The 111,419-nt window shown below is 65.7% G+C and carries 108 protein-coding genes, 1 tRNA gene and 1 pseudogene (2 of these 110 cut by a window edge); 58 read left to right on the top strand and 52 right to left on the bottom strand.

Annotated elements, in window-relative coordinates:
* Window positions 1-419, bottom strand: partial view of an NAD(P)H-quinone oxidoreductase gene (locus CLN94_RS00825; protein ID WP_096430036.1) — the start only. Its footprint begins 568 nt before the window's first position; the window shows 419 of its 987 coding nt (coding positions 1-419); it begins with the start codon at window positions 417-419; the stop codon falls past the left edge of the window.
* Window positions 419-1,087 carry a COQ9 family protein gene (locus CLN94_RS00820; protein WP_096430034.1) on the bottom strand — a complete coding sequence of 223 codons (669 nt, stop codon included), beginning with the start codon at window positions 1,085-1,087 and terminating at the stop codon, window positions 419-421. The genes CLN94_RS00825 and CLN94_RS00820 overlap by 1 nt, the downstream gene beginning before the upstream one ends.
* Before the next feature lie 105 nt (window positions 1,088-1,192).
* On the opposite strand from CLN94_RS00820, the gene rpsU reads away from it, so the two are divergent.
* Entirely contained in the window at window positions 1,193-1,399 is a 207-nt protein-coding gene (rpsU, locus tag CLN94_RS00815; RefSeq protein WP_011748553.1) for a 30S ribosomal protein S21, read from the top strand.
* Window positions 1,400-1,508: 109 nt separating this feature from the next.
* On the opposite strand, the gene CLN94_RS00810 is transcribed toward rpsU, so the two are convergent.
* A complete protein-coding gene (locus tag CLN94_RS00810; protein ID WP_096430690.1) occupies window positions 1,509-1,967 on the bottom strand; it encodes an Lrp/AsnC family transcriptional regulator in 459 nt (152 codons plus the stop codon).
* Window positions 1,968-2,112: 145 nt separating this feature from the next.
* Here CLN94_RS00810 and ald point away from each other — a divergent pair, with 145 nt between their 5' ends.
* Window positions 2,113-3,231 (top strand): alanine dehydrogenase, encoded by a 1,119-nt coding sequence (gene ald / locus CLN94_RS00805; RefSeq protein WP_096430032.1) that lies wholly within the window; start codon window positions 2,113-2,115, stop codon window positions 3,229-3,231.
* A gap of 48 nt (window positions 3,232-3,279) precedes the next feature.
* Here ald and mscL read toward each other — a convergent pair whose 3' ends face one another.
* The 4 genes from mscL to CLN94_RS00785 form a co-directional block, all read right to left on the bottom strand.
* Window positions 3,280-3,711: a large conductance mechanosensitive channel protein MscL gene (mscL, locus tag CLN94_RS00800; RefSeq protein ID WP_096430030.1), complete on the bottom strand. Its 432-nt coding sequence runs from the start codon at window positions 3,709-3,711 to the stop codon at window positions 3,280-3,282.
* A 133-nt stretch (window positions 3,712-3,844) separates the two neighbouring features.
* On the bottom strand, window positions 3,845-4,480 hold the full coding sequence (locus CLN94_RS00795) for a hypothetical protein (protein WP_096430028.1): 636 nt from the start codon (window positions 4,478-4,480) through the stop codon (window positions 3,845-3,847).
* Window positions 4,481-4,605: 125 nt separating this feature from the next.
* Window positions 4,606-5,397 carry an inositol monophosphatase family protein gene (locus CLN94_RS00790; RefSeq protein ID WP_096430026.1) on the bottom strand — a complete coding sequence of 264 codons (792 nt, stop codon included), beginning with the start codon at window positions 5,395-5,397 and terminating at the stop codon, window positions 4,606-4,608.
* Between the two features lie 61 nt (window positions 5,398-5,458).
* Window positions 5,459-6,364, bottom strand: coding sequence for a LysR family transcriptional regulator (locus CLN94_RS00785; RefSeq protein WP_096430024.1), 906 nt, complete (start codon window positions 6,362-6,364; stop codon window positions 5,459-5,461).
* 92 nt (window positions 6,365-6,456) lie between these two features.
* On the opposite strand from CLN94_RS00785, the gene metF reads away from it, so the two are divergent.
* The 3 genes from metF to CLN94_RS00770 all read left to right on the top strand — a co-directional run bounded on the left by metF (window position 6,457) and on the right by CLN94_RS00770 (window position 8,531).
* Complete coding sequence (metF, locus tag CLN94_RS00780) at window positions 6,457-7,323, top strand: methylenetetrahydrofolate reductase [NAD(P)H] (RefSeq protein ID WP_096430688.1); 867 nt, start codon at window positions 6,457-6,459, stop codon at window positions 7,321-7,323.
* Window positions 7,324-7,486: 163 nt separating this feature from the next.
* Window positions 7,487-7,963 (top strand): hypothetical protein, encoded by a 477-nt coding sequence (locus CLN94_RS00775; RefSeq protein ID WP_143598853.1) that lies wholly within the window; start codon window positions 7,487-7,489, stop codon window positions 7,961-7,963.
* Window positions 7,964-8,036: 73 nt separating this feature from the next.
* Window positions 8,037-8,531: a PaaI family thioesterase gene (locus CLN94_RS00770; RefSeq protein ID WP_096430020.1), complete on the top strand. Its 495-nt coding sequence runs from the start codon at window positions 8,037-8,039 to the stop codon at window positions 8,529-8,531.
* On the opposite strand, the gene CLN94_RS00765 is transcribed toward CLN94_RS00770, so the two are convergent.
* Window positions 8,430-9,611: a DUF2235 domain-containing protein gene (locus CLN94_RS00765; RefSeq protein WP_096430018.1), complete on the bottom strand. Its 1,182-nt coding sequence runs from the start codon at window positions 9,609-9,611 to the stop codon at window positions 8,430-8,432. The two genes, CLN94_RS00770 and CLN94_RS00765, sit on opposite strands and share 102 nt — an antisense overlap.
* A 128-nt stretch (window positions 9,612-9,739) precedes the next feature.
* A complete protein-coding gene (locus tag CLN94_RS00760; protein ID WP_096430016.1) occupies window positions 9,740-10,885 on the bottom strand; it encodes a type III PLP-dependent enzyme in 1,146 nt (381 codons plus the stop codon).
* 225 nt (window positions 10,886-11,110) lie between these two features.
* On the opposite strand from CLN94_RS00760, the gene CLN94_RS00755 reads away from it, so the two are divergent.
* The 3 genes from CLN94_RS00755 to CLN94_RS00745 all read left to right on the top strand — a co-directional run bounded on the left by CLN94_RS00755 (window position 11,111) and on the right by CLN94_RS00745 (window position 15,119).
* Entirely contained in the window at window positions 11,111-11,542 is a 432-nt protein-coding gene (locus tag CLN94_RS00755; protein ID WP_096430014.1) for an Lrp/AsnC family transcriptional regulator, read from the top strand.
* A 155-nt stretch (window positions 11,543-11,697) separates the two neighbouring features.
* Entirely contained in the window at window positions 11,698-14,784 is a 3,087-nt protein-coding gene (locus CLN94_RS00750) for a valine--tRNA ligase (RefSeq protein WP_096430012.1), read from the top strand.
* Complete coding sequence (locus CLN94_RS00745; RefSeq protein WP_096430010.1) at window positions 14,784-15,119, top strand: DnaJ family domain-containing protein; 336 nt, start codon at window positions 14,784-14,786, stop codon at window positions 15,117-15,119. The genes CLN94_RS00750 and CLN94_RS00745 overlap by 1 nt, the downstream gene beginning before the upstream one ends.
* Before the next feature lie 79 nt (window positions 15,120-15,198).
* On the opposite strand, the gene CLN94_RS00740 is transcribed toward CLN94_RS00745, so the two are convergent.
* The gene (locus CLN94_RS00740) at window positions 15,199-15,984 is read right to left on the bottom strand and encodes a crotonase/enoyl-CoA hydratase family protein (protein WP_096430008.1); all 786 of its coding nucleotides are present in this window, start codon (window positions 15,982-15,984) and stop codon (window positions 15,199-15,201) included.
* Between the two features lie 120 nt (window positions 15,985-16,104).
* Between CLN94_RS00740 and CLN94_RS00735 the strand changes: the two genes are divergently transcribed.
* The 3 genes from CLN94_RS00735 to CLN94_RS00725 all read left to right on the top strand — a co-directional run bounded on the left by CLN94_RS00735 (window position 16,105) and on the right by CLN94_RS00725 (window position 17,969).
* Window positions 16,105-17,223, top strand: coding sequence for a pyridoxal phosphate-dependent aminotransferase (locus CLN94_RS00735; protein ID WP_096430006.1), 1,119 nt, complete (start codon window positions 16,105-16,107; stop codon window positions 17,221-17,223).
* Window positions 17,224-17,282: 59 nt separating this feature from the next.
* Window positions 17,283-17,675: a DUF6858 family protein gene (locus tag CLN94_RS00730; protein WP_096430004.1), complete on the top strand. Its 393-nt coding sequence runs from the start codon at window positions 17,283-17,285 to the stop codon at window positions 17,673-17,675.
* A gap of 108 nt (window positions 17,676-17,783) precedes the next feature.
* Window positions 17,784-17,969: a hypothetical protein gene (locus tag CLN94_RS00725; RefSeq protein ID WP_096430002.1), complete on the top strand. Its 186-nt coding sequence runs from the start codon at window positions 17,784-17,786 to the stop codon at window positions 17,967-17,969.
* 7 nt (window positions 17,970-17,976) lie between these two features.
* Here CLN94_RS00725 and CLN94_RS00720 read toward each other — a convergent pair whose 3' ends face one another.
* Window positions 17,977-19,182: a pyridoxal-phosphate-dependent aminotransferase family protein gene (locus tag CLN94_RS00720; RefSeq protein ID WP_096430000.1), complete on the bottom strand. Its 1,206-nt coding sequence runs from the start codon at window positions 19,180-19,182 to the stop codon at window positions 17,977-17,979.
* 154 nt (window positions 19,183-19,336) lie between these two features.
* On the opposite strand from CLN94_RS00720, the gene CLN94_RS00715 reads away from it, so the two are divergent.
* The 3 genes from CLN94_RS00715 (at window position 19,337) to CLN94_RS00705 (ending at window position 22,490) form a co-directional block, all read left to right on the top strand.
* A complete protein-coding gene (locus CLN94_RS00715) occupies window positions 19,337-21,079 on the top strand; it encodes an ABC transporter ATP-binding protein (RefSeq protein WP_425439429.1) in 1,743 nt (580 codons plus the stop codon).
* Between the two features lie 63 nt (window positions 21,080-21,142).
* Window positions 21,143-21,907: a CAF17-like 4Fe-4S cluster assembly/insertion protein YgfZ gene (gene ygfZ / locus CLN94_RS00710; protein WP_096429998.1), complete on the top strand. Its 765-nt coding sequence runs from the start codon at window positions 21,143-21,145 to the stop codon at window positions 21,905-21,907.
* 262 nt (window positions 21,908-22,169) lie between these two features.
* Window positions 22,170-22,490, top strand: a complete 321-nt coding sequence (locus CLN94_RS00705; RefSeq protein WP_096429996.1) for a DUF6280 family protein — start codon at window positions 22,170-22,172, stop codon at window positions 22,488-22,490.
* 89 nt (window positions 22,491-22,579) lie between these two features.
* On the opposite strand, the gene CLN94_RS00700 is transcribed toward CLN94_RS00705, so the two are convergent.
* From CLN94_RS00700 to CLN94_RS00690, 3 genes are all read right to left on the bottom strand, one after another.
* Window positions 22,580-23,518 carry a hypothetical protein gene (locus tag CLN94_RS00700; protein ID WP_096429994.1) on the bottom strand — a complete coding sequence of 313 codons (939 nt, stop codon included), beginning with the start codon at window positions 23,516-23,518 and terminating at the stop codon, window positions 22,580-22,582.
* 119 nt (window positions 23,519-23,637) lie between these two features.
* A complete protein-coding gene (locus tag CLN94_RS00695) occupies window positions 23,638-25,017 on the bottom strand; it encodes a TolC family outer membrane protein (protein ID WP_096429992.1) in 1,380 nt (459 codons plus the stop codon).
* A gap of 123 nt (window positions 25,018-25,140) precedes the next feature.
* Complete coding sequence (locus CLN94_RS00690; RefSeq protein WP_096429990.1) at window positions 25,141-25,791, bottom strand: protein-L-isoaspartate O-methyltransferase family protein; 651 nt, start codon at window positions 25,789-25,791, stop codon at window positions 25,141-25,143.
* Window positions 25,792-25,971: 180 nt separating this feature from the next.
* Here CLN94_RS00690 and CLN94_RS00685 point away from each other — a divergent pair.
* Window positions 25,972-26,045, top strand: a tRNA-Cys gene (locus tag CLN94_RS00685).
* 110 nt (window positions 26,046-26,155) lie between these two features.
* Here CLN94_RS00685 and CLN94_RS00680 read toward each other — a convergent pair.
* Complete coding sequence (locus tag CLN94_RS00680) at window positions 26,156-26,461, bottom strand: hypothetical protein (protein WP_143598852.1); 306 nt, start codon at window positions 26,459-26,461, stop codon at window positions 26,156-26,158.
* 234 nt (window positions 26,462-26,695) lie between these two features.
* Here CLN94_RS00680 and CLN94_RS00675 point away from each other — a divergent pair, with 234 nt between their 5' ends.
* Both CLN94_RS00675 and CLN94_RS00670 read left to right on the top strand, forming a co-directional pair.
* Complete coding sequence (locus tag CLN94_RS00675) at window positions 26,696-27,811, top strand: efflux RND transporter periplasmic adaptor subunit (RefSeq protein ID WP_096430684.1); 1,116 nt, start codon at window positions 26,696-26,698, stop codon at window positions 27,809-27,811.
* A gap of 10 nt (window positions 27,812-27,821) precedes the next feature.
* Window positions 27,822-30,890, top strand: a complete 3,069-nt coding sequence (locus CLN94_RS00670) for an efflux RND transporter permease subunit (RefSeq protein ID WP_096429986.1) — start codon at window positions 27,822-27,824, stop codon at window positions 30,888-30,890.
* A gap of 252 nt (window positions 30,891-31,142) precedes the next feature.
* On the opposite strand, the gene CLN94_RS00665 is transcribed toward CLN94_RS00670, so the two are convergent.
* On the bottom strand, window positions 31,143-32,741 hold the full coding sequence (locus CLN94_RS00665; RefSeq protein WP_096429984.1) for a GMC family oxidoreductase: 1,599 nt from the start codon (window positions 32,739-32,741) through the stop codon (window positions 31,143-31,145).
* A gap of 179 nt (window positions 32,742-32,920) precedes the next feature.
* Between CLN94_RS00665 and CLN94_RS00660 the strand changes: the two genes are divergently transcribed.
* From CLN94_RS00660 to ptsP, 4 genes are all read left to right on the top strand, one after another.
* Window positions 32,921-34,147: a 3-deoxy-D-manno-octulosonic acid transferase gene (locus tag CLN94_RS00660; RefSeq protein ID WP_096429982.1), complete on the top strand. Its 1,227-nt coding sequence runs from the start codon at window positions 32,921-32,923 to the stop codon at window positions 34,145-34,147.
* A 66-nt stretch (window positions 34,148-34,213) separates the two neighbouring features.
* Window positions 34,214-34,657, top strand: coding sequence for a DUF1178 family protein (locus CLN94_RS00655; RefSeq protein ID WP_096429980.1), 444 nt, complete (start codon window positions 34,214-34,216; stop codon window positions 34,655-34,657).
* Between the two features lie 133 nt (window positions 34,658-34,790).
* Window positions 34,791-36,053, top strand: a complete 1,263-nt coding sequence (locus tag CLN94_RS00650; protein ID WP_096429978.1) for an aspartate kinase — start codon at window positions 34,791-34,793, stop codon at window positions 36,051-36,053.
* A 39-nt stretch (window positions 36,054-36,092) separates the two neighbouring features.
* Window positions 36,093-38,336 (top strand): phosphoenolpyruvate--protein phosphotransferase, encoded by a 2,244-nt coding sequence (gene ptsP, locus CLN94_RS00645; protein WP_096429976.1) that lies wholly within the window; start codon window positions 36,093-36,095, stop codon window positions 38,334-38,336.
* A 46-nt stretch (window positions 38,337-38,382) separates the two neighbouring features.
* Here ptsP and CLN94_RS00640 read toward each other — a convergent pair whose 3' ends face one another.
* Both CLN94_RS00640 and CLN94_RS00635 read right to left on the bottom strand, forming a co-directional pair.
* Complete coding sequence (locus CLN94_RS00640) at window positions 38,383-39,141, bottom strand: EcsC family protein (protein WP_425439428.1); 759 nt, start codon at window positions 39,139-39,141, stop codon at window positions 38,383-38,385.
* A gap of 45 nt (window positions 39,142-39,186) precedes the next feature.
* A complete protein-coding gene (locus CLN94_RS00635) occupies window positions 39,187-39,672 on the bottom strand; it encodes a GNAT family N-acetyltransferase (RefSeq protein WP_096429974.1) in 486 nt (161 codons plus the stop codon).
* 75 nt (window positions 39,673-39,747) lie between these two features.
* Between CLN94_RS00635 and CLN94_RS00630 the strand changes: the two genes are divergently transcribed.
* Complete coding sequence (locus CLN94_RS00630) at window positions 39,748-40,347, top strand: flavin reductase family protein (RefSeq protein ID WP_096429972.1); 600 nt, start codon at window positions 39,748-39,750, stop codon at window positions 40,345-40,347.
* 121 nt (window positions 40,348-40,468) lie between these two features.
* Here the strand turns inward: CLN94_RS00630 and CLN94_RS00625 are convergent, their stop codons facing one another.
* The gene (locus tag CLN94_RS00625; RefSeq protein WP_096429970.1) at window positions 40,469-41,320 is read right to left on the bottom strand and encodes a DMT family transporter; all 852 of its coding nucleotides are present in this window, start codon (window positions 41,318-41,320) and stop codon (window positions 40,469-40,471) included.
* Window positions 41,321-41,439: 119 nt separating this feature from the next.
* Between CLN94_RS00625 and CLN94_RS00620 the strand changes: the two genes are divergently transcribed.
* The 3 genes from CLN94_RS00620 to CLN94_RS00610 all read left to right on the top strand — a co-directional run bounded on the left by CLN94_RS00620 (window position 41,440) and on the right by CLN94_RS00610 (window position 44,180).
* On the top strand, window positions 41,440-42,303 hold the full coding sequence (locus CLN94_RS00620; protein ID WP_096429968.1) for an S-methyl-5'-thioadenosine phosphorylase: 864 nt from the start codon (window positions 41,440-41,442) through the stop codon (window positions 42,301-42,303).
* On the top strand, window positions 42,300-43,559 hold the full coding sequence (locus CLN94_RS00615) for an SDR family oxidoreductase (protein WP_179300194.1): 1,260 nt from the start codon (window positions 42,300-42,302) through the stop codon (window positions 43,557-43,559). Before CLN94_RS00620 ends, CLN94_RS00615 begins: the two co-directional genes overlap by 4 nt.
* Before the next feature lie 90 nt (window positions 43,560-43,649).
* On the top strand, window positions 43,650-44,180 hold the full coding sequence (locus tag CLN94_RS00610) for an adenine phosphoribosyltransferase (protein WP_096430680.1): 531 nt from the start codon (window positions 43,650-43,652) through the stop codon (window positions 44,178-44,180).
* A 119-nt stretch (window positions 44,181-44,299) separates the two neighbouring features.
* Here the strand turns inward: CLN94_RS00610 and CLN94_RS00605 are convergent, their stop codons facing one another.
* The 10 genes from CLN94_RS00605 to coxB form a co-directional block, all read right to left on the bottom strand.
* Window positions 44,300-45,703: an FAD-binding oxidoreductase gene (locus tag CLN94_RS00605; protein WP_096430678.1), complete on the bottom strand. Its 1,404-nt coding sequence runs from the start codon at window positions 45,701-45,703 to the stop codon at window positions 44,300-44,302.
* 64 nt (window positions 45,704-45,767) lie between these two features.
* The gene (locus tag CLN94_RS00600) at window positions 45,768-46,352 is read right to left on the bottom strand and encodes a GNAT family N-acetyltransferase (protein ID WP_096429964.1); all 585 of its coding nucleotides are present in this window, start codon (window positions 46,350-46,352) and stop codon (window positions 45,768-45,770) included.
* A complete protein-coding gene (locus tag CLN94_RS00595) occupies window positions 46,352-47,611 on the bottom strand; it encodes a M16 family metallopeptidase (protein WP_096429962.1) in 1,260 nt (419 codons plus the stop codon). Before CLN94_RS00595 ends, CLN94_RS00600 begins: the two co-directional genes overlap by 1 nt.
* Window positions 47,608-49,005: a threonine synthase gene (gene thrC, locus CLN94_RS00590; RefSeq protein WP_096429960.1), complete on the bottom strand. Its 1,398-nt coding sequence runs from the start codon at window positions 49,003-49,005 to the stop codon at window positions 47,608-47,610. The genes CLN94_RS00595 and thrC overlap by 4 nt, the downstream gene beginning before the upstream one ends.
* A gap of 8 nt (window positions 49,006-49,013) precedes the next feature.
* Window positions 49,014-49,691: an SURF1 family protein gene (locus tag CLN94_RS00585; RefSeq protein ID WP_096429958.1), complete on the bottom strand. Its 678-nt coding sequence runs from the start codon at window positions 49,689-49,691 to the stop codon at window positions 49,014-49,016.
* 74 nt (window positions 49,692-49,765) lie between these two features.
* Window positions 49,766-50,569, bottom strand: a complete 804-nt coding sequence (locus CLN94_RS00580) for a cytochrome c oxidase subunit 3 (protein ID WP_096429956.1) — start codon at window positions 50,567-50,569, stop codon at window positions 49,766-49,768.
* Window positions 50,570-50,588: 19 nt separating this feature from the next.
* Complete coding sequence (locus CLN94_RS00575) at window positions 50,589-51,167, bottom strand: cytochrome c oxidase assembly protein (RefSeq protein ID WP_096429954.1); 579 nt, start codon at window positions 51,165-51,167, stop codon at window positions 50,589-50,591.
* On the bottom strand, window positions 51,164-51,358 hold the full coding sequence (locus CLN94_RS00570) for a hypothetical protein (RefSeq protein ID WP_179300193.1): 195 nt from the start codon (window positions 51,356-51,358) through the stop codon (window positions 51,164-51,166). Before CLN94_RS00570 ends, CLN94_RS00575 begins: the two co-directional genes overlap by 4 nt.
* 1 nt (window position 51,359) lies before the next feature.
* Window positions 51,360-52,292, bottom strand: a complete 933-nt coding sequence (cyoE, locus tag CLN94_RS00565; protein WP_096429951.1) for a heme o synthase — start codon at window positions 52,290-52,292, stop codon at window positions 51,360-51,362.
* A 22-nt stretch (window positions 52,293-52,314) separates the two neighbouring features.
* Window positions 52,315-53,202, bottom strand: coding sequence for a cytochrome c oxidase subunit II (gene coxB, locus CLN94_RS00560; protein ID WP_179300192.1), 888 nt, complete (start codon window positions 53,200-53,202; stop codon window positions 52,315-52,317).
* Window positions 53,203-53,386: 184 nt separating this feature from the next.
* On the opposite strand from coxB, the gene tldD reads away from it, so the two are divergent.
* From tldD to CLN94_RS00520, 8 genes are all read left to right on the top strand, one after another.
* Window positions 53,387-54,808 carry a metalloprotease TldD gene (tldD, locus tag CLN94_RS00555; protein WP_096429947.1) on the top strand — a complete coding sequence of 474 codons (1,422 nt, stop codon included), beginning with the start codon at window positions 53,387-53,389 and terminating at the stop codon, window positions 54,806-54,808.
* 166 nt (window positions 54,809-54,974) lie between these two features.
* A complete protein-coding gene (dprA, locus tag CLN94_RS00550; RefSeq protein ID WP_096429945.1) occupies window positions 54,975-56,126 on the top strand; it encodes a DNA-processing protein DprA in 1,152 nt (383 codons plus the stop codon).
* A 135-nt stretch (window positions 56,127-56,261) separates the two neighbouring features.
* Window positions 56,262-58,859 (top strand): type I DNA topoisomerase, encoded by a 2,598-nt coding sequence (gene topA, locus CLN94_RS00545; protein WP_096429943.1) that lies wholly within the window; start codon window positions 56,262-56,264, stop codon window positions 58,857-58,859.
* A gap of 146 nt (window positions 58,860-59,005) precedes the next feature.
* The gene (locus CLN94_RS00540; protein ID WP_096429941.1) at window positions 59,006-59,707 is read left to right on the top strand and encodes a CoA transferase subunit A; all 702 of its coding nucleotides are present in this window, start codon (window positions 59,006-59,008) and stop codon (window positions 59,705-59,707) included.
* 3 nt (window positions 59,708-59,710) lie between these two features.
* Window positions 59,711-60,337 (top strand): 3-oxoacid CoA-transferase subunit B, encoded by a 627-nt coding sequence (locus tag CLN94_RS00535; protein WP_096429939.1) that lies wholly within the window; start codon window positions 59,711-59,713, stop codon window positions 60,335-60,337.
* Window positions 60,338-60,542: 205 nt separating this feature from the next.
* Window positions 60,543-61,535, top strand: coding sequence for a lysylphosphatidylglycerol synthase transmembrane domain-containing protein (locus CLN94_RS00530; protein WP_342744513.1), 993 nt, complete (start codon window positions 60,543-60,545; stop codon window positions 61,533-61,535).
* Window positions 61,532-62,827, top strand: a complete 1,296-nt coding sequence (locus CLN94_RS00525) for an FAD-binding protein (protein ID WP_096429935.1) — start codon at window positions 61,532-61,534, stop codon at window positions 62,825-62,827. The genes CLN94_RS00530 and CLN94_RS00525 overlap by 4 nt, the downstream gene beginning before the upstream one ends.
* Window position 62,828: 1 nt before the next feature.
* A complete protein-coding gene (locus tag CLN94_RS00520) occupies window positions 62,829-63,560 on the top strand; it encodes an SDR family NAD(P)-dependent oxidoreductase (protein ID WP_096429933.1) in 732 nt (243 codons plus the stop codon).
* Window positions 63,561-63,649: 89 nt separating this feature from the next.
* Here CLN94_RS00520 and CLN94_RS00515 read toward each other — a convergent pair whose 3' ends face one another.
* Together CLN94_RS00515 and CLN94_RS00510 are read right to left on the bottom strand one after the other, a co-directional pair.
* A complete protein-coding gene (locus CLN94_RS00515; protein ID WP_245845010.1) occupies window positions 63,650-65,101 on the bottom strand; it encodes a UbiA family prenyltransferase in 1,452 nt (483 codons plus the stop codon).
* 2 nt (window positions 65,102-65,103) lie between these two features.
* Window positions 65,104-65,931 carry a lytic transglycosylase domain-containing protein gene (locus CLN94_RS00510; RefSeq protein ID WP_245845009.1) on the bottom strand — a complete coding sequence of 276 codons (828 nt, stop codon included), beginning with the start codon at window positions 65,929-65,931 and terminating at the stop codon, window positions 65,104-65,106.
* A 420-nt stretch (window positions 65,932-66,351) separates the two neighbouring features.
* Between CLN94_RS00510 and CLN94_RS00505 the strand changes: the two genes are divergently transcribed.
* The 14 genes from CLN94_RS00505 to CLN94_RS00440 all read left to right on the top strand — a co-directional run bounded on the left by CLN94_RS00505 (window position 66,352) and on the right by CLN94_RS00440 (window position 78,120).
* Window positions 66,352-66,546: a hypothetical protein gene (locus tag CLN94_RS00505; protein ID WP_096429927.1), complete on the top strand. Its 195-nt coding sequence runs from the start codon at window positions 66,352-66,354 to the stop codon at window positions 66,544-66,546.
* Between the two features lie 287 nt (window positions 66,547-66,833).
* Window positions 66,834-67,028, top strand: a complete 195-nt coding sequence (locus CLN94_RS00500; RefSeq protein ID WP_096429929.1) for a hypothetical protein — start codon at window positions 66,834-66,836, stop codon at window positions 67,026-67,028.
* Window positions 67,029-67,268: 240 nt separating this feature from the next.
* Window positions 67,269-67,463, top strand: coding sequence for a hypothetical protein (locus CLN94_RS00495; RefSeq protein WP_096429927.1), 195 nt, complete (start codon window positions 67,269-67,271; stop codon window positions 67,461-67,463).
* Window positions 67,464-67,657: 194 nt separating this feature from the next.
* A complete protein-coding gene (locus CLN94_RS00490) occupies window positions 67,658-67,855 on the top strand; it encodes a hypothetical protein (protein WP_096429925.1) in 198 nt (65 codons plus the stop codon).
* A 110-nt stretch (window positions 67,856-67,965) separates the two neighbouring features.
* Window positions 67,966-68,835 (top strand): Flp pilus assembly protein CpaB, encoded by an 870-nt coding sequence (gene cpaB / locus CLN94_RS00485; RefSeq protein ID WP_096429923.1) that lies wholly within the window; start codon window positions 67,966-67,968, stop codon window positions 68,833-68,835.
* 211 nt (window positions 68,836-69,046) lie between these two features.
* Complete coding sequence (locus tag CLN94_RS00480) at window positions 69,047-70,474, top strand: type II and III secretion system protein family protein (RefSeq protein ID WP_096429921.1); 1,428 nt, start codon at window positions 69,047-69,049, stop codon at window positions 70,472-70,474.
* A 22-nt stretch (window positions 70,475-70,496) separates the two neighbouring features.
* Window positions 70,497-71,147 (top strand): OmpA family protein, encoded by a 651-nt coding sequence (locus CLN94_RS00475; RefSeq protein ID WP_096429919.1) that lies wholly within the window; start codon window positions 70,497-70,499, stop codon window positions 71,145-71,147.
* Between the two features lie 252 nt (window positions 71,148-71,399).
* Complete coding sequence (locus CLN94_RS00470; RefSeq protein ID WP_096429917.1) at window positions 71,400-72,665, top strand: CpaE/TadZ family protein; 1,266 nt, start codon at window positions 71,400-71,402, stop codon at window positions 72,663-72,665.
* Between the two features lie 22 nt (window positions 72,666-72,687).
* Window positions 72,688-74,139, top strand: coding sequence for a TadA family conjugal transfer-associated ATPase (locus CLN94_RS00465; protein WP_096429915.1), 1,452 nt, complete (start codon window positions 72,688-72,690; stop codon window positions 74,137-74,139).
* Between the two features lie 12 nt (window positions 74,140-74,151).
* Complete coding sequence (locus CLN94_RS00460) at window positions 74,152-75,120, top strand: type II secretion system F family protein (RefSeq protein ID WP_096429913.1); 969 nt, start codon at window positions 74,152-74,154, stop codon at window positions 75,118-75,120.
* Between the two features lie 10 nt (window positions 75,121-75,130).
* Complete coding sequence (locus CLN94_RS00455) at window positions 75,131-76,126, top strand: type II secretion system F family protein (protein WP_096429911.1); 996 nt, start codon at window positions 75,131-75,133, stop codon at window positions 76,124-76,126.
* A 33-nt stretch (window positions 76,127-76,159) separates the two neighbouring features.
* On the top strand, window positions 76,160-76,726 hold the full coding sequence (locus tag CLN94_RS00450) for a tetratricopeptide repeat protein (RefSeq protein ID WP_245845006.1): 567 nt from the start codon (window positions 76,160-76,162) through the stop codon (window positions 76,724-76,726).
* Window positions 76,727-76,749: 23 nt separating this feature from the next.
* Window positions 76,750-77,613 carry a tetratricopeptide repeat protein gene (locus CLN94_RS00445; protein ID WP_096429909.1) on the top strand — a complete coding sequence of 288 codons (864 nt, stop codon included), beginning with the start codon at window positions 76,750-76,752 and terminating at the stop codon, window positions 77,611-77,613.
* Between the two features lie 3 nt (window positions 77,614-77,616).
* Window positions 77,617-78,120 (top strand): prepilin peptidase, encoded by a 504-nt coding sequence (locus tag CLN94_RS00440; protein WP_096429907.1) that lies wholly within the window; start codon window positions 77,617-77,619, stop codon window positions 78,118-78,120.
* A gap of 73 nt (window positions 78,121-78,193) precedes the next feature.
* Here CLN94_RS00440 and CLN94_RS00435 read toward each other — a convergent pair whose 3' ends face one another.
* A complete protein-coding gene (locus tag CLN94_RS00435) occupies window positions 78,194-79,864 on the bottom strand; it encodes a hypothetical protein (protein WP_143598851.1) in 1,671 nt (556 codons plus the stop codon).
* Between the two features lie 154 nt (window positions 79,865-80,018).
* Between CLN94_RS00435 and CLN94_RS00430 the strand changes: the two genes are divergently transcribed.
* A complete protein-coding gene (locus tag CLN94_RS00430; protein ID WP_096429903.1) occupies window positions 80,019-81,329 on the top strand; it encodes an ATPase in 1,311 nt (436 codons plus the stop codon).
* A gap of 51 nt (window positions 81,330-81,380) precedes the next feature.
* Here CLN94_RS00430 and folD read toward each other — a convergent pair whose 3' ends face one another.
* From folD to CLN94_RS00360, 14 genes and pseudogenes are all read right to left on the bottom strand, one after another.
* Entirely contained in the window at window positions 81,381-82,271 is an 891-nt protein-coding gene (gene folD / locus CLN94_RS00425; RefSeq protein WP_096429901.1) for a bifunctional methylenetetrahydrofolate dehydrogenase/methenyltetrahydrofolate cyclohydrolase FolD, read from the bottom strand.
* Window positions 82,268-82,573: a chorismate mutase gene (locus CLN94_RS00420; protein WP_096429899.1), complete on the bottom strand. Its 306-nt coding sequence runs from the start codon at window positions 82,571-82,573 to the stop codon at window positions 82,268-82,270. Before CLN94_RS00420 ends, folD begins: the two co-directional genes overlap by 4 nt.
* Before the next feature lie 66 nt (window positions 82,574-82,639).
* The gene (locus CLN94_RS00415) at window positions 82,640-84,307 is read right to left on the bottom strand and encodes a formate--tetrahydrofolate ligase (RefSeq protein WP_096429897.1); all 1,668 of its coding nucleotides are present in this window, start codon (window positions 84,305-84,307) and stop codon (window positions 82,640-82,642) included.
* A gap of 220 nt (window positions 84,308-84,527) precedes the next feature.
* Window positions 84,528-85,337, bottom strand: coding sequence for a methyltransferase domain-containing protein (locus CLN94_RS00410; RefSeq protein ID WP_096429895.1), 810 nt, complete (start codon window positions 85,335-85,337; stop codon window positions 84,528-84,530).
* Window positions 85,338-85,340: 3 nt separating this feature from the next.
* Entirely contained in the window at window positions 85,341-87,245 is a 1,905-nt protein-coding gene (ftsH, locus tag CLN94_RS00405; protein WP_096429893.1) for an ATP-dependent zinc metalloprotease FtsH, read from the bottom strand.
* An 81-nt stretch (window positions 87,246-87,326) separates the two neighbouring features.
* Entirely contained in the window at window positions 87,327-88,538 is a 1,212-nt protein-coding gene (tilS, locus tag CLN94_RS00400; protein WP_096429891.1) for a tRNA lysidine(34) synthetase TilS, read from the bottom strand.
* 1 nt (window position 88,539) lies between these two features.
* Window positions 88,540-89,367, bottom strand: a complete 828-nt coding sequence (gene ybgF / locus CLN94_RS00395) for a tol-pal system protein YbgF (RefSeq protein WP_179300191.1) — start codon at window positions 89,365-89,367, stop codon at window positions 88,540-88,542.
* A 3-nt stretch (window positions 89,368-89,370) separates the two neighbouring features.
* A complete protein-coding gene (gene pal / locus CLN94_RS00390; protein WP_096429889.1) occupies window positions 89,371-89,892 on the bottom strand; it encodes a peptidoglycan-associated lipoprotein Pal in 522 nt (173 codons plus the stop codon).
* A 71-nt stretch (window positions 89,893-89,963) separates the two neighbouring features.
* A complete protein-coding gene (gene tolB / locus CLN94_RS00385) occupies window positions 89,964-91,292 on the bottom strand; it encodes a Tol-Pal system beta propeller repeat protein TolB (protein ID WP_096430670.1) in 1,329 nt (442 codons plus the stop codon).
* Between the two features lie 104 nt (window positions 91,293-91,396).
* Window positions 91,397-92,569: a hypothetical protein gene (locus CLN94_RS00380; RefSeq protein ID WP_096430668.1), complete on the bottom strand. Its 1,173-nt coding sequence runs from the start codon at window positions 92,567-92,569 to the stop codon at window positions 91,397-91,399.
* A 24-nt stretch (window positions 92,570-92,593) separates the two neighbouring features.
* Window positions 92,594-93,076 (bottom strand): ExbD/TolR family protein, encoded by a 483-nt coding sequence (locus CLN94_RS00375; protein ID WP_096429887.1) that lies wholly within the window; start codon window positions 93,074-93,076, stop codon window positions 92,594-92,596.
* A 3-nt stretch (window positions 93,077-93,079) separates the two neighbouring features.
* Complete coding sequence (gene tolQ, locus CLN94_RS00370) at window positions 93,080-93,775, bottom strand: protein TolQ (protein WP_096429885.1); 696 nt, start codon at window positions 93,773-93,775, stop codon at window positions 93,080-93,082.
* 121 nt (window positions 93,776-93,896) lie between these two features.
* Window positions 93,897-94,298, bottom strand: coding sequence for a tol-pal system-associated acyl-CoA thioesterase (gene ybgC, locus CLN94_RS00365; RefSeq protein WP_096429883.1), 402 nt, complete (start codon window positions 94,296-94,298; stop codon window positions 93,897-93,899).
* 173 nt (window positions 94,299-94,471) lie between these two features.
* A pseudogene (locus CLN94_RS00360) lies at window positions 94,472-95,104 on the bottom strand (hypothetical protein); the annotation flags it as partial.
* 316 nt (window positions 95,105-95,420) lie between these two features.
* Between CLN94_RS00360 and ileS the strand changes: the two are divergent.
* Complete coding sequence (gene ileS / locus CLN94_RS00355) at window positions 95,421-98,327, top strand: isoleucine--tRNA ligase (RefSeq protein ID WP_096429881.1); 2,907 nt, start codon at window positions 95,421-95,423, stop codon at window positions 98,325-98,327.
* Between the two features lie 66 nt (window positions 98,328-98,393).
* Here the strand turns inward: ileS and CLN94_RS00350 are convergent, their stop codons facing one another.
* The 4 genes from CLN94_RS00350 to fsa form a co-directional block, all read right to left on the bottom strand.
* Window positions 98,394-99,098 (bottom strand): CDP-alcohol phosphatidyltransferase family protein, encoded by a 705-nt coding sequence (locus tag CLN94_RS00350; RefSeq protein ID WP_096429879.1) that lies wholly within the window; start codon window positions 99,096-99,098, stop codon window positions 98,394-98,396.
* 42 nt (window positions 99,099-99,140) lie between these two features.
* Window positions 99,141-100,061 carry a tyrosine recombinase XerC gene (locus CLN94_RS00345; RefSeq protein ID WP_096429877.1) on the bottom strand — a complete coding sequence of 307 codons (921 nt, stop codon included), beginning with the start codon at window positions 100,059-100,061 and terminating at the stop codon, window positions 99,141-99,143.
* Window positions 100,061-100,765 (bottom strand): DUF484 family protein, encoded by a 705-nt coding sequence (locus CLN94_RS00340; protein WP_096429875.1) that lies wholly within the window; start codon window positions 100,763-100,765, stop codon window positions 100,061-100,063. The genes CLN94_RS00345 and CLN94_RS00340 overlap by 1 nt, the downstream gene beginning before the upstream one ends.
* Window positions 100,766-100,892: 127 nt before the next feature.
* The gene (fsa, locus tag CLN94_RS00335) at window positions 100,893-101,546 is read right to left on the bottom strand and encodes a fructose-6-phosphate aldolase (protein WP_096429873.1); all 654 of its coding nucleotides are present in this window, start codon (window positions 101,544-101,546) and stop codon (window positions 100,893-100,895) included.
* 177 nt (window positions 101,547-101,723) lie between these two features.
* Here fsa and CLN94_RS00330 point away from each other — a divergent pair, with 177 nt between their 5' ends.
* Entirely contained in the window at window positions 101,724-103,913 is a 2,190-nt protein-coding gene (locus CLN94_RS00330; RefSeq protein WP_096429871.1) for a primosomal protein N', read from the top strand.
* On the opposite strand, the gene CLN94_RS00325 is transcribed toward CLN94_RS00330, so the two are convergent.
* Window positions 103,914-104,978: a YeeE/YedE family protein gene (locus CLN94_RS00325; RefSeq protein WP_096429869.1), complete on the bottom strand. Its 1,065-nt coding sequence runs from the start codon at window positions 104,976-104,978 to the stop codon at window positions 103,914-103,916.
* Window positions 104,979-105,098: 120 nt separating this feature from the next.
* Here CLN94_RS00325 and CLN94_RS00320 point away from each other — a divergent pair, with 120 nt between their 5' ends.
* The 8 genes from CLN94_RS00320 (at window position 105,099) to CLN94_RS00285 (ending at window position 111,305) form a co-directional block, all read left to right on the top strand.
* The gene (locus tag CLN94_RS00320) at window positions 105,099-106,319 is read left to right on the top strand and encodes an MFS transporter (protein ID WP_096429867.1); all 1,221 of its coding nucleotides are present in this window, start codon (window positions 105,099-105,101) and stop codon (window positions 106,317-106,319) included.
* A gap of 54 nt (window positions 106,320-106,373) precedes the next feature.
* The gene (msrA, locus tag CLN94_RS00315) at window positions 106,374-107,012 is read left to right on the top strand and encodes a peptide-methionine (S)-S-oxide reductase MsrA (RefSeq protein ID WP_096429865.1); all 639 of its coding nucleotides are present in this window, start codon (window positions 106,374-106,376) and stop codon (window positions 107,010-107,012) included.
* Window positions 107,013-107,060: 48 nt separating this feature from the next.
* Window positions 107,061-107,930, top strand: coding sequence for a 50S ribosomal protein L11 methyltransferase (locus CLN94_RS00310; protein ID WP_096429863.1), 870 nt, complete (start codon window positions 107,061-107,063; stop codon window positions 107,928-107,930).
* 93 nt (window positions 107,931-108,023) lie between these two features.
* On the top strand, window positions 108,024-108,371 hold the full coding sequence (locus tag CLN94_RS00305; RefSeq protein ID WP_096429861.1) for a hypothetical protein: 348 nt from the start codon (window positions 108,024-108,026) through the stop codon (window positions 108,369-108,371).
* A 131-nt stretch (window positions 108,372-108,502) separates the two neighbouring features.
* Window positions 108,503-109,033: a crossover junction endodeoxyribonuclease RuvC gene (gene ruvC / locus CLN94_RS00300; RefSeq protein ID WP_096429859.1), complete on the top strand. Its 531-nt coding sequence runs from the start codon at window positions 108,503-108,505 to the stop codon at window positions 109,031-109,033.
* Entirely contained in the window at window positions 109,030-109,704 is a 675-nt protein-coding gene (gene ruvA, locus CLN94_RS00295; RefSeq protein WP_096429857.1) for a Holliday junction branch migration protein RuvA, read from the top strand. The genes ruvC and ruvA overlap by 4 nt, the downstream gene beginning before the upstream one ends.
* Before the next feature lie 81 nt (window positions 109,705-109,785).
* Complete coding sequence (ruvB, locus tag CLN94_RS00290; RefSeq protein ID WP_096429855.1) at window positions 109,786-110,817, top strand: Holliday junction branch migration DNA helicase RuvB; 1,032 nt, start codon at window positions 109,786-109,788, stop codon at window positions 110,815-110,817.
* A gap of 77 nt (window positions 110,818-110,894) precedes the next feature.
* Complete coding sequence (locus CLN94_RS00285; protein ID WP_096429853.1) at window positions 110,895-111,305, top strand: group III truncated hemoglobin; 411 nt, start codon at window positions 110,895-110,897, stop codon at window positions 111,303-111,305.
* A gap of 49 nt (window positions 111,306-111,354) precedes the next feature.
* Here the strand turns inward: CLN94_RS00285 and CLN94_RS00280 are convergent, their stop codons facing one another.
* Window positions 111,355-111,419: the final stretch of a YcjF family protein gene (locus tag CLN94_RS00280; protein WP_096429851.1), read on the bottom strand. It continues 946 nt past the right edge of the window; the window shows 65 of its 1,011 coding nt (coding positions 947-1,011); its start codon lies beyond the right edge, outside the window — the gene reads right to left on this strand; the stop codon is at window positions 111,355-111,357.

The raw sequence follows: 111,419 nt of genomic DNA, 5'->3' as shown, positions 1-111,419 counted from the left end.
CGCTGCACCACGTTGGACCAGACGGTAAAGCAGGTTTCCGGCAGGCAGGCCGCCGATTTCAGGTCAAGCCCGACCGGCACCGGCAGCGCATGGGCCGCGGGGCAGGTGGCATATTCGGCATAGCCCCCGCCGGGCAGAAGGGCACAGACCTCGTCGCCCAACTCCCAGCCCGAAACTCCGTCGCCCAACGCCGCCACATGGCCCGAACATTCCAGCCCCGGCAAGTCCGAGGCCCCGAGCGGGGCGCGGTAGGCACCCGCGCGTTGCAACGCATCGGGGCGGTTCACCCCGGCATAGGCGATCTTGATCAGGATCTCGCCCGCCGCGGGCTGCGGCACAGGGCGTTCGACCTCGTGCAGAACTTCGGGGCCGCCCGGGGCGGAAATTTCAACGGCGCGCATCGTTTGCGGCAAAGTCATCAGCGGTGGTCCTTTCCGGGGAGGTCATCGGTGCCGCGCGGCGGGCGGATCGCGCCCAAAAGCCCCGGCACGAAGGGCAGCTTCAGCAGGTTGCCCTTGACCTTTTCAAAGCGCATCACGTCCTCGATACGGCGATCGAGGAAGGCCCAGCTGTCTTGGTGATCCTCGCTTTCGTCGCCGATCCAATAAAGAACGGTCGAGCTATAAACCCCCGACAGTGTGAGCCGCTTGGTGTACCAGTTGTAATCCTCGCTGGTGTCGCCCAGCGTGCGCCAGATCAGGTCGCAAGTCTCCCAGACCAGCTTGGAGCCGGTGGCGGCATGTTGCGGCAGGGCAAAGAGGCTGGCGCCGCGCCGTACCAGCTCGGGGTCTGCGGCCTCGAGCCGCACCCTGACCGCAAAAGCCACCTTTTCGCGGAACTTCAGCCCGCCCAGCGCCTCTTCGGTCAGCGCCGCCAGCATCGCCCGGTCGCCCGCACGGTGATACTCCACCGCCAGATCGACCGCGCCCCGCGGGCAGATCACCCGCGCCAGCGCCGGCTCCAGCCCGACCTCGTCGACCGCAGCCTGAAACGCAGGCTCCGACCAGCCATCGAAGGCCACATGCGGCTTAATCGCCTCAAGCAGATCCGCACGCATCCGCGCAATGTCCAAATGGTCGTTTTTCATGGCATTTTCCCCGCGCTGCGAGAGTAGACAAACCGCCCGCCCCCTGCTATATGGCCGCTTCCTGCAATCTGATGCAACTCTAACTTAGGAAGGTGGTGACACCACATGCAGGTCAGCGTTCGCGACAACAACGTCGAACAGGCGCTTCGTGCTCTGAAGAAAAAACTTCAGCGCGAGGGTGTGTTTCGTGAAATGAAGCTCAAGCAACATTTCGAGAAGCCGTCCGTCAAGAAAGCGCGCGAGAAAGCTGAAGCCGTCCGCCGTGCCCGTAAACTGGCGCGCAAGAAGGCCCAGCGCGAAGGCGCTCTCTAAGCGTTTGGAAATGCTGGCGGGTTCGCCCGCACCGAGGAACCCCCGTGGCGTGCCACTGGGGGTTTTTTCGTGCCTTGCGACAGGCGTCCGCGGGGGGTGTGGGTCTGCCTCAGACCGGCAGCGCGGTGCTGTCCGAAACCGATTTCAACGAGAAGCTCGACTTCATCTGCGCCACCCCCGGCAACCGCGCCAGCTTGGAACGGTGAATGCGCGCGAAATCCTCCGAATCGCGCGCCACCACCTTGAGCAGGTAATCCGCCGTCCCCGCCATCAGGTGGCATTCGAGGATGTCCGGAATTTTGCGCACCTCGCGCTCGAACGCATCAAGCACCTCATCGGCCTGGGTCGACAGCGTGATCTCGACAAACACCGTCGTCGGTCGTCCAAGCTTGCGTCGATCCAGAAGCGCGACATAATCGCGAATGAACCCCTCTTCCTCAAGCCGCTGCACCCGGCGGTGGCAGGCCGAGGCCGACAGGTTCACCCGCTCGGCCAGCTCGGCATTGGAAATCCGGCCCTGCTTCTGCATCACGGTCAGAATCCGGCGATCTGTGGCATCCAGGGTCATTTGCGCAAGTTCCTTCGCTATTTTTACAAAAATGACGCAGAAGCTTTCATCCATCAAGTGATTTGGTCGAAATCTTTCAAAGCATTACCTGCGAATTCGAGGCACTCTAGAGGGGGAGAAGGATTGCAGCCGAAGGGAGAGAGCGATGAAGGTCGGATGCGTGAAGGAAATCAAACCGCAGGAATTTCGCGTCGGGCTGACGCCCGAAGCCGCGCATGAGTTGGTCGGGCATGGGCACGATGTGCTGATCGAAGCGGGCGCCGGGGTTGGTTCGGGCTTCGAGGATGCCGATTACGTGGCGGTCGGGGCGCGGATCGCGCAGGACGCCGCGCAGATCTTTGCCGAGGCCGAGCTGGTGGTGAAGGTGAAAGAGCCGCAGCCCGCCGAGCGCAAGATGCTGCGCCCCGGGCAGGTTCTGTTCGCCTATCTGCACCTCGCGCCCGACCCGGCGCAAACGCAGGACCTGCTGGCCTCGGGGGCGACCTGCATCGCCTTCGAGACCGTGACGGATCGGGCGGGCGGGCTGCCCTTGCTTGCGCCGATGTCCGAGGTGGCCGGCAAGCTTGCGCCGCAGATGGGCGCTTGGGCATTGCAGAAAGCCAATGGCGGGCGCGGCGTTCTGATGGGCGGTGTGCCGGGCGTGGCACCGGCCAAAGTCGTCGTGATCGGTGGTGGTGTCGTGGGCACGCATGCCGCGCGGGTCGCCGCCGGGATGGGCGCCGATGTCACGGTGCTCGACCGCTCGCTGCCGCGGCTGCGCCAGCTTGACGACCTGTTCGGCGGGCAATTCCGTACAGGCTATTCTTCGGGCAAGTTGCTGGCGGATCTGGTTGCAGAGGCTGACATGGTGGTCGGCGCGGTGCTGATCCCGGGGGCCGCCGCGCCCAAGCTGGTGACGCGCGCGATGCTGGGCACGATGAAGCCCGGCGCGGTGGTCGTCGATGTGGCGATCGATCAGGGCGGCTGCTTTGAAACCTCGCACGCCACGACCCACCAAGACCCGATCTATGAGGTCGATGGCATCATCCATTACTGCGTCGCGAACATGCCCGGCGCGGCGGCGCGCACGGCGACCCTGTCGCTGGGCAATGCCACCCTGCCCTTCGTTCTGGCGCTGGCCGACAAGGGGTGGCAGCGCGCCTGCACCGAAGATCCGCATCTGCGCGCGGGGTTGAACGTTCATGCGGGGCAGTTGACCTGCCCGCCCGTGGGCGCGGCGCTGGGGCTGCCGACGATCACCCCCGAGCAGGCGCTGGGACTCTGACGCAAAAGGCCCGGCCATTGGCCGGGCCCGAACCGCCATACGGCGAGATCACTTTTTCAGCGCATCGCGAATCTCAAGCAGAACATCCAGCTCGCTCGGGCCTGCGGGTGCAGCCGGAGCGGGTTCCGCGGCTTCCTCTTCGGCCAGCGACTTTACCCGATTCACCATCTTCACCAGCATGAACACCACGAAGGCAATCAGCAGGAAGTTGATGACCGCCGTCAGGAAGGCGCCATAGGCGAAAACCGCCGCACCAGCCTCACGCGCGGCTTCAAGGCTCGCCCCCTCGGCAACCTCACCCGACATCACGACATACATGTTGGAGAAGTCGATCCCCCCAAGCACGAGCCCGATGATCGGGTTGATAAGATCCCCGACAAGCGAGGTGACAATGGCCGTGAAGGCCGCGCCGATGATGATGCCGACGGCCATGTCCATGACATTGCCCTTGGCGATGAAATCCTTGAACTCTTTGATCATTCCTTGTCCCCTAGACAGGACCCGGCACCGTCCGGGCTAGGGGCAGATTAGCATGGCCTCTGAGGGCTCGCACCCCCTCAAGCGCGCAATCCTGCGCCGCCAAATGCGACTGACGCGACGACACCGGCAGGGTTTAGTGCGGGCGGCCTGCAGCGCCCCTTGCCGCCAGATCCGCCGCAAGCCAGGCCGACCACCCCTCGGGCTGAGACAGGTGATAGGGGCCATCCTGCGGGTCGGGAAGCGGCGCACCACGCAGGCGGGCCCGCACCTCAAGCCGGGCGGCGGCGATGATCTCGTCGGGCGATCGCTGCAGGGCCTGCTGTGCCAGCGCGACAACTTCGGCGCGCGGGAATGCCGGATTAAAAGCCTGCGCATCTTGCGCCGGACCCAGCAGGAAACGCGCCAGACGATCCTGCGCAGAGGCCATCCGCGCCCGCGCCGCGTCGCGCTGATCGGCATGAAAGGCGCGTTCGAGCGGTAGGGTCGCCATCAGGCTGCCAAGGTCCTCACGCAGCCCGTCAATCGCGGCGTCAAGCTCGGCGAACGCCTCGCCCTCTTGCAGATCAAGCTCTTCCTCGCAGGCCCACAGCATGCGCCGGGTCTGGGCGACACGCTCTTCGGCCATGGCCTCCGCCGCCTCGACAAAGGCGACATCGCGCGCGGCGCGACCAAGCTGATCCAGCGCCTCTTCGATTACGAAAAACCCGGCGCCTTCGCCCTGCGGCATGAAGAAATCGCTAAGCCGCGTCCATTTCACATCCTGAAACATCCTGACATCCCCATGTTCTGATGGGGTTCAGACTGTCACGACATAGTGAACAAGGAGTGAACGGGAAATCCGAGTGTTCTATATTTGTTTCGTCGCCCCGACCAAAACCGGCGCGATCTATCGGATCAGGCCGGCTGGCGCAGGATTTTCCCAAGCGGTTCAAAGAGTTCCGCATTCGCGGCAATGACCGAGCCAGTTTCGAAAATCTCGCGGCCTTCGCGCACGGGGCCGATAAAGCCGCCCGCTTCCTTGACCAGAATCAGCCCCGCGGCCATGTCCCAGGCGTGGATGCCACGTTCCCAATAGCCGTCGTAGCGACCGGCGGCGACATAGGCCAGATCGAGCGCGGCCGAGCCGAAGCGGCGCACGCCCGCGCATTGCGGCATCAGCCGCGCGAGGTCTTGCAGCGTCGCGGGCAGGGTCGATTTGCCGCCGAACGGAACGCCCGTGGCAAAGATCGCCTCGATCATGTTGCGCCGACCCGAAACACGCAGGCGGGTCTCGTTCATATAGGCGCCAAGGCCCTTTTCGGCGTAATAGAGCTCATCCTTGGCGGCGTCGAAGATCACGCCGGCAACCACTTCGCCCTTGTGTTCCAGCGCGATCGAGACCGCCCAATGCGGCAGGCCGTGCAGGAAGTTGGTGGTGCCATCGAGCGGATCGACGATCCAGCGACGGGTCGGGTCCTCGCCCGCCTCTTCGCCGGTTTCCTCGCCGAGCCAGCCATAGCTCGGGCGGGCGCCGCGCAGCTCTTCCTTGATGATGCGCTCGGCCTCGCGGTCGGCCTTCGAGACGAAATCGCCCGGGCCTTTCGCCGAGACCTGCAGGTTTTCCACCTCGCGGAAGTCCTTGACCAGCGAACGGCCGGCCTTGCGAGCGGCCTTGATCATCAGGTTGAGGTTTGCGCTGCCTTGCATGGGATGGCTCCTTCGGTTCAAGCGCGTGCCTTACACGCGCAGGCGCGGGATTCCAAGAGGTTTAGGCGCGTTGCAGCTTGACCGGCTCGGTCCGGGCCAAGCGCAGGAAATGCGCCATGAAGGGCTCGGTCGCGTCCTCGGTGCGGGTGGCGGCATAGAGACGCTTGGTCAGCCCCCCTTCGGTCACCGGACGAGTGACGTAATCGGGGCGGTATTTCACCTCGCGCAGCACCCAGTCGGGCAGCACCGCGACGCCCCGGTTCGAGGCCACCAGCATCAGGATCACCGCCGTCAGCTCGACCTGGCGATGCGCCCTCGGCTCGACCCGCGCGGGCGTCAGCAGCTTGGTAAAGATGTCGATGCGACCACGATCCACCGGATAGGTAATCAGCGTCTGATCGGCAAAATCCTCGGCCACAACGAAGGGTTTCTGCGCCAGCGGATTGGTGGCGGCGGCAACGAAGGTCGGATGGTAATCGAAGAGCGGGTTGAAGGTGACACCCGCGATCTGTTCTGGGTCCGAGGAAATCACCAGATCCACCTCTTCGCGTTCCAGCGCGGGCAGCGCGTTGAAGGCCAGCCCCGGGCGGATATCGACGTCGATCTCGGGCCAGGCGCGGCGGAACTGTTCGAGCACCGGAAAGAGCCAGTCGAAACAGGCATGACACTCGATCGCGATATGCAGCCGCCCGGCGCGGCCCTCGCGGAGCGCCCGGAATTCCTCTTCGGTGGCCTCGATCTCGGGCAGGATGCGTTCGGCCAGCCGCAACAGCTTCATCCCCGCCGCCGAGAGTTTCAGCGGCTTCGAGCGGCGCACGAACAACTCGACCCCGGCCTGATCCTCAAGCCCCTTGATCTGATGCGACAGCGCCGATTGCGTGATGTGCAGGATATCGGCCGCCCGCGCCAAACCACCCGCGTCGTGAATCGCCTTGATCGTGCGCAGATGGCGGAACTCGAGGTGCATCTTGTTGCCGGACTCATAACCATTGTGAGAATTATGAGTTTGTCTCACATCCGACTTTCTGACACAAGAGCCTCAACGAAAGGATGCCCGCCATGAGCAAACCGAATATCAGCTTCGAATTCTTCCCGCCGCAGACGCTGGACGCGTCGTTCCGGCTGTGGGAGACCGCGCAGGCGCTGGCGCCCCTGAAACCGAACTTCGTCTCGGTCACCTATGGCGCGGGCGGCACCACCCGCAAGCTGACCCACGAGGCGGTCGGCGCGATCCACAAGAATTACGGCCTGAACGTCGCCGCGCACCTGACCTGCGTCGAAGCGACCCGCGCCGAGACCAAAGAGATCATCGACGCCTATGCCGAGGCCGGCGTGACCGAGATCGTGGCGCTGCGCGGCGACCCGCCGAAAGGCGCGACGCGCTTCACGCCCCATCCCGAGGGGTTCGCCAGCTCGGTCGAGCTGATCGAATGGCTGGCCGAGGATGGCCGCTTCACCCTGCGCTGCGGCGCTTACCCCGAGCCGCACCCCGAGGCCGCCGATACGCTGGCCGACGTGCGCTGGCTCAAGCGGAAATGCGAGGCGGGCGCGACGTCGGCGATCACCCAGTTCTTCTTCGAGGCCGACACCTTCTTCCGCTTCCGCGATGCCTGCGTGAAGGAAGGGATCACCGCGAAAATTATCCCGGGCATCCTGCCGATCCAGTCGTGGAAGGGCGCCAAGAACTTCGCGCGCCGCTGCGGCACCTCGATTCCGACCTGGGTCGAAGAGGCCTATGAGGCCGCGATCCGCGACGACCGCGAGCAACTGCTGTCGACGGCGCTGTGCACGGAACTCTGCGACGACCTGATCGCGGGTGGCGTCGAAGACCTGCATTTCTACACGCTGAACCGCCCGGGCCTGACCCGCGACGTCTGCCATGCGCTGGGCGTGACGCCCGATGTCGTGCTGGAAAACGTGGCGTGAAGAACCAGCGCATCGAACTGAGCGGAGGGGCCCAATCGGGCCCCTTTTCTCTTGCGCCGGTCAGGCGGAAACATCGGCGATCCGGGTCGCGTTGCCACATCGCGAAGTTTATGAGACCCTGACCGGGTAGCCAGTTTCTCGATGTAGCAAAGGAGTGAGACGCATGTCCGACGTAGGTGCCCCCCAAAGCTCCCCTTTCGGATGGATCGGCTTCTTCACCGGCGCAGCAGCTCTCATTTTGACGATCGTGGTGTTCTGGGCGGGGCCATTCGCCCCCCAGCAAAGCGCGGGGGTCAGCCTTGGAGAGCTTGCCGCCGACATCGCGAAATCCGCCGCACGCTCGGTGGCGGGCAAACCGCAACCCGCGCCGATGGCGCCCGCGCGGGATATTGACGACTACCTCAACATCGGCGTCGGCGTGTTGGCCGGCATTGCCATCGTCATCGGCGTCGCCTCGATCATCCGCAACGAGCATAAACCGGCCGCTCTGTCCGGGATCGCATTGGGCGGTCTGGCCGTTGGCTTTCAGCTTTTTGCCTGGACCGTCATGCTGGTCGTCGGCGCCCTCCTGATTTCGTCGATCATCTATGCGCTGCGCGATAGCCTGGGCGATCTCTTTGGCGGGTTTTTCGACGGCTAACCGCCCCCCAGCTTCCCTCTTTCCTTTCCGAACCACGGCGATAACTTAGGGCCTGACCACGAAAGGACCCCATATGCCCGATCCGTTTTTCGCCGACGGCCCGTCAGATTTCCTTACGCTCGACCAGCTGCGCGAGATGACCGGGCTGCAGTTCATGCAGAAGCTTGTGGACGGAGAAGTGCCGACGACGACGCTTGCGCGGTCGTTGAACTACCGCGTTTCCAAGGCCGAGGCGGGCCGCGTCGAGGTGCTGGGCTGCCCCGGCCACGAACAGACCAACGCCTTTGGCGGGGTGCATGGCGGCTGGTACGGGGCGGTGCTCGACACCTGCATGACCTGCGCGATCATCACCGGCCTGCCGCGCGGACAGTATCAGACGACGCTCGAATACAAGATCAACATGATCCGGGCGATTCCGCTGGGCGCCGAGGTCATCGGCATCGGAGAGATCGACCACCTCGGCCGGTCAACCGGGGTCGCGCGCGGTGAGATCCGCGGCGTGCAGGACGGTCGCCTCTACGCGACCGGATCGGCCACGTGCTTCGTCATGGGCGCGCCCCTCGACTGAGCCGTCCGGCGGCGAGGCCGCTCGCAACCGCCGCGTCAGGCGTTTGCGATAGGTCTCGGGCACGCTGGGGTGCAGGCATTCCGAGGCATCGCGCCCCACCACGCGCGGCGCACGCAGCAGGAACATCTTGCCGAAGCGCCGCCACGACCCGATCGAAGGCGCCCCGGGATCGGTCGGGAAAGCCGCCGCCCAGCCTTCCGGCAGATCAAGCCCCGCCGCCTGCGCCCGTTCAAGCATCCAGACCAGCGGGATGTTCGCCAAAGGCCGCGCCTCTTCGAAATCAACAAGCTGCCCGCCAATGTCGCCATGCGTGCCGCGAAACCAGCATTGCTCGATCCGGCCCGCGGCGGTGGCCTCGCTCTCCCAGATCAGCGGTTCGAAGATCGAGCGGGTTTCATCAAGCGCCAACGCCTGGCAGCCGTGGCGCACATGCGCGCCCAGATGGTGGTCATGGAAACGATAGCGCGGCTCGGAGAGCATCCAGAGAACCGGCAGCTGGAACCCCAGCCCCATCACCGTGTCGAAGACGCCGACAAACTCGATCGGGCAGTCGGGATGGCACAGCGCGCGATGAAACGCCTCCGCCCCCTGCGCCTGCGCGGTGCCCTGATAAAGCCGCCAGGCGCTGCGCACGTTGCGCTCGATCGCGGCCTCGGCAGTCAGCAGCCCGACCCGCCCGATCATCCCCGCCAGCGAACGCGCCGCAAAGGCGCCCCGCGAATAGCCGATGATGAAAATCCGGTCGCCGGGCCGGTAGCGCGAGGCCAGCCATCCATAGGCGCGCTCGATCTGCGCCTCGACCCCCCAGCCGAACCACAGCTCGGAGAGCTCGCGCCACTCGCGCCATTGCAGCCCCTTGCCATAATACAGCGAGGCCCGCGGATGGGCGCTGCGCAAGAACCGATAGATCAACCCGATCGAGGTCATCTGCCCGGGCTTCAGCGACCCAAGCGTGCCGTCGAGCAAGATCACATGATCCAGCGGCTCACGCCCCAGTCGCGGGCTGGGCGCAGGCGGCACAGCCCAACCGGGCAAGCGCCGCCGCAGCGCCAGCGAAAGCCGCTCGATCAGGCCCCGCATCGTGGCCCTCCTCGGCGGCGACGTGACGCGCATTCAGCCATCCGACCGCCCGCAAAGAAAAAGGACCCTGCCAGTATACAGCAGCATCCTTACCGAAATTATGGCGTTTTCATCAAAGCTTGGCGAGGTCAGGCGCCGAGGCTCAGCGCGGTGGCGATTTCAAGCTGGCCGAAGCCGTTGAAGCGGGTGTTGGTCGCCGTCGAATAGGCGCCCATCGCGCGGAATACGATGAAATCATCCTCGCGCAGGTCTTCGGGCAGCGGCAGCTCACCGGGCAGCCGGTCGACCGAATCGCAGGTCGGGCCAAAGACGATGCGCGGCAGCACCTCGCCGATGCGGCGCGCGCCCTCGGGCGAATAAACCTCGATGCGGTCGATATTGCCGATCAGCGGCAGCTCGGCCAGCGCGCCATACACCCCGTCATTCAGGAACACATGCTGGCCATCGCGCAGCGCCTTCACGCGGGTGACCAGGCTGCAGGAATCGCCGACAAGGCCGCGCCCCGGCTCACAGACCAGCGCCGGACGATCCGCGCCAAAAGCCTCGGTCGCAACACGGTCGATCAGCGCAAAGATCTCCTCAAGCGCCGGCGCCGGCCCGACCGTACGGTGGTTCGGAAACCCGCCCCCCACATTCAGCCGCGCCGCGCGCACGCCCGCATTGCGGCAGATCTCGGCGGCACTGCGGATATAGGTCTCCCAGGCGGAGGGATCGACGCATTGCGTGCCCGGATGGAAGGTGAGCGAGGGAATGAACCCCGCCGCCGCCGCCCGCGACAGGAGCACCGCCGCCAGCTCGGCGGTCGCGCCGAATTTCGCGCCGAAGTTATAGGCCGCGCCCGCCACCGGCAGCTTGAAGCGCACCGAAATCTCGCGCCCCTCGGCGGGGACGAGTTCAATCAGCTTCTCCAGCTCCGAGATCGAATCGACCGACCAGGTCTTGACCCCTTTCGACACCGCAAAGGCGATCTCGGCGCGCGAGCGCACGGGGTTGTGGTAATGCAGCGCCGCCCCCGGCGCGAGCCGCGAGACCAGTTCGATCTCGGCGGACGAGGCCACGTCGAAGCCGCGAATGCCCGCCGCAACGAGGTTCTGGATCACCATCTCCTCGGGGTTCGACTTGACCGCATAGGTCACCAGCCCCGGAAACCCTTTCAGGAACCGGCGCGCGCTGGCCTGCAGAACCGTGGGCGCACAGACCAGAACGGGGTGTTCGGGCCGCTTGGCGCGGATCAATTCGACCGGGTTCGACCAGATGGTCTTCGACAGTCCCATTGGCGTGCTCCTTGCCCAATGAGTGGCAGCCACCTCTTGCCCCGTGCCGGGTTGGGAAAGCGCTTACGCGGTTTATCCAATCCCAGGGAAGGTACGTATGAGCCGCCCTTTTCCTGTCTTTTCATTCTTCGGCATATGCGGCACAAATGCACTGAACGAAAGAACAAAAACGACGCGAAATCTCGTTACAATAACGAAATACCCGGTCATTTTGCAAGGTGCCGCATGGATGAACTCGATCGCGCCCTTCTCGGCCTCCTGTCGGGGGATGCACGGATTTCGCTGGCGACGATGGCGCGCCGGCTCAAGGTCGCGCGCTCGACCGTGCAGGCCCGGCTGGAGCGGCTCGAAACCTCGGGCGTGATCGCGGGCTACACCGTGAAACTCGGCGAGGCGGCGCGCGCGGGGCGGCTGCGCGCGACCGTGTTGCTGGAGATCGACCTCAAATCCCAGCCCGCCATTCTTGCCCGCCTCAAATCCATCCCCGAGATCGAGCGGGTCTCGACCACCTCGGGCCGCGTCGACCTCTTGCTGCAGGTCGCGGCAAACTCCACGCAACAGCTCGACAAGGTGCTCGACGAGGTCGGCGGCCTGCCCGGCGTGCAGAATTCCGAAAGCCTGATCCACCTCACGACCAAGCTCGATCGCGCCGTCTGACCCCCTTCATCGAGCCCGCAAATACTCCGGGGGTGAATGCGCGGCACGCGCAGAGGGGGCAGCGCCCCCTCCTGCCCCCGCATTCGCAGCCGGAAAGGCTTTTCCTTGCAGGGCGCGCGCGCTAAACAGCGCCAAGCCGATAAGGGACCAGACCGATGACGATGGACAAGACTTTCAACGCGCAGGATGCCGAGGCGCGGATCTACGCGAAATGGGAAGAGGCCGGCGCCTTCAAGGCCGGCGCCAATGCCTCGCGCGAGGACACCTTCTGCGTGATGATCCCGCCGCCCAACGTCACCGGCGCGCTGCATGTGGGCCACGCCTTCAACAACACCATTCAGGACATCCTCGTGCGCTGGCACCGGATGCGCGGCTTCGACACGCTCTGGCAGCCCGGACAGGACCACGCGGGCATCGCGACCCAGCTGATGGTCGAACGCGAGCTGGCGAAAACCGGCCAGCCCAAGCGCACCGAGATGGGCCGCGAGGCCTTTCTTGAGAAGGTCTGGGAATGGAAGGGCAAATACGGCTCGACCATCATCAACCAGCTCAAGCGCCTTGGCTCCAGCTGCGACTGGTCGCGCAACGCCTTCACCATGTCGGGGGCGCCGGGTGCCCCCGCTGGCGAAGAGGGCAATTTCCACGATGCCGTGATTAAGGTCTTTGTGGAGATGTATAACAAGGGCCTGATCTATCGCGGCAAGCGGCTGGTGAACTGGGACCCCCATTTCGAGACCGCGATTTCCGACCTCGAGGTCGAGAATATCGAAGTCGCGGGCCATATGTGGCACTTCAAATACCCGCTCGCGGGTGGGGCCACCTATGAATATGTCGAGAAAGACGAAGACGGGAATGTGACCCTGCGCGAGACGCGCGACTATATCTCGATCGCGACCACGCGGCCCGAAACCATGCTGGGCGATGGCGCGGTGGCGGTGCACCCGACGGACGAACGCTATGCGCCCATCGTCGGCATGCTCTGCGAAATCCCGGTGGGCCCGAAAGAGCATCGCCGCCTGATCCCGATCATCACCGATGAATACCCGGACCCGACCTTTGGCTCGGGCGCGGTGAAGATCACCGGCGCGCATGATTTCAACGACTATCAGGTGGCCAAGCGCGGCAACCTGCCGATGTATCGCCTGATGGACACCCGCGGCCATATGCGCGCCGATGGCGCGAGCTACGAAGACTGCGCCGCGCGCGCGATGGAAATCTCGAAGGGCGCGGAGTTCACCGAGGCCGAGATCGACACGCTCAACCTGATCCCCGAGGAACTGCGCGGCCTTGACCGGTTCGAGGCCCGCAAGGCCGTGGTCGCCCAGATCAACGCCGAGGGTCTCGCGGTGATGACCACGGAAATGGTCAAGGACGACGAGGGCAACGAAGTTGAAACCCTCGTGCCCTATGTCGAGAACAAACCGATCATGCAGCCCTTCGGCGACCGCTCGAAGGTGGTGATCGAGCCGATGCTGACCGACCAATGGTATGTCGATGCCGAGAAGATCGTCGGCAAGGCGCTGGACGCGGTGCGCAACGGCGATACCGTGATCCTGCCCGAGGCGGGCGAGAAGACCTATTACCACTGGCTGGAAAACATCGAGCCCTGGTGCATCTCGCGCCAGCTCTGGTGGGGTCACCAGATCCCGGTGTGGTATGGGCCGAAATTTGATGATGATGGGAAACTGGTTTTCGGTGAGAACCAGCCGTTCTGCGCAAGCAGTTTCGAAGAAGCTAGAAAAAGTGCAGCCGACTACTACGCCGCCAAAGGTAAGAGCTTCGCAGCAATCGAAGAGTTGGACCGCGATGGTGCGCTCTCTGCGCACGAAAAAAGCAGCGGCATTATCGAGCGCGTCACCGGCACAACAGCCGAGCGACTGGAAGACTCGCGGCCTTGGGTAATCTCCCAAGACGGTCGCTCTCTGAAAATCTACCGCGACCCCGACGTGCTCGACACCTGGTTCTCGTCCGGCCTCTGGCCGATCGGCACGCTCGGCTGGCCGAACTGGGACGAGAGCACCTCGAAATACTTCCCCACCGATGTGCTCGTCACCGGCTTCGACATCCTGTTCTTCTGGGTGGCGCGGATGATGATGATGCAGCTCGCCGTGACCGACCAGATCCCCTTCCACACCGTCTACCTGCACCAGCTCGTGCGCGACGAGAAGGGCAAGAAAATGTCGAAAACCGCGGGCAATGTGATCGACCCGCTGGAAATCATCGACGAATACGGCGCCGACGCGCTGCGCTTCACCAACACCTCGATGGCGGCGCTGGGTGGCGTGCTGAAACTCTCGAAAGACCGCATCGCCGGCTATCGCAACTTCGGCACCAAGATCTGGAACGCCACGCGCTTCGCCGAAATGAACGGCGTCTTTGAAGGCGCGCCGGTGGCGGGCATTCCGCAGCCCAACCATACCGTGAACAAGTGGATCATCGGCGAAACCGCCCGCGTGCGCGAGGCGGTGGACGCGGCCTTTGAAAGCTACCGTTTCAATGAGGCGGCGCAGGCGCTTTACGGCTTTGTCTGGGGCAAGGTCTGCGACTGGTATGTCGAATTCGCGAAACCGCTTTTCGATACCGAGGACGCCGCCGAGACCCGCGAAACCATGCGCTGGGTGCTTGACCAGTGCTACATCCTCTTGCACCCGATCATGCCCTTCATCACCGAAGAGCTCTGGGATCTGACCGCGTCCGAGGGCGCGCGCGCCAAGATGCTGGTGCATGCCGACTGGCCCGTCTACGGCAGCGATCTGATCGACGCCGAGGCCGACCGCGAGATGAACTGGGTGATCGAGCTGATCGAGACGATCCGGTCTTCGCGCACGCAGATGGGCGTGCCGGTGGGGCTGAAGCTGCCGATGGTGCTGGCCGAGGCCGATGACGCCGCGCGCGCGGCGCTGGCGCGCAACGAGGCGCTGATCTTCCGCCTCGCGCGGATCGACAGCATCACCGAAACCGCCGTGCCGAAAGGCGCGATCTCGGTGCCCGCGCCCGGCGCGCTGTTTGGCCTGCCGCTCGAAGGCGTGATCGACATCGGCGCGGAAAAGGCGCGGCTCGAAAAGGCGCTGGCCAAGATGGAAAAGGAAATCGGCGGGCTGAAAGGGCGCCTGTCGAACCCGAAATTCCTGGAAAAAGCCGATGAAGAGGTGGTCACGGAAACCCGCGATCAACTCGCCCTGAAAGAGGAAGAGGCCGGCAAGGTCACCGATGCGGTGAAACGCCTGGCGGAACTCGGCTGATGGCGGGCTCGCTTGAGCGGATGGCGGAGCGGAGGATGCTCAAGGCACGCGCCGAGGGCCAGCTCGAGCATCTCGAAGGGGAGGGCAAACCCCTCCCCGACCGCTCCGGGGAGGCACATCTGAGCGCGGGCGAGGCGGTGGGCTTTCGCATGATGGCGGCGGCGGGCGTGCTCCCCGAGGAGATCGTGCTGAAGAAGCAGGTCGAGGAAGCGCGCGCCCAGCTCGCCGCAGTGCGGGGCACCGAGGGCGAGAAGGCGGCGATGGCGCGCCTCTCCGAGCTGATGATGAAACAGGCGATCGCCGAGGAAGCGCGGCGCAAGTTCCTCAAGGGCTAGCCTGGCGGCGAACGCAGGCAGGCGTATTTTCGCCAAGAAGAAACCCCTGCTTCTTCTTGGTCCAAATACGCGAGATCCCTCAACCGAAAACCGGCGCGCGGCCCGCCATGTTGGCGGCGATCACCTCCATCTGGTCGGGCTTGCCGATCAGGTCGGTCTGTTCGCGACTCTCGGCCAGCAGCACATCGGCGCGGGTGCCATTGAAGGCCCGCGTGACCAGCCGTTTCGCGGCGCGGATCGCAGACGGGCTGCGGCCAGCGATAGCACGGGCCAGCTCCTGCGCGCGGGCCAGCGGGTCTTCGGCGATCTCGGTCACCAGCCCCCAGTCCAGCGCCTGCTCGGCCAGCACCTCTTCGGCGGTGTAGGTCATGCGACGGATCACGTCGGCGCGAGCCAGTTCGGGCAGGGTGACCATGCCGCCCATGTCCGGGATCAGCCCCCATTTCATCTCCATCACCGCCAACCTCGTGCCGGGCGCCGCAATCCGCATGCAGGCGCCGAGCGCCAGCTGAAACCCCGCGCCAAAGGCCACGCCGTGCAAGGCCGCGATCACCGGCACGGGCAGGTCGCGCCAGATCAGCGAGAATTGCTGAAACCGGTTTGCATCGCCAAATTCGCGCGGCATGATCAGCGCCTCGGGGTCGCCCGCGGCCAGCTGCGCGAAGCTCATCACGTCGAGCCCGGCGCAAAAGGCGCGCCCCTCGCCCGCCAGAACCACCGCGCGCAGGTCATCTCGCGCGGCCAGCGCCGTACCCGCCTCAAGAACCGCGTCGATCATCTTCATGTCGACGGCATTCATCTTGTCGGGGCGCGACAGCGTGACGGTGGCGATGCCTTCGGTGATCTCGGTGTGAACGCGGGTCATGGTTTCCTCCTGATTTGGGCCAGACTAGCGCGCGTGGCGCTGCGGCCGAAGGCCCTCTGCGCCGCCGTGACGCGACGAAACCGCCTTGCCAGACCACGGGTTTCGCCCTAGCCAAGAGGCATGACCGGACCCCGTTTCACGCCCCTCGCCGCAAGCCTTCCCGCAACCGTGCCCTTCGTCGGGCCGGAGGCGCAGGAACGCGCGCGCGGCCAGGCCTTTCGCGCACGCCTCGGCGCGAACGAGAACGGCTTCGGCCCGAGCCCCCACGCGATTGCCGCGATGGCGGCGGCGGCGGGCGAGGCGTGGAAATACGGCGACCCGGAAAACCACGATCTGCGTGCCGCACTGGCGGCGCATCACGGCTGCGCGGCCGAGAATATCGTGGTCGGCGAAGGGATCGACGGGCTTCTGGGCTATCTCGTGCGGCTGATGGTGGGGCCGGGCGATGCGGTGGTGACCTCGGCGGGCGCCTATCCGACGTTTAGCTTTCATGTCGAGGGCTTTGGCGGCGTGCTGCACCGCGTACCCTATGCGGGCGATCACGAAAACCCCGAGGCCCTGATCGCGAAGGCGCGCGAGGTTGCCCCCAAGCTGATCTACATCGCCAATCCCGACAATCCGATGGGCTCGCATCACCCGGCCGAGACGATTGCCGCGATGATCGAGGCGGTGCCCGAGGGCAGCCTTCTGGTGCTGGACGAGGCCTATATCGAGATGGCGCCCGAGGGCACGGCCCCTTTGATCGCGCCCTCGGACCCGCGGGTGATCCGGATGCGGACCTTTTCCAAGGCACATGGGATGGCCGGCGCGCGCGTGGGCTATGCGATCGGCGCGCCCGATCTGATCCGCGCCTTCGACAAGGTCCGCAACCATTTCGGCATGAGCCGGATCTCGCAGGCAGGCGCGCTGGCGGCGCTGCAGGACCGGACCTGGGCGGCCTATATGCAGCGGCTGATCGGGGCGGCGCGCGACAAGATCGGGGCAATCGCGCGCGAGAACGGGCTGACGCCCCTGTCTTCGGCCACGAATTTCGTCGCGGTCGATTGCGGTGGCGATGGTGATTTCGCCCGCGCGGTCCTTGAGGCGCTGACCGACGAGGGTGTGTTCGTACGCATGCCGGGCGTCGCGCCGCTGAACCGCTGTATCCGCATCTCCTGCGCGCCCGAGCCCGAGCTGGAGATTCTGGCCGAGGCGCTGCCGCGCGCGCTGGCCCGCGCCCGCGCCGCTTCGTCGCGTTGAACCCGCCGCCGCATCGCGGCAAGCAGGACACATCACTTACCCGAAACAGGACACGCCCGATGAAACAATCGCTCTTGATGGAAAAATACCCGGTTTTCGACCTGACCCTGCCCAAGGCCGAGACCTCTTGCGCCGATGTCGACGCGGTGATCTCCGCTCTGAAGGCGAAGATCGACGCCCATCCCAAGGTCGCCTATATCGCCACCTTCAACCATTACGCGCATACCCAGTCGATCGGCGGCACCGTGGCCGAAGGCATCCGCGACGCCAAGAACATCGTGTTCTGCTTTGGCATCGCCCTGCCCAATCCGCATGTTCTGGCCGTGCGCCCGCGCGCGATCGGCGTGGCCGACATGGGCGATGCGTTCCACCTGACCTTCCTTGAACCGCCGATGGAAGTGGCGACCAAGGAAATGGAAGCCTGGTGCAAGGCGCTGGCCGACAAGGCCTGAGCCCCGATCTTGCGGAGAGCCGCCGATCACAAGCGGCTCTCCCATCGGTGATTTGTCGTTCGGGGCGTGCATGCCCATCCTCTGACCGAACAGTCAGGGAGACGACACATGACCCGCAACGCCCGCGCCCGCCGCGCCGCGACCCTTAGCCCCTTGGCCTATGCTTTGCTCGCCGGGGCCTATTCGCCCCGGACTCAGCATGTGCGGATGCAGGCCGCCGAGACCATCTCGGGCGCGCCAAACGCCGAAGCCCGCTGGATGATCGACTGGAGCGAGAGGCTCGCGCAGATCTAGGCGCGCGTTACGAGGCCGACACCGCCAGCGCACCCGCCGCCGCCGCGATGCCGCCCCGGCCATGCGGGATCCTCAGCGCCTGCATCCCGGCCTCCATCACCCCCAGAACGCCCAGCGTCATATGGGCGTTCACATGGCCCATATGTGCCACGCGCAGGAAATCACCTTCGCGCGGGTCGCCAAAAGGCACCATGCCGAGCCCGATACCAAGGGTCACACCGGCCACCTCTTCGCACCACTGGCGCAGCCGCCCCGCCCCGCCATCCCCGATCCGCACCGCCGTCACGCAATGCGCGCGATAGGCCGGATCGGGCACATTGAGCGCGATATCTCCCTCTTGAGACCACGCGTCGAAGGCCGCCCAGACCGCCCGCGCCAGCGTCGCATGCCGATCCCAGGTCGCCGACAGCCCCTCTTCGTCAAGGATCATCGGCAGCGATTCCGACAGCCCATAGAGGTGATGCGTCGGCGCCGTGCCACCGAAATGCTGATAGAACATCTGCGGCAGGGCGCGCGCGGTCCAATCCCAGTAAGGCGTGCGCAGATCGGATTTCCGGCCCGCCTCAAGCGCCTTGTCGGAGAACCAGACAAAGCCCAGCCCCGGTGGCACCATCAGCCCCTTCTGGCTGGCCGATACGAAAACATCGACGCCCCAATCGTCCATATGGAACGGATCGCAGCCCAGCGACGCCACACCGTCCACCGCCAAAAGCGCCGGATGCCCCGCCGCATCCATAGCCGCCCGGATCGCGGCGATATCGTTGCACACCGAGGTGGCGGTATCGACATGGCTGACCAGAACGGCACGAATTTCATGGCGCGTGTCGGCGCGCAAAGCGGCCTCAAGCCGCGCCGGGTCTGCGGGCGAGGCGGTGCCGAAGTCGATCTCTTGCGTCTCGACGCCCATCGCGCGGGCATGCAGCGACCATTGCGCGCCGAAACGGCCGGTCACCAGCACCAAAGCCTTGTCCCCGCGTGAAAACATATTGGCGATCGAGGCCTCCCAGGCGCCATGCCCGTTCGCCATGTAGATCGCTACATGGCCGGTGGTGCAGGCCACCCGGCGCAGGTCCGCCACCACCCGCGCGGTCACCTCGACCAGCTCGCCCGCGTAGATATTGGGCGAGGCGCGGTGCATCGCGCGCAGCACCCGGTCGGGCATCACCGAGGGGCCGGGAATGGCAAGATAGGGCCGACCGTGGGAAAGAGGCATCCGTTTGCTCCTGAGGGCTGCATTGATTTGACCTATCGGTAAAACCCGGCGCCAGCGCGGTCAATCGGGCACGGTGGCGCGGCTTGCGCAGGCCCTGCCATTCGCGCTAGACCCGGTGAAACCGCGCGCCTTGCGCCCAAGAAACAGGCTCCCTGTGGCACATAGCCCTGCCTCCTCCCGCATGCTGCTTGGCCGGCTCTGGCGTGACTACCTGCGCCCGCATCGCTGGATGATGGCGCTGGCGTTGTTGCTGATGGTGATCGAAGGCTCGACGCTGGGCGCGCTGAGCTGGCTGCTGGAGCCCCTGTTCGACAAGGTGTTTACCGGCGGGCGCGGCGATCTGGTGCTCTGGGTCGGCGCAGGCATCTTCGGGCTGTTCCTGATCCGGGCGGTGACCTCGATCGCCTCGCGCACGGTGATGACCAATATCTCGCTGGGTTCGTCCTCGGCGATGCAGGTCGACCTGCTGGCGCATGTGCTGCGGCTCGATCAATCCTTCTTTCTGGCCAACCCGCCCGGCGCGCTGATTGAGCGGCTGCAAGGCGATACCGCCGCCGTCCAGGGCACCTGGCAGGTGTTCATCACCGGCGGTGGACGCGATGCGATCGCGCTGATCGCGCTGTTCGGGGTGGCGCTCTCGATCGACCCGCTCTGGACGCTGGCCGCGCTGGTCGGTGTACCGCTGCTGATCGCGCCCGCAATCATGGCGCAGCGCTATATCCGCAAGAAAACCCGCCAGATGCGCGCGCAATCGAGCGACCGCGCCACCCATCTCGACGAGATGTTCCACGGCGTCAACGCGATCAAGCTGAACCGGCTTGAGGATTATCAGGTCGGTCGTTTCGCGCGGATCGTGCGCGCGGTGCGGGTGTCGCAGATCAAGATGGCGGCGTCCAACGCGGCGATCCCGGCGCTGGTCGATATCGTGACCGGGCTTGGCTTTTTCATCGTGCTCGCGCTCAGCGGCCATCAGATCATCTCGGGCGAGCGCACGGTGGGCGAATTCATGTCGTTCTTCACCGCGCTGTCGCTCGCCTTCCAGCCGCTGCGCAGGCTCGGCAATATCTCTGGCTCGTGGCAGTCGGCGGCAGCCAGCCTTGAGCGGATCTACGGGCTGATGGACACGAAGCCCTCGGTCACCTCGCCCGCCACACCGAAACCGATGCCCGCCAGCTCCGAGATCCGGCTCGAAGATGTGCGCCTGTCCTATGGCGACACGCCGGTGCTGCGCGGCCTCAGCTTTACCGCCGAGGCGGGGCAGACGACTGCGCTGGTCGGCCCCTCGGGCGCGGGCAAAAGCACGGTTTTCAATCTGCTCACGCGGATGATCGACCCGGATTCCGGACGGATCACGCTGGGCGGCACCGCGCTGCAGGATCTCGACTTGGCCGAGCTGCGTGCACGCTTTGCTTCGGTCTCGCAGGACGCGGCGCTCTTCGACGAAACCATCCGCGAGAATATCGTTCTGGGCCGCACCGATGTCTCGGCCGAACATGTCGCAGCCGTGATCGAGGCCGCGCATCTAAGCGATTTCGTCGCCCAGCTTCCGGCCGGGCTCGAAACCGCCGCCGGGCCGCGCGGCTCGGCCCTCTCGGGCGGGCAGCGCCAACGCGTCGCCATCGCCCGCGCGCTGCTGCGCGATGCGCCCGTCCTTTTGCTGGACGAGGCGACCTCGGCGCTCGACACGACTTCGGAGGCGCGCGTGGCCGAGGCGCTGGAGACCCTGCGCAAGGGGCACACCACGCTGGTCATCGCGCATCGCCTCTCCACCGTGCGCAATGCCGACAAGATCGTGGTGATCACCGAAGGCCGCGTGGTCGAGGAAGGCACCCATGACAGCCTGCTTGCCGCCGGTGGCGCCTATGCGCAGCTTTGCCGGATGCAGCTGGTCGACTAGCCGCAGGCTGGTCGCCACCGCCTGGTCGCCCTATATCGGTTCCGAACAGGACAGGAGGCGCCCATGAGCACGCGCGCGATCTATGAAATTTCGGGCAACGACCGGGAGCATTTCCTTCAGGGGCTGGTGACGAACGATGTCCGCAAGCTGGCGGAGGGGCCGATCTATGCCGCACTGCTGACGCCGCAGGGCAAGTATCTGGCCGACTTCTTCCTCGTGCCGCGGGGCGAAACGATCCTGCTGGATATCGACGCGACCATCGCCGAGGCCACGGTCAAGCGGCTCTCGATGTACAAGCTGCGCGCCGAGGTGACGATCACGCCTTCGGCCTTGCAGGTCTATCGCGGCACCGGCCCGGTGCCCGAAGGCGCCCTGCCCGACCCGCGCCACCCCGATCTTGGCTGGCGGCTCTACGGCGAGACGGCGGGCGATGACGGCAGCGACTGGGACGCGCTCCGCGTCGCGCATTGCATTCCCGAGACCGGGATCGAGCTGACGCCCGAGACCTATATCCTCGAAGCTGGCTTCGAGGCCCTGCACGGTGTCGATTTCCGAAAGGGTTGTTATGTCGGTCAGGAAGTTACCGCCCGCATGAAGCACAAGACGGAGCTGCGCAAAGGCCTGGCCCGCGTCGAGGTCTCGGAGGCGGTACCCGTCGGCTCCCCGATCGAGGTTCAGCTGGGCGACGACTGGCGCGAAATCGGTACGCTTTACACGCAGGCACAGGGCAAGGGGCTCGCGCATCTGCGTTTTGACAAGGCGCAGGGAACCCTGCGGGCGGGCGAGGCCGCAGTAAGCCTGCCCGCGCAGTTCACATTTGCGTCATAATGACTGTCGCATCTGGTAAATCCCGAATTTACCTATCCTAGGGTCAGTTCGGAAAGATACGCCTGAAACCCTTGAAATACGGGGGAGGGCGTCTAAATCTCGTCTGTCTGCCCGGTTGGGGAGAACAAATAAAGTAGCACGGGAAACAAGCCATGCGCCCAGATCATGGCAGGCATGACTCTGGGGGCATATCGAATCGGTCGTGAAAAGCCTTAGTTGCCCTGCACGCCACCTTCAAGAGCAAGAATAAAGGACGGAATTCATGCGTGATTTCGTTGACGGCTCCGCCTTCAACTACGAACAGGGTCAACGCGCGCGGAAGCTTTTTGCTGCCGTGGTGCTTGCGGCTCTGGACGATGCGATCGCCGACGACAAGAAATACGGCAACGGTCCCGAGCAAATCGCGCGTTGGGCGCGGTCGCGCGACGGCCGTGAAGTGCTGTCCTGCGCCGGCATCGATCCGAACGAGCGCGTCGTGAAGGGGCTGATGGAGTTCGTCTCGAAAGGCGTCCGCACCTCGGTTGCCCTGTCGCGCGAAGAGAGCGAACGTCGGCTGGCCGCGGAAGAGGCCGAAGCCGCCTGAGAGCTTAACGCTTTCTGACAAACAAACGGCGCGCCAGTTGGCGCGCCGTTTGTTTTGTATATTGCGCTCCGTCGCTCGGCGCCGCTGCCCTAGCTTTCTTCGGAACCCAGAGCCCGATGAATTTCGCGCCGCACCAGCTTGCGCACATTGCGGGTAATCCGCTCACCCAGCGTTCCCTGAAGTTCCTGACGAACGATCTCGGCGATGAGGGCGCGCAGTTCCGCCTCATTCATCGGCGGCACCGCCGACAGTGCGGCCGACGCCGCCTCGGTCTCGGCCCCCGTGTGACCTCTGGTGCTGTTGAAGCCGGCCTCCGCAGCGCCTTGCGCCGTGGCAGGGCTCACCGCTGCGACCATGCGCGCCTCGGTCAGGCCGGGCCAGACGCCGGGTTCCGGCGCAACATCGACGGCCGCGACTTCTGCGGTCAGATCCGCCTCCCAGGCTGCGAGCTCGGCCTCGGCATCCGGAACCACTGCGGGCGCGAGTGCTTCGGTCACCTCGGCAGCAACCTGCTCCAAGACTTTATCGTTCAAATCCTGCAGGGCCTCCGCCGACGGCACGGCCTCTGCATGATCCTCGGCTTGCGGGGTAAATACCGTCGCATCGAACTGCTCCGGCAGCTCTTCCAGCGGGGCCGCCCCTTCCGGCTCGAAGGGATCGCCTTGCTCGGGCTCAAACTCCCCGTCCGAGGCGACAACCGCCGCTTCCATCTCGGCGATCGTGGTTTCGAGACGCGAGAGTTCCTCGCCCAGATCCGGAGCCGGGCGCAGAATCAGAACCTCGGATTTCGGCGGCGCGGCAGGCGCGCGCTCGGACGCCTCTGCGACATCCCGCACCAAAGGCGCCTCAATACGCTGCGCGGGCGTCAGCAGCAGGGCAGCGTCAGGCTCCGCAGCCTTTTCCGGACGCGGCGCAGGAGCCGCGCGGTGGATCGCCCCCGTCGGCTGCGACGCCGCATCCTGCGACACCAGCCGCCGGATCGACGTCAGTACATCTTCGATTTGCGCGTTGGTTCCGGGTTCAGACATGATGCCCCCATCCTGCTGTCAGGGCGCACGCAAGTCCAGCCCCGGCTTGGAGATTTTCGCGGCAGACCCCGAACAGGCCGGGGCGGGCGAACCGATCAACCGCCCGCTCCGTAGCGACCTTATTCCTTGCCGATCGCCCGCAGCACGCGATCAAGGCTTTTGCCCTGCGTGCTGGTGTAGGGCGCCGTGCGCACCGCGTTGTAATAAGCGGTCGGGTCATAGGTCGGGATCCCGAGGTTCAGGTTTTCTACCGTCAACAGACCCATAGCGGCCAAAAGTTGATAATTCGCTACTTGCAGCGCGGCTTCGGCATCAATGCGCGAGGCCTGGGCATCCAGCAGGGTCTGTTCCGCATCGAGCACATCAAGCGTCGTGCGGGCGCCCAGCGTCGCTTCTTCCTTCACGCCGTCATAGGCGATGCGCGCCGCGCGGACCTGCTCGTCATAGGCGTTGATCTGCGCGCGGTAGATATCGAGCGACGACCAGACGTTGGACACCGCCTCGACCACCGAGACCGAAGCCTCGTTGAGACCCGCCCGCGACGCGTCGCGCCCGGCCACGGCCTTGCGATGCGCCGCCGACAAAGCCCCACCCGAATAGATCGCCTGCGAGGCCTGAACCGTCGCCTGCGCGTAGTTGTTGTTGCCGCCCTCGGGCACACCCACGACGACCGAGCCGGTCACCGAGGGCAGTCGGCTTTTCGCGGCCAGCTTCATCTGCAGCTCGGACACGCTGACGAGATGCTGGGCCTGCTTGATCGAGGGATGCGCCTGCAGCGCCGTGGCGCGGGCGGCATCAAGCGAACGCGGCAGGTTCGGCACCTTGGGGAAGCCAGCGAGCGATTGCGGGTAATGGCCCGTCGCGGCCTTGTAGGCCTCACGCGCGACCGAAAGCGCGCCCCGTGCCGCAGCCAGTTTCGCCCGCGCGGCCGCGACCTGCGCCTCGGCCAGCGACACGTCGGTGCGGGTCACTTCGCCCACCTCGAAACGGTCTTTGGTGGCTTTCAGCTCTTCGGCCAACACGCGCACCGAGTTCTGGTTGATCGCGACCTGCTCGGAGGCGGATTTCACATCGGCATAGGCCTGAACCGCGGCCAGAAGCACATTCTGCTCGACCCCGACAAGGGCTGCGCGCGTCGCCAGAACCGATTCCTTGGCGATGTCGATCGAGGTGCGCGACTTGCCAAAATCCAGAAGCGTCAGCTCGGCATTGAGCAAGAGCGTCGCGGTCAGGTTTTCGGTGGGCACATTGGCCTGATAATCGGTGTGGACGGCCTTCGCGACCCAGCTGACCACCGGGCGCAGCGACGAAACCGCGTCGGCCACGTCTTCGTCGGCGGCGCGGAGAGTCGCGCGGTTCTGCTCAAGCAGGTTCGAGTTGCGATAGGCCGCAGCCAGTGCATCCGCCAGCGTCTCGGCGCTTGCAGAGACCGGCGGAAGAATTGCCGTGAGCGTCGCCGCGACCGCGAACAGATACGGTTTAATGGAATTGCGAATCATGCCTGCCATCCTCGGTTATTTGCGAAAGCGCCCCGCTTCTTCGGCAGGGCACCTTCCACGCGGGCAAACCGCGCGGTTCACATTCAATACTGCCGATACGAGGCAGGGAAGGCAAGCCGTCGTTCAGAGCACGAATTCTTGTTTTGCCGCAAAGCCCGGCAGCACCGGCGCGGCGGCGTTGAAGGCATAGCGCCAGGCGACGATGCCGTCGATCTTGTGGCCGACGCGGGTCGTGCCGAGCGGGCCCTCCATGAAGATCGCGACGATCCGGCCGCCCTCCTTGAGCTGCGCCAGCAGCGCCTCGGGGACCTGAGCAACGCCACCCTCGATCAGGATCGCGTCATAGGGACCGTGCTTGGGGGCGCCTTCGGTCAGCGCGCCAGTCACCACGGCGACATTGTCGGCGCCCATCGCGGCGAGCGTCGCCTCGGCCTGCGCGGCAAGCCCGTCTTCTTCAATGGCGACAACGGCTTCGGCCATGCGCGCGATCACCGCCGCCGAGTAGCCAAGACCGGCGCCCACATCCAGAACCAGATCGCCGGGCTGGATATCGAGCACCTCGAGCATCTTGGCGAAGTTGCGCGGCTCGAGCAGAACGCGGCCCGGAGCGATCTCGACGTCTTCGCTGACGTAAGCGGCCTCGCGGCGCGCGTCGGGCACGAAGGCCTCGCGCGGAACATTCAGCATCGCTTCGATGATCGGGTATTTCGTCACGTCATTAGGCCGAACCTGGGTATCGACCATCATCGTGCGGCGCGCGGCGTAATCTTGCATGGTCCTCACTCTTTCGTTGCTCGGGCTCTGGCTAGGCGGCGTTTTGCCACAGATGCGTGACCACGGCAACTGCGCAGCGCGGGTGAGCCATGCAAAAACCTCACCGATCCGATGAGATGCCCCCCGCGCCCCCTTGCGCGCCGCCCCGCGATACTCTAATCGGAACGCCACACCACGGATGGCGAGTTGGCGGAGTGGTGACGCAGCGGATTGCAAATCCGTGTACACCGGTTCGATTCCGGTACTCGCCTCCAAATCCCTTTCCGATCCGTCCGTTGCAACGACAAGGGCCCCGCCCGCCACCAGGCGCGACCGGGACCGATACGGCCTCATCCAGAGTTATGGCTGCGGGGTTTCCCGGCGCTCAGAGCCAGCGCGGGCCTTGTTGGCCGAGGCGCTGCACGTTGTCGGTGGTACGGATCAGGATCGGCTCCATCCCCGCGGACATCACGCGGTCGGGCGCTTCGCCGCGCTGCGCGGCCGTCATCGCCGCCCAGAAGGATTCCTGAACAGCATAGGGCTTTTCGGCGACCATTCGCGTCACCTCGCCCGGATCGGTCTCCCACAGGCCCATCATCCCGGCCACGCGCATCGCGACGACCAGAGACGAATCCACGCCGATCTGCGCGGCTTCCAGCGCCACACGCAGGGGGGCAAAGGGGTCGATCATACCGGTCTCCATTCACTTTAGGCCGAGGTTAAGGCACACTCGTTAAGAAGTTACAGATGAGGCAAGCGACCTCAAAAGGAAAGGCATGGGAGACATGACGAGACGTCAACGCTTGAGTTCTGCGCGTTCCGGACAGACCCCCCTGTGCACGTGTGCGCTTGATCTTTCCGTCAATTCCTGAACCATTCGGTTCAAAATCCGCAGCACCCCTGCTGCGCCTATTTGGATGCCATGATGCTGAAGCGTTTTCTGATTGCCCTTGTCGCCCTGATCCTCGTTGCCGGTGGGATCGTTGGCTACAACTTGTTCCGCTCCAAGATGATCGCACAATATTTTGCGACGATGACGCCTGCGCCGGCTACGGTATCGGTCAGTGAGGTCACCCCCGGCACCTGGACGCCGGGGCTCGACGCGATCGGCACGGCCCATGCACGGCACGGCGTCGATCTGTCGACCGAAGCCGCAGGCACCGTGCGCGAGATTCTTTTCACCGCCAACAGCGAAGTCGAGAAAGGCCAGCTTCTGGTGCAGATCGACGACCGGATGGAGCGCGCCGACCTTGCCGCCGCCGAGGCCGCGCTGGACCTTGCCGAAACCTCTCTGAAGCGCGTGCGCGAACTGAGCGCGCGCGGTGTTTCGGCGGTTTCCGCGCTGGATGAGACCGAAGCCGCCGCCGCCGAGGCGCGTGCCACGGTCGCCAAGCTCAAGGCCGCGCTGGAAACCAAGCAACTGATTGCGCCCTTCTCGGGCACCATCGGCATTCCCAAGATCGAGCTTGGTCAATATGTCACCGCCGGCACCGCCTATGCGACGCTGCAGGACCGCACGCGGATGCGGGTCGATTTCACCCTGTCCGAGCAGGATGCGGGGCTCGTCTCGATCGGTCAGAGCCTGACCGTGACCTCTGAGGTTGGCGAAGTTTCGGCCACCGGCAGCGTGGTCGGCATCGACCCCAAGATCGACCCGAATTCGCGCCTCGTGTCGCTGCGCGCCGAGGTCGAGAACCCGGACAGCCAGCTCACCCCCGGCCAGTTCCTCAAGGTGCGCGTCGACCTGCCCAGCGAAGACGGCGTGATCGCGCTGCCGCAGACGGTGGTCGCCTCGAACCTCTATGGCGACTCGGTCTTTGTGATCCGCGAAGAGACCCCCGAGGGCGCCGAGGCCCCCGCGCTGATCGCGCGTCAGGTCTTCGTCAAGCTCGGCCGTCGTTCGGGCGAGCTGGTCGAGATCGCCGAGGGGCTGATGGCGGGCGACAAGGTCGTGAATGCCGGTCAGAACAAACTGACCTCGGGCGCGAGCGTCGTGATCGACAATTCGATCTCGCCCGACGCCACGGCGAAAGCCGAGTAAGGGGCCAAAAATGCATTTCACCGAGATTTTCATCCGCCGCCCCGTGCTTTCGACCGTGGTTGGCGCCTTCATGCTGCTCTTGGGCTTTCAGGCCTTCTTCAGCCTCGCCGTGCGCGAATATCCCGAGGTGGACGAAACCGTCGTCACCATCACCACGGTCTATCCGGGCGCCGCAGCCGACCTGATTCAGGGCTTCATCACCGCACCGATCGCCGCCGCCGTGGCGACGACCGAGAATATCGACTACGTGACCTCGTCTTCACGGCCCTCGGCATCGGTGGTGTCGGTCAACATGAAGCTGGGCGCCGACCCCGATGTCGCGCTGACCGACGTGCTGGCCAAGGTGCAGCAGGTGCGCTCGCAGCTACCTTCGGATGCCGAAGATCCGGTGATCGTGAAAGGCACGGGCCAGACCTTCGCGCTGATGTATCTGAGCGCGCTGAACCCGAACATGACGGCCGAGCAGCTGACCGAATATCTCGAACGCGTGGTGCGCCCGCGAATGTCGACGATTCCGGGCGTGGCGGAAATCAGCATCATCGGCGCCTCGAATTACGCGATGCGGGTCTGGCTTGATCCGAACCGGCTGGCCGCGCGCAACGTGACCGCCGCCGAGGTGCTGGGCGCGATCCGCGCGTCGAACTTCCTGTCGGCGCCGGGCAAGACCGAGAACAGCTATGTGCTGCGCTCGATCACGCTGAAATCGACGCTGCAAACCCCCGAGGCCTTCGGCGCCCTGCCGATCCGTTCGGAGGGCGACGCGGTGATCCGGCTGCGCGATATCGCGCGGGTCGAGCTGGCCTCGGAAGAGGGCGGCGAGATCGTCACCTTCAACGGCCAGCCCGGCACCTTCATCGGCATCTACCCGACGCCCGCAGCGAACCCGCTGGATACCGCCGCCGCCGTTCTGGCCGAGCTGCCCGCGATCAACAACACCCTGCCCGAAGGCATGGCGATCGACCTCGTCTACGACTCGACCGAGACGATCTCGGCCTCGATCACCGAGGTGTTCAAGACCATCGGCGAGGCTGTCGCGATCGTGGTCGTGGTGATCTTGCTGTTCCTCGGCTCGCTCCGCTCGGTGGCGATGCCGATCGTCACCATCCCGCTGTCGCTGGTGGGGGTGCTGGCGGTGCTGCTGGCGCTTGGCTACTCGATCAACCTGCTCACGCTTCTGGCGATGGTGCTGGCGATCGGGCTGGTGGTGGATGACGCGATCGTCGTCGTGGAAAACATCCACCGCCATATCGAAGACGGCATGAAGCCGATGCCCGCCGCGATCCAGGGGATGCGCGAAATCACCGGCCCGGTGATCGCAATGACGATCACGCTGGCGGCAGTGCTGTCGCCCCTGGCCTTTACCGGTGGGCTGACCGGAGCGCTGTTCAGCGAGTTCGCCTTCACGCTGGCAGGCGCGGTGATCCTGTCCGGGGTGATCGCGCTGACGATCACGCCGATGATGTCGGCGCGGCTGCTCAAGCCCGGCCATGCCACCGGCTTCCAGGCCAAGGTCGATGCGATCTCGGAAAGCGTGACCGCTTGGTATGGCCGCCGCGTCGAAGGCTCGCTGAAGTACCGTCCGATCACGATCCTCGTGGTCGCGGTGCTGGTGGGGGTCACGCTCTTCATGTTCCCGCGCACCTCGACCGAGCTTGCCCCCGACGAGGACCAAGGCGCGCTGTTCGCCTTCCTGAACGCGCCGCGCTATGCGTCCAAGGATTACACCCAGATCTACACCGACGAGATCTTTGCCCGCTCGCAGGACATCCCCGAGCTGAAACGCTCGTTCTCGATCGCGGGCTTCGGCGGGCAGGAAAATCAGGGCATCTACATCTGGGCGCTGAAGGACTGGGCCGATCGCGATCGCTCGCAGGCCGAAATCCAGACCGACCTCCAGGCCCGGCTCGACAAGATCCCCGGCGTGCAGGGCTTCGTCTTCGCGCCTCCGACGCTGCCCGGCACGGGCGGTGGCCTGCCGATCTCGATGGTAGTGCAGTCGATCCACACGCCCGAGCGCGTGGCCGAGGTCACCGACGAGATCAAGCGCCGCGCGATGGCCTCGGGCAAGTTCATCATCGTGCAGAACTCGCTGGCCTTCGACGCGCCGCAGGTCCGCGTGACGATCGACCGAGACCGCGCCGCCTCGCTGAACGTGCCGATCTCGGATATCGGCACGACACTGGGGCTGCTGGTCGGCGGCAATGCCGTGGCGCAATTCGACCGCGACTCGAACAGCTATGACATCATCACCCAGGTCCCGCAGGAGTTCCGCGCCAATCCCGAGCAACTCGGCGGCTATTTCGTCCGCGCCGCCTCGGGCGAGATGGTGCCGCTCTCGTCGGTGGTGACGATCGAGACCGGCGTGGCCGCTGCCGCGATCGAGCAGTTCAACCAACTCAACGCCTCGACGCTCTCGGCACTGCCCCTGCCGGGCGTATCGACGGGCGACGGGCTCACCGCGCTGGTCGAGGCTGCGAACGAGGTCCTGCCCGAAGGGTTCTTCATCGACTATTCGGGCCAGTCGCGGCTTGAAGTCACGCAGGGCAACACGATCCTGCTGGCCTTCGGCGCGGCGATTCTGGTGATCTACCTCGTGCTCGCCGCGCAATTCGAAAGCTTCCGCGACCCGTTCGTCATCCTGATGTCGGTGCCGCTGACGATCTTCGGCGCAGTGCTGCCGCTCAACCTCGGGCTGGGCACGCTGAACATCTACTCGCAGGTGGGCCTGATCACGCTGATCGGCCTGATCACCAAGCACGGCATCCTGATGGTCGAATTCGCCAACCAGCTGCGCGAAACCGAAGGTCTGGGCCGCCGCGCCGCGATCGCCAAGGCCGCCACGATCCGCCTGCGGCCGATTCTGATGACCACCGCCGCGATGGCGCTGGCCGTCGTGCCGCTGATCCTCGCCGAAGGCGCGGGCGCGGCCGCCCGTCAGGCAATGGGCGTCGTGATCTTCTCGGGGCTCCTGATCGGGACGATGTTCACCCTCTTCGTGGTGCCGATGTTCTACAGCTTCATCGCGCCCTCGGACGCAGCCTGGAAGGCCCATAAAGACGCGGTCGCCGCCGCCAACTAGCGGCGGCTTGCCTCCGGCGGGAGTATTTTCGGCTCAGTGAAAGGGAGGCGGCCGCGCGCCCCTCCCTCCCGCGGGCCGGAACCCCAACAGGTCCGGGACGGGCGCGCTTTCACCGAGCACGGCCATCGGCTCTCCAGCCTGCGCCGTGCCCCATCTTTCCTGCGTTAACCCTAATTCACGGTTAACAGCACCCTTTCATCGAGCGGAAAATACTCCGGGGGTGAATGCCGCAGGCAGAGGGGGCAGCGCCCCCTAGCCCCGCGCATCCTCAAGCATCATCGCCGCGCATTTCTCGGCGATCATCATCGTCGGCGCATTGGTGTTGCCCGAGGTGATCGTGGGCATCACCGAGGCATCCGCGATCCGTAGCCCCTTCAGCGCGCGCAGCCGCAGCCGCGGATCGACGACCGAGCCCTCATCCGCGCCCATCCGACAGGTGCCGACCGGGTGGAAAATCGTGGTGCCGACATTGCCCGCGGCTTTCACCAGATCGTCTTCGGTCTGATACTGCGGCCCCGGCAGGTATTCCTCGGGCGAGAACTGCGCGAAGGCGGGCTGGCGCACGATCTCGCGCGTGAGCCGCAGCGCCTGCGCGGCGACGCGCCGGTCGCCCTCGGTGCTCAGGTAATTCGGCGCGATCGCGGGGGCGTCGCGGAAATTCCCCGATTTGATGTGGATCGAGCCACGGCTTTCGGGCCGCAGATTGCAGATGCTCGCCGTCATCCCCGGGAACGGGTGAACCGGGTCGCCGAACTTATCAAGGCTCACCGGCTGGATGTGATACTCCAGATCGGCGGTTTCCTTTTCCGGGAAAGAGCGCGTGAAGATCCCGGCCTGCGAAGGCGACATCGACATCGGCCCCGAGCGCGTCAGCAGGTATTCGAGCCCGATCTTCGCCTGACCGAACCAGGACGACGCCATCGTGTTCAGGCTTTGCACGCCCTTCACCTTGTAGACCATGCGCAGTTGCAGGTGGTCCTGCAGGTTCTCACCCACGCCCGCGACCTCGGCCACTGGCGTGATGCCATGGGCCAAGAGCACATCGCCGCGCCCGACGCCTGACAGCTCCAGCACCTGCACCGAGCCGACCGCACCGGCAGACAGCACGGTCTCGCCCGCGCGGGCTTCAAACGGCGCATTGTCGATCTGATAGCGCACGCCGGTCACCCGGCCCTCTTCGATCAGCAGCCGCTCGACCTGCGCGCCGGTGACGATACGCAGGTTCTTGCGGTGTTTCGCCGGGCGCAGAAAGGCCTTGGGCGCGCTCCAGCGCCAGCCGTTCTTTTGCGTCACGTGGAAATAGCCGCCGCCTTCGTTATCGCCGCGATTGAAATCGCTGGTGCGCGGAATCCCGGCCTGTTCGGCGGCATCAAGGAAGGCATCGAGCACATCCCAGCGCACGCGCGCACGTTCGACCCGCAACTCGCCGCCCGCGCCATGCAGATCGTCGGCGCCCTCAAAGAAATCTTCCTGCCGCTTGAACAAGGGCAGCACATCGTCCCAGCCCCAGCCGGTGCAGCCCGCCTGCGCCCACATATCGTAATCGCGCGCCTGCCCGCGCATGTAGATCATGCCGTTGATCGACGAACAGCCGCCAAGGATCTTGCCGCGCGGATAGAGCAACTGGCGCCCGTTCAGCCCGGGATCGGGCTCGGTCTTGTAGCCCCAGTCGGTACGCGGATTGCCGATGCAATAGAGATACCCTACCGGAATATGCACCCAGTGGTAATTGTCGCGCCCGCCCGCCTCAAGCAGCAAGACGCGGTTGCGCGGATCCTCCGACAGGCGGTTCGCCAGAACGCAGCCCGCGCTTCCGGCCCCCACCACGATGAAATCGTAATGATCCTCCATCGGCCCCTCCTCCGCTGCCCGCGCCCCTCCTCGAGCTTGGACTTTTCTCAGGTATATCCCGGCATTGCTCGCATTAGATACAGGCAATTCCGCAAAACGAACTTTGCGCGGCTTCCACGCCCGAGGCTTGCATCGCGCGGGCGGCTGCGCCTAATGGAAGAAACCGACCGGAGCAGCCCTTGGCCCTCTACCGCCTTCTCATCGCGCTTGTCGCGCCCGCGCTGATCCTGCGCTTTCTCTGGCGCAGCCTCGGCGGCCAGGAGGAGGGCGCGGATCTGGCCGAGCGGCTGGGCGGCGGCGAACCCGCGCCCGAGGGCTCGATCTGGCTGCATGCCGCCTCGAACGGCGAGCTGACCTCGGCGCGCCCCTTCATCGATGCGCTCCTGGCCCGCGCGCCCGAGATCGACATTCTTGTGACCACCAACACCGTCACCGCCAAGGCACTGGCCGAAAGCTGGCGCGAGCCGCGGATCAGCGCGCGCCTCGCGCCCTTGGATTTTCGCTGGGTGCTGGCGCGGTTCCTGCGCCTTCATCACCCGCGCGCGCTGATCGTGATCGAGAACGAGATATGGCCGAACCGCTTCGCAATGGCGGTGCAACGCGGACTGCCGGTGTTCCTGTTCGGCGCGCGCCTGTCCGAGCGCTCGGCCGCGTTCTGGGAACGCCTTGGCCTGGCTGCCGGGATCACCGGCGCAATCACCGCGCTTTCGGCGCAGGATGCCGGATCGGAGACCGCGTTCCTGCGCCTTGGCCTGCCGCGCGCGCGGCTGCTGGAGCGGGTGAACCTCAAGCAATCGGTACAGATGCCCGAGCCCGACGACATGCTGCCCTGGCCGCGCGAACAGACCGTGCTGGCGGCCTCGACCCATGAGGGTGAGGAAGAGCTGATCCTGAGCGCCTTCCGCCAAGCGCGCACGCGCCGCCCGGCGCTGCGGCTGATCCTCGCGCCGCGCCACCCGCGCCGCACCCCCGAGATCGAGGCGCTGATCCGCGCGCAGGGCCTGAGCCATGCGACGCGCTCACGCCACGAGGCGCCGGGCGCGCCGGTCTATCTGGCCGATACGATGGGCGAGATGGCGAACTGGTATGCCTCGGCCGGGATCTGCGTGATCGGCGGCACTTTCGCGCCCAAGGGCGGGCACACACCGTTTGAGCCCGCGCGCTTCGATTGCGCGCTTCTGCACGGCCCCGACACCGCGAATTTCCGCGAAGCCTTTGCCGCGCTCGATACGGCGGGGGCCGCGATGCCGGTGACCGATGCCGAGGCGCTGGCCGAAGCGCTCGCGACGCTTTCGCCCGAGGCGGCCGAGGCGCTGGGGCAGGCCGCCCATCGGACGCTCGCCACGCTTGGCGCCGGAACCGGCCCGACACTTTTGGTCGATGCGCTGCTGGATCGGCTCGCCTGACGGCTTCCCCTTGCATTCCCTCCCGCGCTGGCTAGATCATCGCCTATCACCATCCGGACGGGCGCCATGATCCGCTATGCCTTGAAATGCGACCAGGGCCACGCTTTCGAAAGCTGGTTCAAATCCGCCGAAGCCTTCGATGCGCTTCTGGCGGGGGGGCATGTCGGCTGTGTGATCTGTGGCTCGAGCCAAGTAAAAAAGGCGCTGATGGCGCCCGCCGTGCGTCCCGCGCGCAAGGCCGACAGCGCCGAGCCCGCCGCGACCCCGGGCGCGCTGACGCAGCCCGCCAGCCCCGCCGAAGAGGCGCTCGCCGAGATGCGCCGCAAGATCGAGGAAAGCTCGGATTACGTGGGGGATGATTTCGCCCGCGAGGCCCGCGCGATGCATAACGGCGAGGCGCCCGAGCGCGCGATCCATGGTGAGGCGCGGCTCGACGAGGCGCGCGCGCTTCTGGAAGACGGCGTGCCGGTGATGCCCCTGCCCTTCGCACCCAAGCGCCGCACCAACTGAGCCGCAAACGCCCGCGCAACAATCAGGCTTTCGGGGGGCCAAATCCCTTCTACTCTTGCGCGCGCGGCCCATGGGCGATAACACCCGAACCGATTCAATCGCCGTCTTCGGCCGGCCAGCTCAGGGGGGGCCAATGCCGCTTCTTGTCATGAAATTCGGGGGCACCTCGGTTGCCGACCTCGACCGCATCGCGAACGCGGCGGCCAAGGTCAAACGCGAGGTCGAACGTGGCTACGACGTGATCGTCATCGTCTCGGCCATGTCGGGCAAGACCAACGAACTCGTCGGCTGGGTCGAGACGACCTCGCCGCTCTACGATGCGCGCGAATATGACGCGGTCGTGGCCTCGGGCGAGAACGTGACCGCCGGTCTGATGTCGCTGCGCCTGCAGGAAATGGGCGTGCCCGCGCGCAGCTGGCAGGGCTGGCAGGTGCCGATCAAGACCACCTCGGCGCATTCCGCCGCGCGCTTCGTGGAAATCCCGCGCGAGAATATCGACGCGAAATTCGCCGAAGGCATGAAGGTCGCGGTCGTCGCGGGCTTCCAGGGCGTCTCGGAAGAGGGCCGGATCACCACGCTGGGCCGCGGCGGCTCGGACACGACCGCGGTGGCCTTCGCCGCCGCCTTCGGCGCGGAGCGTTGCGACATCTACACCGACGTGGACGGCGTCTACACGACCGACCCGCGGATCTCGGCCAAGGCGCGCAAGCTCAACAAGATCGCCTTCGAGGAGATGCTCGAACTCGCCTCGCTCGGCGCCAAGGTCCTGCAGACCCGCTCGGTCGAGCTGGCGATGCGTTACAATGTGCGCCTGCGGGTGCTGTCGTCCTTCGAGGACACCGACGAAACTTCTGGAACCCTTGTCTGCGGTGAGGATGAAATCATGGAATCGAAAGTCGTCTCGGGCGTCGCCTATTCGCGCGATGAAGCGAAGATCACGCTCTTCACCATCGAAGACCGCCCCGGCGTCGCTTCGGCCATCTTCGGCCCGCTCGCCGATGCCGGCGTGAACGTGGATATGATCGTCCAGAACATCTCGGAAAAGGACTATGACGAGGCGCATCCGGGCGCCGTTACCGACATGACCTTCTCCTGCCCGATCAACCAGGTCGCGCGCGCCCAGAAGGCGCTTGAGGCCGCCAAGGCCGAGGGCAAGATCAACTACGACGACCTGATCATCGACACCGATGTCGCCAAGGTCTCGGTCGTGGGGATCGGCATGCGTTCGCACGCCGGGGTCGCCGCGCAGATGTTCAAGGCGCTCTCTGATGAAAACGTGAACATCAAGGTGATCTCGACCTCCGAAATCAAGATTTCGGTGCTGATCGACCGGAAATATATGGAACTGGCCGTGCAGGCCCTCCATGATACCTTCGAACTCGAGAAATCGGCCTGATCCGTTTCAGGCCTTCAAGACGGGGGCTTGGCCGCTGACATGATGGACCGGAGCGAAAGCGACAGCCGCAGCCTGCTGCGGCGCCTGCGCGATACGCTTGCGACCACGGGCAGCGGCCAGGACCGGCTTGACCATATCACGCATCTGATCGCGGATTCGCTGGGCACGCAGGTGTGCTCGATCTACCTGTTCCGTGACCCCGAAACGCTTGAGCTTTGCGCCACCGAGGGCCTGAAGCCCGAGTCGGTCCACCAGACCCGGATGCGCCTTGGCGAGGGCCTTGTCGGCCGCGTCGCGCGCACCGGCCAGCCGATCAACACCGGCGATGCGCCGACCGAGCCGGGTTTCCGCTACATGCCGGAAACCGGGGAAGAAATTTACTCCAGCTTCCTCGGCGTGCCGATCCAGCGCGTGGGCGAAAAGCTCGGCGTTCTGGTCGTGCAGTCGCGCGAGGCGCGTGAGTTTTCGGATGACGAGGTCTATGGCCTCGAGGTCGTCGCGATGGTGCTGGCCGAGATGACCGAGCTGGGCGCCTTCGTCGCCAATGAACAGAACGGCATCGGCGCGGCGCACCGCTTCCCGGTGATGTTCCGGGGCGGCACCGGGCAGGAAGGCGCGGCGATCGGCCATGTCTGGCTGCACGAGCCGCGCGTCGTGGTCACCAACCCTGTCGGCGACGACCCCGAGGCGGAATTGCAGCGGCTCGAACGCGCCGTCGAGGCGCTGCGTGCGCAGATCGACGGCATGCTCGAAGGTGCCGCGACGATGGACAAGGACCATCGCCAGGTGCTGGAAACCTACCGCATGCTGGCGCGCTCGCGCGGCTGGACGCGCCGGATGTCCGAGGATATCGGGCTAGGCCTCTCGGCCGAAGCTGCGGTGGAAAAGGAACAATCGCTGGCGCGCGCGCGGCTTGAACGCTCGCCCGACCCCTATCTGCGTGAGCGGCTGAACGACCTTGACGACCTGTCGAACCGGCTGCTGCGGATCCTGACCGGGCAGGGCTCGGACACGGGCGCCGAGCTGCCGCCCGATCCGGTGCTGGTGGCGCGCAATATCGGGCCTGCCGAACTTCTGGAATACGGGCGAGCGCTCAAGGGCGTGGTGCTGGAAGAAGGCTCGGTCGGCAGCCATGCGGCGATCGTCGCGCGGGCGCTCTCGATCCCGCTGGTGATCCACGCGAGCCGCATCACCACCGAGGCGCTGAACGGCGACCCGGTGTTGGTCGATGGTGATCAGGGAATCGTACACCTGCGCCCCGAGGAATCGGTGGCCAAGGCGTTCCAGGACAAGGTCGCGATGCAGGCCGAAGCGCAGAAGCGCTATGCCGACCTGCGTGACAAGGCGGCGCGTGACCGCTCGGGCACCGAGATCAGCCTGATGATGAACGCGGGCCTGATGGCCGATCTGCCCTCCCTTGCGGGGTCGGGCGCGGATGGCGTGGGGCTGTTCCGCACCGAGCTGCAATTCCTGACCCGCACCCGCGTGCCGCGCCGCGACGAGCTGGCCGCGCTCTATGCCCGTGTGATGGATGCCGCTCAGGGCAAGCGCGTGCATTTCCGCACGCTCGATATCGGCTCCGACAAGGTTCTGCCTTACATGAAGCCGCAAGACGAGCCGAACCCCGCGATGGGCTGGCGCGCGCTGCGGGTTGGGCTCGACAAGCGCGGCGTGTTGCGGATGCAGCTGCAGGCGCTTTTGCGCGCGGCCGGTGACCGCCCCCTGTCGATCATGTTCCCCTTCGTCGCCACCGCCGAGGAATTCCGCGAGGCCCGCGGCGAGGTTCTGCGCCAGCGCGACCGCGAACTGGCGTTTGGCCGCCAGGTGCCCGAGGACCTGCGCATCGGCGCCATGCTGGAAACCCCTTCGCTCGCCTATGCGCCCGACAGTTTCTTCCAGAGCTGCGATTTCATCTCGATCGGCGGCAACGACCTGAAGCAATTCTTCTTTGCCGCCGACCGCGAAAACGAGCGCGTGCGGCGGCGCTATGACACGCTGGATTGCTCGTTCCTGACTTTCCTCGAACAGATCGTGGCGCGCTGCGATGCGGCGGGCACGCCGCTGAGCTTCTGCGGCGAGGACGCAGGTCGCCCGATCGAGGCGCTGGCCTTCGCGGCACTCGGCCTGCGGATCCTGAGCATGCGCCCGGCCTCGATCGGGCCGGTCAAGCATCTGATCCGCCGCGCCGATCTGGCCGAGCTGCGGGCAATCATCCACGAGGCGCGCGCCTCGGGCGTGCAATCGGCGCGCCCCGCGGTCACGCATTACCTCGCGACGCTCTGAGCGGGCGACGCGGGCGGAATTTGCGTATTTTCGCCAAGAAGAAAGGTTAACGCGCGATCCGGGCGATCAGCTCTTCGCGCAAGAGGCCTTCGTCCCGATCGGTGTCGCGTGCGAGGCGCTTGAGCCCGAAATGGACCCGCGCAATTTCCTGATAATAGCTGGTGAAGGCGAAGTTGATCCCCGCCCCCGCGATCGCACCCAGAACCGGCGCGGCCTGCGCGGCGAGTTTCTGGCCGAGCACCGCGGCCAGTTTCGGCGCGACGCGCGCGATCAGCCCTTGCAGGCTGGCGCCCGTGACCGTGACGCGCGTCGCCATGAAGGCCATGTCGGTGCCGTCATCCTTTGAAAGCGGCCCGGCCGAGGCAAAGACCCGCAGGCATTCGAGGCGCACCTCGTCCGAGGCCGGGTCAAACCCATGTTCGGCGGCGATGCCCTGGATCGCGCGCATCAGGAGCGTGACAGTGAACGGCAGCTCGGCCAGCGCGCCGGGCAGGCCGGCAAAGCCCCCCGCCGCCCCCATTGCCGAGGCCAGCGTGCGGTTGACCCAATCGGGGCGGTCCTCGACCAGCCCGCGCGAGCGCTCGGCGGCGCCAAAAGCGATTTCAAGCGCGCGGGCCGTGGCGTCTTCGAGACCGCCCCGGACCGGGCTTGGCAGTTTGCCCAGCAGCGTCTCGGCCGAGCCGCCCAGATAGCCCAGCACCTGCATCGCGGGGCCTGCGGCAGAGCGATGCCGTTTGGCCAGCGCGTTCAGCGCCTCGACGGTAGCGGGGTCGGTCACGGGCAAGAGAATCTCGGGCATCGGCATCTCCGTTTCCCGAAGATATGGGGGCCGTGCAGCCCGCGCGCCAGATCAGGCGTCGGCTTTTTCGACCTTGCCGCGCACGCCTTCCCAGGCGCCCGGCACCAGTTCAAGACCCAGAACCCGGTCGGGGTTGGTGGGGGGCGGCATCTCGACCCCGTCTAGTTTTTCAAAGCCGAACCGCGCGTAATAGGGGGCGTCGCCGACCAGCAGCACCCGCTCCCAGCCAAGGCGGCGCGCCTCGGCGAGGCTTTCATGCATCAGGAGCCCGCCGAGCCCTTCGCCCTGCCGCGTCGGGTGCACCGCGACCGGCCCCAGAAGCAGCACGCGCTGCCCCCCGACCGTCACCGGCCAATAGCGGATCACGGCGGCCAGAATGCCATCTTCGCGCAGCGTCAGGCAGAGCGGCGCGACCTTGGCTACACCTTCGCGCAGCCGGTAGGAGGAAAGCGCCGTGCGCCCCGGCGCAAAGCAGAGATCGTAAAGCGCCTCCACCTCCCACCAGTCCGCCTCGGTCTCTTCCTCGAGCTGATACATCCGGCGCGCCCCCGATTCACCTTCATCACGCGCCTAGCACGCGCTAGGCTCGTGTTCAAACCTCATGGAGCGCGAATGTTCTATCGACCTGCCGATGGCCACCCCCTGCCACATAACCCGTTCAACGCAATCGTCGCCCCGCGCCCCATTGCCTGGATCGGCACGCGCGGCGCCCTGGGTGACAACCTCGCCCCCTACTCGTTTTTCAACGCCGTGGCCTATACCCCGCCGCAGGTCGTCTTCGGCTCGACTTCGGCAAAGGCCGACCGGGACGGAACGAAAGACACGCTTTCGCAAATCCGCGAGGGCGGGGTGTTCTCGATCAACCTTGTCGCGCCCGAAGACCTCGCCGCGATGAACGCAAGCTCTGCCCCGCTGCCGGCGGGCGCCGATGAGTTCATCCATGCCGGCGTTGCCAAGGCCGAGTGCGAAACCATCGACTGCCCGCGCGTGGCGACGGCGCCCGCGACGCTCGAATGCAGGCTGGTGCAGGTCATCACGCTTTTGGGGGAGGCGAATTTCCTGGTCCATGGCGAAGTCACCGGCATCCATATCCGCCCCGACTGCCTGAAAGACGGCCGCTTTGAGCCGCCCGCCCGGCTGACCCGGCTGGGCTATCGCGATTATGCGCTGATCGAGCAGCTCTTTACCCTCGACCGCCCGCCTGGCGGCTGATCGCGCCGGGGGCCTTGCCCCCGGACCCCCAGAGTATTTGCAGCTCGATGAAAGCCACGATCTTTCACTGAGCCCTAAATACTCCGGGGGAGGCTGCCGGAGGCAGACGGGGGCGGAGCCCCTAACGCCTGCGCCGCGCGAGCGTGTAGAGGCCCGAGGCGATGATCAGCAGCGACCCCGCGATCGTGGCCGTGTCGATGCTTTCGTGAAAAACGATGACGCCGAGCGCCACGCCAAAGATCAGCCGCGTGTAGCGGAAGGGGGTGACCACCGAGACCTCGCCGATCCGCATCGCCGAGGTCAGCGCCCAATAGGCGGTAACGCCGACGCAGGTGGCCAGCGCAATCAGCCCGAGCGTTTCGAGGCTCGGGATCTTGGCGCCCCCCGTTGCAATCAGGATGATGGCGCCCGCCGGGATCAGCGCGGCGAAGCCATGCAGGCCGAGCTGAAAATTCGACAGCACCCGCGGCGCCGCGCGGGTTGCAAGGTCGCGCCCGGCGAAGCCCAGCAGCCCCAGCACCGTCCAGAGCGCGGCGGGCGAAAACCCCGCCACGCCCGGGCGCAGCACGATCAGCACGCCCATAAACCCGACGCCGATCGCCGCCCAGCGGGCCCGGCCCACGCGTTCCTTGAAGATCAGCGCCGCACCTACCACGACGACCAGCGGCGTCGCCTGCAAGATCGCCGAGGCGTTCGACAGAGGCGTCAGTGCGATCCCAAGCGTGTAGCCCAGCCGCCCCACCACCTCGAGCCCGGCCTTGGCAAGCAGGGGCCGTGACAGCATCGCCGGATGCACCAGCCGCTGGCGCCGCGATGCGGTCAGCAGGGCAAAGCCGATCAGCCCGCCGAAGCCGAAGATCATCAGCACCTCGCCCACCGGCAGGCTTTGCGCGGCGCGCTTCAGCCACATGTCTTCCAGCGCGAAAAGCGCCATCGCCAAGACCATCAACAGCGCCCCGCGCAGGTTTTCCATTTGCTGCCCCTCCGGCCCCGTTCCGCGCGACTATGCGGGGAAAGCGCGGAAATGAATATGCCCTTTTCAGCAGAGCGGGCCGGGCCTAAGCTCGCCCCGAAGCAGAAACGGAGAGGGCGATGGAACGGATGATCGGGGTGATCGGCGGCTCGGGGGTCTATCAGATCGACGGGCTGGAAGAGGCGGAATGGGTCGATGTGGAAACCCCCTTCGGCGCGCCCTCAGACCAGATCCTGACCGGGCGCCTGAATGGGCGGCAGATCGCCTTTCTGCCGCGTCACGGGCGGGGCCATGTGCACACGCCCTCGACCGTGCCGTACCGCGCGAATATCTTCGCGATGAAGGAGCTTGGCGTGACCGACCTTGTCGCGGTCTCGGCGGTGGGCTCGCTGAAAGAGGCCTATGCGCCGGGCGATTTCCTGATCGTCGATCAATATATCGACCGCACCTTCGCGCGCGAGAAAACCTTTTTTGGTCCAGGGCTTGTGGGCCATGTGCCGTTTGCGCACCCGACCTGCGCGCAGCTCTCTGCGCTATGCGCCGAGGCCGCGCGCGGCACCGGCACTGCGGTGCATGAAGGCGGCACCTATGTCGCGATGGAGGGGCCGCAATTCTCGACGCTGGCCGAGAGCCGGCTCTATCGCAGCTGGGGCGCGGATGTGATCGGCATGACCGGCATGCCCGAGGCCAAGCTCGCCCGCGAGGCCGAATTGTGCTATGCTTGCGTGGCGATGATTACCGATTACGATTGCTGGCATCCCGATCACGATGCGGTCGACGTGGCGCAGGTCGTCGCCACGGCGATGAAGAATGCCGACAAGGCGCGCGCGCTGGTCGCGGCCCTGCCCGAGCTTTTGGCGGCATCGAAGGGCTGCGACGAGGGCTGCGGCCAGGCGCTGGACGGCGCGATCATGACCGCGCCGGCGAAACGCGATCCCGCGATGATCGAAAAACTGCAAACTGTCATGGGGCGTGTCTTGTGAAAGTCCTGATCCTCGGCGCGGACGGCTTCATCGGCCGCCATATCGCCTTTGGCCTGCGCGCCGAGGGGGCCGAGGTGATCGCCTGCGCGCGCCGCCCCGAGGCGCTGCGCGAGATGGGCTTTGAGGTGCTTGCCGCCGATCTGAGCGACCCCGCCACGCATGAGCCGGGTTTCTGGCGCGCTGCGCTGGAGGGGGGCGTGCATCTGGTGAATTGCGCGGGCCTGCTGACCGGGGCTGACGAGGCCTTCGAGGCGGTGCATGTCACCGCGCCCAAGGCCGCGCTGGCGGCGCTGGATGGCGGGCGGATGGTGCAGATTTCGGCGGTGGGGATCGACAGCGCCGAGACCGGCTTTGCCCGCTGGCGACGCAAGGCCGAAGCGGCACTCGCCTCGGAGGTGGTGACGTTCCTGCGCCCCGGTCTGGTCGTCGGCGAAACCTCTTACGGTGGCTCGTCGCTGGTGCGCGCCTTCGCGGCCCTACCCTTTGTGCAACCTGTCGTGGGCGATGGGCGCCAGCCCTTCAACCCGATCCATGCCGCGGACCTTGCGCAGGTCGTGGCCGAATGCCTGCGCGCGCCGCCCGGCCCCGGCCCCTTCGAGATCGGCGGCCCCGAGACCCTGTCGCAGGCCGAACTGAGCGCGGCCTATCGGCGTTGGCTGGGGCGCAGCCCGGCGCGGGTGCTGCGCCTGCCGCTGGGGCTGGCGCGCCGTATCGGACAACTGGGCGAAGCGCTGAAACTCGGGCCGATTTCCCGTGCCGGGGTCGATCAGCTCGAAGCGGGTGTCACCGCGAATTCGACCGCATTGCTCGAACATATCCGCACCCGCCCGCGCGGGATTTCCGAGGCCCTGCGCATCCGCCCCGCCGGCACGCAAGACCTCTGGCAGGCGCGGCTTTACCTGCTCAAGCCGCTGATCCGCATCACCATGGCGCTGCTCTGGATCGGCGCGGCGATCGGTGCATTTCTCTCGCCCGATGCGTCGGTCGCTGCGCTCATGCCCGGGCGTCCCGAAGGGCTCGCGCTGTTCGCCATGCGCGGCGGCGGGATGATCGAGCTGGTGCTGGGGCTCGCGCTCCTCGCGCATTGGAGCCCACGTCTGACCGCCATCGCGCAGATCGCCTGGATCGCGCTCGCGGTGATCGGGCTTGGCCTGTTGGCACCGGGGCTCTGGCTCTTGCCGATGGGCGGGCTGGTCAAGATGTTGCCCGTGCTTCTTCTGGCGCTGGTGCACCTGGCGCTTCTGGATGAGCGCTAGTTGCGACCTTGCGGCACAGCCCCTTGCCAGCGCCCCCGCCTTTCCGGCACAAGCAAGACGCCCGTCCACATGCCTTCGGAGACCCTTCGCATGAAAACCGTCAAGGATTACATCCGCACCATCGCCGACTTCCCGCATGAAGGGATCATGTTTCGCGATGTGACCACGCTGTTTGCCGATCCGCGCGGGTTTCGCATGGCGATCGACCAGATGCTGCACCCCTGGGCGGGCCAGCAGATCGACAAGATCGTCGGCCTCGAGGCGCGCGGTTTCATTCTGGGCGGCGCGATTGCGCATCAGCTCTCGAAGGGCTTCGTGCCGATCCGCAAGAAGGGGAAGCTGCCCGGGCAGACCATTTCGCAGGCCTACAAGCTCGAATATGGCGAAGCGGTGATGGAGATGCACGAAGACGCGATAGCCCCCGGGGAAAAGGTGCTGATCGTCGATGACTTGCTGGCCACGGGCGGCACCTGCGAGGCGGGGATCAAGCTGATCGAGCGGCTCGGCGGCGAGATCGTCGGATGCTCGTTCATCGTCGACCTGCCCGAGCTGGGCGGGCGCAAGCTGTTGGAAACCCTCGGGATGAACGTCAGCGTTCTGTGCGAATTCGAGGGCGCCTGAACCGGGCTTAACCCTTTTGCAAGACGACTCGGGCTAGGCTGAGCAGGCCTGATGGTTCGGCTGCTTGCAACACACGTGAACCACATGCAAAGCGCCCTGCCCCCGCGGCGGGGCGCTTTTCATTCACGCAACACCGCGCCCGGGTTCAGGATACCGCGCGGGTCCAACGCCGCCTTGATCGCGCGCATCATCGCCAGCTTGGCGGGGTCTTCGTAGCGCTCGAGGTCTTCGGCCTTCAGCCGCCCGACGCCATGCTCGGCGGAAACAGACCCGTCATAGGCCCCCGCCACCAGATCATGCACCGCCCGCTTGATCGCCTCGCGGCTCTGCAGATAATCCTCGCGCCGCTTGCCCGGCGCCGGGAAGACGTTGAAATGCAGGTTGCCGTCGCCGACATGGCCAAAACAGTTGATGCGGTAATCCCCCATCTCCGCCAGCATCGCCCGCGCCGTCTCGATGAAATCCGGGATCTCCGCCACCGGCACCGAAATGTCATGGCTCGAGATCGCCCCGATCCGGCGGTTCGCCAGCGGCAGGCTTTCGCGCAGCGTCCAGAAGGCAAGGCGCTGCGTCTCGGATTGCGCGATTACCGCGTCCAGCACCAGCTCGCCCGCCGCCTCGAAGAGATCGGCAAAGGCCTCTTCGGCCTCCATACCCATCGGCAGGCCCAGTTCGATCAGCACCATCCACTCGGGGTCTTCGGCAAAGGGAAACTGCACCTCGGGGCCGACCTCGCGCAGGAAGGACAACCCCTGCCGCGCGATCAACTCGAAGGCGGAGACACAACCCGCCAGCCGCCCCTGCGCCAGCTCCAAAAGCGCCACCGCCGCCGCGGGCGAAGGCACCGCGAAAAACGCCGTGCCTTCCTCGGCCGGGGGCTCGACAAGGCGCAGGCTTGCGGCCGTGATCACCCCGAGCGTCCCCTCCGAGCCGATCATCAGGTCGCGCAGGTCATAGCCGGTGTTGTCCTTGCGCAGCTGGCGCAGCCCGTGCCAGATCGTGCCATCCGCCAGCACCACCTCGAGCCCGAGGCACAGCGCGCGCGCATTGCCATAGCGCAGCACGTTCACGCCTCCCGCATTGGTCGCAAGGCAGCCGCCGATCTGCGCGCTGCCCTGACTGGCCAGCCCCAGCGGAAACCGCCGCCCCGCCGCCTCGGCCCAATCGCGCACCTGTTGCAGGCTCGCGCCCGCCTCGACCACCATCGACTGACCATCACGCGACCGTAGCCCCGCCATCCGTTCGAGCGACAGGATCAGGGGCGCGCCTACTTCGGTCACCTGACCGCCGACAAGCCCGGTGCCCCCGCCGAGCGGCACCACCGCCACGCCCTCGGCATGGCAGGCGCGCAGCACGCCCGAGACCGCCTCGACCGAAGCTGGCTTGGCCAGCAGCGCGCCGACCCCGCGAAACCGCCCGCGCGGCTCCTCCAGATGGCGCGGCTCGGGCGTACCCAGCCACAACCCCGGCATCGCCGCGCGCAGCTGCGCCTCGAACACCGTATCCGCTGCTCGCATCGTCATCGCTTTCATCGAGCTCCCAGTACTCCGGGGGTGAGGGCCGCAAGGCCCGAGGGGGCAGCGCCCCCTAGCCCACATCCGTCCGGCCGCGCCGGTCATAGCGCAGATTGGCGTAAAGCACGTGGTTGCGCCAGCGCCCGTTGATCTGCAGGTAGGATTGCGCGACGCCCTCGTATTTGAAGCCGACCTTCTCCAACACCCCGCGCGAGGCGGCATTTTCAGGCAGGCAGGCGGCCTCTAGGCGGCTCAGGTCCAGCACGCCGAAGGCATAATCCACCACCGCCTGCAGCGCCTCGCGCATATAGCCTTGCCGGGCATAGCGCGCGCCCACCCAATAGCCGAGCGTCGCCGCCTGCGCCGGTCCGCGCCGGATATTGTCGAGCGTGATCGCCCCCAGCACCCGCGCATCTTGCTGCCGGATCAGGAAAAACGGCACCGCCGTGCCCGCGCTCTCGGCGCGCTGCGCCCAATAGACCCGGTTGGTGAAGGACTTGCGGCCAAGGTGATCGGCCGACCAGGCCGGCTCCCAGGGCGTCAAAAACGCCTGACTTTCCTCGCGCAGCCGCGCCCAGTCGGTGTAATCGGAATGCATCGGCAGGCGCAGCAGCATCCGCGCTGTCTCGATCTTGGGCCTGCGACGACGCGAGAGCATCAGACCGAGAGCCTCCCGCGCAACGCCTCCAGATCGGGGGCGGCCTGCACCGGCCCATAAAGCGCCAGCGCCGCATGCCCCTGCCCCGCCAGCCGCGCGGCATAGTCGCGCACGGCATCGCGGCTGACCGCGTCGATCTTCTCCGAGGCCTCATCAAGGCCCGGCACACGCCCCCAGATCGCGAGGTTCCGCGCCATCCGCTCGGCCCGCGACGAGGCGCTTTCGAGCCCCATCAACAGCCCCGCCTTCATCTGCGTGCGGGCGCGGGCAACCTCGGCCTCGCTCATGTCCTCGGCCGAGCGTTTAAGCTCGTCGATGGTCAGGTTGCACAGCTCGGCCACCTCTTCGCCCGAGGTGCCCGCATAGATCGTCAGCATCCCGGTATCGGCATAGGCCGAGGCCTGCGCGAAGATCGTGTAGCACAGCCCGCGCTCTTCGCGGATCTTCTGGAACAGCCGCGAAGACATGCCGCCCCCCAGCGCCGTGGTAAAAACCTGCGCGGTGTAAAGATCGGGGCAGCGGTAGTTCGGCCCTTCGAAGGCGAGCGCGACATGCGCCTGCTCAAGGCTCTTTTCCTCGCGCCGCTCGCGGCCCAGCCAGCGCGCGGGTTCCGCCACGGGGGCCGCGACGGGCGCCAGATGCCCGAACAGCGCCTCGGCCTGTTTCACCACCGCATCATGATCGACGGCCCCTGCCGCGGACAGGATCATCCGGTTCGGCGCGTAATGCTCGGCAACGAACCCCGAAAGATCGGCGCGACCAAAGCCCGAGACCTTCTCGGCGGGGCCAAGGATGGTGCGGCCCATCGCCTGATCGGGATAGGCGGCCTCTTGCAGCCAGTCGAAAATGATATCGTCGGGCGTGTCGTGCGACTGGCCGATTTCCTGCAAGATCACGTGGCGCTCGACCTCGATCTCGCGCGGGTCGAACACCGGGTTCAGCACGATGTCGGCGATCACATCGAGCGCCAGCGGCAGGTCGCCGCCCAGCACGCGGACGTAATAGGCCGTCATCTCGCGCGAGGTATAGGCGTTGATATAGCCGCCCACATCCTCGATCGCCTCGGCGATCTGCAGCGCCGAGCGGGTCTGCGTGCCCTTGAAGGCCATGTGCTCAAGAAAATGCGCGATGCCGTTCTGCTCGGGGCGCTCGCTGCGCCCGCCAGCCGTCACCCAGACACCGATCGAGGCCGAGGCAAGCCCCGGCATCGCCTCGGTCACGACACGCAAGCCATTCGGCAGTTCGGTCAGCTCGATCACTTGCGGCGACGCTCCCGGATCAGGGTTTCCAGCGCGGCAAGGTCGTTGGGCACGCGAGTCACACGCTCGGGGCGGTCGAACAGGTCGGCCATGCGCGGCGGCAGCGGCGGGCGAATGCCGGTCGCGGCCTCGACAGCGTCGGGGAATTTCGCGGGATGCGCGGTCGAAAGCGTGACCATCGGCACCTCGGGCTGCCGCGCCAGCGCCGCTTCGGCCACGCCGACGCCCACGGCGGTGTGCGGGCAGATCAGCTCGCCGGTTTCCGCCAGCGTGCGCGCGATCACGCCCGAAGTCCCTGCCTCATCGACAGACCCCGAATCGTAGTTCTGCAGCAAGGCCGCCATCGCGTTCTCGGAGACGGTAAAGCTGCCCGCCTCGGACAGCTCGCCCATCAGCGCGGTGATCGCGGCACCGTCCTTGCCATAGGCCCAGAACAGCGCGCGCTCGAAATTCGAGCTGACCTCAATATCCATCGAGGGGCTGATCGAGGGTTTCACGCCGCGTTTCGCATAGGCGCCCTGCTTGATGCAGCGGTCCAGAATGTCGTTCTGGTTGGTGGCGATCACCAGACGCTCGACCGGCAGGCCCATTTCCTTGGCGAGGAAGCCGGCAAAGATGTCACCGAAATTGCCGGTGGGCACGGTGAAGCTGATCTTGCGATGCGGCGCGCCAAGCGCCACGGCGGCGGTGAAGTAATAGACGATCTGCGCCAGCACGCGGGCGAAGTTGATCGAGTTCACGCCCGCCAGACCAACCTCGTCGCGGAAGGTGAAATCGTTGAACATGTCCTTGAGCTTGCCCTGGCAATCGTCGAAATCGCCTTCGAGCGCGAGCGCGTGGACATTGACCTCGGAGGGCGTGGTCATCTGGCGGCGCTGCACTTCCGAAACCCGGCCATGCGGGAACAGAATGAACACATCGACATTGTCGAGGCCGCGGAAGGCCTCGATCGCGGCCGAGCCGGTGTCGCCCGAGGTGGCGCCGACGATGGTGATCTTCTTGCCGTCCCGCGCCAGAGCGATCTGGAACAGCTGCCCGATCACCTGCATCGCGAAATCCTTGAACGCGAGCGTGGGGCCGTGGAACAGTTCGAGCAGGAAATGGTTGGGCGCGAGCTGCACCATCGGCGCGCGCGCGGCATGGCCAAAGCCCGCATAGGCGCGTGCGATCGCGCCGCGCAGCTCCTCTTCCGAGAAGCTTTCACCGCAGAACGGGCGCATCACGCGGTAGGCGACCTCTTCGTAGCTCTGGCCCGCGAGCGCGGCGATCTCGTCGGGGGTGAATTGCGGCACGGTCTCGGGGACGTAAAGGCCGCCGTCGCGGGCCAGCCCCGTCATCATCGCTTCCGAGAAGGTCAGGACGGGGGCGGTCCCCCGGGTCGAGATATAGCGCATGGGTATCCTCAGATCTGTTGCCGCCTGATACGCCACAAAAGCGCCAATGTCATTACCGCCCAGACCAGCGCCAGCGAAAACCATGTAATCGCGTAATTGAGGTGGTCATTGGGGATGCCGGTGATCGCGATCGGCTGCGGCGTGACGCCCTGGGTATCGCCCTCGATGCGGGCGGCGACGATCAGGATCGGCTCGGTGCCCATGTGGGCGGCGATGGCGGGCACGTCGCGGGCAAAATGGATGCCGGTCTTGGGATCGGGCGGCGGGGTGAAGCTGTCGGCCTCTTCGGGCCAGTGCAGGTTGCCCGTGACGATCATCGCGGTGGCGGGGCGGTCGCCCATGCGGGTGGCCTCGGGGAGGAAGCCGCGATCGACGAGCACGCGGCGGCCCTCGCCGGTCTCGAAGGCCGAAATCACCTGATAGCCCGCGCCCACGCCCTTTTGCCCCGACAAGACCAGAACCTCTTGCCCGGTGGTCGCGCCGACCAGCACGACAGGCGTGTATTTCAGCTCGCGCGTGTCGGTGCCTTCGGGCGGCAATTCGACCGGCGCACCCGAAATCCGCGCCTCAATCTCATCCAGCATGGCGCGTTTCCACTCCAGCCGGTCAAGCTGCCAGAAGCCGAGCCAGAGCAGGATCGCGCAGCCGCCAATGCCGAGGATCAGGGGAAACAGGTAACGGGTCATCGGGCCTCCGAAAAAAGATCGGCGCGAGGGTCACCCCCCGCGCCGGTTCGCGCGTTTGCCTTGGCGGGGGCGCGTTACGCGCTGCCCCAGATATAGATCGAAGCAAAGAGGAACAGCCAGACCACATCGACGAAGTGCCAGTACCAGGCGGCGGCCTCGAACCCGATGTGATTTTCCTGGGTCATCTGGCCCTTCAGGATGCGGATCAGGCAGATCAGCAGGAAGATCGTGCCAATGATCACGTGCAGACCGTGGAAGCCCGTCGCCATGAAGAAGTTGGCGCCATAGATGTTGCCGGCAAAGCCGAATTGCGCGTGGCTGTATTCATAGACCTGGAAGCAGGTGAACAGCGCGCCCAGCATCACCGTCAGGATCAGGCCGTTCTTGACGTCCTGGCGGTTGTTCTCATGGACCAGCGCGTGGTGCGCCCAGGTCAGGGTAACGCCCGACAGAAGCAGGATCACGGTGTTGATCAGCGGCAGGTGCCAGGGGTCGAAGGTCTCGATGCCAGCAGGCGGCCACTGGCCATCGACGGCCGGGCTGAGCGGGCCCATCGGGTACATGGCGTGCTTGAAGAAGCTCCAGAACCAGGCCGAGAAGAACATCACCTCGGACATGATGAACAGGATGAAGCCATAGCGCAGGCCGATGCGCACGACCGGCGTATGGTCGCCCGTCTCGCCTTCATGCACCACGTCCGACCACCAGCCGTACATGCAGTAGAGCACCACCAGAAGCCCGGCGAAGAAGATCATCGGGGTGACGTCCTGCATCCACATCACCGCCCCGAAGAGCATGACGAAGGCGCCGACGGCACTCAGCATGGGCCAGATGGACGGCGCGAGGATATGATAGTCGTGGTTCTTTGCGTGTGCCATTTTCCAGTCCCTGTTGGCCTCAGTTGACACTCACCCGCGCAGGCGTGGCCAAGGCGGCCTGCTGTTCGGGCAAATCGGTTTCGAAGAAGGTGTAAGACAACGTGATCTGCCGGATATGGCCGGCATCGCGGTCGGTGACGATTTCGGGATCGACGAAGAAGCTGACGGGCATTTCCACCCGCTCGCCCGGCGCGAGCACCTGCTCGGTGAAGCAGAAGCACTCGATCTTGTCGAAGAAGCCCCCCGCCAGATCCGGCGAGACATTGTAGCTGGCCGTGCCCGCGATCGGGCGATCGGTCGGATTGTAGGCCTCGTAATAGGCCAGCCCGGTTTCCCCGATCCGCAGCTTCATCTCGTTCTGCATCGGGCGGAATTCCCAGGGCATGTCGCGTTCCTTGTTCGCGACGAAGCGCACGGTGACGGTCTCGTCGAGGATCACGTCCGAACCCGCCTCAGCCACCTGCGTGGTGCCGGCAAAGCCCGTGGTGCGGCAGAACCAGTCATAGAAGGGCACCGCCGCCCATGCGCCCGCGCCCATGATCAGGATCACCCCGATCAGGCGGATAACGATGCGCTTGTTGGCGGCGTCGTTGCTCATTGCTTGGGCGCCTCCGCCGGCAGGAGCGTGACGCGCGGCTGGTGATCGAAGGCCTCGAGCGTGCTGCCGGTCTTGGCCTTGACGATGGTCAGGCCGAACACCAGCGCCGCAAAGGCCACCAGCACGAAGCCCAGCCCCATGTTGCGCGAGAAACGCGCGCGATGCATGTCGCTGTCGCGGGTGATCGCCATGTTACCAGCCTCCAAGTTCGAAATATTTCAGCCCGGCCTCGGCCAAAAGCGCCGCGAAATGGCCGAAGAGATACAGCAGCGAAAAGTAGAAGAAACGTTTCTCGCGCGCATAGCGGTCGTCGAGCGCCACCTCTTCGTCGCGGCGCCACAGCCCCACCGCGCCCTTGATGAACAACGCGTTCAGCGCCAGCGCGACGGCCAGGTAGACCGGCCCCCCGATCGAGGTGAACGCCGTGCCGATCGCCACCGGCGCCAGCACCAGCGTGTAGATCAGGATCTGCAGGCGGGTGACGCGGCGGCCATGGGTGACCGTCAGCATCGGCACGCCTGCGTTGGAGTAATCCTCTTTCATGAACAGCGCGAGCGACCAGAAATGCGGCGGCGTCCAGAGGAAGATGATCGCGAACATGGCGATCGATTCGAGGCTGATCGAGCCGGTGGCAACCGCCCAGCCGATCATCGGCGGGAAGGCCCCCGCGGCGCCGCCGATCACGATGTTCTGCGGCGTCGAACGCTTGAGCCACATCGTGTAGACCACGGCATAGAAGAAGATGGTGAAGGCGAGGAAGAGCCCCGAGAACAGGTTCGAGGCCAGCGCCAGCATGACGCAGGAAATCCCCGCCAGCGCGAGGCCGAAGCCCAGCGCCTCGCCCTCGGTGATCCGGCCTGCGGGAATCGGGCGGCCCTTGGTGCGGCGCATCACGCGGTCGATATCGGCGTCATACCACATGTTCAGCGCGCCCGAGGCACCACCGCCCAGCGCGATGAACAGGATCGCGGTGAAGGCGACGAACGGATGCACCGGCACCGGCGCGACCACCAGCCCGACAAAGGCGGTGAACACGACCAGCGACATCACGCGGGGCTTCAGCAGGGCGACGAAATCGCCGAACTGGGCCTCGTTCTGCCGTTCGAGATAGCTGATGTCGCTCATCGCGCGCCCTCCCCGGCCGGCCTCAGTTCGAGGCCAGCTTCAGGCTCGGCTTGCCCGAGGCGTCGGCAACGATCTCTTCGCCCGAGGGGAAGCCCGCCTTGGCACGCTCGAGCCACAGGGCATAGGTCTCTTCCGAAACCACTTTGACCACGATCGGCATGTAGGCATGGTTGATGCCGCACAGTTCCGAGCACTGGCCGAAATAGACGCCCTCTTTCTCGGTGTTGAACCAGAGCTGCGCGGTGCGGCCCGGAACGGCGTCCTGCTTCACGGCGAAGGCGGGAATGGTCCAGCTGTGGATCACATCGGCGGCAGTGACGTTGATCACTACGGTCTTGCCGACCGGCAGCACCACGGCATTGTCCGCCGCCAGCAGGTATTCGTCGGGCGCATAGCCATGCGCGGCCAGTTCCTCGCGGGGCAGCATCAGCGCGTCGAAGGCGATGTCTTCGTCGGCATATTCATAGCCCCAGTACCACTGGTAGCCGATCGCCTTCAGCGTGATGTCGGCCTCGGGCATCTCTTGCTGACGCGCCAGCGTCGGCAGCGAGTAGGACCCCACCACGATCAGGATCAGGATCGGAATGATCGTCCAGGCCAGTTCGAGCGGCTGGTTGTGCGTGAACCGCGCCGGAACCTTGTTGGCCCGCTTGTTGTAGCGCACCATCACATAGACCAGCAGCACGACCACGAAGATCGTGATCACGGTGATGATGTTGAGCAGCATGCCGTCCAGCCATTGCTGGCTGTGGGCCAGTTCGGACGACGCCGGCTGGAAGCCGAGCGCGCCATCTTTCGGCTTACCGATGACCGGCAGCCCCTTGATCATGTCCTGAGCCAAAGCCTCACCGGCAATCAGAGCCGATGCAGAAGCGGCCGCAAAAATGCGGCTGAGTTTCGCGAAGCGCATTCTCATATTTCCCGTTCCCTGTAGGCGGCTCTCCCTGCCGCCGCACCCGCGCCCTGGCGCTTCCCTTCGCCCGGACGGAATGTCTATATGTATTTTGAAAACACATTAGGAATGGCCGGGCAAGCAAAAGGTGCGACATTCTGTCACTTTTTGCCAAAGCCCCCACAACAGCCGGGATAACCACATGAGCGAAAGCCGCTTTCAACCGTTCGAAACCCAGCTCGATCAAGAGGCCGCGCTGGCGCATCTGCGTGTGGCCACGGCGGGGGCGGAGGATGGCGAGCTGTTCCTCGAACGCCGCCGTTCCGAGGCCTTGGTCTTCGACGATGGCCGGATCAAGACCGCCTCTTACGATGCCTCCGAGGGATTCGGCCTGCGCGCGGTCAAGGGCGAGGTCGCGGGCTATGCGCATTCGACCGAGATCTCCGAGGCCGCGCTTAAACGCGCCGTCGATACCGCGCGGCTGGCCGTGGGTGACGGTGGCGGCATGATGGCGCCCCCGCCCGCGCGCACCAACCGCCACCTGTATGGCGAGGCCGACCCGATGGGGGATGCGCCCTTTGCCGCGAAAATCGACATCCTGCGCGAGATCGACGCCTATACCCGCGCCCTCGACAAGCGCGTGGTGCAGGTTTCGGCCTCAATCGCCGCCTCGCTGCAAGAGGTGTTCATCCTGCGCCCCGAAGGCGGTCTGGTCTCCGACATCCGGCCGATGGCGCGACTCAATGTCAGCGTGATCGTCGAGGAAAACGGTCGGCGCGAATCCGGCGGTCATGGCGGCGGCGGTCGTTTTGGCCTGACCGGGCTGATCGAGCCCGATTTCTGGCAGCCCGCCGCGCGCGAAGCCCTGCGCATCGCACTGGTGAACCTGCGCGCCGAGCCCGCGCCTGCGGGCGAATTCGACGTGGTTCTGGGCCCGGGCTGGCCCGGCGTGCTCTTGCACGAGGCGGTCGGTCACGGGCTCGAAGGCGATTTCAACCGCAAGAAATCCTCGGCCTTCGCCGGGCTGATGGGCCAGCAGGTCGCGGCCAAGGGCGTGACGGTGCTGGATGACGGCACCATCCCCGACCGTCGCGGTTCGATCACCGTCGATGACGAGGGCACCCCCTCGGGGCGCAATGTGCTGATCGAGGACGGCGTGCTCGTGGGCTATATGCAAGACCGCCAGAACGCGCGGCTGATGGGTGTGGCCCCCACCGGCAACGGGCGGCGCGAAAGCTATGCCCATGCGCCGATGCCGCGAATGACCAACACCTACATGCTCGGCGGCGATGCCGAGCCCGAGGCGATTCTGCGCGACCTCAAGGACGGGATCTATGCCGTGGGCTTCGGCGGCGGACAGGTCGACATCACCAATGGCAAGTTCGTCTTCAACTGCACCGAGGCCTATCGCGTCAAAAACGGCATCGTCGGCGCCCCGATCCGCGGCGCCACCCTGATCGGCGACGGCCCCACCGCGATGCGCAAGATCCGCGCTATCGGCAATGACATGGCGCTGGACCCGGGCATCGGCAATTGCGGCAAGCAGGGCCAATGGGTGCCCGTCGGCGTCGGTCAACCGACCCTGATGATCGGCGGCATCACCATCGGCGGCTCGGCCGCCTGACCGTCCGGTTTCTTCTTGGCCCAATACGCCGGGGGTGAGGGGGCAGCGCCCCCTCTCCTTACGCCATTCGCCTCGCGCGAAAATTCCTCGCATTCGCCCGATTCCGGTAACCTCCTGTTAACGAAGAACAGGGTAAACAGGATGGGCGATTGAGGCGGAGGACCGGATGAAAACAGATTTGTTTTCCCTTCCCACCCCCTTCACCCCACCCACCACGGAAGAAGATGAACTGTCGGTTCTTCGTCTCATTCGCTCGCGCCGCGTGGGGCCGGCCACTTTCAAGCGTTTGATCCATGAACAGGGCTCTGCCCGCGCCGCATTGGCGGCCCTGCCGGAAATCGCCCGCGCCGCAGGCGTGTCCGGTTACGAAATCTGCCCCGAAGGCGTTGCCATGGCCGAGCTGCGCGCGGGCCAGCGCGCGGGGGCGCAACTCTTGTGCTATGGCGGCGCGGGTTATCCGCCCGAGCTGATCGACCTGCCCGATCCGCCCGCGGTGCTTTGGGCCCTGGGCGATCTTTCCCTGCTGCAGAAACCACGCCTCGCGCTGGTGGGCGCGCGCAACGCCTCGTCTCTGGGCGGGCGGATGACGCGGGCCTTGGCGCATGATCTGGGCGCGGCGGGGTATGCGATCGTCTCGGGGCTCGCGCGCGGCATCGACGCGATGGCGCATGAGGCCGCACTTGAAACCGGCACGATCGGCGTGCAGGCGGGCGGGATCGACGTGATCTATCCGCTGGAAAACACGGCTCTGGCCGAGAAGATGGCCACGCGCGGGCTTCGGCTGGCCGAAAATCCGCCCGGCACGCAGCCGCAAGCGCGCCATTTCCCGCAACGCAATCGGATCATCTCGGGGCTGGCGCAGGCGGTGATCGTGGTCGAGGCGGCGCTGCGTTCGGGCAGCCTGATTACCGCGCGCGCGGCCCTCGAACAGGGGCGCGAGGTGATGGCGGTGCCGGGCCACCCGTTCGACGGGCGCGCGGGCGGCTGCAACGCGCTGATCCGAGACGGCGCGCTACTGGTGCGCGGCGCCGAGGATGTTCTGGCAGGTCTGGGCGGGCCGCCCGCTCGCGTTCCGCCCCCTCGCATTCCGCAAGGCGATTCCGCTCCGCCCAAAAGCGCGCCCACCCTACAGCCGCAACATTCCGAGCAACCGCTGGCCCTGCGGTTGCTGTCCCTGCTTGGCCCGAGCCCAAGTACCGAGGACCAGTTGATCCGCGATCTCGGCGCCGACCCGGCGGCGGTTGCGCGGACGCTGCTCGCGCTGGAGCTCGACGGGCAGGTGCAGCGTCACCCCGGAGGGCTGCTGAGCCGATCCTGACCGAGAGGCCTGCGCCCACCGCGCCCGGACCGGAACGCGGCAAAACCGCCAAATCCAGAGCCTCCATTGACTTCGGCGCGCTTCACCCACATGTTCCGCGCCCAAAGCTTTGCCCGATTTGTTGGAAGGAAAGTCATGGCCGTCGTCGTTGTCGAGTCCCCCGCCAAGGCCAAAACCATCAACAAATACCTTGGGTCCGACTACACGGTGCTTGCCTCGTTCGGCCATGTCCGCGACCTGCCGCCCAAGGATGGCTCGGTCGATCCCGAGGACGATTTCGCCATGAAATGGGAAGTCGCGAGCGACTCGAAGAAGCATATCAAGGCAATTACCGACGCGCTGAAGGACGATGACACGCTGATCCTCGCTACCGACCCTGATCGCGAGGGGGAGGCGATTTCGTGGCACCTCGAACAGGCGCTGGAAAAGAAGCTGAAGGGCAAGAACGTCAGCCGCGTGACCTTCAACGCGATCACCAAGACCGCGATCACCGAGGCGATGAAACACCCGCGCAAGGTCGATTCGGCGCTGGTCGAGGCCTATCTGGCGCGCCGCGCGCTCGATTACCTCGTGGGGTTCAACCTCTCGCCGGTGCTCTGGCGCAAGCTGCCAGGCGCGAAATCGGCGGGCCGGGTGCAGTCGGTCTGCCTGCGCCTGATTGTCGAGCGCGAGATGGAGATCGAGGCCTTCCGCGCGCAGGAATACTGGACCGTCACCGCCAAGCTCGAAACCCCGCGCGGGCAGGGCTTTGAGGCGCGGCTCACGGTGCTGGGCGGCAAGAAGCTCGAGAAATTCGACCTCGCCAATGAAACCGCGGCCGAGCTGGCGGTGCATGCGGTGAATTCGCGCGATCTCTTCGTGCAATCGGTCGAGGCCAAGCCCGCCAGCCGCAACCCCTGGGCGCCCTTCATGACCTCGACCTTGCAGCAGGAAGCCAGCCGCAAGTTCGGCATGGGCGCCAAGGCCTGCATGTCGGCGGCGCAGCGGCTCTATGAAGCGGGCTACATCACCTACATGCGAACCGACGGCATCGACATGGCGCCCGAGGCGGTGATGGCCGCGCGCGACGAGATCAAGCGTCGCTTCGGCGAGGATTACGTGCCCGCAAGCCCGCGCATGTACAAGAACAAGGCCAAGAACGCGCAGGAAGCGCACGAATGTATCCGCCCCACCGACATGTCGGCCGGCCCCGAAAAGCTAAAGCTCGCCGATGACCAGTGGAAGCTTTACGACCTGATCTGGAAGCGCACCATCGCCAGCCAGATGGCCGCCGCGCGGATGGAGCGCACCGTGGTCGACATCGCCTCGAAAGACGGCGAGGTCGTGCTGCGCGCGAATGGTCAAGTGGTGACGTTTGACGGCTTCCTGAAGGTCTACGACCAGGGCCGCGACGATGATGAGGGCGAGGATGGCGCGCGCCTGCCGCAGCTGATGCAGGGCGAGGGCGCCAAGAAGAACACCGTCACCCCCGAGCAGCATTTCACCCAGCCGCCGCCGCACTACACCGAGGCGACGCTGGTCAAGCGCATGGAAGAACTGGGGATCGGGCGCCCCTCGACCTATGCCTCGATCGTCACCACGATCCAGGACCGCGGCTATGTCCGCAAAGACAAGAACCGGCTGTTCCCCGAAGATACCGGGCGGCTGGTGACGGCCTTCCTGAGCAATTATTTCCGCCGCTACGTGGAATATGATTTCACCGCCGATCTTGAGGATCAGCTCGATGACATCTCGGCGGGCGATCGCGATTACAAGGATGTGCTGGCGCGCTTCTGGCGCGATTTCTCGGCCGCCCTGGGCGAAACCGCCGATCTGCGCATCGGCGAGGTGCTGGAAAAGATCGACGAGGTTCTCGGCCCGCATCTCTATCCGCCGCGCGCCGATGGTGGCGATCCGCGCGAATGCCCGTCCTGCCATGCCGGGCGGCTGAGCCTGAAAACGGCGCGCTCGGGCGGGGCCTTTATCGGCTGCTCGAATTATCCCGAATGCCGGTTCACCCGCCCGCTTTCCGCCCCCGATGGCGACAGCGAGACCGCCGCGCTCGATGGCAAGGTGCTGGGCGAGCAGGAGGGCGAGGCGATCACGCTGCGCATCGGCCGCTTTGGCCCCTATGTGCAGAAGGGCGAGGCAACCGCCGAGGTGCCGAAACCGCCGCGCGCCTCGCTGCCCAAGGGCTGGGCGCCCGAGGCGCTGGATCTTGACCGTGCGCTGCAACTGCTGAGCCTGCCGCGCGTGATCGGGCCGCATCCCGAGGATGGCGCGCAGGTTGAAACCAATCTCGGTCGCTTCGGGCCCTATGTGAAGTGGAACAAGACCTACGCCAACCTGCCCGACGCCGAAGAGGTGTTCACCATCGGCATGAATCGCGCGGTCGAGCTCTTGGCGCAGAAACTGGCGCGCGGCCCGGGGCGGGGCGCTGCCGCGCAACCGCTGAAAGAGCTGGGCGAGCACCCCGATGGTGGCCCCGTGCAGGTGATGCCCGGCCGCTATGGGCCCTATGTGAAATGGGCCAAGGTCAACGCGACGCTGCCCAAGGATGTGGCCCCCGAAGAGGTCACGCTGGAGCAGGCGCTGGAGCTGATCGCAGCCAAGGCCTCGAAGGGCGGCAAGAAGGCCGCGCCGAAAAAAGCCGCAGCCAAGAAGCCGGCCGCCAAGAAACCCGCGGCGAAAAAGGCCGCGCCCAAAACCACGGCAAAGAAAGCTGCGGCAAAGGCGCCCAAGGCCGAAAAATAACGGGTTAGCGGCCCCGCGCGCCATCGCGGGGCTTGCTTTATCGGTTCCGCCGCGTAACGTGATGCGCCGATGCCGCATCGCGGCGATTGACAGGGCGCCCCCGGCCCGACAGAATTAATTGAACAAGCGTTCAGTGGAGGAAGAACATGAACAAGGTTTATCCGTCGGCGTCTTCGGCCCTTGAGGGTCTGTTGCGCGACGGCATGCTGATTGCGGCGGGGGGCTTTGGCCTCTGCGGCATCCCCGAGCTTCTGATCGACGCAGTCGTGGAAAGCGGCGTCAAGGATCTGACCATTGCCTCGAACAACTGCGGCGTGGACGGGTTCGGCCTTGGCAAGCTGCTCGACACCAAGCAGATCAAAAAGATGATGTCGTCCTACGTGGGCGAGAACGCGGAATTCATGCGTCAGTTCCTCTCGGGCGAGCTTGAGCTGGAATTCAACCCGCAGGGCACGCTGGCCGAGCGCATGCGCGCCGGCGGCGCGGGCATCCCGGGCTTCTACACCAAGACCGGCGTGGGCACCGTGATCGCCGAGGGCAAGGACACCAAGGTCTTCAACGGCCAGGAATACATCATGGAAGAGGGCATCTTCGCCGATCTCTCCATCGTCAAGGCCTGGAAAGCCGACGCCTCGGGCAACGCGATCTTCCGCAAGACCGCGCGCAACTTCAACCCGCCGGCGGCGATGTGCGGCAAGATCTGCGTGATGGAAGTCGAGGAAATCGTGCCGGTGGGCGCGCTTGACCCCGACCACATCCACCTGCCCGGCATCTATGTGCACCGCGTGATCCAGGGCGCGCACGAGAAACGCATCGAACAGCGCACCGTGCGCAAGCGGGAGGCCTAATCCATGTGGGATCGCAACCAAATGGCGGCGCGCGCCGCGAAAGAGCTGCAGAACGGCACCTATGTGAACCTCGGCATCGGCATCCCGACGCTGGTTCCGAACTTCATCCCCGAGGGGGTCGAGGTCGTGCTGCAATCGGAAAACGGCATGCTCGGCATGGGCCCCTTCCCCTATGAGGGCGACGAGGACCCGGACCTGATCAACGCCGGTAAGCAGACCATCACCGAACTGCCGGTGACCAGCTATTTCGACAGCGCGCAAAGCTTCGGCATGATCCGCGGCGGCAAGATCGCGATGGCGATCCTGGGCGCGATGGAAGTCGCCGAGAACGGCGACCTGGCGAACTGGATGATCCCGGGCAAGCTGGTCAAGGGCATGGGCGGCGCGATGGACCTCGTCGCCGGCGTCGGACGCGTCGTCGTGGTGATGGATCACACCAACAAGCACGGCGAGTCGAAGGTGCTCAAGGCCTGCACGCTGCCGCTGACCGGCAAGGCGGTGGTCAACCGCATCATCACCAATCTCGGCGTGATGGATGTGGTCGAGGGCGGCCTCAAGCTCGTCGAACTGGCCGATGGCGTCTCCGAAGAAGACTTCCGAGCCGCAACCGAGGCAACCCTGGTCAACTGATCCACCCGATCCCCGAAAGGCCCCGCCACCCGCGCGGGGCCTTTTTTCTTTGGCTTTCATTGAGCCCCAAATACTCCGGGGGAGTCCGCATCAGCGGACGGGGGCAGCGCCCCCAAAATGGCGCGCCATTTCGCGGAAAAACTGTCGCCAATCCCGAAACAAGTCCATAATCTCGCCCAAATCTGTCGCTAGAAACAGACCAATGATGAGCATGAACACCGCCCCCTCTGTCCTTCCGGCCCGTCGGCTGCGCGATTTCGCTCTTTTGGGCGGATTGCTGGCGCTGGTGGGTATCGGCCTTGCGGGGCTCGCGGCGCAGACCGGGTGGGAGGAAAGCTGGGCCCAGGCCTCGCGCCTCGGCCTCTGGCAGATCGGAGCCCTTCTGGGCCTGTCGCTCGTCAATTACCTGTTCCGCGCCGGTCGCTGGCACCTTTTGGCGCGCCGCCTCGGCCTGCAGGTCGGCGCGCTGCAATCGCTGGGCCATTTCCTTGGCGGCTTCGCGATGTCTGTCACGCCCGGCCGCGTCGGAGAGCTTGTGCGCATGCGCTGGCTCAAGCGCGAAACCGGCTGGGCGGTCGAACGCACCGCGCCTCTCGTGCTGATGGATCGCGCCGGAGACCTCGCTGCGATGGCGCTGATCCTTGGTGGCTCGGTCTCGCTCGCGGCGGGCGGTATCGCCGGGGCACTGCCGGTGACGGTGCTGGCCCTTGCCGCCGCGATTGTCGCCACCCGCCCGCGCCTGCTGGCAGCCTGCATCACCTTCGCCCATCGCCTCACCGGCCGTTTTGACCGGCTCTTCGCCCGCGCCCGCCGCGCCGCGCGCACGCTCGCGCGTTTCAGCCACGGGCCGACGCTGGCGTTCAGCCTCGCGCTCGGGCTTCTGGGTTGGACCGCCGAGGGCTATGCCTTCGACCTCTTGCTGAGCTGGATGGGCGCCGACATCGGTCTTGCCAAGGCGATCGCGATTTTTGTCTTTGCCACGCTGGCCGGGGGGCTGACCGGCGCGCCCGGCGGCCTTGGCGGCGCCGAGGCGGCGATGGTCGCGCTCCTGACACTCGAGGGCGTGCCGCTTGAAATCTCGGTGCCCGCCACCGCGATCATCCGCCTCACCACGCTCTGGTTCGCGATCGCGATCGGGCTTGCCGCCTTCCCGCTGGCCGAGCGCCGCTCGCTTCGCAGTCAACAGGTGCGCCCATGATCTGGACCCAGACCGATTACGCCGGATGGGGCCGCGCGCTGCGCGCCTCGGGCGAGGTTGCCCGCCCCGAAAGCCGCGCCGATCTGGCCGCGCTGTCCAATGCGCCCGCGATGGGGATGCGCCGGTCCTACGGGGATGCGGCGCTGAATTCGGGCGGGCGCGCCGTGGACATGAGCCGCTTTGACCGGCTCTTGGGTTTTGACGCCGAAACCGGGCTGCTAGAGGTCGAGGCCGGTGCCCGCATCGGCGATATCGCCACGGCTTTTGCGCCGCGCGGCTGGATGCCCGCCGTGATGCCCGGCACCGGCTTTGCCACGGTCGGCGGCTGCATTGGGCAGGATGTACATGGCAAGAACCACCATAACGCCGGGAGCTTCGGCCAGCATGTGGCCGAGGTCACGCTGCTGCAAAATGGCGTCGAAGCCACCGCCACACCCGGCTCCGCGCTGTTTGAGGCGACGATGGGCGGGCTGGGCCAGACCGGCCTGATCACCTGCGCGACGCTGCAAATGAAACGCTGTAAAGGCGACCTGATGCTGGTCACCGAGCGGCGCGCCAATGACTGGGACGAACATCTCGCGCTCCTCGATGGCTCCACCGCCAGCTACACGGTCGGCTGGATCGACGCGACCGCAAGAGGCGCCGACATGGGCCGCGGCATCGTCGAAGAGGGCGAGAATGGCGCGGGCCTGATGAAACGCCGCCGCGGCGCGCATCGCGTGCCAATGGACGCACCTCATTTCGCACTGGCGAAACCCGTGGTGCGCGCCTTCAACTGGGCCTATTTCCACCGCGTGCCCGCGCATGGCCGCACCCTCGTACGCCCACTCGAGGCGTTCTTTTTCCCGCTCGACAAGATCCACGACTGGAACCGGCTTTACGGCCAGCGCGGATTTCATCAGTTCCAATGCGTCGTGCCCTTGGGCGCGGCCGCCGCGCTCAAGGCGATGCTGGCCGAGATCGCAGGCTCGGGGCTGGCCTCGCCTCTCGCGGTGCTCAAACGCATGGGGCCGGGGCGCGCGGGATACCTGAGTTTCCCGATGGAAGGCTACACGCTCGCCATCGACTTCCCGAACCGCACCGAGGCCCGGGTGCTGATCAAACGGCTCGAGGCGATGACCGCCGAAGCCGGTGGGCGGCTCTATTTCGCCAAGGATTCGCTGGCCGAGGGGGCCGCGATCCGCGCGATGTATCCCGATCTTGAAAAATGGCAGGCCGAGGTGGCCAAGGCCGACCCGCAAGGGGCGCTGGCCACCGACCTCGTGCGCCGCCTTCATCTGAGGACTGCATGACATGAACAGCTGGATCATCCTTGGCGCCACCTCCGGCATGGCCCGCCCCTTCATCCGCCGCCTCGCCGAAAGCGGCGCGCAACTGTTCCTTGCCGGGCGCCGGATGGAGGAACTGGAGGCGCTGGCCGCCGATTGCCGGTTGCGTGGCGCGCCCAAGGCCGAAGTCATGGCCTTCGATGCGCGCGACCCGGCGAATTACGCCGCGCTGATCGACCGTTTCGTGCAGGAAGAGGGCACACTGAACGCCGCCGTCTTTGCCGGCTCGATGCCCGAACAGGCGCAGATCGACGCCACCCCCGAGCTGATCGAGGGCGTGATCGCCGACAGCTTCACCGGCCCCGCCACCTTCCTGCAAATGCTGGTCCCGGAAATGGAGACGCGCGGCGCGGGCACGGTGATGGGCATCGCCTCAGTCGCGGGCGATCGCGGGCGGCTCGGCAATTACGTCTACGGCGCCGCCAAGGCGGCCTTTGCCACCTACCTCTCGGGGCTACGCAACCGCGCCGGGCGCAAGGGCGTCCATGTCATCACCGTAAAGCCCGGCCCCGTCGATACGCCGATGACGCAGGGCATGAAGATGCCCTTCATGACCACCCCGGACGCCGTGGCCGACGACCTGATGCGCGCGATCGAGAAGAAGCGCAACGTCGTCTATACCGCGCGGATCTGGCAGGTGATCATGACGGTGATCCGGCTGATCCCGGAGCCGGTGTTCAAGAAACTCTCGATCTGATTTCACTTTGCGTCAAATATCCCCGCCGGAGGCTCCGACGGCCGCCGCCGGACGCTCCGCGGGGGATATTTTGAGCAAAATGAAGGGGTTTAGCCGCCGAACCACTGAGCCCAGAGGCCTGCGGCCCAGAACATCAGGCTGAGCGTGATCATCAGGATGCCGAGCCCGAGCTTGTCTTTCAGCGCAAAGACGATCGGGTCGTAATCCTGCTTGCCGAACCAGCCCAGCGCGACCATGCGGATCAGCCACCAGCCCATCGGCACCATCGCGAGCCAAAGCAACCATGTGTCGGGGTACAAAACACGGCCCTGATCCGAGACGGAATAGAGAAAGAAAATTACCAGCGCGCCGACGACGCCGATGCCCGCGACATTGAGCAGGTCGCCACGGTCGGCCCGGCCATAACCACGGCCGGGCAGGCGCTCGTCTCCGGTGGCGAGCGTCAGTTCGGTCAGGCGTTTCACGCAGCCGAGCGCAATGAAGACCGGGAAGATGAAGATCAGCATGTAGATCGAGACATCGACCTGCCCCGCCGCTGCGCCGGCGACGACGCGGATCGTGTAGAGCGAGGCCAGCGTCGCGATATCGACCCAGCGCATCCGCTTGAGCTTGAGCGAATAGGCGAGCGACAGGAGCATGTAGAACAGGACGACCCCGAAGAACCCCGGGTTCAGCGCGGCGCCGAGCCCCAGCGCCAGTGTCGCCAGCGCCACAAAGGCCGCCATGCCGACGGGAATCGGGACGTCTCCGCTGGCGAAGGGGCGCTTGAACTTGGTCGGGTGGCGGCGGTCGGCCTCGAGGTCGAGCAGGTCGTTGATGATATAGATCGACGAGGCCGCCGCCGAGAAGGCGACGATGCCCAGCAGGATCGGCACCAGCGTCGCCAGATCGAAGCGATGCGAGGCGATCAGCGGCAAGAGAAGCAGGACGTTCTTCACCCATTGATGCGGGCGCAGCGCCTTGATCAGGCGGCGCAGCGTCCAGCCGCCTTCAAGCTCGACGACAGGCTGGCCTGCGGCGGAAAGCTCCGATGCGGCCTTGGCGTCGCCCACGACATAGGCGGTGTGCGCATGCGGCCAGACCGCGCGATCGGCGGCGGAATCGCCCACATAATCGAACCCGCCCTCGCCGAATTCCGCGACCAGCGTGCGCGCCTTGGCGCCCGCCTTGAGATTGGTTTGCCCATCCGAGGCGAAAACGCGCGGCGACAGGCCCTGCTGTTCGGCCAGCGCGCGCACCTGTGCCTCATCCGAGGCGGAAGCCAGGATCACCTCACGGCCCTCGGCCTTGGCCTCGTCGATCAGCCGCGCCACGCTGGGCGTCACAGGCATCAGGTCAAGGCGCAGCGCAGCGACCCGCGCGATCTCGGCCTTGAGCGCGGCGCGATCCCCCAGATGCGTCAACGCGGCCCCAAGCGTCGCACGGGGCGCCTTGGCCAGCCCCGCCCAGAAGCCCTCGAACAGAAGGTCGGTGCGCAAGAGCGTACCATCCACGTCCAAAACAAGCGGGCGCGCCTGCTGCGCATCGGTCATCTCGGTCATTGCTACCCTTTCACCGCGAAGACGCAGCCGTCGGTCACCAGTTCGGGCGGCGTCAGGCAAAGCCCGCGCGCGACATGCCAGGCGGCAAGAACCTTGGGAACGTAGCCCCGCGTCTCGGCATAGGGCGGCACGCCCCCATTCGATTTCACCGCATTCTCGCCCGCGTTATAGGCGGCCAGAACCATCAGCGGATCGCGGTCGAATTCCTTCATCAGCCAATCCAGATAGGCCACGCCGCCGCGGATATTCTGCCCGGGATTGGAAATGTCGGTGACCTTGAAACGCTCGGCCGTGGCGGGGATCAGTTGCATCAGCCCGACGGCCCCGGCCTTCGAGACCGCCTCGGCGCGCCCCCCGGATTCGGTGGCGATCACCGCCAGAACCAGCGCGGGCGAAACCTCGGTGCCGATCGTGGCCGAAAGGATCTCGGCGCCATGCGATTGCGCGATCTCTTGCAGATGGGCAAGGCGCGGTGCGTTGACCGACTTGCCGCCCGGCCCCTGCGACAGCGCCGCGACGGCCTTGTCGAAGCGGCCCGCGCGCTCGGCCAGCATGGGCGAGACCAGCTCCCAATACCAATCATAGGGGCTGGGGCCCGAGGCGGGCTTGACGCCCCCCGGCAGTTTGGTCACCGGAGTGAAAGGCTGCGCGGCCTGCACCGCCAAGGCGCGCGCTTGCTCCGCCGGGTCGATCTGGATCGTCAGAAAGCGCCGCGTGCCAGGCTTTGGCGGCGTCACGCGCTTGGGCGTCACCTTGCCGTTATACGGGTCGAAAGCTTCGGGCGCCGGGGCCTCGGCCACCGTCGGCGCGCCCCAAAGGAGCGCAAGCATCGCTGCCGCAAGTAGTTGATTTCGGCGCATTTGCGCTGCCTGTAATTATACACTGCTCGTTGCGGGGTTTTCCCCATTGCCTCCTTTATCCGGGAAAAGCGGCAAAAAATCCAGAAAAAGCGCGCAAGGCGCGTCGCGCGCCCTCCGGATCGAGGACAATCTGCGCCAGCCGCGCTGTCCCGGCAGGGTTCATCCGGGCAATGTTTGAAATTTAAGTGTTACTTTCCAGCGCATTAGGCAGCGCAACTCCGGAGGCTGCGAATTTTCAAATGTTTCTTAAAGCTTCGTAAAAACGCCCCTACGCGGCCAAATTCCTGCCATTTTCCAAGCGCCCAATACCCTCATGCCGCGATGCTAAACCCGGTCAGAGGTCGACCAGAGTTTCGCGGAGAAACCCTGAGACCCAAACGGAGAGATCCAATGAAACTGTTCAAACTGACCCGCAAGTTCCGCAACGAAGAAGACGGCGCTGTGACCGTTGACTGGGTTGTGCTCACCGCTGCTGTCGTCGGCCTCGGCGCCGCCGCTCTGGCCCTGATCCGTCAGGAAACCGCCACCCTGACCGGCGACATCGCCAGCTACCTGAACACCGCCTCGGTCAAGACCACCTTCTAAGTCGGTCCCACCAGGCAAAAATCAGAGCCGCCCTACGGGGTGGCTCTTTTCTTTGTTTATCAATCTGTTGCGACGCCACGGGGCACGCCGCTCGCAGGATGCAAGCGCCCGGATTGCAAGCCGCAAAATGGTTTCTGAATTACCCATAATATTGCCAGAACTCGCCCCATTTGCGCCCGATTGCGGGGCGATAACATCCTCATACCGCGACGCAAGGCCCTGGTCAGAGGTGGTTCGAACGGCGCGCTAACCTGCAACAGATCACTGACACCCCAAGGAGAGATCCAATGAAACTGTTCAAACTGACCCGCAAGTTCCGCAACGAAGAAGACGGCGCTGTGACCGTTGACTGGGTTGTGCTCACCGCTGCTGTCGTCGGCCTCGGCGCCGCCGCTCTGATGCTCATCCGTCAGGAAACCGCGACCCTGACCGGCGACATCGCGAGCTACCTGAACACCGCCTCGGTGAAGACCACCTTCTAAGCTGGTCGCGCAATTCGCGCTTCTGGAGGGCCGCCCTTGGGGCGGTCCTTCTTATTTTTCGGGGTCCGGGGGTGGCGCTTCAGCGCAAAATTGATCGTAAAATTCCCCGAAGATAGCCAAGAGCGGCCCAAATCGCGCCCGAATCCAAGCCGATAAAGAGCCCATGCCGCGATGCTAAACCCGGTCAGAGGTCGACCAGAGTTTCGCGGAGAAACCCTGAGACCCAAACGGAGAGATCCAATGAAACTGTTCAAACTGACCCGCAAGTTCCGCAACGAAGAAGACGGCGCTGTGACCGTTGACTGGGTTGTGCTCACCGCTGCTGTCGTCGGCCTCGGCGCCGCCGCTCTGGCCCTGATCCGTCAGGAAACCGCCACCCTGACCGGCGACATCGCCAGCTACCTGAACACCGCCTCGGTCAAGACCACCTTCTAAGTCGGTCCCACCAGGCAAAAATCAGAGCCGCCCTACGGGGCGGCTCTTTTCGATTCAATGCCTTGATTTCACAGAAAAACGTTGGTGCGCAAACTAAAACAATTCTCGCTTTCGCCCAATTTACGCCACCTTGTCAGGCGAAAACTATGAGGAATGGGCCGTGAGCCCCCCTGTGAGTTCGGAAAGGTCGGCGTATGATCAAGACCCTCATCAAGCTGCGGATTTGCCTCACCGATGAAAGCGGTGCGGTCACCGTCGACTGGGTCGTTCTGACGGCCGCAATCGTCTCGCTTGGTTTCCTTGTCGGCGGCGTGATCTGGTCCGAAGCCGATAATGCCGCGCTCGATGTGGCGCGGTTCCTGTCATCGCAATCGGTTACGACGTCGTTCTGACGACACGCCGCAGGGAGAGCGGCGCGCGGCCACCAAAAAGCCGCAATTTGACCGAATGGTAAGGCTTGGCCCGGCCTGTTGGGGTCCGTTGCAAAACGAGGGAAAGTAAGATGCGTCTAGTCTTTGTCCTGTTTCTGGCTCTTGGCATCGCACTTGCCGGCATGGCCGTTTACATGGCGCAGGGTCAGATTGCGCAGTTCCAGCGTGAACGCGACTACCTGCTTGCCTCCCAGAAAAACGCCCCGGCGATGATCGATGTGGTCGTGGTCAAACGCCCGCTGAAATACGGCGAGCGCTTTACCCTCGCAGACCTCGAAGTGATCAAGGTTCAAAAGGGCAAGACGCCGGCGGGTGTCTTCCACCTGCTGACCGCGCCCCAGACCGCCCCCGAGATCAAGGTCGCGGCCTTTGCCGAAGGCGAGACCCGCCCGCGCGCCGCCCTGCGTTCTTATGAACCCTTCGAGCCGCTTCTGGCGACCAAGGTCACCCCGCCTGGCGTCGATGCCGGGATCGCGGCGAACCTCGCGCCGGGCATGCGCGCTTTCACCATGAAGGTCGATGCGACCTCGGGCGTTTCGGGCTTCCCGCGTCCGGGCAGCTACGTCGACGTCTACTGGTCGGGCAGCATTAGTGACGCGCCGGTCACCAAGCTCATCATGTCGAGCGTGAAACTGATCGCGATCGACCAGAGCGCCGACGCGGACCGCTCGGAAGAAACCAAGATCGCCCGCACCGTCACCGCGGAAGTCTCGCCCGAAGAGGTTGCCGCGCTCACGCTCGCGCAGTCGACCGGCAAGCTGACGCTTTCGCTTGTGGGCATGAGCGAAACCGCGGCCGCAAACCCGATCGAGCTGGACCGTGACACGCTTCTGGGCATTGAACGCGCCGCCGAAATCCGGGTCGAGAAGAAGCAGATCTGCACGATCCGCAACCGCAAGGGCGGGGAACTCGTCGAAGTCGAAATCCCCTGCACGAACTGATGTACCCCGCGAATTCAGACGATTACCCGAAGCCCGCCCACCCGGCGGGCTTTGGTCTGTTGCGCATTCCCCACATGAAAATCGCAAGCCAAACGGTTGATTCTTGCAAAGATTCCACGTTTCCGGCATGCTACCGGCAATAATGGGCAGAAAAACCACGTTAAACAGGCATCAGACCTGTAACCTGGCGTGATCGGAGAGGCAGGTCACAATGAAACTGAGCAATTTCTTGAAAGCATGCATGCTGGGCAGTGCACTGGCTTTGGCCACGCTGTCGCCGGCGCAAGCGGAGACGCTGCGCGTGATGACGGGCTCTGCCTCGAATCCGCTTTCGGTCCCGATGAACCGCGCCGTGGTGGTCGAAAGCGACCAGCCCTTCGCAGAGCTTTCGATCGCAAATCCCGGCATCGCGGATATCACGACGCTGTCCGATCGCACGATCTATATCCTTGGCAAGGTCCCCGGCCGCACGACGATGACGATCCTCGGCGGCGACGGCAAGCTGATCACCAATGTCGAGGTGCAGGTCACCCCGGATATCGGCGAGTTCAAGGAACGCCTCAGCCAGATCCTGCCCGGCGAAAGCATCGAGGTGCGCACCGCCAATGACGGCATCGTGCTCTCGGGCACGGTCTCTTCCTCGGCCAAACTCGACCGCGCGCTCGACCTTGCGAACCGCTACGCTCCCGGCCGCGTCTCGAACCTGATGTCGGTCGGCGGCACCCAACAGGTGATGCTGAAGGTGCGCTTCGCCGAGATGCAGCGCTCGGTCGCCAAGAACCTCAGCGCCTCTCTCGCGATCAAGGGCACGGGCTTTGGCGACAATGTCGGCATCATCGGCGGCACCGGCAACTTCACCCAATCGGGCGCGGTCTCCGGCGCGTTCCCGGAAACCGGCAATGGCACGATCCCGATCGACAGCTCGACGGAAGGCGCGCTTGGCCTTGGCTTCTCGGCAGGCAGCCTCGAATTCGCCGTGCTGATGGAAGCGCTCGAATCGAAAGGCGCCGTGCGCACGCTGGCCGAACCGAACCTGACCGCGCTGTCGGGCCAGAAGGCCGACTTCCTGGCGGGTGGCGAGTATCCGATCCCGGTCGTGGATGACAACGGCGGCGTGAAAATCGAATACAAACCCTTCGGTGTCGCGATGGCCTTCACGCCCCGCGTCGTCGATGGTGACCTGATCAACCTCGAGATCGCAGCCGAGGTCTCGGGCGTCGATACCTCGGTGTCGATGTCCTCGGGCGGCTTTGCGGTCAACGCCTTCAAGACCCGCCGCACCTCGACCACCGTCGAGATGCGCGACGGCGAGAGCTTTGCCATCGCGGGCCTGCTGCAAGACGACTTCTACGACCTCAGCGGCCAGGTGCCGTGGCTGGGCGACATCCCGGTTCTGGGCGCGCTGTTCCGCTCGGCGGAATATTCGCGCCAGCAGTCGGAGCTGGTGATTATCGTGACGCCGCATCTGGTTACGCCGACGCGCGGCGAGGCGCTGGCGCTGCCGACCGACCGCGTGCGTCCGCCCAGCGAGGCTGAGTTCTTCCTCTTCGGCAAGACCGAGAAAGGCCCGAAATCGGGTGCGGCGGCCGAAGTGGCGAAGCAGGACTTCTCGGGGTCCTATGGCTATGTGATGGAATGAGCAGCGGGCACGGGAGAAAGTGATGAAAACGACATTTCTCGGGATCGCGGCGTTGGCCGCCGGGCTCGCACTCTCGGCCTGCGGGCCGCAAGGCCGCGCCTTCTATTCGGAGGCTGGCAGCCAGCTCGACACCGGCTATTTCGGCAATGCCACGATGAACAACACGCTCGTGCAGAGCGGCGCGCGTGACTTCACCATCTCGCTGGCGAAGCGTTTCGCGGGCGAGGTGCCGAACACCGTCAACTTCGCCTTCAACTCGGCGGTTCTGACCCCCGAGGCGCAGGCGGTGCTGCGCCAGCAGGCCGACTGGATCAAGCAATTCCCCGAAGTCCGCTTCCGCGTCTTCGGGCATACCGACCTCGTCGGGACCAATGCCTATAACAAGTCGCTGGGCATGAAGCGCGCCCGCGCTGTCGTTGCCTATCTGACCGGACAAGGCATCTCGCGTTCGCGCCTCGAAGCGGTGGTCAGCTACGGCGAAACCCAGCCGCTGATCTTCACGCAGGAGCCGAACGAGCAGAATCGCCGCACCGTGACCGAGGTCTCGGGCTTCGTGAACTCGCATCCGGCGGTGCTGAACGGGAAATATGCGCAGGTCGTGTTCCGCGAATATATCCGCTCGGCATCGGTGATCCCGATCACGCAGATCGAAGGCACGACCCAAGGCGACTAATCGACAGAATCAACCGGAATTGTTTCCTCTTCGGGCGGGCTTGTGAAAACAAAGCCCGCATTTTTGCCGTTATCGTCGCCCAAATCCCCACAATGGAAAAAATTCGGCCCCAATCTCGCCAAGATTGATGCCGATCTTGGTCTGCAAAGGAGAGGTGCGTCCGCAGAGTCGCACCCGGCCTGGAAACGATCGCGGGGTTCAGCTCACCCCTCCCCGCGGGGCGTCCCGGCCATCTGGATAAGGACCGACGCGATGAGTGCAGTTGCAGTCTTGAACCCCGAGCCCGCGCCGATTCTGGCGTGCACGGTGTCGCGCGACGTTTCCAACTTCGATCTTCTGGTCGAAGACATGGAGACCGAGCTTGGCGAGAACTGGGGCGACCTGAGTTTCGACGATGCCGGGTTGTTTCTTGGGCAGCCCGAGGCCGATGCGCTGGAATTCATCGCGATCGCCGTCGATGCCGAGGATGAGGGCGACCTCAGCCGGATTTCCGCAATCATCTCGCTGGCCAAGGAAAAGGCGATCCGGGTGATCCTGATCGCCGATGAGGTCAGCCCGATCGCGCTGCACCAGTTGCTGCGTCTTGGCGCCGATGATTTCGTGCCCTACCCGCTGCCCGAAGGCGCCCTGCATGAGGCGATCGAGCGGCTTGGCCAGGCCGAACTGCCGCCCGAGATGCCGCAGCATGGCGACACGGGCTTCAAGGCGACGGGCGGCAAGGATGGCGTTGTGCTGGCCGTGCATGGCCTGGCGGGCGGTGTCGGCAGCACGACTTTCGCCGTCAACCTCGCCTGGGAACTGGCGACGCTGAACCTCGGCACCAAGAAGGACCCCGGCACGCCGCCGCGCGTCTGCCTGCTCGATCTCGACCTGCAGTTCGGCTCGGTCGCGACCAGCCTCGACCTGCCGCGGCGCGAGCTGGTCTATGACCTGCTCGTCGACACGGCCAATATGGATGGCGAGTCTTTCTCGCAGGCGCTGCTGACCTTTAACGACCGCCTGCAGGTGCTGACCGCGCCGGCCGACATGCTGCCGCTCGACCTGCTGAACTCCGAAGATCTGGACAGGCTGATCGACATCGCACGGGCGAATTTCGATTTCGTCGTGATCGACATGCCGAAAACTGTCGTGTCCTGGACCGAGGCCGTGCTGAAACAGGCGCATGTCTATTTCGCGCTGCTCGAACTGGACATGCGCTCGGCGCAGAATGCGCTGCGGCTGGTGCGCGCGCTGCAGGCCGAAGGGCTGCCCGCCGAAAAGCTGCGCTACGTGCTGAACCGCGCGCCGAAATTCACCGACCTGACCGGCAAGTCGCGGATCAAGCGCATGGCCGAGAGCCTCGACATCTCGATCGACGTGCTGATCTCGGATGTCGGCAAGCTCGCCACGCAGGCCAACGACCACGGCGTGCCGCTGGCCGAGAGCGCCGCCAAGTGCCCGGCCCGCAAGGAAATTCAGAAGCTCGCTCAATCCATTTATGCGCTCAATGACGCGGCCGAGACCGCGGCTGGCGCCTGATCCTTAACCCAGAGGCCCGCCGATGTTCTCGCGTTACAAAAAGCCCGCCCCCACCAAGGTTCCGGCTGGCGCAGCACCTCTGCAGGCCGTGCCGCAAGCCACTCCGAAGCCCGCGCCTGAGGCGCGCGCGATGGCCGCGGCACAGCGCAAACCTTCGCCGCAAGCCGCCGCGATGGCGATGGCCGCCGACAAGGAGCGCAAGCGCAAGGAAAAGATGAGCGAGATGAAGGTGGAGCTGCACAAGCGGCTCTTGGAAAATCTCAATCTTGCCGCGCTGGAAACCGCCCGCGAGGCCGATCTGCGCCACGAGATCAGTGCGATCACCGCCGAGGCGCTGAACGACATGGCGGTGGCGCTGACCCAATCCGACCGGCAGACGCTCAACAACGAGCTTTACGACGAGGTGATGGGTCTCGGCCCGCTGGAGCCTTTGCTGAAAGACGACTCGGTCAACGATATTCTGGTCAACGGCCCGCAGCAGATCTTTGTCGAACGCTCGGGCAAGCTGGAACTGACCGACATCACCTTCAAGGATGAACGCCACCTTCTGCGCATCATCGACAAGATCGTGTCGGCCGTGGGTCGTCGCGTCGATGAATCCACACCCTATGTCGACGCCCGCCTGAAAGACGGCTCGCGCTTCAACGCCATGGTGCCGCCGATCGCGGTGGATGGCTCGCTGGTCTCGATCCGGAAATTCAAGAAGGACAAGCTGGGCATCGACGATCTTGTCCGCTTCGGCGCCTTTACCGAGGAAATGGCCGCCTATCTGCAGGCCGCCGTCTCGACCCGCCTGAACGTCATCGTCTCCGGCGGGACGGGCTCGGGTAAGACCACCACGCTGAACGCGCTGTCTTCGTTCATCGACAACTCCGAACGCATCCTGACCATCGAGGATACGGCGGAACTTCAGCTCCAGCAGGTGCATGTGGGCCGGATGGAAAGCCGCCCGCCGAACGTCGAAGGCAAGGGCGAGGTCAGCCAGCGCGACTGTCTGCGCAACGCGCTGCGGATGCGCCCCGACCGGATCATCGTGGGGGAAACCCGCGGCGAAGAGGTCATCGACATGCTGCAGGCGATGAACACGGGCCACGACGGCTCGATGACCACGATCCACGCCAACTCGGCGCGCGACGGCATCAGCCGTCTGGAAAACATGGTCGCCATGGCCGGGATCGAGATGCCGATCAAGGCGGTGCGCTCGCAGATCGCCTCGGCTGTGAACCTGATCGTGCAGGCCTCGCGTCTGCAGGACGGCTCGCGCCGGATGGTCTCGATCACCGAGATCACCGGGATGGAAGGCGACGTGATCTCGATGCAGGAAATCTTCCGCTACGAGCGCCTGGGCCTTGCCCCCGATGGCAAGATCATCGGCCGCTTTACCGCGACCGGCGTGCGCTCGCATTACTCGGACCGCTTCCGCCAGTGGGGCTACGATCTGCCCGCCTCGATCTACGAACCCGTGCAGGACTAAGAGGGGACCGCCATGATCATCTCACCCACCCCGATCATCTACCTGCTGATCTTCGTCGCCGTGATCTTGCTGGTCGAGGGCATCTATGTGCTGGCCTTCGGCAAGTCGATCTCGCTCAACAGCCGGGTGAACCGCCGCCTCGAGATGCTCGAAAAGGGCGGACGGCGCGACGAGGTGCTGGAGCAGCTGCGCAAACAGGCGACGCAGCACATGAACGCCAAGGGCATCCCGCTGTATTCGGTGCTCGCCAAGAAGGCACAGCTCGCGAATATCGCGTTTTCGCCGATGGTTCTGGTGCTGCTGATGGTGGTGCTGAGCGCCTTTGCCTTTGTCGGGCTCTCGGTGGCGACCGAAGCCGCGGCGCTGGTGCGCATCGCCATCGCGATCGTGATGGGCGTGGGCGGTGTCTATCTCTGGGTGTCGATGAAGGCCTCCAAACGCATTCGCCTCGCCGAAGAGCAACTGCCCGACGCGGTGGAGCTGATGGTGCGCAGCCTGCGCGTGGGCCATCCGTTCTCCTCGGCGGTGCAGGCCGTGGCCAAGGAAATCGCCGACCCGCTGGGGTCGGAATTCGGGATCATCGCCGACGAGGCCGCCTATGGCCGCAACATGGCCGATGCCCTCAAGGAGCTGGCCGAACGGCTCGACATGCAGGATTTGCGCTTCCTCGCGGTGGCGGTGTCGATCCAGCAGACCTCGGGCGGCAACCTCGCCGAGGTGCTCGAAGGCCTTGCCAAGGTGATCCGCGCGCGGTTCCGGCTGTTCCGCCGGGTGCGCGCCATCACCGCCGAACCGAAATGGTCGGGCGTGTTCCTGTCGTCCTTCCCGCTCGTCGTGCTGGTGGTGATCCAGGTGGTCTCGCCGAACTATTTCGACGACGTCAAGGAAACCCCCTATTTCATGCCCGCCGCGATCGCCGTGTTCGTGCTGCTGGCCTGCAACATCGCCTTCATGAAGGTCATGACCACGATCAAGGTCTGAGGATAGTCCCATGGAACAACTGCTCGCATTGCTGACCGAAAAGCTTGGCCCGATGGGGCCGGTGATCGCCCTTGTCGCGGTGGGCGGGCTGATGGTTCTGGCCACGCTGCCCTCGTTGCTCAAGAAGCGGGTCGATCCGCTGGAGCGGTTGGGTAACAAGCGCAATCCCCAAGGCCAGCGGGGCATAGGCAAGAAGGCCGACAAGGCGCAACAGCTGCGCCCCGGCGCAGGCACCGACAAGCTCGAGAAATTCTCGGGCTTCCTGGAGCCGAAAAAGGCCGAAGAGCTGTCGGAATCACGCAAATGGCTGCAGCGCGCGGGCTACCGGGCGCCCAATGCGGTGCGCACCTTCCACGCGATCCAGTTCGGGCTGGGCCTTGGCGGCGTCGTGCTCGGGCTGGGCTACATCATCCTCGCCAATGCCAACGAGGCCACGCAGCTCGACACCACCAAGATGATCCTGGCCGTCGTCCTGCCCGGCATCTTCGGCTATTACGCGCCCAAACGCTGGGTGAACCAGCGCGTCGAGGCCCGCAAGTCCGAGATCCAGTCGGGCTTCCCGGATGCGCTCGACATGCTGCTGGTCTGCGTCGAAGCGGGGCAATCGCTCGATCAGGGGATCATCCGCGTCTCCAAGGAACTGGCGAATTCCTACCCCGCGCTCTGCGAGGAATTCGAGACCGTCGCCCATGAGATCAAGGCCGGTCTTGATAAACCCTCGGTGCTGCGCGCCTTCGGGGCCCGCACCGAGCTGCCCGACGTGCAGAGCTTCGTGACGGTGATGATCCAGTCGCAGCAATTCGGGACCTCGATCGCCGAGGCGCTGCGCCTCTATGCCGCCGACATGCGCGACAAGCGCGTGATGCGCGCCGAGGAAATCGCCAACAAGATCCCGACCAAGATGACGCTGGGCACCATGGCCTTCACCGTGCCGCCGCTCCTGATCATCCTTGTCGGCCCCTCGATCCATGATATGCTTGAGAACTTCAAGATGCTTGGCCGCTGAGGCACCTGCCCGCGCCAGCAAAGCGGGCAGGACATGATGCAAACTTCCCTGCGCGGCCTCCTTGCCGCCCTCGCCCTGAGCCTGATGGCCGCCTGTTCGCAAGGCGGCTTTTCCTCACCTGCCGGAAGCCCCTACGCGCCCGGCATGGCCGAGGGCGAGGCGATCGACGGTTTGACGGTGGGCCACCGGCTGATGGCCGCGGGCGAGTATGAACTCGCGCTCAAGGCCTATTACCGCGCTGCCGCAAGCCAGGGCGCGACGGTCGATGTGCTTTCGGCGATCGGATCAGCCAATCTGAAACTCGGACGGCTCGGTCAGGCCGAACAGGTGCTGCGCCGCGCGATCGACGCCGACAACCGCTTTGTGCCGGCCTGGAACAACCTCGGCGTCGTGCTGATGGAGAAAGGCGAGGTCGCGGAGGCTGCCCGCGTCTTTGAAACCGCCTATGCGCTCGATAGTGGCCAATCGGACTCGATCCGGCAAAACCTGCGCATCGCGCTCGCAAAACGCAAAGATCCGGGTTATGTTGAACCCGAGAACAAGACTTTCTCGCTGGTCAGGCGGGGCGCAGGCGAATACCTCCTTCTGACCCGGCAGTGAGGCACGAGCAAAAGGACGCGAAAATGCGCCACCCGATCCTTGTCGCGGCCCTCGCGGGCGGCACCTTTGTCCTTGCGGGCTGCATGGGCAACAGCAACGATGCAGATGTCGCGCGCGCGATGAAAAGCGTGAACGCCGTCGACGAAAGCAACCTCTCGGACATCATGCTGACGGTGGGGAGCCCCGCCGAGGCCGTGCGCTATTTCAAGCGCTCGTCCGACGAAAACCCTGACCGCATCGACCTGCGGCGCGGGCTGGCGAAATCGCTGGTGCGCGCAGGCCGCCCGGCCGATGCGGTGCAGGTCTGGACCGCCGTCACCAAGATGGAGGGCGCCACGCTTGACGATCAGGTCGGGCTGGCTGATGCGCAGATCCGCGCGAATGAGTGGGACGCAGCGCAGGCAACGCTGAACGCGATCCCGCCGACGCATGAAACCTTTGAGCGCTACAAGCTCGAGGCGATGGTCGCGGATTCCAAGAAGCAGTGGAAGAAGGCCGACAGCTTCTATGAAATCGCGGCGGGCCTGACCACCAAGCCCGGCCCCGTCTACAACAACTGGGGCTATTCCAAGCTGACGCGCGGCGATGCCAAGGGCGCCGAAAAGCTGTTCTTGGAATCGCTGACCTTCGACAAGGCGCGCTTCACCACCAAAAACAACCTTGTCCTGGCCCGCGCGAGCCAGCGCAAATACGACCTGCCCGTCATTGACATGAGCCAGACCGAGCGGGCGCAGCTGCTTTACACGGCGGCGCTGTCGGCGATCAAGCAGGGCGATGTGGCGATCGGCAAGGGGCTTTTGCAGGACGCGGTCGAGACCCACCCGCAGCATTTCGAAGAGGCGGCGCGGGCGCTTGCGGCGCTGGATGCTAACGTCTCGAAGAGCTGATCCGTGCTTGGGCTGACCCCTCCGCAATCGGCGCTGGCCTTTCTGCTGCTGCTCAGCCCGATCTGCGCCTGGGTCGCCTATACCGACCTGAAATTCATGAAGATCCGCAATCGGGCGGTGCTGGCGACACTGGTAATCTTTGCAGTTGCCGGGCCGTTCCTGTTGCCGCTTGAGGTCTATGCCTGGCGCTGGAGCCATGCGCTGGTGCTGCTGGCAATCGGTTTCGTGCTGAACCAGATCGCGCATTTCGGCGCGGGCGACGCGAAATTCATGGCCGCCGCCGCGCCGTTCTTTTCCTCGACCGGCGCTCATGTGCAACTGGCGATCGTGCTTCTGTGCGCCTTCCTGCTCGGCGCTTTCGCCGCGCATCGGATCGCGCGGCGGATCCCGGCGGTGGTGGCGCTGGCGCCCGATTGGGTCAGCTGGACGCGCAAGGATTTCCCGCTCGGGCTGGCGCTGGTGGGCACGCTCTGGACCTATCTGCTGATCGTGGCCCTGCCCGGATAGGCGCGCGAGGGGGCGCTGCCCCCTCTGCCTTGCGGCATTCACCCCCGGAGTATTTGCGTCTCGATGAAAGGGCTTAGCCCTTGTGCGGGCGGGTCAGGATGAAGGTTTCGGTTCGCATCACCTCGTCCAGCTGCCATCCGGCCACGTCCAGCGCCGAGAGAATCTCGTTGCGGTGGGTGAGGTTGGTCGGGCAGAGCGGAACCAGCACAAATTCAGCCGTCTCGATCCCGGGCGTGCCCGCGTAATACCAGGGCGCGCCGCCACGCAGCGCGGGGAAATCGCCGTAGAGCCAGAGTGAGGAGAAGAGATCGGCAATAAGGATGCGCGCGCCGCCGTGGCCCGCAGCCTCAAGCGCCTCGGCGGTGCTTTCGAACCAGGCGTTGTAGCCGGTGCCCAGTTCGCAGACCGGCAAAGGCTCGCCATTGAAGGGGAAGGCCTCGGTCGGATCGTGCGGGGCGGTGCTGGCCTCCGGGTCCGGCTTGGGGGCCGCACGCTCGGCCCAGGCGGAATAGAGCGGGATCTCATCCGCGCCGGGGCGCGACATCGACACGCGATAGACCCGCGCGGGCGAAACCAGAAGGTCGTCATGCGCAGGGCGTTGCGACAGGAAGGGCGTGAACTCGGTCGGGTCGGCGAGGAACAGCCGCAGCGGGCTGAGCGCCATGTTGATCGCCGAGGCCGAGCCCAGCGACAGCGCGATCACGCCCGCGATCGTCAGCGCCGTGCGCAACCGCCAGCCAAAGCCGTTGGTCGCCAGCCCCGCCGGGCGCAGCGACAGCGCGAGCAGCGCCAGCAGCATCAGCCATTGCGGGTCGTTCCCGAAGTTCTGGTAGGTCACGTAGACGAAGGCGGGCACCAGCAGAAGCAGCACCAGCCCTTCGGTCATCCGGCCCGATTGGCGCAGAAAGATCACAGCCGCCATCAGGGTGAAGGTTGCGAGGATGTGCGTCGGGCCGACAAGCAGGTCACCCATCGCGAGCCCCGGCGCCGCGCGCGTCTTGGAACTGGCAACAATCAGCAGGTCGCGCAGATAGGCGAACCAGAATTCGACGCCAAGCAGGAGCGTGCCAGCGGCCACCACGGCAAGCCCCGACGCTAGCGCCACGCCCAGCATCACCCAGTCGCGCCGCGCCAGAAGCGCGATCAGCACGGCGGGCAGGAAGGCGGCGAAGTAGGTCGCCTTGATCAGCGCCATCGCCGCAAGCGCCAGCCCGAGGATCACGCCGTCGAACACCGCCATCCGGCGCTTGGCCGGCTCCAGCATTGCCAGCGGCACCGCGACATAGGCCAGCGCCCAGGCCCATCGGTTGTAATGCATCGAGGCCGAGATCGCCGGATCGCCCTCGCCATGGACGAGCGCAACGCACAGAACCAGCACATAAGCCGCGTAAAGCCAGCCGAGACGGGCAGGAAAGCGGCTCAGCGCCACGCGCAGGATCGGCACGAAGAGCACCAGCGCAAAGCCAAGCTGCGCCAGCAAAAAGGCCATGCCCAGCCCCTGCCCCGCCTTGACCAGCGCCGCGATCGGCCAGATCGCCAGAATGCCGAGCGGCGTCATGAAATCGAAATGCGGGATCTGCCCGGCCTCGGCCATCCGCAGCACCATGTCGGCCAGATGCAGCGTGTCGCCTTCATGCTTGCCGGCGATGAACACGCCACCCCAAAGCGACAGCCCCGCCAGCACCGCAAGCCACAGCGCCATCCCGGCAAACAACCGCAGCGGATCGGCCCCCGGCCGCTTCATGCCCGACATCCCAGTCTTCCCGTATTGTTTCCAATTTTTGGCCACATTAGCGGCGCATCTTGATCGTGTGAATCCGGATAGTGGGCAAATGCGGCCTGCACGTGACACGTCGAAGGAAAAGCCGCGAAGCGCGCCAGAGCAGATAGGACCGACCATGAACATGATGGTGCCCAAGGTGATCGCCCCCCCGGAGCCCCGGACCCTCGATGAGGTGGGCGTGAGCCGCGTGACCATGCGCGACATCCTGCTGAAGACGATGTTTCGCACCAATACCGAGCAGGTCAGCGCGCTCTCGAAGCTGATCGCTCTGCCGGTGACACTGGTGCAGGAGCTGATCGACGACGCGCGCACGCAGCGCCTGATCGAGGCAACCGGGACGATGCACGCGACCTCGGCCAGCGAGATGGGCTATCAACTGTCGGATGCGGGCAAGGCGCGCGCGCTCGATGCGCTGGCGCAGTCGGAATATTACGGCGCGATGCCGGTGCCGCTCACGGCCTATCGCGAGCAGGTCAAGCGCCAGTCGATCCGCAATATCCAGCTCACGCGCGACCAGCTCTTGGGCGCGATGGGGCACCTGATCCTGCCGCCCGACCTGATCGGGCAGCTTGGCCCGGCAGTGTCCTCGGGGCGCTCGATCCTGATGTATGGCCCGCCCGGCAACGGGAAATCGTCGATCTCGAACGGCATTCGCGACGCGATCGGCGACAACCTCTATATCCCGCGCGCGGTCGAATATGCGGGGCAGGTGATTACCGTCTTCGACCCGATCGTGCACACCACCGCCCCCCTGCCCGAGGACGACCCGAATTCGCTGCGCAAGACCGGCGCGCGGTTCGACCGGCGCTATGTCTATTGCCAGCGCCCGACGGTGATTACCGGGGGTGAATTGTCGCTCGACATGCTCGACCTGAAATACAACGCGACTGCGCGCACCTATACCGCGCCCTTGCAGCTGAAAAGCTCGGGCGGGGTGTTCATCGTGGACGACCTTGGCCGTCAGGCCGAGCCGCCGCAGAAGCTGGTGAACCGCTGGATCGTGCCGCTCGAAGAAAACCGCGACATCCTCTCGCTGCAATCGGGGGAAAAGTTCGAGGTGCCCTTCGACACGCTGGTGATCTTTTCGACCAACTTCCACCCGAATGAGATCTTCGACAAAGCGGCACTTCGCCGGATTTTCTTCAAGATCAAGATCGACGGGCCCGACCAGAAAGGCTTCCTCAAAATCTTCCAGATGGTCGCCAAGAAGAAGGGGATGCCGCTGAACGAGGCGGCGCTGATCTACCTCCTGCGCGAGAAATATCCGACGATCGACAATGTCTATGCGAACTATCAGCCGGTGTTCCTGGTCGATCAGATGATGTCGATCTGCGACTTCGAGGGCATTCCGCACCAGATGACGCCCGAGTTGATCGACCGCGCATGGGCGAACATGTTCGTCAGCAACGAGCATATCGAACATTGAAAAACGCCGGGGCAAGACCCCGGCGCTCTGCTTTTCAAACCAGTGCCGCGATCAGGCGGTCAGGCCTTCGGGCTCGCGCAGCCCGTTGGCGCGGCAGCAGGCGGTGACGGTATTGGCCAGAAGGCAGGCGATGGTCATCGGCCCGACGCCGCCCGGCACCGGCGTGATCGCACCGGCCACGGCGGCGGCGCTTTCGAAATGCACGTCGCCCACGAGCTTCTTCTTGCCGCCCCGCTCGATGCGGTTGATGCCGACGTCGATCACGGTCGCGCCGGGCTTGATCCAATCGCCCGGGATCATCTCGGCGCGGCCCACGGCGGCCACGAGGATATCGGCGCGGCGGCACACCGCGGCCAGATCCTTGGTGCGGCTATGCGCGATCGTCACCGTGCAGCTGTCGCCCAGCAAAAGTTGCGCCATCGGTTTGCCCACGATGTTCGAGCGCCCGACGACAACCGCGTTCAGCCCGGAAAGGCTGCCCAGCTGGTCGCGCAGCATCATCAGACAGCCCAGCGGCGTGCAGGGCACCATCGCCTTTTGCCCGGTGCCCAGCAGGCCCACGTTGGAGATATGAAACCCGTCGACATCCTTGGCCGGGTCGATCGAATTGATCACCAGATCGCTGTTCAGATGCCCCGGCAGCGGCAGCTGCACCAGAATCCCGTGCACCTCCGGATCGGCATTCAGCCGCTCGATCAGCGCGAGCAGCTCGGCCTCGGAGGTCTCGGCGGGCAGCTTGTGCTCGTATGAGTTCATCCCGACTTCGAGCGTCTGCTTGCCCTTGTTGCGCACATAGACCTCGGAGGCCGGGTCGTCGCCCACAAGCACCACGGCGAGACCCGGCGTGATGCCCTGCACCTCTTTCAGCCGCGCGACATGCGCCGCCACCTTTTCGCGCACCTGCGCGGCAAAGGCCTTCCCGTCGATGATCCTGGCGCTCATGCCCGATCCCCTTTTCCCAGAACACGTTCTTCCTGCGCGATGAAATGCTCGATCATCTCGCGCCAGAGACGCTCGGCCAGATCGGCATCCATCCCGGCGGCTTCGGCGCGAGCGCGCACCTTGGCCACCACATCCTCGACCCGCGCGGGAATGCGCGCGGGCATGTTTTCCGAAGGCTTGAGCTCGGCGGCGCGGTCGATCAGGCGAGTGCGGGCGGCCAGAAGTTCGACCAGCCGCGCATCCAGCGCATCGATCTCGGCGCGCAGCTCGGCCATCGAGCCAATCTCGTCCGGCTGTTTCATCGCCAACCCTCTCGTTGCTCCCGGGTCATATCGCAGTTTCCACGGGGCACGACAAGGCATGCTGGCTCAGAACAGACCTTCGATTTCGCCATCCGCATTGAGCCGGATCGACGCGGCCGCCGGATTTCGCGGCAGGCCGGGCATGGTCATGATCTCGCCGCAGATCACGACGATGAACCCCGCGCCCGCCGACAGCCGCACCTCGCGGATCGGCAAGGTGTGCCCCGACGGCGCGCCTCGCAACAGCGGATCGGTCGAGAAGGAGAACGGCGTCTTCGCCATGCAGATCGGCAGGTCGCGATAACCGGCAGCCTCCCATTCGCGCAGCTGGTCACGGATCTTCTTGTCGGCGATCACATCGCCCGCGTGATAGATCCGCCGCGCGATCGTGTCGATCTTGTCGAAAAGCCCCATGTCGTCGGGGTAAAGCGGCGCGAACATCGCGCCGGTGTCGGCCAGATGCACGACCTTCTCGGCCAGCTCCACCGCCCCGGCGCCGCCATCCGCCCAGTGGCGGCAGACCACCGCCTCGCAGCCCTGTTTCGCGACATAGGCCTTCACCGCAGCGATCTCGGCCTCGGTGTCAGAGGTGAAATGGTTCAGCGCCACCACGACCGGGACGCCAAAGGCCTTGGTATTCGCGATATGGCGGCCGAGGTTCGGACAGCCCTTTTCGACCGCCGCGACATTCTCGGAGCCCAGCTGATCCTTGGCCAGCCCGCCGTTCATCTTCATCGCGCGGATCGTCGCCACGATCACCGCCGCCGCGGGCTTCAGCCCGGCCTTGCGGCACTTGATATCAAAGAATTTCTCGGCGCCCAGATCGGCGCCAAAGCCCGCCTCGGTCACCACATAATCGGCCAGTTTCAGCGCGCTTTGCGTGGCTATGACCGAGTTGCAGCCATGCGCGATATTGGCGAAGGGCCCGCCATGCACGAAGGCCGGCGTATGTTCGAGCGTCTGCACGAGGTTCGGCTGCATCGCCTCTTTCAAAAGCACCACCATCGCCCCGTCCGCCCCGATATCGGCGCAGGTGATCGGGCTGCGGTCGCGGCGATAGGCGACAACGATACGCCCCAAGCGCGCCTGCAGGTCTTCGAGGTCACTGGCCAGGCACAGGCAGGCCATGACCTCGGAGGCCACGGTGATGTCGAACCCGGTCTGGCGCGGGAAGCCATTCGAGACCCCGCCCAGCCCCACGATGATCTCGCGCAGCGCGCGGTCGTTCATGTCCATCACGCGGCGCCATGTCACGCGGCGCTCGTCGATTTCAAGCGCGTTGCCCCAGTACATGTGGTTGTCGATCATCGCCGCCAGCAGGTTATGCGCCGCCGTCACCGCGTGAAAATCGCCGGTGAAATGCAGGTTCATGTCCTCCATCGGAATGACCTGCGCGCGCCCGCCGCCCGCCGCACCGCCCTTCATCCCGAAGTTCGGCCCGAGGCTCGCCTCGCGGATGCAGATCGCGGTTTTCTTGCCGATGCGCTGCAGCGCGTCGCCGAGGCCCACGGTGGTGGTGGTCTTGCCCTCGCCCGCAGGCGTCGGGTTGATCGCTGTCACCAGGATCAGCTTGCCGTCCTCGCGCCCGGCGAGGCCACGGATAAAGCGCGCGTCCAGCTTCGCCTTGTCGCGGCCGTAAGGGATCAGCGCGGCCTCGGGAATTCCCAACTTCTCACCGACCTCGGAAATCGGCATCTTCTCCGCCGCGCGGGCGATTTCGATATCATAGGGCATCAGGGTTCCTCCTCGAAGGCAGCCTAGCGGGTGGCACGCGGGGTGTTACTGCCGGAAACGACACTCGGATGGCGCAAATCGCCGCCCTTCCCTCAGGCATACCCAAAACTCCGGGGGCGAGGCTTGACCGAAATCAGGTCGCACGGGCCATGAATGGCCGTCCCGCCCATGCGCGCAGGGCAGGCGAAGTCAGGTCTCGGATAGGGCCAATGCGCCCCGGTCAGCGGACCTGCAAGACGCAGAAAATGCGGCGGAAGGGGAAGAGCACAGTGCCATCGCGCTCGGCCGGATAGGCGGCCTCCAACGCGGCCTCGTAGCGGGCGGTGAAGGCGGCACGCTCGGGCTCAGACAGCTTTTCGAGGAAGGGGCACATTGCCGTCGACTCGGTGAAGCGCCGCACCGGATGCCCGTCATCGCCCGGCAGCAGGCGTTGCAGGTAATCGGTTTGCCACAGATCCGCATGGCCCAGCGGCGAAAGAATACGCGCGTAATCGGCCAGCTCGGCCACGGGCGGTTTCCAGCCGGTAAAGTCGAAGCGATCGGGGAACATCTCGGTGGCGAATTCGCGCAGGAAGCGATGCGACGGCGCCCCGAACTGGCGCGGCATCTGAACCGCCAGAACCCCGCCCGGGCGCAGCATTCCGGCCAGCCGCGGCAAAAGCGTCGCGTGATCGCCCAGCCAGTGCAGCGCGGCATTCGAAAAGATCAGCGCGGGCGGCTTGCTCGGCTCCCAACTGGCGATATCGGCCAGATCGCAGCGATGATAGGCGCCGGTCGCCGCGGCTTTCTTAAGCATACTCTCGGAATTGTCGACACCGACGATGCGGCGCTGCCGGAACCGATAGCTGAGCGCTTCGGCCATGGCGCCCGCGCCACAGCCAAGGTCGATGACCCGGCCCTTTTCAGGCAGATCCGGCACCTGCGCCAAGAGATCCAGCGCCGGCCGCAGGCGCAGGTCGCGGAACTGACCATAGGCGTCCGGGTTCCAGTCGAGCGGAGAGATCTGCGCGCCCTTCGCCGCGTTGCCCATGGCTCAGGCCGAAGGCTCGGGCGCCGCGTCGCCGCCGGTCTTCTTGGCGCGGCTGGTCTTGGGCAGTGCGGTGACGGAGGGCAGATCGCCCGAGGGTTTATCCTCGTCGTCGTCACCGCCAAGCGCCTCGCCCGCCATCACTTTCTTGATCTCGTCACCGGTGAGGGTTTCGTATTCCAGAAGGCCCTGGGCCAGACGTTCCCATTCCTCGTTCCGTTCCTGCAGGATGCGCTTGGCCTCCTGATAGCCGGTCTCGATCAGGTCGCGCACCTCGTTCTCGATCAGCTCTTTGGTCTTGGCCGAGACCGAGAAACCACCGGTATTCCCCTGATAGCCCTCATGGGCTTCGGAATAGTCGATATTGCCGACCTTGTCCGACATGCCCCAGCGCATCACCATCGCCCGCGCAATGGCGCTGGCTTGCATGATATCACCCGCCGGGCCGTTCGAGACGTGTTCCTCGCCCCATTTCAGGATCTCGGCCGCCTTGCCCGCCATGGTCATGGTGATCTTCTGCTTGGCCTCGTCCTTGTGGTAGTTCAGCTTGTCCATCTCGGGCAGCGACACCACCATGCCCAGCGCCTGACCGCGCGGAATGATCGTGGCCTTGTAGACCGGGTCGCATTTCGGCAGCGAGAGGCCGACGATCGCGTGGCCCGCCTCGTGATAGGCGGTCATTTCCTTCTGCTCGGGCGTCAGCACCATCGAGCGCCGCTCGACCCCCAGCATCACCTTGTCCTTGGCGTTCTCGAAATCTTCCATCGTGACGAAGCGGCGGCCCACACGCGCGGCCATCAGCGCCGCCTCGTTCACGAGGTTCATCAGGTCCGCACCCGAGAAGCCCGGCGTGCCGCGCGCGATCACGCGCAGGTCGACATCGGGGCCGGTCGGCACCTTGCGGGCGTGAACCGAGAGGATCTTTTCGCGGCCCTTGATGTCGGGGTTCGGCACGTGGATCTGACGGTCGAAGCGACCGGGGCGCAAGAGCGCCGGATCGAGCACATCCTTGCGGTTGGTCGCGGCGATGATGATGATGCCTTCGTTCGCCTCAAACCCGTCCATCTCGACCAGAAGCTGGTTCAGCGTCTGCTCGCGCTCGTCATTGCCACCGCCGATACCGACACCGCGGGCCCGGCCCACCGCGTCAATCTCGTCAATGAACACGATGCAGGGCGCGTTTTTCTTGGCCTGTTCGAACATGTCGCGCACGCGCGAAGCGCCAACGCCCACGAACATTTCCACGAAGTCCGAGCCCGAGATGGTGAAGAAGGGCACGCCCGCCTCGCCCGCGATGGCGCGCGCCAGCAGGGTCTTACCGGTGCCGGGCGGGCCCACCAGCAGCGCGCCTTTCGGGATCTTGCCGCCGAGGCGCGAGAATTTCTGCGGGTTGCGCAGGAACTCGACGATTTCCTCAAGCTCTTCCTTGGCCTCGTCGATGCCGGCGACGTCGTCAAAGGTCACGCGGCCCTGCTTTTCGGTCAAGAGCTTCGCCTTGGACTTGCCAAAGCCCATCGCGCCGCCTTTGCCGCCGCCCTGCATCCGGTTCATGAAGAAGATCCAGATGCCGATCAGCACGATGAAGGGCAGCCACACACCCACGAGCGACATGAAGCCCGACTGCTCCTGCTTGACGACGCGGACGGTGATGCCCTTGTCGATCAGCTTCTCGGCGATCTCGTCGGAGAAGGGTTTGACGGTGGTGAAATTGCCGTCCTGCGTCTGGAAGCGCACGTCTTCGCCATCGATCGTCACGGACGAGACCTTGCCGTCGTTCACAGCCGTCATGAACTCCGAATAGCTCTTCGTCGTCGCGTTCATCGTGCTCTGACCGTCGCCGAACAGATTGAAGAGCGCGAGGATCAGCACGAAGAGAACGGCCCAGAAGGCAAGGTTGCGTGCGTTACCCAAAGGATACCTCCAAAACATCATTGGGCGGCGGCGAAGAGGCCACAGCCTTTGAGAGTGAAAATAGGCATTAAGCGGAGAGGTTCAACGTCTGAATAGCGAAGAGTAGAAAGTGCCGCGGGCAATTTGCGCTTTCCAGCCGTTTTTGAGCCCCGCGACGGGCGCGGCAAGCAGGATTTCGCCCCGCCAGACCCCCGGCGAGGCCATGAGTGACGCGCGCGGCAGGCCAGCGGCACGCCAATCGGGGCATTGGCGCAGGCCCTCAGCCCCCAGCACCGCGATCTCGGCGCCCTCCGTTCGGGGGCCTTCCAGCCGCCAGCGATCCCAGTGCCCCCCGGCGGGAACACGCAATGCCATGACGGCCTTAGCCTCGCGGGTCAGGCGCAGAACGCCCTTGGCGCAGGTGATCTTGCAGCCATGCAGCGTTGCCGTCTTTGGCACCTCAAGGAACCGCGCGAGCTTGGCCGCGCGGGGCCCGTAATCCTCGCCCGAGACCCAGGTCAGCGCGGCGCGGATCAGGCGGCGCTGCAGCTCGGGATCGAGCGTGGCGAAGGCCTCAGCCTCGATCACAAGGTCACCAGCCTCTTCACGCAGATGTGTTGCCCCAAACTGCGCAAGCTGGCGCGCCAACGCCCCGTCAGCCGCGGCGAGATGGTCGATCACCGCGCCGAGCGCCTCCGGGGTCACGCCCAGCGGTGCCAGCTGCGCCAGCGCCTGACGCGCACGCACCCGCTCAAACCGCGGGTTGTCGTTTGAAGGGTCGTCGATCCAGCCGACGCCCTGCGCGCCAAGCCAGTCACGCAGCGCCGCACGCCGCACGCTCAGGAACGGGCGATGCCAGGTGATGCCCTCGGCCTCGAAGGCCGGGCGCATCCCCGACAGGCCTTCCAACCCCGCCTCGCGGGCGAGCCGCATCACGAAGGTCTCGGCCTGATCGTCAAGCGTATGCGCCAACACGACATGCCCGATGCCGCGCGCCCGCGCCCACTCCGCGATCAGGCGCAGCCGCGCGCGCCGCGCCTGATCCATCAGGTTGCCCTGCGCGCCCGCCCCCGCCCAGCGCAACGTGTCATGCGGCACGCCCAGCGCGGCACAGGCCTTCGCGACAAACGCGGCCTCGGCGGCGGCCTCGGGGCGCAGCCCGTGATCGACCGTCACCGCCGCCACCGCATGATGGCGCGCCAGCAGGTGCAGCGCCGCCATCGAATCCGACCCTCCCGAAACGGCAACCCCGACGCGGGGCACCGCGCCGGGGTCAAAAGCCGTCCGGGCAAGATCGTCGAGCGTCAGCGCCATCTCAGGGGCAACCGATCGCCGCCTTGGCGCCCGGCACCTGCCCGGCAGGGCCCGTGCCCGGGAACCGGATCGTGACCGCATCCAGCGTCGCGCAAGCCTCGGGCTTCTGCCCGATATCGCCCAGCGCCTGCCCGAGCTTCAGCAGCGCCTCGGGGGCACGCGCGCCGGTCTTATCGGCGTTGAACGACTCGAGCCAGGCACGCGCGGCGCCCGTGGTGTCGCCCCCGGCCTTCAGCGCATCGCCGCGCATGAAGGCCGCCTCGGCAGCCAGCGGACCGCCCGGATAGGTCTCGTTGAAGGTCTTGAACGCAGCCGCCGCGCCCACGTAATCGCCGCCATCCATCAGCGCCTTGGCGCGGTCGAAATCGGCCTGTTCGTTCATCGCAAGCGAGGGCGCCGCCGCCCGCGTCGCATTCGGCGCCGCCGCAGTCACGGGGTTGGCGCTGGCCGCACCGCCCAGAACCGAGGTCTGCCCAAGCGCGCCGATATCGCAATTGGCGTCCAGCTCACAGAGCCGGAATTCGAGATCGCCGATGCGATTTGTGCCATCCGAGACCACCGCATTGATCCGGTTTTCTAGCGCCTCGGTGCGCGAGGTCAGGCGGCTCAGCGCCGCCTCCATCGTATCCATCCGCTCCAGCGCCGAAGCGCCGCCTGCAGCCCGAAGGCCATTCGCCCCCGAGCCCACCAGTTCTTGGCGCAAGCCCTGGATCTGACCGGCCAGCGCCGCCAGCTCAGAGCGGATATCGGCCAGCGTCTGCGCATCCTGCGCGGCCGCCGGCAGGCCCGCCATCAGCACGGCGGCACTCAGCAAAAGACCGCGCAGCATCGCTTAGCTCCCCAGACCCATCGAAATCACCGTCACGGCGCGACGGTTCTTCGAATAGCAATCCTCGGTCGAGCAGACCGCCAGCGGGCGCTCCTTGCCGTAAGACACGGTACGCAAACGCGCCGACGAGACGCCCTGGCTCACAAGGTATTCCTGCACCGAATTGGCGCGGCGTGCGCCCAGCGCGAGGTTGTATTCGCGCGTGCCCTGCTCGTCGGCATGGCCTTCGATGATCGCGTTATAGGCCGGGTGCGAGCCCAGCCACTGCGCCTGACCGGCCAGGATCGAGCGCGCCTCGGGGGTCAGCGTCGACTGGTCCACGGCGAACAGGACCTTGTCGCCGATCGTCGCGGCGAAATAGGCCGGCGAGTTCGGATCGTTGATCGAACCCTGCGAGATGCCGCCATCGCCATAGGCGCCGCCCGGATCGACCACGCCGGCGCCGCTCGCGTATTTGTCGGGGTTGTTACATGCGGCAAGGGCAAGCCCCGCCAGAAGGATCACTGCCTTGGTTGCGAATTTCATTCCAGTTCCGCCTTTGGTTCTGCCCGTTTCGGGCGAGGTTAACAGGTTGCGGCCCGCTTGGGAATCGGCGCTCAGCGCAAGAGCGGCGACCAGGCCGGGTCCGAGGCCGCGCCGGGGGTCGGCACGCGTTTGAGGTTGCGCCCCGAGATGTCCACCGACCAGAGAGCGGCACCGCCCTCGGCACCGGGGCTTTCGCGGGTAAACATGATGACGCGGCCATTGGGCGACCAGCTCGGGCCTTCATCGAGGAACGAGGCCGTCAGCAGCCGCTCTTCCGAGCCGTCGGTGCGCATCACGCCGATGTGGAAGCGCCCCGCATGCTGCTTGGTAAAGGCCACGAGATCACCGCGCGGCGACCAGACCGGCGTGCCATAGCGGCCCTCGCCAAAGGAGATCCGCGTGGGCTCGCCGCCCGAAGCCGACATGATGTAGAGCTGCTGCGTGCCCGAGCGATCGGATTCAAACACGATCCGGCTGCCATCGGGCGAATAGCTCGGCGCGGTCTCGATCGAGGGCGAGTTGGTCAGGCGCTGCGGCTGGCCGCCATCGACGCCCATCTTCCACAGGTCGGTGTTGCCGCCCTGCTCCAGCGAATAGACGATCGAGGCGCCATCGGGCGAGAACCGCGGCGCGAAGGTCATCGTGCCCGGCACTTCCGGCAGGAGCCGCGCCGAGACGCTCGCCAGATCAAGCATCTTGATCCGCGGGAAGCCGGTTTCAAAGGTCGTGTACAGCACCTTGTCGCCCGCGTTGGAAAACCGCGGCGCCAGCACGATGGTCGAGCTGTCGGTGAGGTATTGGGTGTTGGCGCCGTCGTAATCCATCACCGCAAGGCGTTTCTGGCGGGCGTCCTTGGGGCCGCTCTCGGCGACATAGACGACACGGCTGTCGAAATAGCCGCCCTCGCCGGTGATCCGGCTATAGATCACGTCGGCGACCTTATGCGCCAGCCGCCGCCAGCTTGCCGGCGAGGCCGCAAGCTGCTGCCCGTCGCCCATCTGCTGGCCCGAGAACACGTCGAAGAGGCGGAATTTCACCACCAGCTTGCCGCCCTGCATCGAGACCCCGCCCACGATCAGCGCCTGCGCGTTGATCGCCTGCCAGTCGGAATAGCTGACGGGGGTGTCAAAGACGCCGATGCGCTGGATATGCGCCTCGCGCGGGATTTCGCGGAACAGCCCGGTGCCGGTCAGGTCGGCTGCAATCACCTGCCCGATCTGCGCCGCCATCTCGGTGGCATCGGGGGTCTCGGCGACGAAGGCGGGCAGCGCGAAGGGCAAGGGCTCGATCACACCCTCGGTGATCTCGATCCGCAGCGGCCCGTTCTGCGCAAGCGCGGGCGCGGCCACGGCCGGGGTCAGGATCAGCGCCGCCATCGCGGCCTTCAGGAAAGCTTTCATACGTGTCGTCCCCTTGGTGGGATTGTTCGAACTGTAACCGTCTTTGCAGGCGCAGCGCATCACAAGGCGCTGAGCATCCGCGAATTTCTGCCGACTGTGGCGCATCACTTCATCCTCATTTTCTCGGGGTTGAAGACGATCTCGATCTCGCGCCAGTGGTCGTATTTCTCGGCGGGCAGCGGGAAGCCGTCGGAGCCGCAGCGCACGATCGCGCGCCGCCCCGCCTCATAGGCCTGTTTCGCCGCCGCCTCCGAGCCGCCCTCGTAGCCGACCATCTTGATCGTGCCGATATTGGGCTTGCCGTCGGGGTTCATCGCGACCGACAGCGTGACCGTGGTGCGCAAGGCCTCAGTGCCCAGCGAACCGACGTTCCAGCACGCTTTCACATCGACGATCAGCGCCTCTTTCTCACCCGAGGTGACGGGCGGACCCGAGGGCGCGCGGCCGGTGCCGCCAGTGCCTTCGCCGCCCGCCTCACGCATCGCTTCGGCCAGCGCATCCTGCACCGCGTCGCGCTTGGGCGTGTCGGCTTTCGGCGTGTCGGCTTTGGGCGCGGATTTCGCGGTTTCGGTCTTGGCTTCGGTTTTCGGCGCGGGCGCAGGCTTGGCCGGCTTCGGGCGCGGACGGGCCGAGGATTTCGGCGCCGAGGTCGTCGCCTTCTCTTCGGTCTCGGTCGCCTCGGTCACGATTTCAGTCGTCGATTCCGGCGGCGCGGCCTCATCCTTGGTCTCGACCGGGGTGTCGGGCTCGGCGGCCTCATCCGGGCGCGTCTCGGCCTCCGCCTGGTCCGAGACCTTGGCGTCGGGCGCGGGCGCCTCGGCGGGTTTGGGGGCCACGCGCGGCGCGGGCTTGGGCTTGGGCCGCGGCGAGAAGTCCGGCGAGGTCGTATCCTGCGGCACCTCGACCGGCGGCATCATCGCGGGCGGGACCTCGACCTCTTCGGGCTCCGGCTCGGGCGTTGGTTCGGGCTGCGGCTGCGGCTCGGGTTCCGGCACGGGTTCGGGTTCAGGCTGCGGCTCGGGTTGCGGTTCAGGCTCGGGTTGCGGCGCGGGTTCGACCGAGGGCACCTCGGGCGTCACCGGCTCGGCCTCGGCGGGTGCGGGCGCCGCCGCCATCATCGCCTGGAACTCGGCCTCGGAAATCACCGAGACCTCGGACAGCACGATCGGCTCGGACGGCTTCGGCTTGAACCAGCTGCCGCCCAGCAACACCCAGCCGATCACGCCCAGATGGAGCGCGGCCGAGATGCCGTAGCCGATTTTATCTGCCCGTGTCATGCGCATCGCGCGCGTCCTATCCGGTTACTGGCCCGACGCCGGCGCGCCCGTCAGCGTCGGCCCGCCTGCATCCGTGACCAGCGTGATATTCGCGAAGCCCCCGGCATTGAGCGCCCCCATCACCTCGACGACGCGGCCATATTCAATGCCGCCATCGGCGCGCAGGAATACCTTGTCGCTGTCGCGCTCCTGCGCCACCGCCTGCAGACGCCCGATCAGCTCCTCCATCGGCACCGGCGCATTCATCATCGAGACCGTGCCATCGAGCTGCAGCGAAATCGTCAGCGGTTCTTCCTGCTCGGTCGGCACCGCCTTGGCAGCGGTCTTGGGCAGCTCCAGCGGCACGCCCACCGTCATCATCGGCGCGGCGACCATGAAGATGATCAGCAGCACCAGCATCACGTCGACCATCGGCGTGACGTTGATCTCGGCCATCGCCTGATGGCGCGCCCCGCGCCCCCGGCGCCGCCGCCCCGAGCCTGCCTTTTTCAGCACCCCCGCGCCCATCGCTCAGGCGTCCAGCTGGCGCGAGAGGATGGTGGAAAACTCGTCGGCAAAGGCCGAGTAGCCGCCCGCGATCTTGTCGGCGTCACTCGAGAGCTTGTTGTAGAAGATCACCGCCGGAATCGCCGCCAGAAGGCCCAGCGCGGTGGCGACCAGCGCCTCGGAAATGCCGGGCGCGACGACGGCCAGCGAGGTATTCTGCGAAATCGCGATTTCCTCGAAGGCGACCTTGATCCCCCAGACCGTGCCGAACAACCCGACGAAAGGCGCGGTCGAACCGACGGTCGCGAGGAAATTCAGACCCGAATTCAGGGATTCCTCGGCCTTGGCGATCGCCACGTCCATCGAACGCTCGATACGCGCCTGCGCACCCGCGATCAGCTCGCCATCCTGACGGTGGCTGCGGCGCCATTCCAGCATGCCGGCGGCAAAGATCTGCTGGCTCGGGCCATCGGGCGCGGGCCCGATCTGGTCGAACAGCTCATCGAGCGGCTCACCCGACCAAAAGGCCCGGTCGAACGCCTCGGCCTCGGCGCGCGCGGCGCGGAAGGTCAGGAATTTGCGGATGATGATCGCCCATGACCAGAAACTGGACACGAGCAGCAAAATCACCACGAGTTTCACGGTAAGGGAGGCGCGCGCAAAGAGCGCCAGCAAGGAGAAATCGATCTCCTGCGCCATCGCAAGGGCTTCTTGTTCCATTGGTCACTGCTCGCCGGTTTTTGGGGCCGCGTTTATGCGGCTCTCATTAGCAGCGATTCTATCGCAGGTTCAGGGGGAAAGCCATAACAACTGCGTCAACTTGCCGTCATTGCGGCGCCCCTCAGTGCAGCGCCGGCGAGAATTTCGCGCGGATATCGGCAGGAAGCCGCGCAGCCGAGCCTTCCTCGTTCATGCAGACCAGCACGACGCGCGCCTCAAACAGCTTTTCCTCGCCCCGCCAGACCGATTGCAGCACCGTGATCCGGGCGCCCGTCTCGCTTTCCAGCGCGGTGCGCACGATCAGCTCATCGTCGAATTTCGCCGAGCGCAGATAGTCCGCCTCGACCGCGCGCACGGCAAAGACGATCCCCGCGTCGCGGCGCAGCGCGCCCTGGTCGATCCCCAGCTCGCGCACCCATTCGGTGCGGCCGCGCTCGATGAATTTCAGGTAATTCGCGTAATAGACGATGCCCGCCAGATCGGTGTCTTCGTAATAGACCCGCACCGGGAATTCATGCGCCATGACTGCCTCCAGATCTCTTTGCCCGCATGGGCGCACAGAAGCCGGGGAAGGTAAAGGCCTCAGCCGTCCTTCTCGACCTTGAGGTCGGGCTCGGCGGGCGGGGTGCCTTCGTGGGTCTTGGCGACCTCGGCCGCGAGCCCGGCGCTGGCCGCCTCGGCCTCAGCACGGCGCAGCCCCGCCCGCGCCGCCAGCCGCAGCGCATGGGTCGCATCCTGTGCGACCGCCGGCATCACCGGGTCATAGCCCGCCGCGATCACCGAGGCGATTTCGGGGCGCAACACCGTCACCCCGCGCGCCATCGCCAGAGGCGAACGCTCGGCAAAGGCGCGGTCCGACCAGAGCAGGATCATCTGCACCGCCTGGCTCAGCGCGATGGTCTCGGCAGGCACCTCGTCGAGCGCCGCATCCATACGGATAAAGGCGAAGCACGCCCGGATCGCGCCGTCTTTGTCAAAGCGGAACACCCGATACTGGTTTGCCCCCGCATCATCGAGCCGCACCACCAGATCCTGCAGCCCCTCGATCATCTGGTCGAGATTGGGCACCTCCAGCAGCTCCTGCCAGTCGCGGAAGAAGAAAATCATCAGGTTGGCACCGATCTCGGGGTCGTGCTCGGCCATCTTGTGCCCGGCCAACACCACCACCGCCTCGACCGCGCCCTTCACGATCGCCAGCGTCTGCGCCTCGACCCCGAACACGATCGGCACGATCGGCCGCCCCCAGCGCGCGAACAGATAGTCGCCATCGGCGCGCGTGAACAGCGCCTGCACCTCTTCTGGGGCCAGCATCCCGGTCGTTTCAGTCATCGCGCCCTCCTTGTCGGCTTGCCCAAGCCTAAGCCATCGCGGCGCCGGATTGAAGGCCACCCGCCCCCTTTCATCGAGCCGCAAATACTCCGGGGGTGAATGGCCGCAAGGCCAGAGGGGGCAGCGCCCCTTTCCCCGCTTGCCGCCCCATGCCGCGCCGCCTATAAGGCGGGCATGACTCATTATGTTCACAGCCAGCGAATTACCGGCCCGGCGCTCTGACGCGTCAGGGTAGCCGGGAGATGCTGTGAACCGGGGCCGCGATCCGCGCGGCCCAGCTTGGGGCAACCGCCCCGCCCAGTCCGAGGATATTTCCATGTGCGCCGACACGCCCGAAACCGCAGTTGACTACCGCGACACCGTCTTTTTGCCCGAAACCGAGTTCCCGATGCGCGCGGGCCTGCCGATGCGCGAACCCGAATGGCTCGCCCGCTGGGAAAAGATCGGCATCTACGACCGCCTGCGCGCCAAGAACGCGGATGGCGCGCGCACGCCCTTCACGCTGCATGACGGCCCGCCCTATGCCAACGGCCACCTGCATATCGGTCACGCGCTGAACAAGACGATCAAGGATTTCATCGTGCGCGCCCATCAGATGATGGGCCATGACAGCCGCTATGTGCCCGGCTGGGATTGCCACGGCCTGCCGATCGAATGGAAGATCGAAGAGCAATACCGCGCCAAGGGGCTCGACAAGGACGCGGTCGATACCGTCGCCTTCCGTCAGGAATGCCGCAAATTCGCCGAGGGCTGGGTCGACATCCAGCGCGAGGAATTCAAGCGCCTCGGCGTGACCGGCAACTGGGCCGATCCCTACCTCACGATGAACTACCATGCCGAGGCGGTGATCGCCGAGGAATTCATGAAGTTCCTGATGAACGGCGCGCTCTATCAGGGCTCGAAACCCGTGATGTGGTCGCCGGTCGAGAAAACCGCGCTGGCCGAGGCCGAGGTCGAATATCACGACCACACCAGCCACACGATCTGGGTGCGGTTCAAGCCGGTCTCGGGGCTCGATGGCGCCTCGGTGGTGATCTGGACCACGACGCCCTGGACGATTCCGCAAAACCGCGCCGTGGCCTATAACCCCGCGATCGCCTATGGCCTCTACCGCGTCGACGCGTTGGAAGAGAAATCGACCGCAACCGAGGGCGAGATGCTGGTGCTGGCCGACGCCCTTGCGCAATCGGTGATGACGGCGGCCAAGGTCGCGGGCTTTACCCGTGTCCGCGACGTGGCAGCCGATGAGTTCGACGGCCTGATCCTGCGCCATCCCTATGCCGGCGTCGAAGGCGCGAATGGCGAGTGGGATTTCGACGTGCCGATGCTGCCCGGCGATCACGTGACCGATGACGCGGGCACGGGCTTTGTGCATACCGCGCCCTCGCATGGCGACGACGACTATCAGCTGGGCGTGAAATTCGGCCTGCCGATGACCTATAACGTCGAGCCCGATGGTAGCTATCGCGCCGATCTGCCCTTGTTCGGCGGCGAGGCGATCATTCTGCCCGATGGCAAGGAAGGCCCCGCGAACGTCAGCAATATCAAGCAGCTGGCCTGGGCCGGTGCGCTTCTGGCCAAGGGCAAGATGCGGCACTCCTACCCGCATTCCTGGCGCTCCAAGGCGCCGCTGATCTATCGCAACACGCCGCAATGGTTTGCCGCGATCGACGTGGACCTTGCCGATGACATGAACGACTACGGCACCACGATCCGCCAGCGCGCGCTGACCTCGATCGAGGATCTGGTCAAGTTCACGCCCGCCAAGGGCCAGAACCGCCTGCATTCGATGATCGAGACGCGCCCCGACTGGGTGCTGTCGCGCCAGCGCGCCTGGGGCGTGCCGCTGACCTGCTTCACCAAGCGCGGCGCCAAGCCCACGGATGCCGATTTCCTGCTGCGCGACCCGCAGGTGAACGCCCGCATCGTGGCCGAGTTCGAAGAGCACGGCGCCGATGTCTGGTACACCGAGGGCTTCAAGGAGCGCGTGCTGGGCAATCTGGTGAATGCCGAGGATTACGAGCAGGTCTTTGACGTGCTCGACGTCTGGTTCGATAGTGGCTCGACCCATGCCTTCGTGCTGCGCGACCGTCCCGACGGCACCAAGGATGGCATCGCCGACGTCTACCTTGAGGGCACCGACCAGCACCGCGGCTGGTTCCATTCGTCGCTCCTGCAGGCCTGCGCCACCAAGGGCCGCGCGCCCTATCGCAACGTGGTGACGCATGGCTTCACGCTCGACGAAAAGGGCATGAAGATGTCGAAATCGCTGGGCAACACGGTGGCCCCGCAAGAGGTGATCGACGAATACGGCGCCGACATCCTGCGGCTCTGGGTGGCGCAGTCGGATTACACCGTCGACCTGCGGATCGGTGCGAAAATCCTGAAAGGCACCGCCGACAGCTATCGCCGCCTGCGCAACACGCTGCGTTTCATGCTGGGCGCGCTCGCGGGGTTCGAGGAGGCCGAGCGGGTCGCCCCCGCAGACATGCCCGAGCTGGAGCAATGGGTGCTGCACCGTCTGGCGCAACTCGATACGCAGGTGCGCGAGGGCTATGCGGCCTTCGACTTCCAGGGCGTGTTCCAGTCGCTGTTCAACTTCTGCACCGTCGATCTGTCGGCCTTCTATTTCGACATCCGCAAGGACGCGCTCTATTGCGATGCGCCGGACAGCCTGACGCGCCGCGCGACCCGCACGGTGATGGACCTCCTGTTCCACCGTCTCACCACCTGGTTCGCGCCGATCCTGTGCTTCACGATGGAAGACGTCTGGCTGTCGCGCTTCCCGGGCGAGGACAGCTCGGTCCACCTGCAGGATTTCCCGGCCACGCCCGAGGGCTGGCTGAACGCCGATCTCGCCGCGAAATGGGACGGCATCCGCCGGGCACGCCGCGCGGTGACGGCGGCGCTGGAAATTCAGCGCAGCGAAAAGGTCATCGGCGCCTCGCTTGAAGCCGCGCCGGTCGTGCATATCGACGACGGCGCGCTGCTGGCGGTGCTGAAATCGGTGCCCTTCGCCGATCTGTGCATCACCTCGGACCTGCAACTGACCGCAGACCCCGCGCCGAACGAGGCCTTCCGCCTGCCCGAAGCCTCGGGGATCGCGGTGGTGTTTGAACGCGCGATGGGCGAGAAATGCGCGCGGTGCTGGAAGATCCTACCCGATGTGGGCAGCCATAAACACCCCTGCACCTGTGCGCGCTGCAACGCCGCTCTGGGTTAAGAAAAACGGGCGCCTTCGGGCGCCCGTTCTGCCTCCGGCGGGGATATTTTCGGCAAAATGAAGGGGTCAGGCCGCGTGTTCGGGGCGCTCGGGCACGATCTGCTGCACGATGCCCACCGCGACCAGATAGACCGAGGTGACCACCAGCCCCCAATGCGCCCAGCTTTCGGGGTGGAAATCGACCCAGGCCGCCCAGCCCGCAAACACCGTCCAGCCCAGCGCCATCGGCAGGCTGAGCGCGCGCCAGCGCCGGGTGCGGGTGGGGTGGATGAATTTCAGCGGGAAGAACATCGCCACCGCCAGCGCGAGCACCACGCCCAGCGTCACCCAGTAGCCGGGTTCGAGCGCGAAGAGCACCAGCACCACCATGTTCCAGCAGGCCGGGAAGCCCGAGAAGGAATTGTCCTTGGTCTTCATCCGGGTGTCGGAGAAATAGATAACGCTGGCATAGGTGATGGCGATGATCGCGAGCCAGCCCGTCCAGCCCGGCAAGAGCCCCGACTTGAACAGCGCATAGGCCGGGATGAAGACATAGGTCAGGTAATCCACGATCAGGTCCATCAGGACGCCGTCATAGATCGGGAAATTCTCTTTGACGTCGTAGCGCCGCGCGAGCGGGCCGTCGATGCCGTCGACGAACAGCGCCACCACCAGCCACAGGAACATCAGGCTCCATTTTTCCTCGACAGCGGCCAGCATGGCCAGCATCGAGAGAACAGCGCCCGTCGCGGTGAGCATGTGGACGGAAAGGGCTTTGAGGCGAATATCCATGCTCCCGTCATGCCCGAAAGCCCCTTGATTCACAACCCGGGCTCAGGCGCGCGGGTGGGCATCGCGGTAGATCTCCATCAGCCGGGCCTGATCGACGGCGGTGTAGATCTGGGTGGTGGCGAGGCTGGCGTGGCCAAGCAATTCCTGGATCGCGCGCAGGTCGCCGCCAGCAGCAAGAAGATGGGTGGCGAAGCTGTGGCGCATCGCGTGGGGCGTGGCGCTTGAGGGCAGCCCCAGCGCCATCCGCGCCTGCTCCATCGCGCGCGAGATCATCCGCGGATTGAGCGCACCGCCGCGCTTGCCGCGAAACAGCGGCAGGCCCGGCTCAGTGGGATAGGGGCAGAGGCGGATATATTCGGCCACGGCGGCGCGTGCGGCGGGCAGGACCGGCACGATCCGCTCCTTGTCGCCCTTGCCACGGATACGCATCACCTCGGGCAGCGGAAACTGATCGCCGGTAAGGCCGAGCGCCTCCGATATCCGTAGCCCGCAGCCATACAGCAGCGTCACCACGGCCGCATCGCGCGCGGCGATCCAGGGTTCCATCGCCTGGGTATCGACCTGCTCGATCATCGCGGCGGCGGCGTCGGGGGCCAGCGGGCGGGGCAGCTTGCGTTGAAACTTCGGGGCGCGGGCTGCCAGCACATGGGTCGCGTCGAACCCCTCGCGATCGGCGAGCCAGCGGATGAAGCTCTTGACCGAGGAGAGCGCGCGGGCGAGCGAACGCGCCGACAGGCCCCGCCCGCGTTCCTGCGCCATCCAGGCGCGCATGTCGGATTGCGAAACCTGCGCGAGCCGCGCCACGCCAAGGCTGTCGCCGTGATGCAGATGCAGGAAGCGCAGGAACCCCGCGACATCGGTGCGATAGGCCTTGAGCGTATTCTCCGAGGCGCCATCGAGCGCGCGCATGTGGTCGAGCCAGAAGGCCAGCGCCTCCGCCGCGCCCTCGGAATAGCCCGCCATCAGCTCAGCCAGCGGCGCATCGCGCGTTCGAACACACCCGCGAAGAAGCCGAGCAGGTCGGTGCCCTGCGAGGGTTTGAACTGATGCGGGTCTTCGGCGCCCATCACCAGCATGCCGGGCAGCCGCCCCTCACCGAGGTCCAGCCGCATCAGCGCCTCGGAGCGGATCCAGCCCGAGGCCTCGCCATAGATCACCGCCGATTGCGGCACGGTCTGGCGCAGCACCACCGTGCGCGGCTGGCCCGAGCGCTCGCCCTGCATATAGTCATGCACGAAACCGGGCTCGGCCACGCAGAGCACGTCGCCCAGATGGCGCAGCGCCGGGTCATTCTCGGAATGCAGGCTTTCGAGCACCAGCCGCACCTGATCGACGCGCAGGATCTCGGCGACATCGGTGCCGAGGCTCTTGAGGAAACCCTCGAAGTCAAACGGATCGAGCATGCGCAGCACGGCGCGGTGGATCTGATTGGTGCCGGCGAGGTTTTCATAGGCCGCCGCGATCACCGAGCGATGCGTGTCCTCGAGCCGGTCGAGCCGCGCTTCGAGGCGCTCCATCGCGATGCCGCGCAGGTCGATGATATTGGCGCCCATCGCGTGTTCGTTGGCCGCGATCAGCGCGCGCATCAGGTCGCGGTCTTCGAGGATCATATCCGGATCGGAGATGATCTTGGCGCGAATCTGATCGGCCAGTGCAGTGTCGGTCATGCCCGTGGTCTCGCCCGTTTATCGGTCTTGCTTCGGGCCAGATTACACGAGCTGTGCGGAAAATCATCCCTGTTTCCGGCCCGATACGAAAAAGGCCCGCCTCATGGGCGGGCCTTTGCCGGATGGATCAGACGATCTTCTGGCCGGTCTTGGCCCAGTCCTTCAGGAACTGGTCGAGGCCCTTGTCGGTCAGCACGTGGTTGGCCATCGACTTGATCACGGCGGGCGGCGCGGTGATCACATCCGCGCCGACGCGGGCGCAATCGGTGACGTGATTGACCGAACGGATCGAGGCGGCCAGCACCTCGGTCTTGAAGTCGTAATTGTCGTAGATCGTGCGGATGTCCTCGATCAGCTGCATGCCGTCGAGGTTGATGTCGTCGAGACGGCCGATGAAGGGCGAGATGAAGCTCGCGCCGGCCTTGGCCGCGAGGATCGCCTGCGCCGCCGAGAAGCACAGAGTGACGTTGACCATGTGGCCCTCGGATGCGAAAGCCTTACAGGCGGTCAGGCCATCCCAGGTCAGCGGGACCTTGATCGCGATGTTGGAGGCGATCTTGGCCAGTTTCAGACCTTCGGTGATCATGTCCTTCGCCTCGGTGGCCACGACCTCGGCCGAGACCGGGCCCGAAACCATGTCGCAGATTTCGCGGGTCACTTCGAGAATGTCGCGCCCCGATTTCAGGATCAGCGAAGGGTTGGTGGTCACGCCATCGACCATGCCGAGGTCGTTGAGTTCCTTGATGGCCGCAACATCGGCGGTATCGACGAAGAATTTCATGCGAGGTCTCCTGAGCAGCATTCGCGGGCCAGATAGCGCAAAGACGGGCTGGTTCCTAGTGCGGAATCGCGCGGCGCATGGCGGCTATCGCTGTGCAAGGGGGGCTGTCTGCCCCCCGCGGGCCTGCGGCCCTGCCCCCCGAGAGTATTTCGGGCTCGATGAAAAGGGGCGCGCGGCATGAGCGGGCAAAGCTGGTTCGAGGCGGGGGCACGGCTGGCGGTGCTGACCGCCGAGCCGATCGGGCGGCCGCTGGATTACCTGGCGCCCGAGGGCGGGTGTTTTTTGGGCGCCTTCGTCGAGGTGCCGCTGGGGCCGCGCAAGGTGATGGGCGTGGTCTGGGGGGCGGGTGACGGACGGTTCGATGCCGCGCGGCTGAAGCCGGTGATCCGGGTGCTCGATGTGCCGCCGATGCGCGAGGAGTTGCGCGAGTTCCTGATCCGGATGGCGGATTACACGATGACCTCGCTGCCCGGGGTCTTGCGGCTGGCCACGCGCACGCCGGGTCTGTTCGACGCGCCCGGCGCGCGCAAGGTCTATCGGCCGGGCAGCACCCTGCCCGCACGGATGACCGAAGCGCGCGAGCGGGTGCTGGAAGTGATGCGCGATCATGGCGGCGCGGGGTTCTACCTGAGCGAGCTGGCGCAGATGGCGGGCGTGACGCCGCAGGTGGTGAAGGGGCTGGCGACCTCGGGCGTGTTGATCGAGGCCGAGGTACCGCGCGACCTGCCCTATCCGCGGCTCGACCCGACGCGGCCGGGCAAAAACCTGTCTGACGATCAGGCCCGGGGCGCCGAGGCCCTGCGCGCGGGCGCGGGGCGGTTTGGCACCTGCCTGCTGAAGGGGGTGACGGGGTCCGGCAAGACCGAGGTTTATCTGGAGGCCGTGGCCGAATGCCTGCGTCAGGGCCGGCAGGCGCTGGCGCTCCTGCCCGAGATCGCGCTGACCACCGAATTCCTGGCCCGCGTCGAAGAACGTTTCGGCGCGCGCCCCGGCGAGTGGCATTCTGGCGCCACCCAGTCCGAGCGGCGGCGGCTGTGGAAAATGGCGGCCGAGGGGGAGGTGCAGCTGGTCGTCGGCGCACGCTCGGCGCTGTTTTTGCCGTTTCGCGACCTCGGGCTGATCGTCGTCGATGAGGAACACGACAGCTCCTACAAGCAAGAGGAAGGCGTGCTTTACAATGCGCGCGACATGGCGGTGCTGCGCGCCTCTTTCGCGGGGGCGCAGGTGGTGCTGGCCTCGGCCACGCCGAGCCTTGAAAGCTGGGCCAATGCCGAGGCCGGAAAATACACGCGCATCGATCTGCAGTCGCGGTTTGGCGCCTCGGAGCTGCCCGAGATGGCCGCGATCGACATGCGCGCCGAGCGGATCGAGGCGGCGCATTGGATCTCACCGACACTGGTGGGCGAGGTGCTGGCCCGCATCCGCGCGGGCGAGCAGGCGATGCTGTTCCTGAACCGGCGCGGCTATGCGCCGGTCACGATCTGCCGCGCCTGCGGGCATCAGATCGGCTGCGATCATTGCGACGCGCGCATGGTCGAGCACCGCTTCCAGAAGCGCCTCGTCTGCCACCAATGCGGCGAGACGAAGCCGATCCCCGAGGCCTGCCCGTCGTGCAAGGTCGAGGGCAAGCTCGCCCCCGTCGGCCCCGGCGTCGAGCGCCTCGCCGAAGAGGTGGCCGAGCGTTTCCCCGATGCGCGCGTGGCGGTGCTATCCTCGGACCTGTTCGGTTCGGCGCGCGCGCTGAAGGAGGCGATCGAGACCATCGCGGCGGGCGGCGCCGACATCATCATCGGCACGCAGATCGTGGCGAAGGGGCACAACTTTCCGCTGCTCACGCTGGTCGGGGTGATCGACGCGGACCTCGGCCTGCAAGGCTCGGACCTGCGCGCGGCCGAGCGCACCTTTCAATTGATGCGGCAGGTGGCGGGGCGCGCGGGGCGGGCCGAGAAACCGGGCCGCGCGCTGCTTCAGACCTTCCAGCCCGAGCATCCGGTGATCCGGGCAATCCTTGGCGGCAATGAGGAAGCCTTCTGGCGCGAAGAGGCGGCGCAGCGGCGCGCGGCCGGGGTACCGCCCTATGGCCGCATGGCCGGGATCATCCTGTCCGGCCCCGAGGTGCAGCCCCTCTTCGAGATCGGCAGCGCGCTGGCGCGCCAGACCGGGCCGCTCGCGCAGATCGGCGCGCAGGTCTTTGGCCCGGCGCCCGCGCCAATCGCGCGGGTGCGCGGGCGGCATCGGGTGCGGATGCTGGTCAAGGCCGACAAGGGCGCGCCCCTGCAAAAGGCGCTGCGCCAATGGCTGCGGCAGGTCAAACTGCCCGCGCAGGTGCGGCTGGCTGTCGATATCGACCCGCAGAGTTTCCTGTAATCAGCAGGCCGCTGCGGGCGAGAGGTTGCGCTGGTCCAGCAGGTAATCGGTGGTCATCGCGCCGACCCACATGCAGAACAGCGCCAGCCACGCCGTCGCGGCAAAGACCGACCCGCCCGTCACGCCATTGCCGATCGCGCAGCCGCCCGCGAGCATCGCGCCGAACCCCATCAGCACCGCGCCGATCATCGAGCGGCGCATGATCGGTACGCTGTCAAACGCCTGCCAGGCGAACTCGCGCGAGAGCATCGAGGACAGGAACGCCCCGATCACCACGCCGGGCACAAGGCCCACGTCGAACTCCAGCACCGCGTTGCGATCGAGGAAGAACATCAGCGTGTTGGCCGAAGGCCCCGAGAAGGTGACCGACGAGACCGGCACCGGATCGAAGGCCACCTGCGCCAGTTGCCAGGTCAGCACCCAGCCCACCGCCACCGCAAAGCCCACGCCCGAGGCAAAGACCAGCACCTTCGCGCTGAGCTTGTTGCGCACCGCCAGGAACAGCGCCAGCGCCGCCGTGGCCACGCCCAGCGCCAGCCCCGCCCATTCAGGCAAGTGCAGCAGGTTCAGCAAAGAGACATTCTCGGAGCCGGTGATCCAGAGGCTCGCCAGCGTGTCGCGATAGGGCGCGAGGATGCCCTTGAGGCTCATCTGCGCGGTCACCGCGAAAATCAGCCCCGACACGACCGAGCGCAGGTTGCCCGTCGACGCCAGCACCAGCAGGCGCCCCGAACAGCCGCGCGCCATCACCATGCCCGCGCCGAACATCAGCCCGCCGATGATCGCCCCCGACCAGCTGCCCGGAACCGACATCACCCGGCTGTCGATGCCACGAAACAGGCCGAGCATCTGCGCGCCCTGCACCCAGACCACGGCCGTCGAGAAAGTCAGGAACCAGATCGCCACCTTCTGCCCCAGCTTGCCGCGCGCGAACTCGACCGTCGCAGCCCGCAGGCAGAAGTTCGAGCGCTGCGCCGCGACGCCAAAGATGATGCCGGTGACAATGCCGAACAGCGCCGCCGCCGGCCCTTCGCCGATGCTTTCGATGATTTCCACGATATCCATGCGCTGCGCCCTCCCAGACTCGCCTCCCGTCTGGGCGAAGTATATGCCACTTCCCGAATATGACGTGCCTTGATCTGAATCAGGCGTTGCGAAGCGGGCGCGGCGCGCCTATCGAAACGCATGATCCGCGCGAACCGCATTTCCATCGACGAGGCCAAGGCCCTGCCGCGCTGGCGCAGGCCCGATGCGCTTTTGTACCTGATGGCGGCGGCGATGCCGATCAGCTTCGCCACATGGTCGGCGCTTTTGAACAACTTCGTCATCGAGGTGGCGGGTTTCACCGGCCGCGAGATCGGCTGGCTGCACAGCCTGCGCGAAGTGCCCGGCTTCCTTGCAATCGGGGTGATCGTGGTGCTCTGGGTGCTGCGCGAACAGGTGCTGGCGCTTCTGGCGCTGTCGCTTTTGGGCGCGGCGACGGCGGTCACCGCGCTGTTTCCCAGCTTCGGCGGGCTGATGGTGGTGACGCTCCTGTCCTCGATCGGGTTCCATTATTTCGAGACGGTGAACCAGTCGCTGCAACTGCAATGGATCGACCGCAAGCGCGCCCCCGAGACGCTGGGGCGGATCGTGGCGGTGGGCTCGGGGGCATCGCTCGTGGCCTATGGGCTTCTGGTGCTGACGTGGAAGAGTTTTGATCTGAGCTATGGGCTGGTCTACGGGCTGGCGGGCGGCACGACGCTGGTGATCGTGGCCGCCGCGGCCCTGCTCTATCCGCAATTCGAGGCGCGCGAGCCGCAGCTTAAAACCTTCGTGCTGCGCCGCCGCTACTGGCTTTACTATGCGCTGCAGATGATGGCGGGCGCGCGGCGGCAGATTTTCGTGGTCTTTGCCGCCTTCATGATGGTCGAGAAATACGGCTTCGAAGTCCATGAGATCACCGCGCTTTTCCTGATCAACTTCCTCGCCAACATGGTGCTGGCGCCGATGATGGGCAAAATGGTCGGCCGGTTCGGCGAGCGCGCGGCGCTCTTGTTCGAATATGCCGGGCTGACGGCGGTGTTCGGGCTTTACGCGGGGCTTTACCTGTTCGACTGGCCGGTCTGGGTCGCCGGTACGCTCTACGTCGTCGACCACATCTTTTTCGCGCTGGCTTTCGCGATGAAGACCTATTTCCAGAAAATCGCCGACCCCGCCGATATCGCACCCACCGCAGCCGTCGCCTTCACCATCAACCATATCGCGGCGGTGTTCCTGCCGGCGCTCCTGGGCTACCTCTGGATCAGCTCGCCGGTGATGGTCTTTGCGCTGGCGGCGGGGATGGCGCTTTGCTCGATGGTGCTGGCCGCGCTGATCCAGCGCCACCCCGACAAGGGGATGGAGACAGTGTTCACGACGCTCTGAGCGCACTGGAAATCGCGCCCGCCGCCGCTATCTTTGCGACAAACGGAGGCCCCCATGTTCAGACCGACCCAACTGCCCACCCCCGATCAGGCCCTGCCCGGCCGTGCCACGCCGATGCCGATCCTCGAGCCGCATTTCGTCTTTGGCCGTCCGCTCCGCGCGCCGCTGCCCGAAGGCATGGAAGAGGTGATGTTCGGCATGGGCTGTTTCTGGGGCGTCGAGCGCAAGTTCTGGCAGCATCCCGGCATCTGGCTGACAATGGCGGGCTATGCCGGCGGGCTCACCCCCAACCCGACCTACAAAGAGGTCTGCACCGGCATGACCGGCCACAACGAGGTGGTGCGCGTCATCTTTGACCCGCGTGAGACCAGCTATGACGACCTCTTGAAACTGTTCTGGGAAAATCATGACCCCACGCAGGGCATGCGGCAGGGCAATGACCGGGGCACGCAGTATCGCTCGGGGATCTACACCTATTCGGAGGCCCAGGCCGAGGCCGCCGAGGCCAGCCGCGCGGCCTATGCGACGCGGCTCGCGGCGGCGGGTTACGGTGCCGTCACCACCGAGATCCTGCCCGCCCCGCCCTTCTATTTCGCCGAGGATTACCACCAGCAATATCTGGCCAAGAACCCGCAGGGCTATTGCGGCATCGGCGGCACCGGCGTGAGCTGCCCGATCGGGCTCAAGGCTTGACCACCGGGGCAGAACGGGCGAAAGCGGGCTGAACCGAAAGGATCTGCCATGACCACCTTTACCGCTTTCACCACCCTGCCCGACCGCGATCTGGCCGAGGCGCTGGCCGAACGGCTGGAAGATCTCGATCCGCCCGCCTATGGCGTCGGCGTCTTCGAGATCGAGGATGGCTCGGAAAAGTGGGAGGTCGGCTCCTATTTCACCGAACTGCCGAATGACATCGTGCTCGACCTTCTGGCGGCGGCGCATGGGGCGGCGCCCTTCGTGGTCTCGGAACTGCCCGAGACCGATTGGGTCGCCCATGTTCGCCGCGAGCTGGCGCCGGTCGAGGCGGGGCGGTTTTTCGTCTATGGCAGCCATGATGCCGACAAGGTCCCCGCGGACGCGATCGCCCTGCGCATCGACGCGGCCATGGCCTTCGGCACCGGCCATCACGGCACGACGCTGGGCTGCCTGAAGGCGCTCGATGCGCTGGAGCGTGACGGGCTGCGCGCCACCAATGTGGCCGATATCGGTTGCGGCACGGCGGTGCTGGCAATGGCGGCTGCCAAGCTCTGGCCCGAGGCGGTGATGGCCTCGGATATCGACCCGGTCGCGGTGGAAACCGCCCGCGCCAATGTCGAAATGAACGGGCTGGCCGATCGGGTGATCTGTGTCGAGGCGGCGGGCTTTGAGCATCCCCACCTCAAGGCTGTCGCGCCTTACGACCTGATCTTTGCCAATATCCTGAAAGGGCCGCTGATCACGCTGGCCCCTGATATGGCCGCGCATTGCGGCGAATCGGGGCACATCATCCTGTCCGGGATCCTGCATGAGCAGGCCGACGAGGTGATTGCCGCTTACGAAAACGTCTGCTTTTGTCTCCGCGCCAGAAACGAATATGGCGACTGGACGACATTGGTGATGCAGAAGGCATAATCGAACAAAGTCTTGCCCTAGTATGCGCGCGCGAAACCTTGGTTTTTACGCTACACTGTTAGCGCGTGGTCTTTCCTCGCTGTGAGGTTGGATATGAGTGACCGGAACCTGAAAGATTTTGAAGCTCGGTTGCAAAAGATCGAGCAGATCCAGAAAGCGGGCGGCGCTTTCGAAGCCACCGGCACCCTTGGCCGGAGCTATTTCGATTCGACGCGTCCGAAATCCCGCCGCAGCATTCCGCTGCGCGCGCTTGGCATGATCCTGTTCAGCGCGCTGCTGCTGAAGGCGGCGATGTTCTCGCATATGGGCCCCACCAGCTACGACCAGAAAGTCGCGATGCTGGAAACCGGCAGCATGGTCGAGCAGGCCAGCGCCTGGGTGCTGCGCGCCGACCCTCTGACCCGCAAGATCGCGGATTCGCTGCATCCGATCATGAATTGACCCAAGGCATTATTGCCATAGGGCCGCGCCGGGTCACCCCGCGCGGCCCTATTCGCATGCACGGCTTCCCCCTAGCCAATGTTCACCTTTCGTGCTAATCGTTGAAAAACAACAGGCAAAGGGCGGGCAGGATGCGGGTGATCGGGATCGATCCGGGGCTGAGGAACCTCGGCTGGGGTGTGATCGAATGCGAGGGCGTGCGGATGCGCCATATCGCCAATGGCATCCTCCATTCCGAAGGCGACAACCTCGCCAAACGCCTGCTGAGCCTGCATCAGGGCCTGAGCGCCGTGATCGCCGCGCACCGCCCCGAGGCCGCCGCCGTCGAACAGACCTTCGTCAACAAGGACGCAGTGGCGACGCTCAAGCTTGGCCAGGCACGCGGCATCGCGCTTCTCGTCCCCGCGCAGGCGGGGCTCGAGGTCGGCGAATACGCCCCCAACGCAATCAAGAAATCCGTCGTGGGCGTAGGCCATGCCGACAAGGTGCAGGTGCAGCACATGGTCCGCCACCAGTTACCCGGCGTTGAGCTTGCCGGCGCCGATGCCGCCGATGCGCTGGCCGTCGCAATCTGCCACGCCTTCCACCTGCAATCGGCAAACCGGCTGATGCTCGCGCAACTGGCCACCGGGTCGGGCCGGGTTCGGAGGGCGCGCGCATGATCGGTCGCATCGCAGGCATCCTGATCCACCGCGCCCCCGACCACGTGATGATCGACGTGCGCGGCGTGGGCTATATCGTCCATGTCTCGCAGCGCACCGCGCAAACCCTACCCCCCGTGGGCGAGGCCTGCGCGCTTTATACCGACCTCGTCGTGCGCGAAGACCTGCTGCAACTGATCGGCTTCCCGAGCCTGCTGGAGAAGGAATGGCACCGGCTGCTGACCTCGGTGCAGGGCGTTGGCGCCAAGGTCTCGCTGGCACTGCTGGGCACACTGGGCGCCGAGGGGTTGGGCCGCGCCATCGCCCTGGGCGACTGGGGCGCCGTCAAAGCCGCGCCCGGCGTCGGCCCGAAACTTGCGCAGCGCATCGTGATGGAACTCAAGGACAAGGCGCCCTCGGTGATGGCGCTCGGCACGGATCTGTCGGTCGACCTCGCCCCCTCCGAAGAGGTGATCGAACCCGCCGCCGCCCCGCACGCGAAACGCCCCGCCGCGCCCGCCGCCCCGCGCGTCAATTACACCGCCGAGGCGCTCTCGGCCCTCACCAATCTCGGCTATTCCCCCGCGGATGCCGCAGGTGCCGTTGCGCGTGCCTCCGAAGACGCCGAGATCGCCCAGGACACTGCCAAGCTTATCCGCGCCGCGCTGCGGCTTCTCGCACCGAAAGACTGATGTTTCTTCTTGGCCCAAATACGCAAATCTCCGGCGTCGCCCCCGCTTGCGCCGCCCTGAAACCCGCGCGACAGTAACCCGATGACCGAGCCCGACCCGACCCTCCGCCCCGACCGTCTCCCCGAAGACGCCGACCGCGCGCTGCGCCCACAGGCGCTTGAGGAATTCGTCGGCCAGGCCGAGGCCCGCGCCAACCTGCGCGTCTTCATCGAAAGCGCCAAGATGCGCGGGCAGGCGATGGATCACACGCTGTTCCACGGCCCGCCGGGCTTGGGCAAAACCACGCTCGCCCAGATCATGGCGCGCGAGCTGGGCGTGAATTTCAAGATGACCTCGGGGCCGGTGCTGGCCAAGGCCGGAGATCTCGCCGCAATCCTGACCAATCTTGAGGCGCGCGACGTTCTGTTCATCGACGAAATCCACCGCCTGAACCCCGCCGTGGAGGAAGTGCTCTACCCCGCGATGGAGGATTTCGAGCTGGACCTCGTGATCGGCGAGGGCCCCGCCGCGCGCACCGTGCGGATTGAGCTGCAACCCTTCACGCTTGTCGGCGCGACGACGCGGCTGGGCCTGTTGACGACGCCGCTGCGCGACCGCTTCGGCATTCCGACGCGGCTGCAATTCTACACCGAGGACGAGCTTGACCAGATCGTCAGCCGCGGCGCGCGGCTGCTGGGCATTCCCGCCGAGCCAGCCGGCACGCGCGAGATCGCGCGGCGCGCGCGCGGCACACCGCGGATCGCCGGGCGGCTCCTGCGTCGCGTCGTCGATTTCGCGCTGGTCGAAGGTGACGGTCGCCTGACCCGCGCCATCGCGGATAGTGCGCTCACGCGGCTGGGCGTCGACCATCTGGGCCTCGATGGCGCGGACCGGCGCTATCTGGGGCTGATCGCCGAGCATTACGGCGGCGGGCCGGTTGGGGTCGAGACGCTCTCGGCCGCGCTCTCGGAAAGCCGAGACGCGATCGAAGAGGTGATCGAGCCCTATCTGCTGCAGCAAGGCCTGATCCAGCGCACGCCGCGCGGGCGGATGTTGGGCGCAAGCGCCTGGCGCCATCTGGGCCTTGAGGCGCCGCGCGCGCCTTCGCAACAATCGGGCCTCTTCGACGGCTGAGACAATTCATCCGCTTGCCCTACTGCGCCCCGCGCGCTAGCTGCCCCCTATCGCAGCCACAGCGAGAGGAACGCGCCATGAGCGGCCTGCCCCCCCGGTTCGAGATTTCGGACGCCGAGATCGACCGCGTCGTCGAGGTGTTTTACCAGCGCGTGCGCGCCCATCACATCCTCGGCCCGATCTTTGCGGCCCATGTGCAGGACTGGCCCGCGCATGAGGCCAAGATCGCGCGATTCTGGAAAGGCGTGATCCTGCATCAGCCGGGCTATGAAGGCTCGCCGATGATGGCGCATCGGCTGGCGGGCAATGTCGCTCCCGAGCATTTCCCGATCTGGCTTGGCCTGTTCGATGACACGCTGCGCAATACGCTCAGCGATCCGGTCGCGGCAGCGGGCTGGTCGGCGCTGGCGCACCGGATCGGGCAAGGGCTGCGGATGGGCGTGTCGGACATGGGCCGCGCCCCCGGCACCGTGCCCGAACTGCGCTGAGGCGCCCGGGCCCCAGCGGCTCTTGCGTATTTTCGCCAAGAAGAAACGGCTAGGCGGTGCTGTCCTTGGCCTTGCTGAACAGCCCCGTGAGCGCGCGGCGCGTCAGGTTTGTGA

Origin of the sequence: Pseudothioclava arenosa (assembly GCF_002358085.1) — a bacterium.
Classification (GTDB): domain Bacteria; phylum Pseudomonadota; class Alphaproteobacteria; order Rhodobacterales; family Rhodobacteraceae; genus Pseudothioclava; species Pseudothioclava arenosa.
This window is presented reverse-complemented; position numbering and strand designations above follow the sequence as displayed.

What these genes read in the sequence shown, in the direction of transcription:
- CLN94_RS00730 (WP_096430004.1), top strand. Translation starts at nt 17,283, where the DNA reads ATGAAACAATCGCTCTTGATGGAAAAATACCCGGTTTTCGACCTGACC.
- CLN94_RS00735 (WP_096430006.1), top strand. Translation starts at nt 16,105, where the DNA reads ATGACCGGACCCCGTTTCACGCCCCTCGCCGCAAGCCTTCCCGCAACC.
- CLN94_RS00460 (WP_096429913.1), top strand. Translation starts at nt 74,152, where the DNA reads ATGATCATCTCACCCACCCCGATCATCTACCTGCTGATCTTCGTCGCC.
- ileS (WP_096429881.1), top strand. Translation starts at nt 95,421, where the DNA reads ATGTGCGCCGACACGCCCGAAACCGCAGTTGACTACCGCGACACCGTC.
- CLN94_RS00630 (WP_096429972.1), top strand. Translation starts at nt 39,748, where the DNA reads ATGTTCTATCGACCTGCCGATGGCCACCCCCTGCCACATAACCCGTTC.
- CLN94_RS00470 (WP_096429917.1), top strand. Translation starts at nt 71,400, where the DNA reads ATGAGTGCAGTTGCAGTCTTGAACCCCGAGCCCGCGCCGATTCTGGCG.
- CLN94_RS00700 (WP_096429994.1), bottom strand. Translation starts at nt 23,518, where the DNA reads ATGTCTGAACCCGGAACCAACGCGCAAATCGAAGATGTACTGACGTCG.
- tolQ (WP_096429885.1), bottom strand. Translation starts at nt 93,775, where the DNA reads ATGGAACAAGAAGCCCTTGCGATGGCGCAGGAGATCGATTTCTCCTTG.
- tolB (WP_096430670.1), bottom strand. Translation starts at nt 91,292, where the DNA reads ATGAAAGCTTTCCTGAAGGCCGCGATGGCGGCGCTGATCCTGACCCCG.
- cyoE (WP_096429951.1), bottom strand. Translation starts at nt 52,292, where the DNA reads ATGAGCGACATCAGCTATCTCGAACGGCAGAACGAGGCCCAGTTCGGC.
- CLN94_RS00420 (WP_096429899.1), bottom strand. Translation starts at nt 82,573, where the DNA reads ATGAAACAGCCGGACGAGATTGGCTCGATGGCCGAGCTGCGCGCCGAG.
- CLN94_RS00320 (WP_096429867.1), top strand. Translation starts at nt 105,099, where the DNA reads ATGATCCGCGCGAACCGCATTTCCATCGACGAGGCCAAGGCCCTGCCG.
- coxB (WP_179300192.1), bottom strand. Translation starts at nt 53,202, where the DNA reads ATGCGCTTCGCGAAACTCAGCCGCATTTTTGCGGCCGCTTCTGCATCG.
- CLN94_RS00695 (WP_096429992.1), bottom strand. Translation starts at nt 25,017, where the DNA reads ATGATTCGCAATTCCATTAAACCGTATCTGTTCGCGGTCGCGGCGACG.
- CLN94_RS00665 (WP_096429984.1), bottom strand. Translation starts at nt 32,741, where the DNA reads ATGGAGGATCATTACGATTTCATCGTGGTGGGGGCCGGAAGCGCGGGC.
- rpsU (WP_011748553.1), top strand. Translation starts at nt 1,193, where the DNA reads ATGCAGGTCAGCGTTCGCGACAACAACGTCGAACAGGCGCTTCGTGCT.
- CLN94_RS00690 (WP_096429990.1), bottom strand. Translation starts at nt 25,791, where the DNA reads ATGCAAGATTACGCCGCGCGCCGCACGATGATGGTCGATACCCAGGTT.
- CLN94_RS00570 (WP_179300193.1), bottom strand. Translation starts at nt 51,358, where the DNA reads ATGGCGATCACCCGCGACAGCGACATGCATCGCGCGCGTTTCTCGCGC.
- ptsP (WP_096429976.1), top strand. Translation starts at nt 36,093, where the DNA reads ATGATGGACCGGAGCGAAAGCGACAGCCGCAGCCTGCTGCGGCGCCTG.
- CLN94_RS00495 (WP_096429927.1), top strand. Translation starts at nt 67,269, where the DNA reads ATGAAACTGTTCAAACTGACCCGCAAGTTCCGCAACGAAGAAGACGGC.
- CLN94_RS00680 (WP_143598852.1), bottom strand. Translation starts at nt 26,461, where the DNA reads ATGATCGACCCCTTTGCCCCCCTGCGTGTGGCGCTGGAAGCCGCGCAG.
- ygfZ (WP_096429998.1), top strand. Translation starts at nt 21,143, where the DNA reads ATGAGCACGCGCGCGATCTATGAAATTTCGGGCAACGACCGGGAGCAT.
- ybgF (WP_179300191.1), bottom strand. Translation starts at nt 89,367, where the DNA reads ATGCTGCGCGGTCTTTTGCTGAGTGCCGCCGTGCTGATGGCGGGCCTG.
- tilS (WP_096429891.1), bottom strand. Translation starts at nt 88,538, where the DNA reads ATGGCGCTGACGCTCGACGATCTTGCCCGGACGGCTTTTGACCCCGGC.
- CLN94_RS00415 (WP_096429897.1), bottom strand. Translation starts at nt 84,307, where the DNA reads ATGCCCTATGATATCGAAATCGCCCGCGCGGCGGAGAAGATGCCGATT.
- CLN94_RS00575 (WP_096429954.1), bottom strand. Translation starts at nt 51,167, where the DNA reads ATGAGCAACGACGCCGCCAACAAGCGCATCGTTATCCGCCTGATCGGG.
- metF (WP_096430688.1), top strand. Translation starts at nt 6,457, where the DNA reads ATGAGCAAACCGAATATCAGCTTCGAATTCTTCCCGCCGCAGACGCTG.
- CLN94_RS00585 (WP_096429958.1), bottom strand. Translation starts at nt 49,691, where the DNA reads ATGACCCGTTACCTGTTTCCCCTGATCCTCGGCATTGGCGGCTGCGCG.
- CLN94_RS00605 (WP_096430678.1), bottom strand. Translation starts at nt 45,703, where the DNA reads ATGACGATGCGAGCAGCGGATACGGTGTTCGAGGCGCAGCTGCGCGCG.
- CLN94_RS00475 (WP_096429919.1), top strand. Translation starts at nt 70,497, where the DNA reads ATGAAAACGACATTTCTCGGGATCGCGGCGTTGGCCGCCGGGCTCGCA.
- CLN94_RS00340 (WP_096429875.1), bottom strand. Translation starts at nt 100,765, where the DNA reads ATGACCGACACTGCACTGGCCGATCAGATTCGCGCCAAGATCATCTCC.
- CLN94_RS00745 (WP_096430010.1), top strand. Translation starts at nt 14,784, where the DNA reads ATGGCGGGCTCGCTTGAGCGGATGGCGGAGCGGAGGATGCTCAAGGCA.
- CLN94_RS00510 (WP_245845009.1), bottom strand. Translation starts at nt 65,931, where the DNA reads ATGCTTGCGCTCCTTTGGGGCGCGCCGACGGTGGCCGAGGCCCCGGCG.
- ybgC (WP_096429883.1), bottom strand. Translation starts at nt 94,298, where the DNA reads ATGGCGCATGAATTCCCGGTGCGGGTCTATTACGAAGACACCGATCTG.
- CLN94_RS00310 (WP_096429863.1), top strand. Translation starts at nt 107,061, where the DNA reads ATGACCACCTTTACCGCTTTCACCACCCTGCCCGACCGCGATCTGGCC.
- CLN94_RS00490 (WP_096429925.1), top strand. Translation starts at nt 67,658, where the DNA reads ATGATCAAGACCCTCATCAAGCTGCGGATTTGCCTCACCGATGAAAGC.
- CLN94_RS00720 (WP_096430000.1), bottom strand. Translation starts at nt 19,182, where the DNA reads ATGCCTCTTTCCCACGGTCGGCCCTATCTTGCCATTCCCGGCCCCTCG.
- CLN94_RS00620 (WP_096429968.1), top strand. Translation starts at nt 41,440, where the DNA reads ATGGAACGGATGATCGGGGTGATCGGCGGCTCGGGGGTCTATCAGATC.
- CLN94_RS00450 (WP_245845006.1), top strand. Translation starts at nt 76,160, where the DNA reads ATGATGCAAACTTCCCTGCGCGGCCTCCTTGCCGCCCTCGCCCTGAGC.
- CLN94_RS00625 (WP_096429970.1), bottom strand. Translation starts at nt 41,320, where the DNA reads ATGGAAAACCTGCGCGGGGCGCTGTTGATGGTCTTGGCGATGGCGCTT.
- CLN94_RS00285 (WP_096429853.1), top strand. Translation starts at nt 110,895, where the DNA reads ATGAGCGGCCTGCCCCCCCGGTTCGAGATTTCGGACGCCGAGATCGAC.
- CLN94_RS00655 (WP_096429980.1), top strand. Translation starts at nt 34,214, where the DNA reads ATGATCCGCTATGCCTTGAAATGCGACCAGGGCCACGCTTTCGAAAGC.
- CLN94_RS00445 (WP_096429909.1), top strand. Translation starts at nt 76,750, where the DNA reads ATGCGCCACCCGATCCTTGTCGCGGCCCTCGCGGGCGGCACCTTTGTC.
- CLN94_RS00380 (WP_096430668.1), bottom strand. Translation starts at nt 92,569, where the DNA reads ATGACACGGGCAGATAAAATCGGCTACGGCATCTCGGCCGCGCTCCAT.
- CLN94_RS00435 (WP_143598851.1), bottom strand. Translation starts at nt 79,864, where the DNA reads ATGAAGCGGCCGGGGGCCGATCCGCTGCGGTTGTTTGCCGGGATGGCG.
- CLN94_RS00430 (WP_096429903.1), top strand. Translation starts at nt 80,019, where the DNA reads ATGAACATGATGGTGCCCAAGGTGATCGCCCCCCCGGAGCCCCGGACC.
- ald (WP_096430032.1), top strand. Translation starts at nt 2,113, where the DNA reads ATGAAGGTCGGATGCGTGAAGGAAATCAAACCGCAGGAATTTCGCGTC.
- dprA (WP_096429945.1), top strand. Translation starts at nt 54,975, where the DNA reads ATGAAAACAGATTTGTTTTCCCTTCCCACCCCCTTCACCCCACCCACC.
- CLN94_RS00650 (WP_096429978.1), top strand. Translation starts at nt 34,791, where the DNA reads ATGCCGCTTCTTGTCATGAAATTCGGGGGCACCTCGGTTGCCGACCTC.
- CLN94_RS00775 (WP_143598853.1), top strand. Translation starts at nt 7,487, where the DNA reads ATGTCCGACGTAGGTGCCCCCCAAAGCTCCCCTTTCGGATGGATCGGC.
- CLN94_RS00345 (WP_096429877.1), bottom strand. Translation starts at nt 100,061, where the DNA reads ATGGCGGGCTATTCCGAGGGCGCGGCGGAGGCGCTGGCCTTCTGGCTC.
- fsa (WP_096429873.1), bottom strand. Translation starts at nt 101,546, where the DNA reads ATGAAATTCTTCGTCGATACCGCCGATGTTGCGGCCATCAAGGAACTC.
- CLN94_RS00675 (WP_096430684.1), top strand. Translation starts at nt 26,696, where the DNA reads ATGCTGAAGCGTTTTCTGATTGCCCTTGTCGCCCTGATCCTCGTTGCC.
- CLN94_RS00600 (WP_096429964.1), bottom strand. Translation starts at nt 46,352, where the DNA reads ATGCTCTCGCGTCGTCGCAGGCCCAAGATCGAGACAGCGCGGATGCTG.
- CLN94_RS00725 (WP_096430002.1), top strand. Translation starts at nt 17,784, where the DNA reads ATGACCCGCAACGCCCGCGCCCGCCGCGCCGCGACCCTTAGCCCCTTG.
- CLN94_RS00410 (WP_096429895.1), bottom strand. Translation starts at nt 85,337, where the DNA reads ATGGGCAACGCGGCGAAGGGCGCGCAGATCTCTCCGCTCGACTGGAAC.
- mscL (WP_096430030.1), bottom strand. Translation starts at nt 3,711, where the DNA reads ATGATCAAAGAGTTCAAGGATTTCATCGCCAAGGGCAATGTCATGGAC.
- CLN94_RS00330 (WP_096429871.1), top strand. Translation starts at nt 101,724, where the DNA reads ATGAGCGGGCAAAGCTGGTTCGAGGCGGGGGCACGGCTGGCGGTGCTG.
- CLN94_RS00820 (WP_096430034.1), bottom strand. Translation starts at nt 1,087, where the DNA reads ATGAAAAACGACCATTTGGACATTGCGCGGATGCGTGCGGATCTGCTT.
- ruvB (WP_096429855.1), top strand. Translation starts at nt 109,786, where the DNA reads ATGACCGAGCCCGACCCGACCCTCCGCCCCGACCGTCTCCCCGAAGAC.
- CLN94_RS00325 (WP_096429869.1), bottom strand. Translation starts at nt 104,978, where the DNA reads ATGGATATCGTGGAAATCATCGAAAGCATCGGCGAAGGGCCGGCGGCG.
- CLN94_RS00790 (WP_096430026.1), bottom strand. Translation starts at nt 5,397, where the DNA reads ATGCAAGGCAGCGCAAACCTCAACCTGATGATCAAGGCCGCTCGCAAG.
- pal (WP_096429889.1), bottom strand. Translation starts at nt 89,892, where the DNA reads ATGAAATTCGCAACCAAGGCAGTGATCCTTCTGGCGGGGCTTGCCCTT.
- CLN94_RS00640 (WP_425439428.1), bottom strand. Translation starts at nt 39,141, where the DNA reads ATGCCGATGCCCGAGATTCTCTTGCCCGTGACCGACCCCGCTACCGTC.
- ruvC (WP_096429859.1), top strand. Translation starts at nt 108,503, where the DNA reads ATGCGGGTGATCGGGATCGATCCGGGGCTGAGGAACCTCGGCTGGGGT.
- CLN94_RS00505 (WP_096429927.1), top strand. Translation starts at nt 66,352, where the DNA reads ATGAAACTGTTCAAACTGACCCGCAAGTTCCGCAACGAAGAAGACGGC.
- CLN94_RS00455 (WP_096429911.1), top strand. Translation starts at nt 75,131, where the DNA reads ATGGAACAACTGCTCGCATTGCTGACCGAAAAGCTTGGCCCGATGGGG.
- CLN94_RS00765 (WP_096430018.1), bottom strand. Translation starts at nt 9,611, where the DNA reads ATGCGGGGCCTGATCGAGCGGCTTTCGCTGGCGCTGCGGCGGCGCTTG.
- tldD (WP_096429947.1), top strand. Translation starts at nt 53,387, where the DNA reads ATGAGCGAAAGCCGCTTTCAACCGTTCGAAACCCAGCTCGATCAAGAG.
- CLN94_RS00770 (WP_096430020.1), top strand. Translation starts at nt 8,037, where the DNA reads ATGCCCGATCCGTTTTTCGCCGACGGCCCGTCAGATTTCCTTACGCTC.
- CLN94_RS00635 (WP_096429974.1), bottom strand. Translation starts at nt 39,672, where the DNA reads ATGTATCAGCTCGAGGAAGAGACCGAGGCGGACTGGTGGGAGGTGGAG.
- CLN94_RS00350 (WP_096429879.1), bottom strand. Translation starts at nt 99,098, where the DNA reads ATGGATATTCGCCTCAAAGCCCTTTCCGTCCACATGCTCACCGCGACG.
- CLN94_RS00515 (WP_245845010.1), bottom strand. Translation starts at nt 65,101, where the DNA reads ATGACCGAGATGACCGATGCGCAGCAGGCGCGCCCGCTTGTTTTGGAC.
- CLN94_RS00520 (WP_096429933.1), top strand. Translation starts at nt 62,829, where the DNA reads ATGAACAGCTGGATCATCCTTGGCGCCACCTCCGGCATGGCCCGCCCC.
- CLN94_RS00580 (WP_096429956.1), bottom strand. Translation starts at nt 50,569, where the DNA reads ATGGCACACGCAAAGAACCACGACTATCATATCCTCGCGCCGTCCATC.
- ruvA (WP_096429857.1), top strand. Translation starts at nt 109,030, where the DNA reads ATGATCGGTCGCATCGCAGGCATCCTGATCCACCGCGCCCCCGACCAC.
- CLN94_RS00480 (WP_096429921.1), top strand. Translation starts at nt 69,047, where the DNA reads ATGAAACTGAGCAATTTCTTGAAAGCATGCATGCTGGGCAGTGCACTG.
- CLN94_RS00670 (WP_096429986.1), top strand. Translation starts at nt 27,822, where the DNA reads ATGCATTTCACCGAGATTTTCATCCGCCGCCCCGTGCTTTCGACCGTG.
- cpaB (WP_096429923.1), top strand. Translation starts at nt 67,966, where the DNA reads ATGCGTCTAGTCTTTGTCCTGTTTCTGGCTCTTGGCATCGCACTTGCC.
- CLN94_RS00540 (WP_096429941.1), top strand. Translation starts at nt 59,006, where the DNA reads ATGAACAAGGTTTATCCGTCGGCGTCTTCGGCCCTTGAGGGTCTGTTG.
- thrC (WP_096429960.1), bottom strand. Translation starts at nt 49,005, where the DNA reads ATGCGCTATATCTCGACCCGGGGGACCGCCCCCGTCCTGACCTTCTCG.
- CLN94_RS00375 (WP_096429887.1), bottom strand. Translation starts at nt 93,076, where the DNA reads ATGGGCGCGGGGGTGCTGAAAAAGGCAGGCTCGGGGCGGCGGCGCCGG.
- CLN94_RS00760 (WP_096430016.1), bottom strand. Translation starts at nt 10,885, where the DNA reads ATGGGACTGTCGAAGACCATCTGGTCGAACCCGGTCGAATTGATCCGC.
- CLN94_RS00755 (WP_096430014.1), top strand. Translation starts at nt 11,111, where the DNA reads ATGGATGAACTCGATCGCGCCCTTCTCGGCCTCCTGTCGGGGGATGCA.
- CLN94_RS00305 (WP_096429861.1), top strand. Translation starts at nt 108,024, where the DNA reads ATGAGTGACCGGAACCTGAAAGATTTTGAAGCTCGGTTGCAAAAGATC.
- topA (WP_096429943.1), top strand. Translation starts at nt 56,262, where the DNA reads ATGGCCGTCGTCGTTGTCGAGTCCCCCGCCAAGGCCAAAACCATCAAC.
- CLN94_RS00810 (WP_096430690.1), bottom strand. Translation starts at nt 1,967, where the DNA reads ATGACCCTGGATGCCACAGATCGCCGGATTCTGACCGTGATGCAGAAG.
- CLN94_RS00795 (WP_096430028.1), bottom strand. Translation starts at nt 4,480, where the DNA reads ATGTTTCAGGATGTGAAATGGACGCGGCTTAGCGATTTCTTCATGCCG.
- CLN94_RS00705 (WP_096429996.1), top strand. Translation starts at nt 22,170, where the DNA reads ATGCGTGATTTCGTTGACGGCTCCGCCTTCAACTACGAACAGGGTCAA.
- CLN94_RS00465 (WP_096429915.1), top strand. Translation starts at nt 72,688, where the DNA reads ATGTTCTCGCGTTACAAAAAGCCCGCCCCCACCAAGGTTCCGGCTGGC.
- CLN94_RS00530 (WP_342744513.1), top strand. Translation starts at nt 60,543, where the DNA reads ATGAGCATGAACACCGCCCCCTCTGTCCTTCCGGCCCGTCGGCTGCGC.
- CLN94_RS00535 (WP_096429939.1), top strand. Translation starts at nt 59,711, where the DNA reads ATGTGGGATCGCAACCAAATGGCGGCGCGCGCCGCGAAAGAGCTGCAG.
- CLN94_RS00740 (WP_096430008.1), bottom strand. Translation starts at nt 15,984, where the DNA reads ATGACCCGCGTTCACACCGAGATCACCGAAGGCATCGCCACCGTCACG.
- CLN94_RS00785 (WP_096430024.1), bottom strand. Translation starts at nt 6,364, where the DNA reads ATGCACCTCGAGTTCCGCCATCTGCGCACGATCAAGGCGATTCACGAC.
- CLN94_RS00750 (WP_096430012.1), top strand. Translation starts at nt 11,698, where the DNA reads ATGACGATGGACAAGACTTTCAACGCGCAGGATGCCGAGGCGCGGATC.
- CLN94_RS00610 (WP_096430680.1), top strand. Translation starts at nt 43,650, where the DNA reads ATGAAAACCGTCAAGGATTACATCCGCACCATCGCCGACTTCCCGCAT.
- folD (WP_096429901.1), bottom strand. Translation starts at nt 82,271, where the DNA reads ATGAGCGCCAGGATCATCGACGGGAAGGCCTTTGCCGCGCAGGTGCGC.
- CLN94_RS00500 (WP_096429929.1), top strand. Translation starts at nt 66,834, where the DNA reads ATGAAACTGTTCAAACTGACCCGCAAGTTCCGCAACGAAGAAGACGGC.
- msrA (WP_096429865.1), top strand. Translation starts at nt 106,374, where the DNA reads ATGTTCAGACCGACCCAACTGCCCACCCCCGATCAGGCCCTGCCCGGC.
- CLN94_RS00525 (WP_096429935.1), top strand. Translation starts at nt 61,532, where the DNA reads ATGATCTGGACCCAGACCGATTACGCCGGATGGGGCCGCGCGCTGCGC.